The 115,343-nt window shown below is 44.6% G+C and carries 102 protein-coding genes and 2 tRNA genes (2 of these 104 cut by a window edge); 50 read left to right on the forward strand and 54 right to left on the reverse strand.

Annotation, left to right across the window (positions count from 1 at the left end):
- On the forward strand, nucleotides 1-1,114 hold the 3' portion of the coding sequence (locus tag E5672_RS18010; protein WP_136783531.1) for a Ppx/GppA phosphatase family protein. 398 nt of this gene lie to the left of the window's left edge; 1,114 of the gene's 1,512 nt are visible here — the last part of the coding sequence; the start codon falls outside the window, past its left edge; it ends in the stop codon at nucleotides 1,112-1,114.
- A gap of 87 nt (nucleotides 1,115-1,201) precedes the next feature.
- On the opposite strand, the gene hemB is transcribed toward E5672_RS18010, so the two are convergent.
- From hemB to tatA, 7 genes are read right to left on the reverse strand one after another with little or no spacing between them, the layout of a single operon-like run.
- On the reverse strand, nucleotides 1,202-2,212 hold the full coding sequence (hemB, locus tag E5672_RS18015; RefSeq protein ID WP_205676511.1) for a porphobilinogen synthase: 1,011 nt from the start codon (nucleotides 2,210-2,212) through the stop codon (nucleotides 1,202-1,204).
- Nucleotides 2,209-4,107, reverse strand: a complete 1,899-nt coding sequence (locus E5672_RS18020; RefSeq protein WP_136783533.1) for a sensor domain-containing diguanylate cyclase — start codon at nucleotides 4,105-4,107, stop codon at nucleotides 2,209-2,211. Before E5672_RS18020 ends, hemB begins: the two co-directional genes overlap by 4 nt.
- 12 nt (nucleotides 4,108-4,119) lie before the next feature.
- Entirely contained in the window at nucleotides 4,120-4,896 is a 777-nt protein-coding gene (locus E5672_RS18025; protein ID WP_136783535.1) for a TatD family hydrolase, read from the reverse strand.
- The gene (locus tag E5672_RS18030) at nucleotides 4,897-5,451 is read right to left on the reverse strand and encodes a hypothetical protein (protein ID WP_136783537.1); all 555 of its coding nucleotides are present in this window, start codon (nucleotides 5,449-5,451) and stop codon (nucleotides 4,897-4,899) included.
- Between the two features lie 25 nt (nucleotides 5,452-5,476).
- The gene (gene tatC, locus E5672_RS18035; protein ID WP_136783539.1) at nucleotides 5,477-6,229 is read right to left on the reverse strand and encodes a twin-arginine translocase subunit TatC; all 753 of its coding nucleotides are present in this window, start codon (nucleotides 6,227-6,229) and stop codon (nucleotides 5,477-5,479) included.
- Entirely contained in the window at nucleotides 6,230-6,529 is a 300-nt protein-coding gene (tatB, locus tag E5672_RS18040; protein ID WP_014948087.1) for a Sec-independent protein translocase protein TatB, read from the reverse strand.
- Nucleotides 6,529-6,774, reverse strand: coding sequence for a Sec-independent protein translocase subunit TatA (gene tatA / locus E5672_RS18045; protein WP_240692282.1), 246 nt, complete (start codon nucleotides 6,772-6,774; stop codon nucleotides 6,529-6,531). The genes tatB and tatA overlap by 1 nt, the downstream gene beginning before the upstream one ends.
- A 177-nt stretch (nucleotides 6,775-6,951) precedes the next feature.
- Between tatA and E5672_RS18050 the strand changes: the two genes are divergently transcribed.
- The gene (locus E5672_RS18050) at nucleotides 6,952-8,013 is read left to right on the forward strand and encodes a hypothetical protein (protein ID WP_136783543.1); all 1,062 of its coding nucleotides are present in this window, start codon (nucleotides 6,952-6,954) and stop codon (nucleotides 8,011-8,013) included.
- A gap of 80 nt (nucleotides 8,014-8,093) precedes the next feature.
- Here E5672_RS18050 and ilvN read toward each other — a convergent pair whose 3' ends face one another.
- From ilvN to orn, 10 genes are all read right to left on the reverse strand, one after another.
- Nucleotides 8,094-8,591 carry an acetolactate synthase small subunit gene (gene ilvN / locus E5672_RS18055; protein ID WP_014975513.1) on the reverse strand — a complete coding sequence of 166 codons (498 nt, stop codon included), beginning with the start codon at nucleotides 8,589-8,591 and terminating at the stop codon, nucleotides 8,094-8,096.
- A complete protein-coding gene (locus tag E5672_RS18060) occupies nucleotides 8,591-10,309 on the reverse strand; it encodes an acetolactate synthase 3 large subunit (RefSeq protein WP_136783545.1) in 1,719 nt (572 codons plus the stop codon). Before E5672_RS18060 ends, ilvN begins: the two co-directional genes overlap by 1 nt.
- 270 nt (nucleotides 10,310-10,579) lie before the next feature.
- Nucleotides 10,580-10,972 carry a MaoP family protein gene (locus E5672_RS18065; protein ID WP_136783547.1) on the reverse strand — a complete coding sequence of 131 codons (393 nt, stop codon included), beginning with the start codon at nucleotides 10,970-10,972 and terminating at the stop codon, nucleotides 10,580-10,582.
- Nucleotides 10,973-11,189: 217 nt separating this feature from the next.
- A complete protein-coding gene (locus tag E5672_RS18070; RefSeq protein ID WP_136783548.1) occupies nucleotides 11,190-11,651 on the reverse strand; it encodes a hotdog fold domain-containing protein in 462 nt (153 codons plus the stop codon).
- 147 nt (nucleotides 11,652-11,798) lie between these two features.
- Entirely contained in the window at nucleotides 11,799-13,367 is a 1,569-nt protein-coding gene (locus E5672_RS18075; protein ID WP_136783550.1) for a tetratricopeptide repeat-containing sulfotransferase family protein, read from the reverse strand.
- A gap of 92 nt (nucleotides 13,368-13,459) precedes the next feature.
- Entirely contained in the window at nucleotides 13,460-15,931 is a 2,472-nt protein-coding gene (locus E5672_RS18080) for a TonB-dependent receptor (RefSeq protein ID WP_136783552.1), read from the reverse strand.
- A gap of 468 nt (nucleotides 15,932-16,399) precedes the next feature.
- Complete coding sequence (locus tag E5672_RS18085; protein ID WP_136783553.1) at nucleotides 16,400-17,185, reverse strand: hypothetical protein; 786 nt, start codon at nucleotides 17,183-17,185, stop codon at nucleotides 16,400-16,402.
- Nucleotides 17,186-17,583: 398 nt separating this feature from the next.
- Nucleotides 17,584-17,659: transfer RNA gene (locus E5672_RS18090), tRNA-Gly, on the reverse strand.
- Between the two features lie 53 nt (nucleotides 17,660-17,712).
- A tRNA-Gly gene (locus E5672_RS18095) sits at nucleotides 17,713-17,788 on the reverse strand.
- Nucleotides 17,789-17,889: 101 nt separating this feature from the next.
- Complete coding sequence (orn, locus tag E5672_RS18100; RefSeq protein WP_136783555.1) at nucleotides 17,890-18,435, reverse strand: oligoribonuclease; 546 nt, start codon at nucleotides 18,433-18,435, stop codon at nucleotides 17,890-17,892.
- Between the two features lie 87 nt (nucleotides 18,436-18,522).
- On the opposite strand from orn, the gene rsgA reads away from it, so the two are divergent.
- The 4 genes from rsgA to E5672_RS18120 all read left to right on the forward strand — a co-directional run bounded on the left by rsgA (nucleotide 18,523) and on the right by E5672_RS18120 (nucleotide 22,366).
- Nucleotides 18,523-19,566, forward strand: coding sequence for a small ribosomal subunit biogenesis GTPase RsgA (gene rsgA, locus E5672_RS18105; protein ID WP_136783557.1), 1,044 nt, complete (start codon nucleotides 18,523-18,525; stop codon nucleotides 19,564-19,566).
- Between the two features lie 248 nt (nucleotides 19,567-19,814).
- Nucleotides 19,815-20,762, forward strand: a complete 948-nt coding sequence (gene asd, locus E5672_RS18110) for an archaetidylserine decarboxylase (protein ID WP_136783558.1) — start codon at nucleotides 19,815-19,817, stop codon at nucleotides 20,760-20,762.
- A 3-nt stretch (nucleotides 20,763-20,765) separates the two neighbouring features.
- Nucleotides 20,766-21,641 (forward strand): DMT family transporter, encoded by an 876-nt coding sequence (locus tag E5672_RS18115; protein WP_136783559.1) that lies wholly within the window; start codon nucleotides 20,766-20,768, stop codon nucleotides 21,639-21,641.
- Between the two features lie 32 nt (nucleotides 21,642-21,673).
- Complete coding sequence (locus tag E5672_RS18120) at nucleotides 21,674-22,366, forward strand: glycerophosphodiester phosphodiesterase (protein ID WP_136783703.1); 693 nt, start codon at nucleotides 21,674-21,676, stop codon at nucleotides 22,364-22,366.
- A 117-nt stretch (nucleotides 22,367-22,483) separates the two neighbouring features.
- On the opposite strand, the gene E5672_RS18125 is transcribed toward E5672_RS18120, so the two are convergent.
- A complete protein-coding gene (locus E5672_RS18125; protein ID WP_136783561.1) occupies nucleotides 22,484-22,912 on the reverse strand; it encodes a MerC domain-containing protein in 429 nt (142 codons plus the stop codon).
- 155 nt (nucleotides 22,913-23,067) lie between these two features.
- Nucleotides 23,068-23,976 carry a divergent polysaccharide deacetylase family protein gene (locus E5672_RS18130; protein WP_136783563.1) on the reverse strand — a complete coding sequence of 303 codons (909 nt, stop codon included), beginning with the start codon at nucleotides 23,974-23,976 and terminating at the stop codon, nucleotides 23,068-23,070.
- A 253-nt stretch (nucleotides 23,977-24,229) separates the two neighbouring features.
- Between E5672_RS18130 and E5672_RS18135 the strand changes: the two genes are divergently transcribed.
- The gene (locus tag E5672_RS18135) at nucleotides 24,230-24,568 is read left to right on the forward strand and encodes a hypothetical protein (RefSeq protein WP_136783565.1); all 339 of its coding nucleotides are present in this window, start codon (nucleotides 24,230-24,232) and stop codon (nucleotides 24,566-24,568) included.
- A 22-nt stretch (nucleotides 24,569-24,590) separates the two neighbouring features.
- Here the strand turns inward: E5672_RS18135 and E5672_RS18140 are convergent, their stop codons facing one another.
- Entirely contained in the window at nucleotides 24,591-25,754 is a 1,164-nt protein-coding gene (locus E5672_RS18140; protein ID WP_136783567.1) for a murein hydrolase activator EnvC family protein, read from the reverse strand.
- Nucleotides 25,755-26,020: 266 nt separating this feature from the next.
- On the opposite strand from E5672_RS18140, the gene E5672_RS18145 reads away from it, so the two are divergent.
- The 4 genes from E5672_RS18145 to gpsA all read left to right on the forward strand — a co-directional run bounded on the left by E5672_RS18145 (nucleotide 26,021) and on the right by gpsA (nucleotide 28,318).
- Nucleotides 26,021-26,446, forward strand: a complete 426-nt coding sequence (locus E5672_RS18145) for a rhodanese-like domain-containing protein (RefSeq protein ID WP_136783569.1) — start codon at nucleotides 26,021-26,023, stop codon at nucleotides 26,444-26,446.
- A gap of 12 nt (nucleotides 26,447-26,458) precedes the next feature.
- Nucleotides 26,459-26,719, forward strand: a complete 261-nt coding sequence (gene grxC / locus E5672_RS18150) for a glutaredoxin 3 (protein WP_014948069.1) — start codon at nucleotides 26,459-26,461, stop codon at nucleotides 26,717-26,719.
- Nucleotides 26,720-26,781: 62 nt separating this feature from the next.
- A complete protein-coding gene (gene secB / locus E5672_RS18155; protein ID WP_012517046.1) occupies nucleotides 26,782-27,291 on the forward strand; it encodes a protein-export chaperone SecB in 510 nt (169 codons plus the stop codon).
- 10 nt (nucleotides 27,292-27,301) lie between these two features.
- Nucleotides 27,302-28,318 carry an NAD(P)H-dependent glycerol-3-phosphate dehydrogenase gene (gene gpsA / locus E5672_RS18160; protein WP_136783571.1) on the forward strand — a complete coding sequence of 339 codons (1,017 nt, stop codon included), beginning with the start codon at nucleotides 27,302-27,304 and terminating at the stop codon, nucleotides 28,316-28,318.
- Nucleotides 28,319-28,352: 34 nt separating this feature from the next.
- Here gpsA and E5672_RS18165 read toward each other — a convergent pair whose 3' ends face one another.
- The 5 genes from E5672_RS18165 to E5672_RS18185 all read right to left on the reverse strand — a co-directional run bounded on the left by E5672_RS18165 (nucleotide 28,353) and on the right by E5672_RS18185 (nucleotide 32,679).
- Complete coding sequence (locus tag E5672_RS18165) at nucleotides 28,353-28,745, reverse strand: DUF6515 family protein (RefSeq protein WP_136783573.1); 393 nt, start codon at nucleotides 28,743-28,745, stop codon at nucleotides 28,353-28,355.
- 171 nt (nucleotides 28,746-28,916) lie between these two features.
- Nucleotides 28,917-29,381 carry a tRNA (uridine(34)/cytosine(34)/5-carboxymethylaminomethyluridine(34)-2'-O)-methyltransferase TrmL gene (gene trmL, locus E5672_RS18170; protein WP_136783575.1) on the reverse strand — a complete coding sequence of 155 codons (465 nt, stop codon included), beginning with the start codon at nucleotides 29,379-29,381 and terminating at the stop codon, nucleotides 28,917-28,919.
- A gap of 152 nt (nucleotides 29,382-29,533) precedes the next feature.
- Nucleotides 29,534-30,511, reverse strand: coding sequence for an alpha/beta fold hydrolase (locus E5672_RS18175; protein WP_136783577.1), 978 nt, complete (start codon nucleotides 30,509-30,511; stop codon nucleotides 29,534-29,536).
- 66 nt (nucleotides 30,512-30,577) lie between these two features.
- Complete coding sequence (locus E5672_RS18180; RefSeq protein ID WP_240692278.1) at nucleotides 30,578-31,894, reverse strand: ATP-binding protein; 1,317 nt, start codon at nucleotides 31,892-31,894, stop codon at nucleotides 30,578-30,580.
- A gap of 41 nt (nucleotides 31,895-31,935) precedes the next feature.
- Nucleotides 31,936-32,679 carry a response regulator transcription factor gene (locus E5672_RS18185; RefSeq protein WP_136783580.1) on the reverse strand — a complete coding sequence of 248 codons (744 nt, stop codon included), beginning with the start codon at nucleotides 32,677-32,679 and terminating at the stop codon, nucleotides 31,936-31,938.
- 210 nt (nucleotides 32,680-32,889) lie between these two features.
- Here E5672_RS18185 and E5672_RS18190 point away from each other — a divergent pair, with 210 nt between their 5' ends.
- The gene (locus tag E5672_RS18190; RefSeq protein ID WP_136783582.1) at nucleotides 32,890-33,720 is read left to right on the forward strand and encodes a Spy/CpxP family protein refolding chaperone; all 831 of its coding nucleotides are present in this window, start codon (nucleotides 32,890-32,892) and stop codon (nucleotides 33,718-33,720) included.
- Nucleotides 33,721-33,771: 51 nt separating this feature from the next.
- On the opposite strand, the gene E5672_RS18195 is transcribed toward E5672_RS18190, so the two are convergent.
- Nucleotides 33,772-34,992, reverse strand: coding sequence for a flagellar assembly protein T N-terminal domain-containing protein (locus E5672_RS18195; protein ID WP_136783584.1), 1,221 nt, complete (start codon nucleotides 34,990-34,992; stop codon nucleotides 33,772-33,774).
- A gap of 13 nt (nucleotides 34,993-35,005) precedes the next feature.
- Nucleotides 35,006-35,755, reverse strand: coding sequence for a flagellar basal body L-ring protein FlgH (locus E5672_RS18200; RefSeq protein WP_136783586.1), 750 nt, complete (start codon nucleotides 35,753-35,755; stop codon nucleotides 35,006-35,008).
- Nucleotides 35,756-35,916: 161 nt separating this feature from the next.
- On the opposite strand from E5672_RS18200, the gene E5672_RS18205 reads away from it, so the two are divergent.
- Entirely contained in the window at nucleotides 35,917-36,846 is a 930-nt protein-coding gene (locus E5672_RS18205) for a hypothetical protein (RefSeq protein ID WP_136783588.1), read from the forward strand.
- A gap of 31 nt (nucleotides 36,847-36,877) precedes the next feature.
- On the opposite strand, the gene E5672_RS18210 is transcribed toward E5672_RS18205, so the two are convergent.
- Entirely contained in the window at nucleotides 36,878-37,288 is a 411-nt protein-coding gene (locus E5672_RS18210) for a methylglyoxal synthase (protein ID WP_136783590.1), read from the reverse strand.
- Between the two features lie 437 nt (nucleotides 37,289-37,725).
- On the opposite strand from E5672_RS18210, the gene E5672_RS20100 reads away from it, so the two are divergent.
- From E5672_RS20100 to E5672_RS18250, 9 genes are all read left to right on the forward strand, one after another.
- Entirely contained in the window at nucleotides 37,726-37,851 is a 126-nt protein-coding gene (locus E5672_RS20100) for a hypothetical protein (protein WP_276606295.1), read from the forward strand.
- Between the two features lie 108 nt (nucleotides 37,852-37,959).
- A complete protein-coding gene (gene argC / locus E5672_RS18215) occupies nucleotides 37,960-38,973 on the forward strand; it encodes an N-acetyl-gamma-glutamyl-phosphate reductase (protein WP_136783592.1) in 1,014 nt (337 codons plus the stop codon).
- Complete coding sequence (argB, locus tag E5672_RS18220) at nucleotides 38,970-39,815, forward strand: acetylglutamate kinase (protein ID WP_101563373.1); 846 nt, start codon at nucleotides 38,970-38,972, stop codon at nucleotides 39,813-39,815. Before argC ends, argB begins: the two co-directional genes overlap by 4 nt.
- The gene (locus E5672_RS18225) at nucleotides 39,812-40,723 is read left to right on the forward strand and encodes an ornithine carbamoyltransferase (protein WP_136783593.1); all 912 of its coding nucleotides are present in this window, start codon (nucleotides 39,812-39,814) and stop codon (nucleotides 40,721-40,723) included. The genes argB and E5672_RS18225 overlap by 4 nt, the downstream gene beginning before the upstream one ends.
- Nucleotides 40,724-40,760: 37 nt before the next feature.
- Complete coding sequence (locus E5672_RS18230) at nucleotides 40,761-41,972, forward strand: argininosuccinate synthase (protein ID WP_101563371.1); 1,212 nt, start codon at nucleotides 40,761-40,763, stop codon at nucleotides 41,970-41,972.
- Between the two features lie 53 nt (nucleotides 41,973-42,025).
- Complete coding sequence (gene argH / locus E5672_RS18235) at nucleotides 42,026-43,408, forward strand: argininosuccinate lyase (RefSeq protein WP_136783595.1); 1,383 nt, start codon at nucleotides 42,026-42,028, stop codon at nucleotides 43,406-43,408.
- 18 nt (nucleotides 43,409-43,426) lie between these two features.
- The gene (gene argA / locus E5672_RS18240) at nucleotides 43,427-44,737 is read left to right on the forward strand and encodes an amino-acid N-acetyltransferase (RefSeq protein ID WP_136783597.1); all 1,311 of its coding nucleotides are present in this window, start codon (nucleotides 43,427-43,429) and stop codon (nucleotides 44,735-44,737) included.
- 202 nt (nucleotides 44,738-44,939) lie between these two features.
- On the forward strand, nucleotides 44,940-47,177 hold the full coding sequence (locus E5672_RS18245; protein WP_136783599.1) for a GGDEF domain-containing phosphodiesterase: 2,238 nt from the start codon (nucleotides 44,940-44,942) through the stop codon (nucleotides 47,175-47,177).
- 133 nt (nucleotides 47,178-47,310) lie between these two features.
- The gene (locus E5672_RS18250) at nucleotides 47,311-48,177 is read left to right on the forward strand and encodes an alpha/beta hydrolase family protein (RefSeq protein ID WP_420809579.1); all 867 of its coding nucleotides are present in this window, start codon (nucleotides 47,311-47,313) and stop codon (nucleotides 48,175-48,177) included.
- Nucleotides 48,178-48,242: 65 nt separating this feature from the next.
- On the opposite strand, the gene E5672_RS18255 is transcribed toward E5672_RS18250, so the two are convergent.
- Both E5672_RS18255 and E5672_RS18260 read right to left on the reverse strand, forming a co-directional pair.
- A complete protein-coding gene (locus tag E5672_RS18255) occupies nucleotides 48,243-49,355 on the reverse strand; it encodes a DUF2855 family protein (RefSeq protein WP_136783601.1) in 1,113 nt (370 codons plus the stop codon).
- A 16-nt stretch (nucleotides 49,356-49,371) separates the two neighbouring features.
- Nucleotides 49,372-50,787, reverse strand: a complete 1,416-nt coding sequence (locus E5672_RS18260; RefSeq protein WP_136783603.1) for an NAD(P)-binding protein — start codon at nucleotides 50,785-50,787, stop codon at nucleotides 49,372-49,374.
- 124 nt (nucleotides 50,788-50,911) lie between these two features.
- Here E5672_RS18260 and E5672_RS18265 point away from each other — a divergent pair, with 124 nt between their 5' ends.
- The gene (locus E5672_RS18265) at nucleotides 50,912-51,490 is read left to right on the forward strand and encodes a TetR/AcrR family transcriptional regulator (RefSeq protein WP_039219244.1); all 579 of its coding nucleotides are present in this window, start codon (nucleotides 50,912-50,914) and stop codon (nucleotides 51,488-51,490) included.
- A gap of 132 nt (nucleotides 51,491-51,622) precedes the next feature.
- Here E5672_RS18265 and E5672_RS18270 read toward each other — a convergent pair whose 3' ends face one another.
- From E5672_RS18270 to E5672_RS18280, 3 genes are all read right to left on the reverse strand, one after another.
- Nucleotides 51,623-51,868 carry a DUF4235 domain-containing protein gene (locus tag E5672_RS18270; protein WP_136783605.1) on the reverse strand — a complete coding sequence of 82 codons (246 nt, stop codon included), beginning with the start codon at nucleotides 51,866-51,868 and terminating at the stop codon, nucleotides 51,623-51,625.
- A gap of 128 nt (nucleotides 51,869-51,996) precedes the next feature.
- Nucleotides 51,997-52,164: a DUF1328 domain-containing protein gene (locus E5672_RS18275; RefSeq protein ID WP_014978132.1), complete on the reverse strand. Its 168-nt coding sequence runs from the start codon at nucleotides 52,162-52,164 to the stop codon at nucleotides 51,997-51,999.
- 266 nt (nucleotides 52,165-52,430) lie between these two features.
- Nucleotides 52,431-53,906, reverse strand: a complete 1,476-nt coding sequence (locus E5672_RS18280; protein WP_205676512.1) for a catalase — start codon at nucleotides 53,904-53,906, stop codon at nucleotides 52,431-52,433.
- A 507-nt stretch (nucleotides 53,907-54,413) separates the two neighbouring features.
- Between E5672_RS18280 and E5672_RS18285 the strand changes: the two genes are divergently transcribed.
- Nucleotides 54,414-54,941, forward strand: a complete 528-nt coding sequence (locus E5672_RS18285; RefSeq protein WP_136783607.1) for a hypothetical protein — start codon at nucleotides 54,414-54,416, stop codon at nucleotides 54,939-54,941.
- Nucleotides 54,942-55,077: 136 nt separating this feature from the next.
- On the opposite strand, the gene yghU is transcribed toward E5672_RS18285, so the two are convergent.
- The 4 genes from yghU to E5672_RS18305 form a co-directional block, all read right to left on the reverse strand.
- Complete coding sequence (gene yghU, locus E5672_RS18290) at nucleotides 55,078-55,935, reverse strand: glutathione-dependent disulfide-bond oxidoreductase (RefSeq protein ID WP_136783609.1); 858 nt, start codon at nucleotides 55,933-55,935, stop codon at nucleotides 55,078-55,080.
- Between the two features lie 201 nt (nucleotides 55,936-56,136).
- A complete protein-coding gene (locus E5672_RS18295) occupies nucleotides 56,137-57,123 on the reverse strand; it encodes a DUF4382 domain-containing protein (protein WP_136783611.1) in 987 nt (328 codons plus the stop codon).
- Nucleotides 57,124-57,435: 312 nt separating this feature from the next.
- Complete coding sequence (locus E5672_RS18300) at nucleotides 57,436-59,127, reverse strand: NAD-dependent malic enzyme (RefSeq protein ID WP_136783613.1); 1,692 nt, start codon at nucleotides 59,125-59,127, stop codon at nucleotides 57,436-57,438.
- A gap of 79 nt (nucleotides 59,128-59,206) precedes the next feature.
- A complete protein-coding gene (locus E5672_RS18305) occupies nucleotides 59,207-61,873 on the reverse strand; it encodes a penicillin-binding protein 1A (RefSeq protein WP_136783615.1) in 2,667 nt (888 codons plus the stop codon).
- Between the two features lie 136 nt (nucleotides 61,874-62,009).
- Here E5672_RS18305 and pilM point away from each other — a divergent pair, with 136 nt between their 5' ends.
- The 9 genes from pilM (at nucleotide 62,010) to E5672_RS18350 (ending at nucleotide 71,137) form a co-directional block, all read left to right on the forward strand.
- On the forward strand, nucleotides 62,010-63,077 hold the full coding sequence (gene pilM, locus E5672_RS18310) for a type IV pilus assembly protein PilM (RefSeq protein ID WP_136783617.1): 1,068 nt from the start codon (nucleotides 62,010-62,012) through the stop codon (nucleotides 63,075-63,077).
- Nucleotides 63,065-63,643 (forward strand): PilN domain-containing protein, encoded by a 579-nt coding sequence (locus E5672_RS18315; protein ID WP_136783619.1) that lies wholly within the window; start codon nucleotides 63,065-63,067, stop codon nucleotides 63,641-63,643. The genes pilM and E5672_RS18315 overlap by 13 nt, the downstream gene beginning before the upstream one ends.
- Nucleotides 63,644-63,645: 2 nt before the next feature.
- Entirely contained in the window at nucleotides 63,646-64,257 is a 612-nt protein-coding gene (locus E5672_RS18320) for a type IV pilus inner membrane component PilO (RefSeq protein ID WP_136783621.1), read from the forward strand.
- Nucleotides 64,254-64,781, forward strand: coding sequence for a pilus assembly protein PilP (locus tag E5672_RS18325; RefSeq protein ID WP_136783623.1), 528 nt, complete (start codon nucleotides 64,254-64,256; stop codon nucleotides 64,779-64,781). The genes E5672_RS18320 and E5672_RS18325 overlap by 4 nt, the downstream gene beginning before the upstream one ends.
- A 2-nt stretch (nucleotides 64,782-64,783) precedes the next feature.
- The gene (locus tag E5672_RS18330) at nucleotides 64,784-66,559 is read left to right on the forward strand and encodes a type IV pilus secretin PilQ (RefSeq protein WP_136783625.1); all 1,776 of its coding nucleotides are present in this window, start codon (nucleotides 64,784-64,786) and stop codon (nucleotides 66,557-66,559) included.
- Nucleotides 66,560-66,827: 268 nt separating this feature from the next.
- Complete coding sequence (aroK, locus tag E5672_RS18335; RefSeq protein ID WP_025256800.1) at nucleotides 66,828-67,343, forward strand: shikimate kinase AroK; 516 nt, start codon at nucleotides 66,828-66,830, stop codon at nucleotides 67,341-67,343.
- A 31-nt stretch (nucleotides 67,344-67,374) separates the two neighbouring features.
- A complete protein-coding gene (gene aroB, locus E5672_RS18340) occupies nucleotides 67,375-68,442 on the forward strand; it encodes a 3-dehydroquinate synthase (protein WP_136783627.1) in 1,068 nt (355 codons plus the stop codon).
- Between the two features lie 120 nt (nucleotides 68,443-68,562).
- Nucleotides 68,563-70,044, forward strand: coding sequence for an SPOR domain-containing protein (locus tag E5672_RS18345; RefSeq protein WP_136783629.1), 1,482 nt, complete (start codon nucleotides 68,563-68,565; stop codon nucleotides 70,042-70,044).
- A gap of 226 nt (nucleotides 70,045-70,270) precedes the next feature.
- Nucleotides 70,271-71,137, forward strand: coding sequence for a Dam family site-specific DNA-(adenine-N6)-methyltransferase (locus E5672_RS18350; protein WP_136783631.1), 867 nt, complete (start codon nucleotides 70,271-70,273; stop codon nucleotides 71,135-71,137).
- Between the two features lie 108 nt (nucleotides 71,138-71,245).
- On the opposite strand, the gene E5672_RS18355 is transcribed toward E5672_RS18350, so the two are convergent.
- The 3 genes from E5672_RS18355 to E5672_RS18365 form a co-directional block, all read right to left on the reverse strand.
- Nucleotides 71,246-71,437 carry a DUF2970 domain-containing protein gene (locus tag E5672_RS18355; protein WP_136783633.1) on the reverse strand — a complete coding sequence of 64 codons (192 nt, stop codon included), beginning with the start codon at nucleotides 71,435-71,437 and terminating at the stop codon, nucleotides 71,246-71,248.
- Nucleotides 71,438-71,446: 9 nt separating this feature from the next.
- Nucleotides 71,447-71,755 (reverse strand): hypothetical protein, encoded by a 309-nt coding sequence (locus E5672_RS18360; RefSeq protein WP_136783635.1) that lies wholly within the window; start codon nucleotides 71,753-71,755, stop codon nucleotides 71,447-71,449.
- A 174-nt stretch (nucleotides 71,756-71,929) separates the two neighbouring features.
- The gene (locus E5672_RS18365; protein WP_136783637.1) at nucleotides 71,930-72,760 is read right to left on the reverse strand and encodes a TorF family putative porin; all 831 of its coding nucleotides are present in this window, start codon (nucleotides 72,758-72,760) and stop codon (nucleotides 71,930-71,932) included.
- A 305-nt stretch (nucleotides 72,761-73,065) separates the two neighbouring features.
- Between E5672_RS18365 and rpe the strand changes: the two genes are divergently transcribed.
- The 8 genes from rpe to E5672_RS18405 all read left to right on the forward strand — a co-directional run bounded on the left by rpe (nucleotide 73,066) and on the right by E5672_RS18405 (nucleotide 82,137).
- Nucleotides 73,066-73,743: a ribulose-phosphate 3-epimerase gene (gene rpe, locus E5672_RS18370; protein ID WP_136783639.1), complete on the forward strand. Its 678-nt coding sequence runs from the start codon at nucleotides 73,066-73,068 to the stop codon at nucleotides 73,741-73,743.
- A 37-nt stretch (nucleotides 73,744-73,780) separates the two neighbouring features.
- Nucleotides 73,781-74,788: a tryptophan--tRNA ligase gene (gene trpS, locus E5672_RS18375; RefSeq protein ID WP_136783641.1), complete on the forward strand. Its 1,008-nt coding sequence runs from the start codon at nucleotides 73,781-73,783 to the stop codon at nucleotides 74,786-74,788.
- A 102-nt stretch (nucleotides 74,789-74,890) separates the two neighbouring features.
- Entirely contained in the window at nucleotides 74,891-75,475 is a 585-nt protein-coding gene (locus E5672_RS18380) for an anthranilate synthase component II (protein ID WP_136783643.1), read from the forward strand.
- A 292-nt stretch (nucleotides 75,476-75,767) separates the two neighbouring features.
- Nucleotides 75,768-76,934, forward strand: a complete 1,167-nt coding sequence (locus tag E5672_RS18385; RefSeq protein ID WP_136783645.1) for an HDOD domain-containing protein — start codon at nucleotides 75,768-75,770, stop codon at nucleotides 76,932-76,934.
- 529 nt (nucleotides 76,935-77,463) lie between these two features.
- On the forward strand, nucleotides 77,464-78,672 hold the full coding sequence (locus tag E5672_RS18390) for an aspartate aminotransferase family protein (RefSeq protein ID WP_136783647.1): 1,209 nt from the start codon (nucleotides 77,464-77,466) through the stop codon (nucleotides 78,670-78,672).
- Nucleotides 78,673-78,692: 20 nt separating this feature from the next.
- Entirely contained in the window at nucleotides 78,693-79,730 is a 1,038-nt protein-coding gene (gene astA, locus E5672_RS18395; protein WP_014948020.1) for an arginine N-succinyltransferase, read from the forward strand.
- Between the two features lie 13 nt (nucleotides 79,731-79,743).
- Nucleotides 79,744-81,213, forward strand: coding sequence for a succinylglutamate-semialdehyde dehydrogenase (astD, locus tag E5672_RS18400; RefSeq protein ID WP_136783649.1), 1,470 nt, complete (start codon nucleotides 79,744-79,746; stop codon nucleotides 81,211-81,213).
- 117 nt (nucleotides 81,214-81,330) lie between these two features.
- The gene (locus tag E5672_RS18405) at nucleotides 81,331-82,137 is read left to right on the forward strand and encodes a DUF1338 domain-containing protein (protein ID WP_136783651.1); all 807 of its coding nucleotides are present in this window, start codon (nucleotides 81,331-81,333) and stop codon (nucleotides 82,135-82,137) included.
- Between the two features lie 65 nt (nucleotides 82,138-82,202).
- On the opposite strand, the gene E5672_RS18410 is transcribed toward E5672_RS18405, so the two are convergent.
- The 3 genes from E5672_RS18410 to parC all read right to left on the reverse strand — a co-directional run bounded on the left by E5672_RS18410 (nucleotide 82,203) and on the right by parC (nucleotide 87,272).
- On the reverse strand, nucleotides 82,203-84,371 hold the full coding sequence (locus E5672_RS18410) for a putative bifunctional diguanylate cyclase/phosphodiesterase (protein WP_136783653.1): 2,169 nt from the start codon (nucleotides 84,369-84,371) through the stop codon (nucleotides 82,203-82,205).
- Nucleotides 84,372-84,383: 12 nt separating this feature from the next.
- Nucleotides 84,384-84,923: a heme NO-binding domain-containing protein gene (locus E5672_RS18415; protein ID WP_136783655.1), complete on the reverse strand. Its 540-nt coding sequence runs from the start codon at nucleotides 84,921-84,923 to the stop codon at nucleotides 84,384-84,386.
- 63 nt (nucleotides 84,924-84,986) lie between these two features.
- The gene (gene parC, locus E5672_RS18420) at nucleotides 84,987-87,272 is read right to left on the reverse strand and encodes a DNA topoisomerase IV subunit A (protein WP_136783657.1); all 2,286 of its coding nucleotides are present in this window, start codon (nucleotides 87,270-87,272) and stop codon (nucleotides 84,987-84,989) included.
- 360 nt (nucleotides 87,273-87,632) lie between these two features.
- On the opposite strand from parC, the gene E5672_RS18425 reads away from it, so the two are divergent.
- Nucleotides 87,633-90,752, forward strand: a complete 3,120-nt coding sequence (locus tag E5672_RS18425) for a hybrid sensor histidine kinase/response regulator (protein WP_136783659.1) — start codon at nucleotides 87,633-87,635, stop codon at nucleotides 90,750-90,752.
- 39 nt (nucleotides 90,753-90,791) lie between these two features.
- On the opposite strand, the gene E5672_RS18430 is transcribed toward E5672_RS18425, so the two are convergent.
- From E5672_RS18430 to E5672_RS18440, 3 genes are all read right to left on the reverse strand, one after another.
- The gene (locus E5672_RS18430; RefSeq protein WP_136783661.1) at nucleotides 90,792-91,487 is read right to left on the reverse strand and encodes a DUF2982 domain-containing protein; all 696 of its coding nucleotides are present in this window, start codon (nucleotides 91,485-91,487) and stop codon (nucleotides 90,792-90,794) included.
- 162 nt (nucleotides 91,488-91,649) lie between these two features.
- Nucleotides 91,650-94,796, reverse strand: coding sequence for an efflux RND transporter permease subunit (locus E5672_RS18435; RefSeq protein WP_136783663.1), 3,147 nt, complete (start codon nucleotides 94,794-94,796; stop codon nucleotides 91,650-91,652).
- Nucleotides 94,796-95,935, reverse strand: a complete 1,140-nt coding sequence (locus E5672_RS18440) for an efflux RND transporter periplasmic adaptor subunit (protein ID WP_136783665.1) — start codon at nucleotides 95,933-95,935, stop codon at nucleotides 94,796-94,798. Before E5672_RS18440 ends, E5672_RS18435 begins: the two co-directional genes overlap by 1 nt.
- A gap of 129 nt (nucleotides 95,936-96,064) precedes the next feature.
- On the opposite strand from E5672_RS18440, the gene E5672_RS18445 reads away from it, so the two are divergent.
- From E5672_RS18445 to E5672_RS18460, 4 genes are all read left to right on the forward strand, one after another.
- The gene (locus tag E5672_RS18445) at nucleotides 96,065-96,718 is read left to right on the forward strand and encodes a TetR/AcrR family transcriptional regulator (protein WP_136783666.1); all 654 of its coding nucleotides are present in this window, start codon (nucleotides 96,065-96,067) and stop codon (nucleotides 96,716-96,718) included.
- A 138-nt stretch (nucleotides 96,719-96,856) separates the two neighbouring features.
- Nucleotides 96,857-97,870 (forward strand): aspartate carbamoyltransferase, encoded by a 1,014-nt coding sequence (locus tag E5672_RS18450; protein ID WP_136783668.1) that lies wholly within the window; start codon nucleotides 96,857-96,859, stop codon nucleotides 97,868-97,870.
- A gap of 4 nt (nucleotides 97,871-97,874) precedes the next feature.
- Entirely contained in the window at nucleotides 97,875-99,155 is a 1,281-nt protein-coding gene (hemL, locus tag E5672_RS18455; protein WP_136783670.1) for a glutamate-1-semialdehyde 2,1-aminomutase, read from the forward strand.
- A gap of 166 nt (nucleotides 99,156-99,321) precedes the next feature.
- Entirely contained in the window at nucleotides 99,322-100,398 is a 1,077-nt protein-coding gene (locus E5672_RS18460) for an adenylate/guanylate cyclase domain-containing protein (protein ID WP_136783672.1), read from the forward strand.
- A gap of 86 nt (nucleotides 100,399-100,484) precedes the next feature.
- Here E5672_RS18460 and E5672_RS18465 read toward each other — a convergent pair whose 3' ends face one another.
- The 4 genes from E5672_RS18465 to glnK all read right to left on the reverse strand — a co-directional run bounded on the left by E5672_RS18465 (nucleotide 100,485) and on the right by glnK (nucleotide 105,125).
- Nucleotides 100,485-101,411, reverse strand: coding sequence for a Dyp-type peroxidase (locus tag E5672_RS18465; RefSeq protein WP_136783674.1), 927 nt, complete (start codon nucleotides 101,409-101,411; stop codon nucleotides 100,485-100,487).
- Nucleotides 101,412-101,593: 182 nt separating this feature from the next.
- The gene (gene ggt, locus E5672_RS18470; RefSeq protein ID WP_136783676.1) at nucleotides 101,594-103,285 is read right to left on the reverse strand and encodes a gamma-glutamyltransferase; all 1,692 of its coding nucleotides are present in this window, start codon (nucleotides 103,283-103,285) and stop codon (nucleotides 101,594-101,596) included.
- Between the two features lie 221 nt (nucleotides 103,286-103,506).
- Entirely contained in the window at nucleotides 103,507-104,754 is a 1,248-nt protein-coding gene (locus E5672_RS18475) for an ammonium transporter (RefSeq protein ID WP_136783677.1), read from the reverse strand.
- 32 nt (nucleotides 104,755-104,786) lie between these two features.
- Nucleotides 104,787-105,125 (reverse strand): P-II family nitrogen regulator, encoded by a 339-nt coding sequence (gene glnK, locus E5672_RS18480; protein WP_012516988.1) that lies wholly within the window; start codon nucleotides 105,123-105,125, stop codon nucleotides 104,787-104,789.
- Between the two features lie 215 nt (nucleotides 105,126-105,340).
- Here glnK and E5672_RS18485 point away from each other — a divergent pair, with 215 nt between their 5' ends.
- On the forward strand, nucleotides 105,341-106,222 hold the full coding sequence (locus tag E5672_RS18485; RefSeq protein ID WP_240692279.1) for a hypothetical protein: 882 nt from the start codon (nucleotides 105,341-105,343) through the stop codon (nucleotides 106,220-106,222).
- Nucleotides 106,223-106,259: 37 nt separating this feature from the next.
- On the opposite strand, the gene E5672_RS18490 is transcribed toward E5672_RS18485, so the two are convergent.
- A complete protein-coding gene (locus E5672_RS18490) occupies nucleotides 106,260-106,979 on the reverse strand; it encodes an AraC family transcriptional regulator (RefSeq protein WP_136783678.1) in 720 nt (239 codons plus the stop codon).
- A gap of 388 nt (nucleotides 106,980-107,367) precedes the next feature.
- Here E5672_RS18490 and E5672_RS18495 point away from each other — a divergent pair, with 388 nt between their 5' ends.
- Nucleotides 107,368-108,291, forward strand: coding sequence for a DUF808 domain-containing protein (locus tag E5672_RS18495; protein WP_136783679.1), 924 nt, complete (start codon nucleotides 107,368-107,370; stop codon nucleotides 108,289-108,291).
- A 372-nt stretch (nucleotides 108,292-108,663) separates the two neighbouring features.
- Complete coding sequence (locus E5672_RS18500; protein ID WP_136783680.1) at nucleotides 108,664-108,948, forward strand: hypothetical protein; 285 nt, start codon at nucleotides 108,664-108,666, stop codon at nucleotides 108,946-108,948.
- 267 nt (nucleotides 108,949-109,215) lie between these two features.
- On the opposite strand, the gene mrcB is transcribed toward E5672_RS18500, so the two are convergent.
- On the reverse strand, nucleotides 109,216-111,567 hold the full coding sequence (gene mrcB / locus E5672_RS18505) for a penicillin-binding protein 1B (protein ID WP_136783681.1): 2,352 nt from the start codon (nucleotides 111,565-111,567) through the stop codon (nucleotides 109,216-109,218).
- A 268-nt stretch (nucleotides 111,568-111,835) separates the two neighbouring features.
- Here mrcB and E5672_RS18510 point away from each other — a divergent pair, with 268 nt between their 5' ends.
- A complete protein-coding gene (locus E5672_RS18510) occupies nucleotides 111,836-113,122 on the forward strand; it encodes a lytic murein transglycosylase (protein ID WP_136783682.1) in 1,287 nt (428 codons plus the stop codon).
- Nucleotides 113,123-113,210: 88 nt separating this feature from the next.
- Here the strand turns inward: E5672_RS18510 and E5672_RS18515 are convergent, their stop codons facing one another.
- Together E5672_RS18515 and hrpB are read right to left on the reverse strand one after the other, a co-directional pair.
- On the reverse strand, nucleotides 113,211-114,023 hold the full coding sequence (locus E5672_RS18515; protein ID WP_136783683.1) for a DUF4198 domain-containing protein: 813 nt from the start codon (nucleotides 114,021-114,023) through the stop codon (nucleotides 113,211-113,213).
- 193 nt (nucleotides 114,024-114,216) lie between these two features.
- A protein-coding gene (hrpB, locus tag E5672_RS18520) for an ATP-dependent helicase HrpB (protein WP_136783684.1) crosses the window boundary here: on the reverse strand, nucleotides 114,217-115,343 show its end. Its footprint extends 1,525 nt past the window's final position; only the last 1,127 of its 2,652 coding nucleotides appear in the window; the start codon falls outside the window, past its right edge — the gene reads right to left on this strand; it ends in the stop codon at nucleotides 114,217-114,219.

Genomic DNA, 115,343 nt, shown 5'->3' on the forward strand with positions numbered 1-115,343 from the left:
TTATACATCTGCCAACCAAGGCAATAGCTTGGTTATTGATATTGGCGGCGCGAGCACCGAAATTATCATCGGAAATGACATGCAGCCTATCCATTTAAAAAGTTTGGATATGGGGTGCGTTACCTTCATGGAACGCTATTTCACAGGCGGCAAAATAACCGACGATAATTTCGAAAACGCCAAGCAAGCCGCACACGCGCTTATTGCAGAGGTTTCGAATGCCTTCTTATGCTTTGACTGGGAAAATTGTTTAGGCGCATCGGGTACACCACAAGCAATTACTGAAATATTGGTAGCCCAAGGTATTAGCGATGCAATCCGCTTAGATTATTTATACCACCTTGAAAAGCAGTGTATTGAGTGCGGCAGTATTAAAACCCTCGATATCGACGGCTTAGAAGACAATAGAAAAGCTATTTTCCCTTCGGGTTTGGCTATTCTAATAAGCTTGTTTGAGGCATTAAATATTAAGCACATGAATATTTCTGGCGGTGCCCTGCGTGAAGGGCTCATCTATGGAATGTTAGATAACGTCACTGAAAACGATAGACGCCAGCAAACGCTTAATCAGGCTAAACAGCGTTATCATATTGACAAGAACCACGCTAATTCAGTTCGCCATGTGGCACTTGCCCTTTGCCATCAGCTTTGCGCCCAACAAAACATCTGTCACCTAGATACGGAAACTATCTTGGGTGCCGCTGCACAGCTTCATGAAATCGGCCTTCATATCGAATATAAACGTCACCACGAGCACGGTGAATATATTCTAAGTCATATCGATTTACCCGGCTTTACTCGATTACAGCGTTCAGCAATTCGCGATTTAGTAGCGCAACATCGCTTAACCATTAACACTCAAATTTTCGAAAAGTATCACGAAGATTACCGCCCCATGCTTAAAGGCTTGCTTCGAATATTAAGGATTGCAGTTGTGTTATGTTTACGTCGTCAAAATAAGCATATTCCTGAAGTTTCTCTAAGCTGCGATGATAGTAAGTGGACACTTACTTTCCCAGAGGGTTGGCTAAAGTCTCACCCTCTGATTAATGCCGAGCTAGCTAATGAATGCTGGCTGCAGCACAAAGCTGGTTGCGAGCTCGTCTGTAAGTAAACACTCACAGTCATGATTTAAAAAACAAAAAACCGTGCTAGGCACGGTTTTTTTATGGACGATTAATACGCGTTATTAATAAAGGCGTTACTTGGTATTTTGTTTCGCGAGTAACTCAGCCGCTTTAGGCGCAAAGTACGTCAGAATTCCATCTGCCCCCGCCCTTTTAAAAGCAAGTAAAGACTCTAATATTACCGCCTCTTCGTTTAACCAACCATTCGCAAATGCAGCTTGGTGCATGGCGTATTCACCACTTACCTGGTAGGCAAATGTGGGGACTTTAAATTCATCCTTACAGCGGCGAACAACGTCTAAATAAGGCATTCCCGGTTTCACCATTACCATGTCTGCACCCTCTTCAATATCTAGGGCAATTTCATGAAGAGCTTCGTCGGTATTTGCAGGGTCCATCTGATAAGTTTTCTTATTGCCGCCTTTGATATTTGCAGCAGAGCCGACAGCATCGCGAAACGGACCATAGTAAGCAGACGCGTATTTGGCCGAGTAAGCCATAATGCACGTGTTGATGTGCCCCGCTTCTTCTAATGCCTTGCGAATACTACCAATACGACCATCCATCATATCAGAAGGTGCAACAATATCAGCGCCAGCTTCGGCATGAGATAATGCCTGTTTGATGAGTACCTCAACCGTTTCATCGTTCATCACGTAACCGGTCTCGTCTAAAAGGCCGTCTTGACCGTGAGACGTAAAAGGGTCTAGTGCGATATCAGACATCAGCATTACCTCAGGAAATACCTTTTTAAGTGCTCTCATTGCTTGCTGAGCTAGACCTTCAGGGTTAAAGGCTTCACTAGCACATTCCGTTTTAAGCGACATGGGTGTTACAGGGAAAAGCGCAATGGTCTTAATACCTAGAGCTACCCAATGTGCTGCTTCTTTCACCAGTAGATCAATAGAAAGCCTCTCTACGCCGGGCATCGACGGTACGGCTTCACGGGCATTTTCACCGGGTAATACAAACACGGGATAGATTAAATCGTCTGTCGTTAGCCTGTGCTCTGCAACAAGCCCTCTTAGCGCATCTTTAGCACGCAGTCTGCGCATACGGCGGTGAGGGAAAGGTGAAGACATCATAGTTTTTCCTGTAAATGTTTGTGTATTACGGTGTTGCGCCCCGAAGCTTTAGCTTCATAAAGGCACTCATCGGCAAATTTAAATAAACTCTGCGCTTGCTCTTCGTTAGCAATTATAGTGGTAGAAACACCTGCGCTCGCAGTTAGCATAATTGTCTCTCCCTCATATTCAAGGGGACTGCCTTGTAAGCAATGTCGGATTTTCTCGGCCACATGGTACGCGCCATCTAAGTCGGTATTAGGCAATATAATGGCGAACTCTTCACCCCCTATTCGACACAAGTCATCTGTTGGACGATGGATGAGCTTTTGAAAAACATTTGTCACGTGAATTAAACATGCGTCTCCGCCATCGTGACCATATTCATCGTTGATCTTTTTAAAATGGTCCACGTCAAGAATGATCAGCGATAACGGCGTTTGTTCGCGCCTGCTTCGCCTTCCCTCTGAACGCAATCGCTTGTCGAAGTGCCGTCGGTTGTGCGCTCCGGTAAGTGGATCTATCGCATTAAGCCTCTCGAGCTCTTGATTTACCTCGGAAAGCTCACGCAGTGTTATCTCTAACTCCAACGTTCGCTCCTGCACTTTGTACTCTAAATCATCTTGGTAACGCTTTTGCACTTCCAACAGACTTTCTTTGGCTATGTTAGCCTGCTTTTCTTGCTCAAGAGCAAACTGCTGAGCATCAATTAAATCGTCTCGACTATGGCTGTAATTAATGGCAAGAATAAGTGCCAGTATGAGCGTTTCAACGGCGCCACCTATGACCAACAAATTGTTAGATGAGATAGGTAACTGGATAATATTCACGTTATCTAAGCTTGCACACAGCCCGCTAACAAGCAGAAAACCCCACGCTATAGTGAAATAGCGAGCCACTACTTCTCCCTTTAGTGACATCCAAACACCAAGGGATAAGATGAAAATAACGACAAGACTTAACAGTAGCAGAAACGCTTTTATCATTAGCCAGTACGGTAAAATAAGACCTGCTATGATGCTCAAGCCACATATCCAACTAATCGCTTTAGTCACGCTGTCTAGTTTTTTACTGTACGCCTTAATAGGTAAGAGACTACGAGTAAATAATGCTGCAAACATAATAGTCGCGTTGGCAAATACAATAATTGCCTTACTTTGAAACCACGTGCTCCCTGGCCAAAGATAGGAAAAGCCATAACCGTGTAGCGTCATTAAAATAAAAGCTAAGTTGATGACGTAACCGGAATAAAACAAAAAGGACACGTTTTTAGTCGTGACCGTTAAAAACGCATTACTCACCCCCATGGCGAGTAAAATGCCGAAAAATATACCTAGCACTAAGTTTCTACTTGAGGTGTATTCAATAAACTCTGTTTCCGCCCACACACGAATAGGAAGCCTGATACTCCCTGACGTTTGCATTTTAATTATGACTCGCTGAGACTGGGCACTGGCTGGTAGCGGAAATAAGGGCTTTACGTGAGCGATAGGTCTATCACTGAAGCGGTTGCTGTCTCCACTAGAGTAGGTCATAACAGGTTTAGTACCTACTTGACTGTAAACGGCCACATCCAGATTGTCTAATAAGGGGTAATCTATGTGTAAGAGAAACCGACTTTGGCTACTCTGTGTTGGTTCAACTATCATTGAAAACCAGTAGACGTCAGTATCCATACCTAAGTTGACGGGTGACGAAATTGGAGACCACGCATTAGCAGGTGTTTGAATGACACTAGTGAAGTCGAGTGGTGTTCTGTTTCCCTCTTTAAGGTAAGTTAACTGAGAGTACCGAGGTGAAAGGCTAGTCGCTGGAGAAAGGTTCATTAAGACAAAAACAAAGGCAACAGCAGCAAGAACTGTAACAAGAATGAGACCAGCATCATACTTACGCATAGCTTTTAGATTTTTCTGCATATAAACCTATGTTTAGCCGAGAGAAAACAACTCACAGCTATTAGCATAACTGCTAATACGCAATTTATCAGTCTCAACCTGCAGATATTCACCTAATTGTTGAGCTATGTGGGGCAAAAAAGCGGGTTCATTATTACGCTTTCGCGGACGCAGCGTTTTTGGAAACAAATAGGGCGCATCGGTTTCAAGGATAAGCTTATCTAACGGTATATGCTTTACAGCATCACGTAAATCTTCGCCCCGTTTATCATCACATACCCATCCTGTAATACCTATATAAAGACCTAAGGATAAATACGCTTTAACCTGTTCAGCCGTGCCAGTAAAGCAGTGGGCAATCCCCCCTTTTAAACGCGGCATATACTGGGTTAACAGGCTAATTTGTTCGCTAAAGGCATCTCTTTCATGTAGATAAACGGGTAGATTCAACGATGCCGCTATTTCAAGCTGAGCTTCAAATACTGCTAATTGGACGTCTTGGGGTGAAAAGTTGCGGTTAAAATCAAGGCCGCATTCACCAACAGCTACACACCCTTCGTGTTGGGCAAGTTCACGTAACCGCTGGTAATCGCTTTGCGTAACGTCTTTTGCATTGTGCGGATGCACACCAATAGTATAACAGCATTGAGTTGGATACTTGTTATAAAGCGCTACTGCGGCGTCCCATTCACTAGGATGGGTGGTTATAATGCAGAGCTTTTCTACCTCCGCATCTTTTGCACGTTGAATTATCTCGTCGGCGTCAAATCGCTTATCAAGCAAGTTGACGCCAGCATCAAACCAGGGCATTTATTTTACGCGTTTCACTTTCATGCGCTTGTTTACGCCTTCTACGCTGAGATAGAACGACCCCAACAGGCCTCGTTCAATTGATACTTGCTGACCTTCTTCAATTTTCAAGTAAGCACTATCGCTCTGTTGCCAAACCGAGCCATCGCTGAAAGTGATAATTTTTTTACCTCGAAGAGAGTCTTTAAATGACGCAATGGTGAGTGACACCTCTGATGCTTCGGCTGATAAATCACGTCTATGCTCTAAACCAAAGTCATTTTTCGGCTCTGATGCTTCAGCGGGTTTATTTACAACAGGCTGCTTGTTAGCGTTGGCCTGAGGCTTTGGCTGATTAGCTGCTTCAGATCTATATGCCTGTAATTGGCTAACTTGTGCACTTGCACCTTCGTACTGATTCAGTGATTTCGCAATGTTGTCGTAACAAATTAGACGCTTTAAGCTGTTGTCTGTGTTACGGCATTTTTCCATAGCATCAGCTACCGTTTCAGCGTGAACATTGAACGCCCCAAAAGCACACAATAATGTGGCAAGAGATATCAGTCGAGTTTTCATTTTTATTCCTTTCTTTTTTTAACTTTTATGTGTTGTCCGTTGTTTGAGTGGATGCGTCTTTGGGCGTTTTACCTGCATAAAAGCCTCCAACAATAACCCCTACTTCAAACAGTAACCACATTGGAATAGCTAATAATGTCTGAGAGATAACATCAGGTGGTGTTAGTAACATGCCGACAACGAATGCGCCTACAACCACATAAGGGCGCTTGGCTCTCAGCGATTTAGCATCAGTTACCCCAGTCCAACACATTAGAATAATGGCTATCGGTATCTCGAATGAGACCCCAAATGCGAAAAACAGTTTCAAGACGAAGTTCAAATAGCTAGATATATCTGTACTTACCGTCACACCTTCAGGTGCTACGCTCGTAAAAAACGCAAACGCTATTGGAAAAACAACAAAGTAGGCAAATGCCATACCCGCGTAAAACAGCAGCGTACTTGAGAGCAGTAAAGGAGCAACTAAGCGCTTTTCATTTCTATACAGACCCGGTGCTACGAACCCCCATACTTGGTAGAGCACATAGGGAATAGCAATAAAAAACGATAACACCAGCGTTAGTTTGAAAGGTGCAAAAAAAGGTGATGCAACGTCTGTTGCAATCATGCTCGCATTTTCGGGCAAGGCTTCAAGCAATGGCATCGCCAATAACTTGTAAAGGTCTTGCGCAAATGCCGCTAAACAAATGAAAACGATGAGTACACTCAAAAGGGCTTTGAGAATACGGCTTCGCAATTCAATTAAATGAGAAATAAGATTATTAGCGTCAGACATCTATTGCTTTTTGTAAGGTTCTTGAACCGACTCGGCGGCTTTTTTTAGCTCATCGACGCTCTGTTCAAGTTCAGGTGAAAGATCTTTAAGCCCTTGCTGTTCTGCTTTTTTCAAATTTTCATGCAATTCGTGCACGCGCAGCTGGTGCTCAACCTCTTGCTTAAAGCCCGTTGCTACATTACGTACACTACGAATTGTATTTATAGTTGAGCGCATGGCACCCGGCAGTCTTTCTGGCCCTAAAATAAGAAGCGCCAGCACACCGATAACCAATAGCTCCCAAAAGCCGATATCGAACATTAGGAATTTTCTTTAACGTCGCTCTGCGTCTTAGTTGAAACAGGATCTGCCGATGACTTTTCTTCAACTTGCTTCTTTTGCTCGAAATCAGCATCTTTCTCTTCTTCGCTGACTGCTTTTTTGAAGCCTTTAATTGCGCCGCCTAGATCAGTACCTATACCTTTTAGCCGTTTTGTACCAAATAAAAGTACTACGATAACCAGTATGATCAGCAGTTGCCAAATACTAATACCACCCATAAAAATAATCTCCCTTACATCGTTGAGCACAGTATGCCATTGCCCGCAGATGCTTTCACCTGAATATTTGCTTGAATGAATAAAGATTGACGTTTCATTAATGACAATCCATGCTCTGTATATCTTTAAAACGAATAGTCAAAATATTCAACTATTCTAATTTTTACAAGGAGTTAGTGAGTAATGCTGTGCCTTACTGTAGTCTATTGCCATTTGTTACTCACTTCCCCTTCGACACTACATATTACTGATGGTACGGTGAATCCCCCCGTAAACACGACCAGTGGAAGTGTAACCGACAGCGACATTATAAGGCCTGCCGACGCCAACTCTAGTAGTTATGAGGAATTTGAAGATTCCCCAACACCTCTTTCAACACTACAACATAATGATCGCTGGTTTGATGTTTGGCAGCGTAGCTTTACAGATACCATGGACTTCACCGTTAAACAGCTTGACGGTTTGTTCGAAAACGATGGGAAACTCACCATTCCGGGACAGAAAGAAGCGAAAGCCGAAGGCCGTATCCAGTTAGCTTGGGAGCCAAGAAGCGGCATGCTTTCAGATACCGATTTGCGTTTTAGAATCAGAGTTCGACTACCAGCACTAAAAGAACGGGTTGATTTACTTTTAAGCGATAACGAGGACGAAACGCAGAACAATACAATACGTGCTGCGAGGGATACCGGCAACAATAACCGTGACCGAACGACCATTGCGCTTCGCTTTCGCCCTGAGCAAGACTCGCATTACTCGTTTAGAATTGGAGCCGGCCGCCGCGACCAACTATATGCGATGACCCGTTACAGAAATGCTTTCGCCTTTTCTAAACAGTGGGCCATGCTTTATGACGCTGAACTTTACTACTACACCCGCGACCGTCTGGGTGCGGAACTGGGCGCGGCTTTCCAATACGAAATTAATAAAAAGCACTTAGTTCGACAAAACAACCGCTTTTACTTCCGAGATGAAACAAATGACTGGCTGTGGCGACACGAAGTCCATCACTTGTTCTCTGTAGACCAAAATAACGCTGTTATTCCTCACTTCATGGTGGAAGGGCTGAGCCAACCGAGTTATCGCGTAGAAGAGATTTATGGAGGGTTTAGGTGGCGTAACAACATGTTGCGTGATTGGCTTTTCTTTGAAGTAGAGCCTTTTGTATTATGGCTGCGTGATGAGGACTTCAAAACCTCTTACGGCATTGCCTTGCGCGTAGAAGCCTATTATGGGCGCGATACTTAGGGTCATTCCCTAAAATGAAAAAAGGCTGTCTAATGACAGCCTTTTGAAAAAACGCTTTGCGCGAAAATTCAGAGCATCGTTTAAGGACGAAGCGCCCTGTCACCTCGTGCAAGCCCACACACACCGGTGCGCGATGATTCAATAATTTCAGCACACTGCCCCATAGTCGTGGCAAATGCATCCAGCTTATCTGTGGTACCCGTAATTTCAATGGTGTAATTGTTTACGTTCACATCCACAATACGCGCACGGAAAATATCAGAGTTCCGCTTCACTTCAGCACGCACCGACTCTGTGCGAGTCGCGACTTTAATCAGCATAAGCTCGCGTTCAATGTGCGTACCTTCAGTAAGATCTACTACTTTTAGCACATCAATAAGCTTGTTAACTTGCTTAGTAATTTGCTCTATAACTTTGTCGTCGCCGTGAGTGATAATCGTTAGACGCGAAAGGCTCGCGTCGTCAGTCGGTGCCACACACAGTGAATCAACGTTATAACCACGTTGGGAAAATACACCAACGATACGAGATAGTGCGCCAGGGGCGTTTTCCATTAATACAGAGATAATACGTTTCATCAGGTTCGCTCCGTCTTGCTTAAGCGCATGTCATCCATTGCGCCAAACTTAATTTGCATTGGATATACGTGTTCGTTTTGGTCTACTGCTATGTCCATAAACACTAAGCGATCTGTGTAGCTGAAACATTTCTCCATTGCTGCGTCTAGCTCGTCGAGCTTATCTACTTTTATACCTACGTGTCCGTAAGCTTCCGCCAACTTCACAAAGTCAGGCATTGAATCCATATACGAATGTGAGTGACGCCCTTTGTAAATCATATCCTGCCATTGACGAACCATACCAAGAGCACGGTTATTCAATGAGATAATCTTAATAGGCAGGTTGTACTGCAAGCAGGTAGATAGCTCTTGAATATTCATTTGAATACTACCATCACCGGTTACCACTACAGACGTAGAGCCTGGGTGCGCAAATTGTACGCCCATTGCAGCCGGTAAACCAAAGCCCATGGTGCCAAGGCCACCTGAGTTAATCCACTGACGCGGTTTATCATACGGATAATAAAGCGCAGCAAACATTTGGTGCTGTCCTACGTCAGAACTTACGTAGGCTTTACCATCGGTGTGCTTGTACAAGGCTTCAATAACGCGCTGAGGCTTAATAACTTCTTCGCCTTGTGCGTAATTCAAGCACTCGCGAGAACGCCATGTTTCAATTTGCTGCCACCAGTCGGTGAGCTTTTCGCTCTGGCCTGATAAATCTTTCTTATTAACCTGGCTTAAAATTTGATCAAGTACTTTATCTACCGAACCTACCACAGGAATGTGAGCATTTACGGTTTTAGAAATTGATGCTGGGTCAATATCAACGTGAATAATATCTGCATGAGGGCAGAACTTATCAACGTTATTGGTAACACGGTCATCGAAACGTGCACCTAGTGCAATGATGCAGTCGGCATTATGCATGGTCTTGTTCGCTTCAAGCGTACCGTGCATACCTAGCATGCCGATAAATTGCTTGTGTGTACCCGGCATAGCACCAAGGCCCATTAGCGTACAAGTTACCGGTGCATTAAGCTTCTCGGCTAACTCAATAACTTTTGCTGACGCCTCGCAAGCTACTGCGCCACCACCTACATACAGTACTGGACGCTCCGCTTTAAGTAGCGACTCAACTGCCTTTTTAACCTGTTTAGGATGGCCTTTTTCTGTTGGGTTATAAGAACGCATGGTCACGTCAGTTGGGAACACGTACGGGTGCTCTTCTGCTACGTTCACAATATCTTTTGGTAAATCTACAACCACCGGGCCAGGACGCCCTGTGTTTGCAATATAATAGGCTTTAGCAATCGCTTCTGGAATATCTACCGCGCGCTTAACCAAAAAGCTGTGCTTAACGATAGGACGGGAACACCCTACCATATCAGTTTCTTGGAATGCGTCTTCACCAATGTGCTTGGAAGGCACCTGTCCCGATAAAATTACCATCGGGATAGAGTCCATGTACGCAGTAGCAATACCTGTAATAGTATTCGTAGCGCCTGGACCTGATGTGACGAGCACTGTGCCGGTTTTGCCAGTTGAACGTGCATAACCATCCGCCATATGGGCGGCTGCCTGTTCATGACGTACGAGGACGTGTTTGACATCATCTTGCGCAAATAACGCATCATAAATGTCTAATACGGCACCACCTGGGTAACCGAACACGTGTGTCACTCCTACATCTTTTAGCGCTTCAACCACCATGGCTGCGCCCGACATCATTTTCACAGTGCTTTTCTCCTGTAATGGGTTGGGGGGTTTGTCAGCGTACGTTGACGATGCCCCGACTATAACTAAGGTAATAGGAAGATAAAACACCAAATTGCGTAAAAGTGAGATATATATCCCAATATTCGTAATAATTAGGATAAATATTTCGACTTAAGTGCAAAATTGACAGGAAATAGGATATTTATTTACACAAAATTAACAGCCAGAACAATATAAGCGCAGAGCGTAAATTTTATGCATTTATCCCCTTTGCGAACATAAAGGCGATTAATCATCGAGGTCGATATCAAGGTCGCTGTTATCGCTTATATCATCATCATCGTCAACATCTTGTGTAGCAGCGCGCTTAGAGCCGTAAATGCTAGCAGTTTTTGGTCTATTAATTCGCGCTTGGTATTTCAACCACGCTTTTTCCTGAGGTGTTGCAGGTTCACGGTGCCCGAGAGCAGACTCTAGATAAGCTTGTTCTTCGTCATTTTCCGGCGTGATCTTTCCGTCAACCAGTGCGGCAAACAAGCTACCATGGGCTTGAAGAAGTTTACTTTCATTGATTGAGAAATCTCCGGAACGGGCAAAACCGTAAGGGTAATTTTTCTTATCTGCGAAAGGTTTTCTAGTGACTTGTTCTTTTGTGATTACAGACATCTTAACCTCTTTCATCGTGGCTTCTTAACATGGTTTATTAAGAGAACCACCACTTAATTGTTAAATGAAATAGACTTCCGATATAGCGCCTCAATCGCTTACCAGTCTATTCTTAGATGTGTTTTCGAATGCTGTCAATCAGAAATACTCCTGTAGCAAAAACTTAATATTGTGCCAGTAACTAGACATAAAAAAAGGCCGCAAAAGCGACCTTCAGATAGCACGACATTTTTTAGCGTTTTTCGCTTACCCAAACCGTAATGATACCATCTACGACCACGGTCTCTTGGGCGTTGTACGCCTTAACAGAAATAGGTAAATCACCCGGCTTCCAAGCATCAGCTGGTACTTCAGCGACACAACGAATGTCTGAATCGGCCTTTGCTGGATACTTTACTTCCATGCCTTTTGGGATCCATCTCAAGTTTTTAGGTATCGATGCTTCACACATAAAGCCCATGGCCATTTCTAACCCGTTGCAAATCGCGATAACGTGAACCGTACCAATGTGGTTTTCAACCCCTTTACGCTTTTTAATGAGCACTTCACAATAGTTAGGTTTAATGTCAGTAATAAGCGGGGAAACGGTAGAAAAGTAAGGCGCTCTGCGCGCTGAATACCAGCTAAACAGTTTTTTGCCGAAAGGTAGTTTTAAGAATTTATTATAAGTATTGAGTACGTAGTTCTTTGACATAATTGTTCACGCCGATTTTTTAGAAATAACTAATTCAGCTGCACAGTGCTAGTACACTGTCGCCCTGCCTATCTGGTTAGACCAGTACAGATAACGTTAACATAATCGTTACGTTTAACGGTTGCAAATGAATCTGCGTTTTTTCCATTAAATAATACCTAATGACTTCTGCAGCGCTTCAGTTTGCGAAGCGTAGCGTTTCCAGCGACCTATTGAGCGAGTATTTATTGGCTCTCTTACCTGAACCTTACTTGCTGTTGATACGGGAAGCTTGTTGTTTTCGACCTGTAGGCACTGCTCTTCCCAAGGCAAGTTACAGAATGCCAATAGCTCTTTTACTTCGGTATCCGGATGCTGAGCAAGTTGCTCGTATGATTGCAGCCGAATTGCATGTGGATATACGTCAGCAAATTTTCTTACCCATTTTTCGAAACTTTGATAAAGCTGTCCAATAACATCAAGATCATAAGCATAGGCGTAGTAAGGACTGTGAATGGAAAATAACTGTCTAAAATTGCCTATACAAGTATCCATAGGGTTGCGCAGCAAACACACAATTTTTGCATTAGGCAAAGCTTGCCGAATTAAGTCGATATAAAAGAAATTAAACGGAAGCTTATCAACTAAATGTTTTGAATCTTGTCGAAGGAAAGCCGTTCGCTGAAGATAGCGCTCTCCAATCGTTCCTAAATCACTTTCATATGCCCGTTCAATGGTAGGCGTATCCAGCACAAGTTGACTACTAGTTTGAGTTACCTCTTTAACAGCAACGCCAAAATCTTGCAGTTCACCTCCAGAAGCAACCAACGAGTGATGACTTAGAATGCGCTCAACCAGCGTTGTGCCACTGCGCGGCATACCAACTACAAAAATTGGCGCGTCGCTTGAAGATACACTGCTTGCGTATACTTTAGGCTTCGACGATATCTGCAAATTTTTGTGCAAAGTAGTAAATATCGCTTGGTAGTCTTTCAATGTATTTTTACTGCGCGCTTTCTGGGGCATTTTCGCATGGCATAGCGCGTCAAAAGCACGTGAGTAATCACCTAATGCTTCGTATTCTTTCGCTAGGGCATGACCTACATGTAGACGCGCTTCTGGGTTTACTTTTACCTTTTCAACCAGAGGCTCAAGTCGCGCTAAATGATTATCTTCCGCCGACACACCGCCAAGATCAGATAGGGCAAAATGCGCCTGAAAAAAATGAGGTTCGCTATTTATGGCTTGCTCAAAGTGCTTTCTTGCTAGTTCAAATTTCCCTGCAAACTTGCAGCTTACTGCATAATTGTAATGGTACTGTGGATTCGCGGGCGCTAGCATAAGCGCCTTTTCAAAATAGGCGATAGCCTTTTCATGTAGGCCGACTCGAGATAACGAAACGCCAACCGTATCTAAGTCGAGGGCACGAGTTAGGCTATCTACTGGCGCACACGATACAAACTCAAGCGCTTGCTGCATATCGCCTTTTAGTGCAAAACATTTCGCTAAATAGGCAAAAGTAATTGGACGTTTTTCTATCTCGTTAGACTTAGTTAACAAGGCAATTGCCTTTTCTATTTGGCCAATTTCAATATGAATAATGCCAAGTAAAAAATAGGCGTGAGCATGTGGCCCGTGTTGTTGGATAACTTCAACGCAACAGCGGTGTGCTTGCTTAAAATCTCGTTGTGTTAAGAACCTAACGGCATCGTCTAAGCGAGTTTGGCTTGTATTCATTGTTTATCTGTATTTAAACCGTTATTAAACAAAAGAGGCGCTTACACGTTAAGCGTAAGCGCCCCATATTGTATCGTACAGCAGTAACTATACTACATGCCAAATTGATACTTAAACATCAAGCCTACAGTACGCGGCGTTAGCACATAGTGACCATAGTTTCGCTGTATCTCAGTACCATTAGGTTCCAAGGTATCGTTAAATTGCCCAAGACCAATATCACCTACGTTACGACGTGTTGAAGTGAACGCATACTTATCGAATAAGTTATCGATATATAACGTTACCGACCAGTCTTCATCTGAAATTGTCGCGTTCAAATTACTTACTGCATAGCCAGGTAACGCTTCACCATCTTGACGTAGACCAACAGTAGTGTACACATCACTTTGTGCAGTGATACCGTAGTTTACGTTTAGCATTTTGTCGTCAAATACTTCTTGGCTGTATGTAATACCGAACGAGAACTGATGCTCAGCAGTTCCTGGTAAGCGGTCTCCATCTTTACCATCGTAAAAGTCTTGAAGCTCTGTACCTTGCTCATCGAACACACCAAACAAGAACGGAGCATCGGCTGTTAACTCTGCTTTTGTATAAGCGTAGGTTGCATAAGTTGTAATATTGTCGCCAATAATACCGCGTACCGAAAATTCTGCGCCCTTAGATGCTGCACCTTCTGCATTAACAATGATAGGTTGCTGACCATTGATTGTAGCCCCAGATACCTGTGGGTCCTGCCAATCTACGTAGAATAGTGCTGTATTTAATTGAAGCTTATTTCTAAAGAAACTGGTTTTAACGCCTAGCTCGTAGTTAGTTGTAGTATCTGCCTCGAAGAGTTGCTCTTCCGACGTTGCACAAACAATCTGATTATTCAAATCATCAACGTTATCTGGACAAGCAGCAACGCCGTTTGCACCACCAATTCTAAAGCCTTCACTGACGGTCAAGTAACCCATAGTATTAGCGGTAAACTGATAGCTAGTATTGAATTTAAGTAACGTACCGCTATCGTCAGCTTCCGTCTCACCATAATCTAATACAATAGAGTCTGATGCCCTACCTTCAAACACTGAGTAGTAAAGTGGCAAGTCTACTGCCGAGCGTGAATATACCTCGTACTCATATGCTCGAAGCCCAAGAGTGACATCCCAATCATCAGTTAACTCGTAAGATAGTTCACCGAATAGCGCTTTTTCAGTCACTTCGCTTTCGTCTACTGAAAAGTATTCAAGGGAGTCAGGACGGTAGTTACCCTCTACGCCCCACACCTCAATAGCATACACATCAAAATTAGGCGTGAATTCTTTACTACTACCTTCACTGTCTAAGTCGTAATAAAAACCGCCGACAATCCAAGAAAGAGGACCGTCCATTTGTGACACTAAGCGAAGTTCTTGTGTAAAGACTTCGCGTTCAGACTCTTCTTCGGTGTAAGACGAGAATGCTGGAAATTCTTCGTAGCTATAGTCTAAGCGAATCAGCAAGTCGGTTTGGTCGCGCTGGCCATTAGCTTCAAAATTAGACAACCCCGTTGCAGACACTAATTCAGCGAAGCCTAGGTCAGCACTCACTTCTAAGCTCAATAGTTCGTCTTCTTTTTCCCGTGGCTCTTCATAGCGGTACGCTGACTCGTACTTTCCAATAATTTCGCTCAAAGGGTTGTCAGCTGAAAGCGCGTCATAATGGGTAATAGAGCGACCTTCAACGTCTTGCTTTTGGTAGAAGTAAGTCAAGGTACTGTCGAACCAATCGTTCGGTGCCCAGCGCACTGCAATACGACCGGTTAGCGTATCTTCGCCATTGGCATCTTCAACCTGCTTTAAGTTGCTATTTACTTCTTCTTCGTTAGACCAGTCTGGGTCAGGCAGTGACACACCGCCTTCCCTTACTACATAGTTATAGTCAAGGAAGCCAGGGTTGTTGAAATAGTTTAATGACGCACGTACCGCTAATTCACCATCAATAATAGGTGCGTTAAAGACAATGCTGCTTTCTCCGCCTAGAGAATCGCTTTCGCTGATGCTGAACACATCACCTGTGACTTCCCCAGACATAAACTCTAAGTCTACTTTCTTCGGAAGATAGCGAATAGCACCACCTAAAGTTCCGGCCCCATAAAGCGTACCTTGCGGACCAATAAGAACTTCAACCCGATCCACATCAACAAGACGCATATTAAGAAAGAGAGGAATGTCACCAAAATAAGTGGCTACCGTGCCTCCGTTAGAGCCAGGGCCTGACGAGTTAGTATTTAGGCCGCGAACAATAATTGGAGAGTCATTTCTTCCGCCCTGATCAGTCACAGTAAGGCCAGGCACCCAACGGGCTACGCCGTCAAGATCTTCAATATTCTGTTGGTCCAAAACGTCTGACGTTAGCGCAGAAATATTAATTGGTACTTCTTGTAACGTGCCACTTCTGCGAGTTGCAGTTACCTCTACTTTTTCGATTTGTTTTTCGTCTACAGCGACCGTTTGAGCATAGACGCCTGGGCTTGAGCAAGCGGCTAACACTGCACCTGCTACGGCAGAAATATGGAAAGGAGCATTCTTAATCTGCATGTTCTCTCTCTTAAAATGGATATTGCTAAAAAGTCACTAGCCCGTTCCATTGGAAAAACAGAGTCCTTCTGAATTAAGCGTTTCTAGCGTGAATTAGGTAAATATGCGCACCGGCTCGTTATTGGTAGCGTTATTATTATTCGAAGCTATTCACTGAAAAGGGCCTAGAAGACTTTACTCAGCAGAATGTGTGCCGGAATTTGCGCGCATTCTAATATAAAACATGGCAAAAGCGATAGAAAAACAGGATATTTATTCATTTTAAGTGCAAAGAATCCCAACCTGTATAACGGCAATAGATAGACGCACTTAATAAGGCTTCACCTAAAAACCAAATTCCAATTAATAATTAGTAAGTTAAAGGCTTTTTCGCATAGCCCAAGCAAAACTGCACAACTTTGGTGCGCATGAGTTCGAATTAATACCCAGAATCAGAAAAGAGCACTGTGTAAACCAGCGACTTAAACGTCATTCCTTATTTACTCGCCGATTAATATAATCGTTAAAACGGCTGTTATCTCTACACTTTACGGTTCCTTGAACAGTTGGAGTGTTGGGTGAAGAAGGAAAATCACGATCCTCAATCGCTATACCCTTATTTTTACTGAGGGCGCTGAAGAACTTTCCTTTCAACGTGCTGCAATCAACGATTATTTCAATACTTTCGAGAAAATCTTCGTTTTCAGTATTGAAGGAGTTAGAAAGTTTTTGGCTTTTTTTCACATTTGAATGGGTTTTGTTTGAAGATAATTGATTGGCAATGTTTTGCAATCGTTGTGCGTTCAAACGATTGATATAGTTTTTCGTCGCATCTTGAATTCTCAGCCTGACATCTTTTGCCCTTAACAAAGGTTGTGCTGAAACTTCTTTTTCCAAAGGCGCTTGTGCCCCTTCAGATTCATTTTCCGGTCTACTAGCGATTGAGGGGGTTTCCTTCTTTTTTGCTTCTTTGAGTACAACACCACCCTCTACATCGGCATGAGTCTCATGTACTAATTTTGGCTTAGTCTCGGTTTTTTGCGGAATAGTTGGCGGCTGTAATAAAACTGCTTTTAATAAAAGTGGAGGCAAAGGTTGCTGACCAGCAGGTTTGTTAGCGGTGGTGAATGCCAACGCTAGTAACAATCCCCCATTAATACCAAGTGAAAGCAAAAGTGCACGAAGCGCAGAAGAACTAGGCAGGCGTATTTGAGCGAAACAGTGCCATTCAAGCCCATATCTATTAACTCTTCCTTCTACCATTGATGCATCCATCCATAAAAGCACCTAGTAGTTGAGCACTAATAAACCAGAAAGTTCAGATAGCTTTCACGTAGAAAATAACAGTGACTATGGAATATGAATTCGGGTGGAAGAGAGTTTAAATTTTCGTGTTATCTGGAAAATTTGGACTTTCGTGATGTTTGAAAATTTGGAGCGGGAAACAGATTTGTTCTCGTTGTGAAGCAATGGCCGACACTCGGTCGCGGGCCCACCAAGGGGTCGCACTTAAAAACTAGATAAGTTTTAATTTTTGAGGTGTCTGAAAAATTTGGAGCGGGAAACAGATTTGAACTCGTTGCGAAGCAATGGCCGACACTCGGTCGCGGACCCTTTAAGGGGTCGCATCAATACATCTGCTAATGTTTAGATTTTCGTGATGTTTGAAAATTTGGAGCGGGAAACGAGATTCGAACTCGCGACCCCGACCTTGGCAAGGTCGTGCTCTACCAACTGAGCTATTCCCGCATAGAGTCGATGCTGTGCATCTTTTGATATCTGATTAGATTCAGATTTAAATTTGGAGCGGGAAACGAGATTCGAACTCGCGACCCCGACCTTGGCAAGGTCGTGCTCTACCAACTGAGCTATTCCCGCAACAAAAGAGGTACTTCGTTTGAAGTGGTGCGCATTTTACAAAAATTTTGGGGTAACGCAACCTTTAATTCTACTTTTTTTGCACCTCAATGTTTGAATGCCTAAATCGTAAACACTTTCTCTCGATAATAGCGCATTTCTTCAATAGACTCGCGAATATCATCTAGCGCTAGATGTACACCTTTCTTTTCGAAACCGTCTAAAACTTCAGGCTTCCAGCGGCGCGTTAGCTCTTTTATTGTACTTACATCAATATTTCTATAGTGGAAGTAAGCTTCAAGCTCGGGCATGTACTTAACCATGAATCGTCTGTCTTGCCCAATGGTGTTTCCACACAGTGGTGATTTACCTGCATCTACCCACTGCTCTAAAAAGGCAATAGTCTGCGCTGATGCTTCTTCTACGCTAACCTTACTCTCTCGGCAACGGGCAGTTAATCCACTTTCACCGTGAACTCGTGTGCACCACTCGTCCATATTGTCTAATACGTCATCACTTTGATGTACCGCTATTACAGGGCCTTCAGCCAAAATATTCAGCTGTGCATCGGTAACAATGGTCGCAATTTCCATTACTACACAGGTTTCAGGATCTAACCCTGTCATTTCCATGTCTATCCAAACAAGGTTACTGTCGTGTTTACTCATTACTTTCCTCTTTGCGCTACAGACATGGCAACCATGCCCTACAAACGGTATTATTGACCATAGTATACGTGAAACTAGAAAAGAATCGTGGCGAAAAAACCAAAACTTACACAACGACAGAAACGACAAGTGGCAGCTAACAGAAGCAAACGCTTGCGTGAAAAGCACGCCTCAAAGGGCGCGGCGAACCTAGATGAAAGCACGTTAGAAAGCGGCACGGTAATTGGCCGTTTTGGTAAACACGCCGATGTTGAAGACACAAACGGCGCAGTTTCTCGCTGCCACATTCGCCGCACGGTAGATTCTGTGGTGTGTGGCGACAAAGTGTTTTTCAGTAAAGGGGATGACGCCGAGTCGGGTGTAAGCGGAGTCATCGAAATTGTAAAAGACCGGCATTCTGTACTGACTCGCCCAGATTATTACGACGGCATTAAGCCCATCGCCGCGAATATCGACCGCATTATTGTGGTCAGCGCTATTTTACCTACCCTTTCACTGAATATTATCGACCGTTACCTGGTTGCCTGTGAAGACATAGGTATCACGCCGCTGATTGTCCTTAATAAAGTAGAATTGCTCAGTGAAGAAGAACGTACAGCCGTCACAGAGCAACTTAAAACCTACGAAAAATTAGGCTATGAAGTGCTGTTCACCAGCTGTAAAACCGGTGAAGGGATTAGCAAGCTCAATGAATACCTTAACGATAATATTAGCGTTTTCGTAGGGCAGTCGGGCGTAGGAAAATCGAGCCTTATTAACCAAGTTCTGCCAGACGCCGATGAATTAACCGGCGATATTTCAGATAACTCGGGACTAGGTCAACATACAACGACGGCGGCCAAATTGCTTCACTTACCGGCCGGCGGCGATTTAATTGATTCTCCAGGGGTACGAGAATTTGGCTTGTGGCACATTCCTACCGAGCGAATTACATGGGGCTTTGTTGAGTTCAGAGATTATTTAGGCGGCTGCAAATTTAGAGACTGCAAACATTTAAATGATCCAGGTTGCCTATTAAGAGAGGCAGTAGACGAAGGAAAGATTAGCGCAGAACGCTTCGATAGCTACCATCGAATTTTAACGACGATGGAAGAGCAGCGCCCTAGTCACAGTCAGCCACCCGGGGCATAACCTCGGACATTGGTTTTTAACCTCGCTGGAACGTCAAATCCATAAGAGCGACCTAAGAGGTACACGCACTGCTTACGTGTAATAGCTGTCGCTTAATCGGCGATTTATTATTTTGGTGTGAACCACGTGCTTATGCTTTTGTGTAAGCACTCATAACCCTAAAGTTGCTCTTAATACCACGACTTACTATACAATAACGCTATCTATGCGATGCGTTATTGCTTGCATAAAAGAAACGGAGATATTTTGTGTTAGATTGGCTTAAAGTTAATTTACAATACGTTACACCAAAGCACTTGCTTTCACGCCTTGTAGGCAAACTTGCAGAAGCAGAAATGGGTAGCGTTACGACATTTTTCATCAAGGCGTTTATTAAGCAATACAACGTTGATATGTCAGAAGCGCTGCACGAAGAACCAGAGCATTATAGAAGCTTTAATAAGTTCTTCACCCGCCCGCTTAAGCCTGAAGCGCGTACCATTGACGAAAACGACGACGTACTTATCCATGCTGTTGACGGTACGGTAAGTCAGTTTGGCGATATTCATAGCGACAGTATCTTTCAAGCCAAAGGTCACAACTTTAGCCTAACTACGTTGTTAGGTGGAAAGCCTGAAGTAGCAGCACCATTTAAAAATGGTAAATTTGCGACCATTTACCTTGCCCCTCGCGATTATCACAGAATTCATATGCCTGTTGAGGGCACACTTACTGATATGTTGTATGTGCCGGGCGAGCTGTTTTCAGTGAACCCGCTTACTGCGCAAAATATTCCAGGTCTTTTTGCACGTAATGAACGCGTTGTGGCGCTGTTCGACACGCCTGTAGGCAAAATGGCAATGGTGCTTGTGGGCGCTACCATTGTGGCAAGTATTGAGACAGTTTGGGCTGGCACGGTTACACCACCTGCGGGTAAAAACGTTCAGCACTGGTCTTATGAAAAAGACAGCGAAGCAGCGGTTTTCCTTGAAAAAGGTGCAGAGCTAGGCCGCTTTAAGCTAGGTTCGACCATTGTGGTGTGTTTCGAAAAAGACATGATTGATTTTGAAGACCTCGCCCCTGGTATGGTCACTCGTCTTGGTGAACCTATGGCGCTTAAATCAACTGCACAAGCTTCTGTTGAAGATACACCAGTTGCGGATGAACCAACCGGCGATGATAAAAGCGAGACTAAATCAGAGGGCGCTGACAGCTAGTTTATGGATGCTGTTAAAAAAAGCCTGATCTCACTTCATTTCACGGTAATTTTACTTGGTGGTACAGCCCTTTTCTCTCGGCTTGTACCACTTAGTGCCAGTGATATCACTTTCGTTCGTTCAGTATTTGCCTGCATAGCGTTATTTGCCTTTTTGAAGCTGGCAAACAACAAAATAAAGCTGAACTCCAAAAAAGACTACGGCGTTGCCTTAGGCTTGGGCGTGCTGATGGCGCTGCACTGGGTCACTTATTTTGCCGCCATGCAATATGCGGGAGTATCTGTGGGGATGATTGCCCTTTTTACCTTCCCCGTAATCACGGTGCTTATTGAGCCTTTTTTCGAAAAAGTGAGATTGGTTTGGCAGGATATCGTATCTACCCTTACCGTGGTCGTTGGTGTGTATTTAATAGTGCCTGAGACATCGCTGGAAAATGACATTACCCTTGGCGTTCTCATCGGTATCGCCTCCGCCATCCTGTATTCATTTAGAAACCTTATTCACCGCAAGCACTTTAAGCACTACAGCGGTGCGCAGGCTATGGCGTGGCAAACATTAGTTATCAGCATTTTGATGCTGCCTGTAGGCAGTGCAGAAATAGCGTCTGCGTCTTCTAGCTCTTGGCTAATGCTATTGCTTTTAGGCACCGTATTTACCGCACTTCCTCATGCGCTAATTGCTGCAAGCCTTCGACATCTTAGGGCAAAAACGTTTTCGCTTATTGCCTGCATGCAGCCTCTTTATGGCGTTTTCCTTGCTATTATTTTACTTAACGAAAAACCTGGTTTAAGTGCGTTGTTAGGTGGAATTCTTATTACCTCAGCGTCAGTTTATGAAACGCTCAACACGCATAAGTTGCATAATGCAAAAGACGATTAACGCGTGCTGTGATCTTTAAGGAAGAAATGTCTATGCTCATTTTTGCTCACCGAGGTGCCAGTAAAGCCGCCCCAGAAAATACAGTTAAGGCGTTTAAACTGGCTTTCGAGCAACACGCTGACGGCATTGAGTTTGATACCTATCAGCACGAAAGCGGCATTATTGTTTTTCACGATAGAACACTTACGCGCAGAGCACGGGAACCCGGCTATTTGCTTGACACATCGTGGCAATCGCTAAGAGGAATGAACATAGGTGATGAAGAGCGCATACCGACCCTGACTGAAACACTGAATTGTATGCCAAGTGATAAGTGGTGCAATATTGAGATAAAACACTTACGCGATGTAGATAGCTGGGTAAAAGACGTTAAAGCGGCGGTACAGCAAAGCGTTATTAATGCTGATAAGCTACTTATCTCTTCATTTAACCATCATTGGCTTAAGGCCATTGCGCTTAGGTGGCCTGAAGTGAAAATCGGCGCCTTGTCTGCAAGCTACGAGCTTGACTGCACGGCTAGCGCGCGAGCGCTTAATGCTTATTCTGTAAACATTGCGTTAGACGCCGTTGATAAACAGTTTGTTCAAACTGCACAGCAAGACGGATTTGACGTATTTGTTTATACCGTGGATGAGCCTACAGACATGCTAATGCTTAAAGCGTGGGGTGTGAAAGGCATATTTACTAATGTGCCAGATATTGCCCTTAAAGTGCTATCAAGTTAGGCATTGACCTGCAATGCGCAAAGTCTGTAGAACAGACATCTGACCCGCATTCATAAATACAAAAAAACGAGCCGTTGGCTCGTTTTTTTTAAACTACTTTTCTTAGGATACGTTTTTCTACTTAAACTCAGTAGAGAGGTGGTCTGAAAACACCGTATTTTTGCAGCACTTACATTGCCGACATAAACGCATATTGACCCAGTGGCCCGCCACAATTAGCCCCGCACCTATCGCGATAGTAAAGGGCTCGTAATGATGCCCAAAAATGTCTTTATGCCAATAAATTGCACCGCCAGTGAACAACAGTGCCAGTGGATAGTATTTGCCATGATAGCGAATTGCACCGCTCAGCAAAGCAACCGCACCCACAATTAACGAAAAAGTTAGAATAGTTCTTTCAAACCACACTTGTGCAAAAATGCTAGAACCAATAAGCGGCAACAGAGGCACCAAAACAGGCAGCGCGAGGCAATGCAACGCACACAAGCTCGACACCCAGATGCCAAGTTTGTCTAGTTTTGTTGGATTCTCGTCAATTGGAGTCATTACCCTAATTACCACCGTGCAAAATTATATTCGCGAACCATTCGCCAGAGACGTTATATTATAACAGACTCGCAGAAATGAGAAACGTTCCCACATTAAATTTTGATCTTATCGAGATGAAAATGAACTAACTAAGTAGAAATGTGGCAAGAATGCTACTCGTTTGGTGCAGTCTCTAAGCGTTCAGCAAAGCCATCTTCAGTTAGAGTATGCGTTAGTCCTATGCTTTGCAGAGCACTTGTGCTGCTCGTGTCTGCGTTATTATCTTTAACATCTGCATCATTGCGCCAAGCAGTTTGTTCTCGCGCTTTGCCAAACTGCTTGGCCACTTTGGGCGCATGTGAAAAATAGTCAGCTACGGAGGTAAGGGTTAAACCTTCTTTTTCAAGTGAGGGAAGATGCGTTTTCAGAAAATCGACCGTTTCTGGGTGGGGGTGGCCAATCACAACAACGTGGCCGTTCTTTTTAGCGATATGTTTCATCTGGTTAAATTGCTTGAGCAAAAACGTAGGCTCAAGCTTATGGTCCAGAAACACCTGCCGGCTTGCGCTAGGCACACCTAACCGCTCGGCAATTTCTTCACCTTTTGTGAGTACAGTGGTTCGACTATCCACAAAAAATAAACCTTGCCGTTTTACTTCTTTCAAGAGCGCTTCCATTCCTTTCTGCTGCCCTGTGAATGCGCTCCCCATATGGTTATTCACACCCACTGCGTTGGGCACGCTTTTCATCGCTTTGCGCAAATTGTAAGTAATAGCACCTGCGAACATATCTGTGGTTAGTCCCAGCGGCCCCATTTCCTTACCGTTTTGCGCTTGCATTGGCATATGAAGCATAACAGCTCTGCCTTCTTGTTCAGCGCGATAGGCAATTTCAGAAGCCAGTGGCGTTTGTGGAAGTATAGAAAAGGTAATTTCTTTAGGAAGAGAAAAAGCAGCGATATCGGACGGCCTGTACCCCAGGTCATCTAATATTATGATTATGTCTGACTTTGCTTTTGCTTGGAGGCTAATTAGCCCGCATAAAACAAAGATTATACAAGGCATTAGCAGACGCAAAAGCATCTAAATCACATCCGTTTTTCATCATTATTATTAAGCGCGTTTTGTGAATAACTTCACTTTAATGTTTAGCATACCAACAACGAAAGGACTTTCAATAAAACTTCGGCTTTTTTATCGGCCACTTGCGCACGCAGTTAGCAAGCCCACTTTGTAAAGCTTGGTAAATATTGCGTAAACCTAGCACTATTCACTAAAAATATTTTTAGCAGGACGATACTTTATTACCACATCACTTCTTATTTAAGGTTTCGCAATGATTTCAGGTATCAATGATTCTTCAGCAACACAGCAACTAAGACCGAACACCCCACCTCCTCCGCCAAAGGGTCAGCAAGCATCATTGACCGATGAGCAAACACAGGCACTTCAGTCGATTTTAGAGCAATATGACGCAGACTCATTAACCAGTGAAGACGCGACATCAATTGTTGAGCAGTTGAAAAGCGAAGGCATCGAGCCAGGCAAGGCATTAGAGAGTGCACTTAGCAGCGCGGGCTTTGACGCAAAAGAAATTGGTGAACTTGCAGGCTTAGGTGAAGGCAAGCCTCAACGCCCTTTGCCAGATACAGCCACGTTTGAAGTCACAGCCTAAACGTTGTTTTGACGTAGACGAATTAATCCAGCCAAGATTTTGGATTTAGCGCCTTGCCTTTGTGGCGAATTTCAAAGTAAAGATTAGGATATTCCTGACCACCGCTTCGGCCCACAAGTGCAATGCGCTCACCTTCCCTAACATCATCGCCAGCTTGTTTAAGCAATGCTTGGTTATGGCCGTAAACACTCATATAGCCCTCACCATGGTCGATAATGGCAACTAAGCCAAACCCGCGCAACCAATCAGCATACAGCACTTTCCCAGGTGCTATGCTATTTACTGGGTCGCCCTCGGCGCCGTCTATCACAATGCCTTTCCAAGATACTTGTCCTTGACGGCGACTACCAAATAGATGACGTATTCTGCCTTTCACCGGTGCAGCCAGCTTACCTTTGAGTTTAGCAAGACCATTCATACTAAACTCAGCAGCGCGAGCCGCACGTTCGGCAGCAATACGCGCTGCCTCAATCGCTCCTCTTAGTGCCTTTTCGTCGGCTTGCAAAGAGGCAATACGCTGGTTTTCCGATGCTATGGTTTTATTAATCTTTTTAAGTGTTGCTTTGCGATCGTCCTGACGCGTAATAAGTACCGCACGCTGACCTTCTTGCTCGTCTTTAAGTGCAGCAAGTGAAAGGGCTTTGTCACTTAGTTCAGCGTTGACTTCTTCAAGCCTAGCCACATTTCCCCTAAAGCTCTCAATTTCTTTCTGGCGGGCTTTTGCCACATATTGATAGTAGGTAATGACACGTTCAAATGTACGTGCATCTTCTTGATAAAAGAGCATTTTGGCGTAGTCGTAGTGGCCGGCCATAAATGCGCTTTTAAGCTGGCTAGACAATAAAGATTGTTGCTTGCGAATAGCGGCTTTAAGTGCTTCTTGTTCTTCCTCAAGCTTGGCCTGCTCTTGTTCAACATTTTTAAGAGCCTGGCGCGTATTGGCCAAGGCTTTTGCCACTTTTGCAATTTCAAGCTCAGAAGCCTTAAGTACATTATCTAATTCTTGTGCACTGGCTTTATTATTTTCAAGCACTTGCTGCCGAGCGCGTAATTCAGCCTGCAGCTCAGCTAACTTTTCTTTTTGCGCATTAGCGGCGCTATCTTGCGCTACAGCATCGCTTCCAATTGGTACGACAGCCAAAGCTACTATGCACCCAATGATTGAAAGAAATGAACGTGCTGACATAACGTGGGCTTGAGACCTCTAGTATTGCAATGGCGGCTTGCTGTTCGTCCAGCTATATGGCCCCAATGCGATTAATAACAATATCCAGTGTATCTGACGGCTCCTCATATGCCCAGTGCAATTTATCCGTAATATCAATCATCTAAAGTATTTGGTGTTTACGCGATGTCGCCGACTCATCTCTAAGTGAAAGGTAAGCTGGTTTCTCGCCCATTTTTCTATATACTTTGCACTCTTTTCATGGTCTGTAGACAGGGTTAGAGGTAATGGATCAACTAATAGAATTTGCTAGCAACAACATTATTCTTGCTGGTATTTGGGTTGCGCTGATTGCCATGTTGATATTTAGCTATATCAGTGCATGGACATCTTCAGTAAAAGAACTAAGCACGCACGAAGCAACTGTTTTAATGAACAAAGAAGATGCAATTGTGCTAGATACGCGTCCTGCAAAAGAGTTTAAAGCTGGTCACATTTTAGGTGCCAGACAGATTAAACCTGAAGAAGTGCGTGAGAAAAACTTCAAGAAACTTGAAAACAGCAAAGACAAACCCATTATCGTAGTATGCGCTATGGGTAATCAGGCTCGTGGTACAGCAAATGCGATGCTAAAAGATGGCTTCGCGAATGTGAATGTATTAAAAGGCGGAATGAACGCGTGGCAAAGTGCCAGCCTTCCCGTTTCTAAATAACAGGTAACCTTTATGAGCAAAGTAGAACTTTACACCAAGGGGCATTGCCCTTACTGCCACCGTGCAAAAGCACTGTTAACGCAAAAAGGTGTAGAATTTATTGAATACCCAATAGATGTTAAGCCTGAGCTACGCGACGAAATGATTGAGCGCGCAAATGGCGGCTGGACTGTTCCGCAAATTTTCATTGACGATCAGCACGTTGGTGGCTGTGACGATATGATGGCTTTGGAAGCACAAAGCAAACTAAACCCAATGCTGGGTTTAGCGTAAAGCGTCAGCGCATACAGCAACGCACTACATTAAATTAAAACGACAATTAAATAGGAAATACCATGGCTGACGAAAATCAGACAAACAACGGTGAAGCAGCAGGCGCACAAGCGCAACAGGGTGCTCAGTTCAATATTCAGCGTATCTACACAAAAGACATCTCTTTTGAGTCTCCAAACGCACCCGCTATTTTCACTAAAGAGTGGAAGCCTGAAATCAAATTAGACATCGACACTAGCACTAACAAACTAGAAGAAAATGTATTTGAAGTTGTGCTTTCAGTTACCGTAACGGCAACGCTAGGTGAAGAAACAGCGTTCCTTTGCGAAGTACAACAAGCAGGTATCTTTGCTATTGGCGAAATGCCAGATCAAAACAAAGCGCATACGCTAGGCTCATTCTGCCCGAATATGCTTTTCCCATATGCGCGTGAAACTATTTCTAACTTGGTTAACCGAGGCACTTTCCCTCCACTTAACCTAGCACCTGTAAACTTCGACGCTATCTTTGCAGCTTACGTGCAAAAACGTGCACAGCAAGCGCAAGGCGAAGCGCCAAAAATGGACGCCTAACTAGGTGAACATGAAGTCGAATTCGGTTTCAGAGTCTATTTCAGTATTGGGGGCGGGGTCGTACGGCACCGCCCTTGCTTTTTGTCTTGCCAGAAATGGTAACCCAACATTGCTTTGGGGCCGTGATGAAAAGCACATTGCTGAAATGGAAGCGAGCCGAGAAAACAGCCGTTATCTTCCTGGCGCTACTTTTCCAGATGCACTGGTTGTAAATGCCAACTTAGAAGAAGTGGTCGCTGCAAGCCAAGACATTTTGGTGGTTGTCCCTAGCCACGCATTTGCGGCAATGCTTCAAAGCTTAAAGCCATTGCTTAAACCGCATCAACGCATTATCTGGGCGACCAAAGGGTTAGAGCCCAAAACTGGTCGTTTGCTACGCGATGTAGCGGAAGAAATTCTAGGCACGGATTACCCCTTAGCTGTTTTATCAGGGCCCACTTTCGCTAAAGAAATGGTTGCGGGATTACCTACTGCGATTTCATTGTCTTCTACCGACGATACCTTAAGTGACGAATTTGCAGCAAAGCTTCATTGCGCAAAATCTTTCCGTGTATACAAAAACTCAGATTTTACTGGTGTACAGTTGGGTGGCGCGGTTAAAAACGTTATCGCTATAGGCGCGGGCTTAGCCGATGGCCTTGGCTTTGGCGCAAATGCACGTACGGCCCTTATTACCCGAGGATTGGCAGAGCTTACCCGCCTAGGCGTTAAGCTAGGCGCCAACCCTGAGACGTTCATGGGCATGGCAGGCCTTGGCGACTTAGTATTAACCTGTACTGACAATCAATCTCGTAATCGCCGCTTTGGCTTGGCATTGGGTCAAGGCAAAAGTGTGGATGTTGCTATCGAAGAAATTGGGCAGGTGGTTGAAGGCTATCGCAATACTGAAGAGGTGCACGTATTATCTAAGAAAGTAGGCGTAGAAATGCCTATTTGTGAACAGATATACGCTGTGCTCTATCACGGTAAATCACCGAAAGAAGCGGCCTTAGCTTTACTTGGTCGAGACCTAAAAAAAGAAGCGTAATTACATTACGCTTCTTTTTTATTTTACTTAGCAACTAGCGCCCTTCCCTAACCACTACCACTTTTTGGTTGCCTCGGTAGTTGTCATGGTTACGCTTGTTACGCTTCACTTTTTTCACCTTTTTGTAAGGGGAATCAACCACAACATAGCGATTTCCCTGCTTTCGATAATAATGGTTATTCGCAACGTAATAACGGTTGTTATCGACCACTTCAACCCTATGTGCACCTGGCAACACGTTAACGAATAGTCCTATTTCCGGTACTCTAATGGCAACGTCAACCAGTGAGCGAACCGGCTGCGTGATAACAGTTACCGTATTATTTCCACCTTTTTTAGCGTGAGAATGATGACCTGAATGCGCGCTAGCCTGGCCTGCAACCATTAAGCAAACGCCGGTAATAATAGTCAATGTTATACGTTTCATAATGCTACTCCTAACTCATTTGTGCATGTTCACAGGCTATATTAATGAGTGAAGCTGAACGAAAACTGACTCTGACACGCTTTACGCTTTCTTTACAATTGGCATAAAAAAGCCCTGTTAACAGGGCTTTTCTAGATAGAAATTCTTCCGGTGGCTTATATCCGCGCTTTGCTACCTGGCACCTTCGTAGCCAAATTGACGCCAGCTTTCATACACAAATACAGACACAGCATTAGATAGATTCATACTGCGACTGTCTGGCAGCATAGGAATGCGGACGCGCTGCTCTGGAGGAAGCGATTGAATATAATCGTCGGGTAAACCACGGGTTTCAGGGCCAAATATAAGCGCATCGCCTTTTTGATACGAGACATCGCTATGAAACGCTTTTCCTTTGGTTGTGCAGGCAAATACGCGCTTAGGTTTAGCATCTTCAAGGTAGGCATCTAAACTTGCATGGCGCTTAACGTGAGCAAATTCGTGATAATCTAAACCTGCACGTCGAACACGTTTATCGTCCCATTCAAAGCCTAAAGGCTCAATTAGGTGCAACGTAAAGCCGCTATTTGCACATAAACGAATGATATTTCCCGTATTAGGTGGGATTTCTGGCTGATAAAGTACAATATCAAGCATGCTTTTCTAAATTACCTTCACAGTTAACAATCCGTTCATTTTATACCGAAATGCTGAACTTCATCACCCCTGCACGTACTTTTATCAACTATTGCATACAAAACGCGTATTGTTAGGTCAAATAGTAAAAGAAATACTTACCAAAATGGTCTTTAAATATTCTCATCTTCAATCAAAAAGTCGAGAATACGCGCCATGGAACGTTCGCGAATTTCATCAGATTCAGTGAAAAGTTCATGATATGCACGGGGTACAATTTCTAGTATTGCATTAGGCATGAGCTGTGCGACGCGCCGCTGACGCTTATTATCTATTATGGCGTCATCGTCTGCGCTGAGCACCAGCGCTGGCGTAGTGATAGCCCGCGCACTATTTTCAATTCTATTCATTGCCTGATGTGCCGCGGCTAACCACTCAGTCGTTACCCCGCCTAACTGGATATCTTGCTCTTCATCGTATAGCTCGCGAAACAGCGCATAACGGGTTTTACTGTGGGTAAGCTTATTTAGTGAAAAAGGGAATGCTATATACGGGGTTTGACCGAAAAAATACCCAGCGTCTGCTTTTTTCATTCTATTTACGGCCAAGCCGGTACGAATTAAGCCATTCGCTAGCCAATTGGGTAGAGAGGGCTTTATACCAAACATGGGGGAAGCCAGCACCGCTTTAGAAAACAATTTTGGCAAACGCAGTAATGTGAGTGCACCAATGGCACCGCCCATTGAGTGACATATCAACAATAAAGGCCCTTGTTGGAGGGGCTTAACAATAGACTCAACGAAGGCGACGAAATCATCAACATAATCATCAAAATTCGCGACATAACCGTGTTGTGGGTCTTTTGTCATTCTGTCTGACAAGCCTTGCCCTCTATGATCTAAAATAAAAACAGCAAAGCCGTTTTGATAGAGATCGTAAACAAACTCTTTGTACTTTAGGTAAGACTCAATGCGACCAGAGCAAATAACAATGGTGGCTCGCGGCGTTTCAGGAATACAGTAGGCGTAGCGCACCTTTATATTGTCTTTGCCGTCAAACTGGCTTTGTGTGACACACTCCTGCCAGAAAGGATTGATGTGTGAGGCAAAGGTGCTGGCTAAATTATTTTCTGATGTGAACGTCCAGTTCATAAATACCCTATTACAATGAATATGCGCTCTTTGTTAGGCCACAAAGCACCGTCAAAGTATAGGTTACTACTTTGGAAATGACAGAGTTACTCGAAGCCCACCGCGCTCAACAGGTTCAGCTATAATGCGCCCATGATGCAACTCAACTGCGGCTTTTGCAATGGATAAACCTAGACCAACCCCTCCTGATTCTCGCTCTCTGGCAAGGGTAGCGCGGTAAAACGGTGAAAATATGCGTTCACATTCCTCTACAGTCAGGCCATCACCATCATCTGTAATATGGATATACCAATGCTTCGTGTCTTCACTAAACGAAATATGCGTTGAATAATTACTGTGTCGAATAGCGTTGCGCAGAACATTTTCCACGGCGCGACACAGCATCATACTGTCAATGACTACAGCCTTTTTGGGTACATCATCAATGATCAGCTGCTTGTTTTTGTTTGCTGCTTCAAAGTTCGCATCAGTAAAAACATCGTTCAGAACCAATGATAGTACCTGCTTTTCTTTAGTAGCTTCTCCAGACTCTGCACGGCTTAGTGTAAGCAACTGACTCACCAACGCTTCCATTCGATCAGCCTCTCGCTCAACCCTAGACAGCGTTTCAGGGTCTACGTTTTGCTGATGAGCAAGTCCAAGTGCCATTTGTAAACGTGCCAAGGGTGAACGAAGTTCGTGAGATACATCGGCCAACAAACGCTTTTGCGCTCCCCACATTGACTCTAACTGCTCTGCCATTCTATTAAAGTCACGGGACAGTTGACCTAACTCGTCCTGACGGTTAGCTGCCTTGCCTACTCGCGCCTGCCAATCGCCACTGGCTATGCGCTTAACTGAACTTTGGATACGCAATATTGGGTTAGTCAGCGACTTTGCAAACAGCCAGCTTAGTAATGTGGTGGTAATTAGCGCGATCGTTAGAAATAGTAATACAGGAGGACTTTGTTTTTCAGGCATATCGAGCCTTACTGAAAAAAGCGCGAATCGCGAACCATTACGCTCAAAGAAAACCGGCCCCAAGATTTTAAATGCCCCTCGCTTTACCGCAATGGGTGATGTTTGGTTGACCAGTCGAAGTAAATCATCTTTATCATTTTCACGAAGCGGAGGGCCCCCACCCGAAATAAGGCGGTTATCACTTATGTCGACAGCAACCATTCGACCTCTCCCTCCCCGAGAAAAACGGTCAAGAGGCCCGTGCAGCGGTGCATTTTGGAAGCGACTGTTTTGCAAATGTTCCACTACTTGGTTTAAATCAGCAATTTCTCGCGGCTGTATTGGTACAATTTCCAAGTCTTCAAAAAATAATCGGCTGCCCCAAATAGCCAATAAAGCGGTGACAATGAATGTAGCCCAAAACCAAAGAAATAATCGACCCATTATGGCTCGAGTGGGACTTATACTACGTAATAGTTTTACCATTAATGGCTTCCAACAATTAACATATACCCCACACCTCGAATGGTCTTAATCTTTTCATCTACTACAACAGCACCTATTTTTTTACGCAGGTTACTTACGTGCATATCTATACTTCTATCGAAAGCTTGTAGAGGCTTGCCCAAAATCTTTAAGCTTATCTCTTCTTTCGTTACTCGCTGAGCAGCATTAAGCATCAACAGGCGCAAAATTAAAAATTCCGTTGTTGTGAGTGTTAGCTCTACATCGTCCACTTTTGCCAGCTGGCTGCTTGGGCTTAAAAAGATGCCGTTCACAAATAAATCTTGCTCAACGGCTCCACCGGTTGATGATAAATTATGACGGCGAACGATAGCTTTTATCCGCGCTACCAGTTCCCGATGATTGAAAGGCTTAGGCAAATAGTCATCAGCGCCCATCTCAAGACCCAAAATACGGTCATAGTCGTCGCCTCTTGCTGTAAGCATAAGTACTGGCGTGCTGTGGCTTGCCCGAAGCTTTTTCAATACGTCAAACCCATCCATTTTCGGCATCATGACATCAAGCAGTATTAAGTCGTAGTGACGCCCTGAAACCGCTTCAGATAAACCGTCTTCACCATCGTTACGCACTTGCACCTTATACCCCATACCCGATAGGTAAGTAGAAAGCATTTCTGTTAGTTCAAGGTCGTCATCAATAACGAGGATAGACTGCAAGTGAAAATCTGAACTCATGGTATTAAACTCTTTAACTGCTAGATTCATGAAAGTGCCTGCAAACTAGATAAAATTCAACCTACGTTTATATTGTGTCTAGCTTCAAGCCAACGAAAAACACTGACAAACGCATATTATATCTTTTCAGACCTTTACAATCACAAATCGGCATCACCTTTACATAAGCTTTACAGTGCATTGACTGCTTTTTTGGTCTATCGCGCTAGGATTAGCGTGTCCGACAAAAAGGAGACGACAATGAAGAAGTTACTCATTGCTGGTGCAACAGTAGCGGCGATTGGCTTAGGGAGTTTTGCTATAGCTCAGCCAGCAGGTCCTGGCGTGCGTCACCACGAACCGGTTAAAGAAATTGTTAAACATCTTCGCGGCCTGAGCTTAAGCGATGCGCAACGCGAAGAAATAAAAACGCTTGTAAGCGCATTCAAAGACGCTAACCCTCGGCCTGTATTTGGCGACGTGGAAAAGCCTAGCTTTGATTTTGCCTCGGCGACCGAAGCGCAGATCAGTACCTTTATTCAAGATGAAATTGAAAAGCGTAACGCCAAACATTACGCTTTTGCTCAACTGCGCCACGATATCTATAACGTGCTGAGTGAAGATCAAAAGGCGACGATTTTAGCCAGAGAAGCGCAAAGAGAGATAAAAGATAAAACACATCGCGATGCTTTTGCCAATCAAAAGCAACACGGGATGAAGCGCATGGATAGAGAAGGTAAAAATGATAGACGCAAGCCTGATGACTTTTTGTTTGAAGGCATTGAGTTAAGTGATGAACAGATAGCAAGCCTTGCACAGCTTCGAGAGTCATCTAAAGATACGGTAAAAGCAAACAGAAAGGCTTTGCGCAGTTTAAAAGACGCCCAGCGCGATCTCATTCGCAGTCAGTCTTTTTCTAAAGAAAGCTGGGATGCTCTCATTTCTGAATACAGCGATGTCCTTGTGAGTGCTGGCGTCGAAAGAGCCAAACAGCGTCAAGCCATGTTGCAAGTGTTGACGTCTGAACAGCAAGCAAAACTAAAAGCTCTGCATGAAGAAGAACGTAAGCTTCACGAACTATTTAGACCATAGAGCTTGCCCCCATTACCCACCGTAAAAAGTGCTGGCTTAGGCCGGCCTTTTTTATGGCTGATCCTCTGGTTTGACCGATAGCGTAAGCGGCGTTACAAAATCACCTATATGCACGCTATTACTGCCTGACTGTGCTTTAAGTAAGCTCACCTCATCAGCAACCTCATACACTTCTAAAGTGAGGGTATTACTCGAAAACAAACCCGACTTTCTAGCTAAACCTAAGGTGGGAAGCGCCCGTTGTTTTACTAAAGAAAATTTATCCCCCGCGACCAAACCACTGTTCTTACCTAGATCTATAGCGATATAGTCCGGCGAAATATCGATAACCTGTGCGTAGGTCGTTTCGCATTGTAATGCTGCATGAATATCAGTAATGGCAGCATGTACCGTGTTGAGTACCATGCGTCCAAAATCACTTCTCCACAGCAAACTGTTATTAGTATCTACTGAATCGTTTTGTGAAAATGGCCAGTCGGCTTCGCTGTGATAGCTATCATTAAAAATCACCTTTGCTTTAAACGTATCAAGCACGTAAACCTGAACAGTGAAGTTCCTACGGAGCGCAGTACTCTCACTTTCAAATAACGACGTAGCCTCAGACACCTGTTCAAAAAGCGAAATGTCTTTGATAAAGCCAAACACTACAAACTGCTGCCCATATTCACTGCGAAGATATGTGGACATCGCTGTTAAATCGACGTCAGAAAGGCTGGAAGTTAACCATGTATTTGCGTTAATGAGCGACACCGGAATTTGACTTACACTATCGCCGTTATAAAGCCCATTGAGTTGTTGTGTAAAACGTTGTGATACATGACTGCCAAAGGAATAAAGCATACCGGTAGCGGCTTGTTGCGGTGAAGTTAGGGGAAACTCGGTCACGAGTATACGATGCGCGAGTCCATTATTCGTGCAGTTAAATAAAGGGGTAATATTGACGTTCACTACTACAGTAAGTAAGTCGTCTTTAAGGGTTTCACTTATAATTTCTACTCGCTGTATTCTTCCTTGTGAGCGAATTTCCGCTTTACTAGAAAGAAGCAATCCATCTACCGTAATATCTTGCGCTGATATCATACTGCCACTTTGAAAAGCTGCATCTGCGATAGCGTTTTGTATGGCACTGGTTCTTACGTCGCTTAAATCAGCACCAGCAAGTGCCATCGTCGACTCGCCCTGCACCCACTGGGCCAGGGCTTGCTGAATTAAAAGCATTTGTGTGAGTAGAAGTAAGGCCGCAAGAGGTTTGCGCGATCCGCTTTTGTACATGTAATTCTCGTGACTAACCAAAAATTGAAAACAGCTTGCCAATTACCGTAGGCTGCTGATTCTCCTGTAACTCGCCAGTACCGCTATATTCTATTAATGCGTTACCGACTTTTGATGACAATACGGTATTGCTTTCATCCACGTCTTTTTTACGTACCTCCCCAGAAAAGCGAATATATTCCTTACCCCTATTCATGGTTATCCACTTTTCGCCGGTAACGAGTAAGTTTCCAGCGGGCGTTACCCCAGTGACATACACGGTAATGCTGCCGCTCATTGAATTTGACTGTTTGGTTTGAGCAGAACTGGCAAACTCGCTGTCTTGCTCATGTTCCACTTCGACATCATCGCCTTCTACTCGAATACCACCTACTTTCAACGTCACTGGTGCTAAATCGAATGACGTATTTTTGTCGGTATTGAAATCAAGAGACTTCTCAGACTGTGTCTGCTCATCGAGCTTAACTAATATCATGTCACCCACTTTAAAACTGGCATGACGCTCGTAAAGCCCAACAGACTGCTCTGGGTTGAATAAAGAACCCGTTGGAACATACAAAGTTGGCGTTGGCTGCGCTCTAGGTGGCGAGTAACGCGGGTCGCCGGGCTGTGGTTCATCCTCTACCTGTGTAACCGCACGTTGCGAAACATTGGGGTTTGTGGGGCTACTTTGAACCACCTGTTCTTCATCAGTGAGTGTCTGGGCACAACCACCAAGTGTAAAGATTGCGATAAGTGTGTGTATATGGCATCGAACTTTCATGACATTGCTCAGTATTATTGTTTATGCAGTGTGTAATTTAAGTGCCATCCATGACCTAACAGGAGCAAGTTTAAACGAACCAATCTGAAGAAATCTCGTTCACTTGCTCAATTTGCAAAACCTTTACAAATCAACTATATGCCTGCGGGTAAGGGGATGTTATGGCCTTAGAAAACACAACCACCAACACAGTTAATACTGGCTTTAATGCACTGGTTTCAAAGCTTGGTTTACACTCTGGTTTTAATGAAAATGAAACCACAAATTCAACCGTTACTTCCGCAACGACAGCCGGTGAAGCGGCAACAAGCGGCCAATCCTTGCCGTCTTTATTTTCGTCGTTACTCACACTACAGAGTCCAACGAATGAAACAACTAGCGCGACAAATGTTACTGGAGGGAATAATGAAGTAATTGATGCAACGGGCCTTGCAGGAGATGCGCTGTCAACACTGGCAACGGTTAACAACATAGGCGATGCCCTTTCAGATGATGCTATTGTAGCAATGCAAGGTACGCTGTTAACTGCTTTGCAAAACAATGTATTTCAAGCATTAGCCAGTAATAGCGACACTGTTGAAAATACGACAAACACCGTTGTTACTGACAGTGACACCCTTAACGCTGATCAAGATGCCCCCAGCCCAACGCTATTTGATAGCCTCTACACTAATGCGTTTGGTGAAGACGGCCTCAATCTTAAAGACGGGTTTGATGTGCTTAATATTGCCAACCATCTCCCGGTTGTTTCGGATATTTACGAAGCGACAACATCCAATCACACTGCTGCAGCGGCTAGTTTGGCAGGCAGCTTTTTATACGGTGGAATTGGCGGACTAATGTTTAATGCGATAGACCTAGCCGTTGAAAACGTTACCGGGCAAAGTATTTCAAACAACGTGTGGTCCATGGGTCAATCATTATTGTCTACATCGTTGAGCGATATAAGCGCCGATGCTACTGGCACATCGCAGACCGCAGCAGACAATGCTTTAGCCTCTATGTCGATTGAAACTGATGATGTTGCAACGAAAATAGCAGATAAGGCAGCTAATGCTACCTATCAATTCGTTCAGCGAGGCTTATATTAAAAACTCAATCCTGCGCAATACGCATCGCTTCTTAGAAGTTAGGTTTAAGTGGTTTGTAATCAGGCGACAGGAAAAGTGGTGAAGTTATCACTAAATCTGCCGTAGCTGGTGTACAGGCTACCGGTACATTCCATACTGAACATAACCGCAACAGCGCTTTTACATCCGGGTCGTGAGGCGCTGGGTTCAGTGGGTCCCAAAAGAAGAAAAGGGCATCTAGCTTGTTTTCGGCAATCAGCGCGCCTATTTGCTGATCACCTCCAAGTGGGCCACTTTTATAACGTGTAACTTCTAACCCTGTTTCGCTGGCAATTAAGCCACCTGTGGTTCCTGTCCCTACTAAATTACACTGCTTAAGCACGTCAATATGCTGCTTCACCCATGCTAGTAATTCGGGCTTTTTATGATCGTGCGCAACCAGCGCTAAGGTAAGTTTACTCATTTTATCTTCCGAGATTAATGCTAAAAACCTAAGTTCGTAGTTTCCTACGAAAGCCTGTAATTATCTATCTTTAATCACTGGCTTATATCTAATCCGCCAGCTTTTTAATGTATATACTTATCTTGATAGCTTGCTACTAACAGCTTCAATCAAAAATACGTTGGTTACTGCCAACGATACGGCAGCGCAGCAAAAAATGATGCGCAGTGTTTATTGATTGGGCAGAAATATAAATATTCAGTTCTATTGCTTCACTTGTCAACTTACTGTCACAACTATAAATATATTATTAGCTGTCTTATTTAGCGATGAGATGACATAAATATCAGCTAAAATATTTATACATTTTTATTGCATAAAAATTCAAGTTAGATACACTAGCCCACGGTTAAGGCATCCAACTCATAAATTGGGTTGCAACATGATAGGAATTGATGATGACACAACCAACTCGCGTTGTTGGTTCAATCACTGACAACGATAAAGAGTTTACCTCTCCCCTGGCTGGCTACACCTTGCATAGCGCACGACGATGCGTGTGCACATCTATGCTTATTAAGTAGCACACTTTTTACCTTTGTAATGTGGTCGCGGTTAGGCACGGATACACGCCCAACCAGTTTACAAAGGTAAAAAGTGATTTTTTTCTCCTTTTATTGAATTTTTAAATTATGTATAGCGTTTCAATTATTGGTGCCAGTGGTTACACAGGGGCACAACTTGTTCAGTTGGTTATTCAACACCCTAAACTAGTTTTAGCAGGTACTTACGTATCACAGAATAGTAGCGATGCGGGAAAAGGTATTGCAGAACTTCACGGCAATTTGGCTCACGTAGACGCTACGCTCACCCCTATATCCGACGCAGCGCTAGAAGAGATGGCTAATGGCGTCGATTTTATTTTTCTTGCCACACCTCACGAAGCAAGCCACGACTGGATGCCTATCTTGTCCTCAGGCAAAGCCAAAGTACTCGATTTATCAGGTGCCTTCAGACTTAAAGATACCGACGTTTTTGAACAGTTCTACGGCTTCCCCCATACGCAAAAGCAAAGCCTAGCCCAAGCTGTTTACGGCCTTGCCGAATGGCATGAAGCGAAAATTGCCAGTGCTGACGTTATTGCTGTGCCTGGTTGCTACCCCACTGCGAGTCTGAGCGCACTTAAACCACTTGCACATAATAATTTGCTTGATGAAAGCGTACGCCCTGTTATTAATGCCGTTTCGGGTGTTTCCGGTGCTGGTAGAAAAGCTAGCCTAACCACCAGCTACTTTGAAGTGAGCCTTCAGGCATACGGCGTGTTAGGTCATCGTCATACCCCTGAAATTGAAGCCTACTTGGGAACGCCTGTTATCTTTACGCCGCACTTAGGTAATTTTAAGCGTGGGATATTGGCCACAGTGACCGTTAAGGTAAAAGCTGGTACCACCAGCGCGCAACTTGAACAAGCGTACACTGACGCCTATGCTGATAAACCCATTGTGCGTTTGCGCAAGAGTTTTCCAAAAATTGACGACGTTGCTCATACTCCATTTGTTGATCTTCACTGGAAGCTGGACGAAACATCTGGATACGCTGTAGTAACAGCGGCAATAGATAACGTAATGAAAGGCGCTGCTTCTCAAGCCATACAGTGCCTAAACATAATGACGAAACAGCCAGTAGAGACAGGGTTAGTACTATGAGTGTTTCACCAATTGTAATTAAAGTTGGCGGTGCATTACTTGATGATGCGGCGGCAATGACTCGCTTATTTCTAAGCGTAAAAGACGTTCAAGCAACACGCCCGGTTGTGGTAGTACATGGGGGCGGCCCGTTAGTGGAAACACTGATGGCGAGCCTTGGCCTTCAAAGCACAAAAATTGATGGTCTACGTGTTACGCCCGACGAGCACATGCCTTATATCTGCGGTGCGCTAGCGGGCTCTGCTAATAAACAGCTTTGCGCTGCGGCGCTTGCTGCTGGTATTACTCCAGTTGGCTTATCGTTACTAGACGGCAATATGGTGGTGTGCGAGCCACTGGCAGACCAGTATGGCGCCGTTGGCGTGCCATCAACGGCAGACGCTTCGTTTTTAAAAAACGTTTTGGCGCAGTCAACCCTTCCTGTCATTAGCTCAATTGGCTCAAGCCCACAAGGTCGACTGCTGAATGTCAATGCCGACCAAGCGGCTACGGTCATCGCCGAACTTCTTAATGCTGAGCTTTTACTTCTTTCCAATGTTGACGGTGTACTTGACGGTAACAAATTGCTGATTGGCGAACTCAACGCTGCAAGCATATCGAAGTACGCAGATGAAGGCGTGATCACTGACGGAATGAAAGTGAAAGTAGATGCGGCACTAGCGTCTGCAGAGAATTTAGGCCGCGCGGTGTATATCGCGAGCTGGGCTGCCGACATCAACGACATTTTAAATAAAAAAACGGGTACACAAATTCTGCCCGCAGCGCTGACAAATACACAGTCAACAAACGCTGATTTACCCCATACCGACTTTACAAAAGGCAATGCCGGAGAAGTACAATGAAACAGGACCTACTCACCTTTGCAGGCTGGACACCCGACGCAATGAAAAACTTGCTGCAATTGGCTGTAGAAATTAAACAAGCCCCAGCAAGTTACAGCAACGTGCTAGCGGGGAAATCAATTGTTGCCCTGTTTGAAAAGCCGTCATTGCGAACCCGTGTAAGCTTCGATATTGGTATTAACAAGCTTGGCGGCCACATGGTGTATTTAGATGTACAGTCGGGCAAATTAGCCGGCCGTGAAGACGCAGTAGACACCGCTGCTAACCTAGCATGCTGGGCTGACGCCATAGTCGCTCGTGTATTTTCTCACGAGACGCTGGAAACCTTTTCTAAGGCTGCAAATGTGCCTGTTATCAATGCATTGTGCGATAAGTACCACCCGTGCCAAGGCCTTGCTGATTACCTCACTATGTTTGAACGCTTCGGCAAAACCGAAGGTCTTACCATGGCTTATGTGGGCGACGGCAACAATGTAACTCACTCACTATTAATTGTTGGTGCGCTTTTAGGATGCAACCAAGTTGTAGTCACGCCAGAGGGGCACGAAGCGTCACCTGAAATTGTGGCGCAAGCCAAAGCAATTGCCGAGAAAACGGGTGTATCGATTGTTGAAAGCACAGAGCTTAGTGCTGCTAACGGTGCAGACGTTATCTATGCAGATACATGGCTTTCAATGGGTGACGAGACGCCACTTGAAGTGATTAAAGAAAAGTTCATGCCTTATCAGGTGAACGAAGCGTTGATGGAAGCAACCGGTGCTAGCTACGTTATGCACTGCCAACCTGCCCATCGCGATTTAGAAATTACAGGCTCGTTGATTGATAGCGATAAATCGCTATTAATGCAGCAAGCCGAAAATAGAATGCATGGCCAAAACGCCATCCTTACTCAATTACTTAACGCTTAAAAAGACGCCTAAAAAGACGCTTAGAAGGATTATTTAGATGCAAAACGTTAAAAAAATCGTGCTGGCCTATTCAGGCGGGCTTGATACATCAGCCATCATTCCATGGCTTAAAGAAAACTATGGCTGTGAAGTTGTCGCATTTGCAGCAGATGTGGGTCAAGGTGATGAAGAACTAGAAGGTCTTCATGAAAAAGCTATCGCATCTGGCGCAAGCGAATGCCACATTGTTGATTTGAAAGAAGAGTTCGTAAGCGAATATATCTTCCCAACTATCACTACCGGTGCGGTTTACGAAGGTGAATATCTACTGGGTACGTCAATGGCACGTCCGGTTATCGCCAAAGCGCAAGTTGAGATTGCGCGTAAAGTAGGTGCCGACGCACTTTGCCACGGCTGTACGGGTAAAGGTAACGACCAGGTACGCTTTGAAAGTACCTTTGCTGCTCTAGCCCCAGACCTTACGGTAATCGCGCCATGGCGTGAGTGGGACATGGTAAGCCGTGAAGACTTATTAGCTTATCTAGCTGAGCGCAATATTCCAACCACGGCGTCAGCAACAAAAATTTACAGCCGCGATGCAAACGCATGGCACATTTCACACGAAGGTGGCGAGCTTGAAGATCCATGGCAAGAGCCTACCAAGCAAGTGTGGACCATGACCGTTGATCCTGAAGATGCACCAGACACACCTGAGCGCGTAACCCTGTCGTTCAACGAAGGTAAACTGACCCACGTTGATGGTGAAGCACTCTCGCCTTATCAAGCGCTAGTGAAACTTAATACTGTTGCTGCGGCGCATGGTGTTGGACGTATCGACATTGTAGAAAACCGCCTTGTAGGTATGAAGTCTCGTGGCTGTTATGAAACGCCAGGAGGCACCGTACTGCTTAAAGCGTACAAAGCACTAGAAACTATGGTGCTAGATAAAGCTGCGCTTAAATACCGTGAGCAAATTGGTCTTGAGTTCTCACACGTGATGTACGACGGCCGTTGGTTCACCGCCCTTAACGATGCACTATTAGCTGGTGCAGCTTCTTTTGCGAAGAAAGTAACAGGCGATATCGTGGTTAAGCTATACAAAGGCCAAGCTACGGTTACCCAGCGTCAATCGCCGAACAGCCTTTACTCTGAAGACTTTGCCACCTTTGGTGCTGACGATGTTTACGACCAGAAGCACGCTGAAGGCTTTATCCGCCTGTTCAGCCTTTCAAGTCGTATCGAAGCACTGAAAAAACAAGGTGAACAATAAGCTCTACCTACAATAGTAAAGCTTAAGTCAGAACAGCATTTAAGGAGCATCACATGGCGTTGTGGGGTGGCCGGTTTGAATCCGGTGCAAGTAGTATGTTTAAACAGGTTAACGACTCGCTGCCGTTTGACCAAGTTATGGCAAGCCAAGATATTAAAGGCTCTATCAGTTGGTCGCGTGCGCTGCAAAAAGCAGGCGTATTGACCGTTGATGAACAAGCCCAGCTTGAGTCTGCATTGAGCGAGTTAAAAGCGAAAGCTGATGCAGGTGAATTAGACTTTAACGCATCTAGCGAAGAAGACATTCACAGCTTTGTTGAAGCTGCACTTATAGAGAAGCTTGGCGACATTGGTCGTAAGCTTCATACTGGGCGTAGCCGAAACGATCAGGTTGCCACCGACTTTCGCTTGTGGGTACGTGAACATATTGCCTCACTTCGCACTGATGTTTTAGGTGTAATAAAGTCGCTTCTTAATGCCGCTAGCCGTCATCAAGAAGCGATCATCCCAGGTTACACCCACTTACAACGTGCACAGCCTATTCACTTTGCACACTGGTGCTTGGCTTACGTTGAAATGCTAAAGCGTGACTTAAGTCGTTTAGACGACTTGAAAGTCCGTATGAACCAGTGCCCCTTAGGCTCTGGCGCATTGGCAGGCACCACCTTTCCAGTAGACCGTCACGCCATTGCTGAAGAACTGGGCTTTGATTCTCCATGCCTTAACAGCCTAGACGCTGTGTCGGACAGAGACTTTGTGCTAGAGCTTTTATTTGTAGCCAGCACTAGCATGATGCACTTGTCACGTCTTGCCGAAGACATGATTTTTTATAACTCTGGTGAAGCAGGATTCTTACAGCTTGGCGATAGCGTAACCTCTGGTTCATCGCTTATGCCGCAGAAGAAAAACCCTGATGCGCTTGAATTAATGCGCGGCAAATGTGGCCGTGTGTTTGGTTCTTTGCAGGCACTATTGGTTACCATGAAAGGCCTTCCTCTTGCCTACAACAAAGACATGCAAGAAGACAAAGAAGGCGCTATCGATACGGTTAATCAGTGGCATATTTGTTTATGCATTGCCAGCGAAGTGCTTGACTCACTACAGCTAAACGAAGAGCGCTGTCGCATTGCAGCAACCCAAGGGTTCTCTAACGCCACTGAGCTTGCCGATTATCTGGTAGGTAAAGGTGTGCCGTTTAGAACAGGTCACGATATTGCAGGACGCGTTGTGCTTCAAGCCATCGATAAAGGCTGCGCTATTGAAGATTTACCACTTAGCGACATGCAGGCTATTTGCGACAAAATTGAGGACGACGTATACCCGGTACTACAGCTAGAGTACGGCGTGAATCAACGCAATATCTTGGGCGGCACCAGCAAAGAAACCGTGACGAAAGCACTGTATCAAGAGCTGGAAGACTTGGATAAGCAAGGGTAGCGACAAGGAACTGCTTAGATGGTATTAGCGCATCATGACGGCATAAAACTGTTTCGCAGTTCACTGCCCTATATTAATGCTCACCAGGGAAAGACCTTCGTTTTGATGTTCGGTGGCGAAGCCATCGAACATCCTAATTTCCCAAATATTATTCACGACATTGCCCTGCTTAACAGCTTGGGCGTGCGCGTGGTCGTAGTGCACGGTGCCCGCCCGCAGATTGATCAGCGCGTAGCCCTTCGCAACATCGAAGGTCGCTTTGAAAGCGGTGTACGCATTACCGACAAACAAACCCTTGAGTGCGTTAAAGATGCCGCCGGCTCGGTACGCTCTCAGGTAGAAGCCCTACTGACTATGGGGCTACCAAACTCACCTATGCACGGCTCGCAAATACGTGTGTGCTCTGGCAACTTGGTCGTTGCCAAGCCAATGGGCGTGCGAGGCGGCGTTGATTTTGAAAACACCGGTTTAGTGCGTCGTATTGATACCACCGGCATTAACGATCATTTAAACGATGGCTCAATCGTACTGCTATCGCCCATGGGCTATTCATCAACGGGAGAAGTGTTTAACTTGTCTCACGAAGATGTAGCCACGCAGGCGGCTATAGCCCTTAAAGCTGACAAACTTATCGTATTTTCGAACTTTGATGGCGTATATAACCGCGAAGGTCGTTTACTTCGCACCATTGAACGCCCTCAGTTAGAACAGTTGATGATGGCAGGCGACATTACCACCGAAGATACGGTGTTAAGCGCTCTTACCACCAGCGTAGCTGCCGGTGTGCCCCGTGCTCACTGCATCAGTTTTGAAAAAGACGGTGCCTTACTTCAAGAATTGTTCACCCGCGACGGAACGGGCTCACTTGTAATGGAACACCATTACGAACAATTACGTGCAGCGACCATCGAAGATGTGGGCGGTATCTTAAAGCTAATAAAACCGCTAGAAGAAAGCGGCGTGTTAGTGAAACGCTCTCGTGAACGTTTAGAAAGCGAAATTAACCAGTTTATTGTGATAGTGCGTGACGGCATGATCATCGCCTGCGCAGCCTTGTATTTATACCCTGAAGACGGTTGTGCCGAACTAGCTTGCGTGGCGACCCACCAAGACTATCGCGGTAAAAACCGTGGCGAAAGGATTTTAGATGAAGTGCGCGCCCGGGCTAAAGAAGCCGGTATTAACAGAATTTTTGTACTGACCACTGTTACCGCACACTGGTTTTTGGAGCAAGGGTTTGAACCTGCAGACATTAGTGCGTTACCTGCCGTAAAGAAAGAGCTATATAACTTCCAGCGCAATTCTAAGGTATTTACCTTGACTGTCTAATCTGCAAAGTTAGGTCATACGAAACACTTCTGTGGTAAAAACATAGTGTTTCGTATGTTTTTGTAACATCTTGTGAAAATTGTCCTTAATCCTTCCTAATGCCTATCACTAGCACTATTTAGCGGTTATATTAACTTATCTAGTTACGTGAATTAGTTTCAATTTTTTGTATTGAACTAATACTAATCCCAGCGGTTAAATAGTGATTTCTCGCGCATTAAAATTAATAAAAAACTACCTTCTTCTAAACGACGACAACTTAAAAACAACTGACGCAAATATATGGCGGCTTAGCGTACTAAGGTCAATTTTACTGATAGGGGTCATTCTCACATCGGCTATTGTTGTCCACTCATCCTACACTGCTTACGTTCAAGAACTATATTATGTTCTGTACTTAACAATAGGGTTTACTGCCTTTCTGCTAGCAACCCTCTCAATAGGTTTGAAACACATCAAAATAGCGTCTGCCTTTTTAGTCTTAGTTGTTCTTGCAGCATCCATGTGTATTTTGTTTTTTACTACTGATTTAATTTCAGCTCAGTATGGCTTGCTCTTTCTTTTTACCCTTCCCATCATCGTTCGTATTCTCTACGGTATAAAAGCGTCTATTGCGACCATGCTTTTTAACCTTGTTCCCTATTATTTGTTAGTTACCAAAACTAAAGTTTCACCTTTATTTGGTATAGATATCACATTGCCCGATACGCATACCTATCTGGCTTCGTTACTATTCTTATTCTTTAACTTCTGTATTCCTATGGCCGTATTACGTGTCATGTCTTCGTTGGAAAAACAGTCTGAATATAATCAGTTACAAAGTAAAAAACTCAATAAAATAGTAAAAGGATACCAAGAGATATTTAACAACGGGGGAACCCCTTCGTTTTTTTGTGATGAGCAAGGACGAATACTGCAAGCAAATAAGGCCGCCAGATCATTAGTTAAAAAGTTCCGTCCTAACAGCGAGTATATTCAGGACCTATTTTCTTTATCTTTGCCGATAACACGGGGGGTTAATCAAACCGCTTCAATTTACAATCACCCTGAGCAGGAATTTGAAATTCAGCCAGCTAGCTTAATGCACCATAAAAAACAGCTCGTTCACTGTCATGATTTGTCTGTAAATAAAAAAAATTTGATGGAATTCGATGCGTACAAAAAGCAGCAGTATGAAAAACATTACTTTAATGAGCTGACGGGTTTAAAGAACCATCACTTTTGGAAACAGGTAGAAACTAGCGACAGCATTTTGAACCAACATATTGTGCTATTGAAGCTGGCCAATCTTCGAGAAATAAACCTTCAGTATGGCTACAGCCAAGGCGATAAACTTTTAATAAAAGTTATATCGCAGCTACAAAACGAATTCTCTAGCGGCGCAAGGTTCTATCAATTCCCTGGTGCTAAATTTTTATTTACTTTAAGCACCAAGCAGCTATTTTCTAATTCTATTGAACACTTTTTAACTCGCAAACTACCAAAAACTATCACCGTTACCTCTAATAATGTCGATGTGGAGCACACGCTAAAATGGCGTGTAGGACATTATCATGTAAGTCGAGAGATAAGCGCTGATGCTGCAACTGAGTGTTGTGCTATCGCATTAAGTCAAAGCAGTGAATTGTCGCCCTACATGTCATTTAGTATTAATACAGTGAAGTCTATTAGAGAAAACACTCAACAAAAAGATAAGGTAAAAGCGCTTATTGATAATGGCTGCCTTGCTATATATCTTCAGCCACAGGTATCCATCGATGAAACTATTGTTGGCTTTGAAGCCCTAGCTCGTTTGAAAGAGCTAACGACTGGGTCGATATTGCAACCCCATCATTTTCTTCCTTTAATAGAAGCAAACGGCTGGGAGGTGTTATTTACTCAAAAAATTCTGGACGCTACTCTGAAACTTCTTGATAGTTGGCCTGCTAACCTGCCGCGAGTACCTGTCGCTATCAACCTATCCGGCCCAGAACTCTTAAATGATATTTTTTACGAAAAGCTTTTGCGCCGCTTCTCAGAAAGTCCAGAGCTATGCAAAAAATTAAAACTAGAGCTTACTGAAACCTCTGTACTTGCGAGCCATAGTGAAACAAAACGCCGTCTAACCTCTTTAGCTAATGTAGGTGCGACTATTATTATTGATGACTTTGGAACAGGTCACGCTTCCCTCTCTCAGCTTATAGACATGTCAGCAAGTGTCATAAAGGTTGATAGGGAGTTCGTGGACCGTGTTGAAACTTCGGAACGACACCGGAAGATCGTAAAGATGACTTTAGATCTAGCTAAAAGTTTAGAGATGCAGACAATAGCAGAGGGGGTAGAAACACGAGCTCAATTGTCGGTTCTAAAAGAAATGGGGTTTAAACATTTTCAAGGTTATCTCTTCGGTAAACCCGCCCCCATTGAGCATTGGATGAGTGAAATAAAGGCGCAGGCTTAATTAGGTTACCAAAGGTTTAGTTAAACAAAATATTTGTTTATCACGAATTGAAATAAATCTTTTTATTGCAAACTCTAATGAAGAACGCTTTACTGGTATGACCAGATAACAATTAGAGAGAAAGGTACGCCTAGTGAGCACCTCGAAACCTAACAACATTACTGTAACGTGTAAGGACAGCATGCGTTTAAGCGCAACGCTTTTTACTCCTAAGCAGCCCGTGAAGGCAGCAGTCATGATTGGTCCAGCGACAGGTATTAAACGCCAATTCTACAGCGCATTTGCCACTTACTTGAGTGAGCAAGGGTTTGGGGTTATCACGTTCGATAACCGTGGCATTGGCGGTTCGGTCTACGGCAGCGTTAAACAAAGTGACGCTTCACTCGTAACCTGGGGCGAGCAAGATATGCCAGCGGTGCTCGAGACACTAAAGATTCACTTCCCTAATGTGCCCTATTTTCTTGTTGGTCATAGTGCGGGAGGTCAGCTATTAGGGTTGATGTATAACGTACACGACCTCACTGCTTTTTGTAATTTTGGTAGTTCATCAGGTAGCCTCAGAAACATGCGTAAAAGCTATCTGCTTAAAGCGCATTTCTTTATGAATTTCTATATTCCCGTGAGTAATTTATTGTTTGGCCATACTAAGTCTCAGTGGGTAGGCATGGGCGAGCCACTACCTAAAAAAGTGGCGCGCCAATGGCAGAAATGGTGTAACGGTAAAGGCTACGTAAAAACAGGCTTTGGCAGTGATATTAATCAGCATCACTACGATACCATTCAAATTCCTTCTAAGTGGTTACTCGCCAACGACGACGACATTGCTAATATTCACAACGTTCACGACATGATCAGCGTTTTCCCCAACATGGAAGCGCAAGTGGAAGAACTCGACCCCCAGGCTCATAACGTCAAAGAAATCGGTCACATGAAGTTTTTCTCACGGAAGTGTCAGCATCTATGGCCTAAAGTCACCGATTACTTTAATCAATACGTGTGATATTACCTTCGAACGAGCGCTTATATTAAAGCGCTCGAACTCGATACGGGTGCTCTGATTACGCGCTAAGCAAGTGTGTATATTCTTCCTTCATTTGAAGGAATGTGACCTTGTTGATGTTCGCTAAAGTCATCTTTTAGCGCGCTTAACCCTTCACGCTCTTTGACGTTTAACCAACCGGCGCTCCACGCAATGGCTTTTGATACAAACCCGCTACTTAACTTCTGATACTCAGCAGCCCCAATCTCAGACATACGCTGCTGTATATGAGCAGGAGCAAAGAAGAACTCCTCATCGCTTGACGGCTTAATGTCCTGCCAGTGAGTAAGCCCTACGCTGATGTATCTTGTTAGGTGTTCACCAAGTCTATGTTTGATTGATGCTTTGACCTGAGCATTACCTGACATGTCGACCACAACGGTGCTTTTCAGTTGCAACATGTCCAGCTGTTCAAAGCTAATAACAGCGCTGTAAACATCTAACCCTTTGAGGGGTGCGACACGCTTATCTGACGTGACGCCTATCGCGCTAATACCAGCTTCTTTTAACGCAAAAGCAAGCCCTAAACTGGTTTTGCTTGAAGCACTTAGCACCAGCAACTGTTCTCGCGCTGAAGCGGGGATGGATTCGACCACTTCCGACAAACAAAAGGACGTTGCATAAAGCGGCCACAACAACATCTGAAAGTTTTCTTGTTCGTGCTGCTTAGCGTTAACTTCAGCGTTAGCATCGGCCGCTAGTGCAGGAAGTGGTCGATAGACATTGTACCCTTGGGGCAACTTCAAACGATGAGGGCTACAGTCTATTAAATTGTTGTTTGCTACCGTTGTGTTGGCCATAACCAGATACTCAGCGGGCGGGAAATAGCCTAAAAAACGACTGCCAACTTCTACCGAATCATTACTAGAGCTTATTACCTGGCCCACACCCCATACTGGAATAACACCCCAATTTTCATTACTGCTGGTGTTAATCGGTGGAAAAAACTGCCAATAACCAAGCTTGTCACCCACCATATAGTAGGTGAGGTTATTGGCAGTAAACGCGAACCTTTCAATTTTGAATACTAGGCTTTTTGGGTTTTCAGTACTCGCTATTCGCGCGTTATCGGGGCTACCTTCTGCTCGCATTATTCGAAAGCAGTTTGGGTTAGTTTTGTCTATTTGAAACTGTTTCATCGTTATTTTTAACCTTTTAAAGTTGTCCGCTCGCTTTTAAGCCCTGTATGTAAGTCATCAGCTTTTGCATGGCCGGAGCCGCTGCTTCTTTCAATCGCCCTAACACCTGCATTTTTTGCATATCGTCTTTTGCCACGCCGTGTACTATTTTTGAAAAGCCATCTAATCGACAGTGATAGATCCACGCTTTAAGCGCTGGATCTTCACCCCAAATTTGCATATTCCGTAACATAGCCGCGGTCATTGGCAACCAGTCGACGTCGCGATTAGGTAGCGGAACCACTTGTGTCAGCATTTGCTTTTGTCGTTCATCGCTGTAAGCAGCCTCAACGTGGGCAATAAGTGCAGCACTAAAAACAGGTTGATAGGCACGCACTGTTTGAGGGGTGATGGTGTCGCCATCGAACACCGCTTTAATCTCTAAGTTAGTCAGTGCAGAAGCTGAGCAGTCAATAACCAACGCGTTATCTGGCATCTTCCATGTTGTGCTTTCAAAACACAGTTCTTCACGGCTGATATGTTTAACACGACCTTGTCTAACGATAGATGGCAGCGTTTGTAAGGCTTTAAGCTCTAATTCGCTCACCGTTGCGCCGTGAAACATACTGGGTCTTACTTTCTTATCAATACGCAGTAAAACACCCCGCTCTTCCAATTTGTCGAACATATCCTCGATGGAAGTTGACGCTGCGATAGCTTCCATTTGGTTTGCTTGTGCCCCAATAGAATCAAAGAAGAAGTCATCCAAGGGCTGGGTATTTTTCCGGTTCAGTAACCATGCATCTCGCGATACTACCCAGTGGATATTATGCGGGGCGACGTGATTTTCAAGCAGCCATAGGCAGGTATCAATACCCGTTTTACCCCCACCGACAACCACATAGTTGTCAAAGCCTTTGATATTTTCAACAACGGTATTAACTGGCGTAAAGGCAACGTCGTCGTCGCGGGTAAAGCTTGGGGTATGGGTAAGCGGAATATTAGTGTTTAGATAAGTGGCATCAACAATTTTCTTGTTAACCGTAACGTTATAGTGCTTACCATTTAACATAGAAACAAACTGGTTATTGCCCTTATATTCGCAAAGCGGGTAATACTGCACTCGGTTTGAAGGCAAAAAGGTTTCGTTCATTACCGCATCGAAATACGCACTCACTTCTTGACCTGAAGCTAATCCCATCAAGCCTTCATTCATTCCGCACTTGTCGATTACGCCACGATTTAACTCTTTTGAACACACGCCATAAAAAGCTGACGGCTGGTGAAGGGTAACGAAGGGATAAGCGTAGTTCCAATGCCCTCCGGGCTTCGCATTTTTATCTACAATCAAAATGTTAGCGTTAGTTTCGTGAAGTAGTACGTCAGCAAAAGCCATCCCTACCGCGCCAGCACCAACAATTAAATAATCGCAGGTTAATTGCTCAGTTTTCATATATAGTGTCCTTATGAATAACCTGCGGGCAGGCAGGTTAAGTGTTAAACCAAGAGATATAACGGCGTTATAAAACCACTTTACATAACGGTGTTATATTGCGCAACATGTAAATGATGTGTAAATGAAAAAAGATACGCGACAAAAGATCTTAGACGCTGCCTCAGCACTATTTTTGAAAGGCGGAACGAACGCACTTAGCGTGCGCGCCATTGCTGACGGTGCAGGTATGTCAACGATTGGCATATATAGCCACTTCAAAGGTAAGCAGGGCATTTTAGATGCGCTTTACATTGAGGGTTTCGAATTAGTAGAACGTGAAATGTTGGCAGCCGATGGCAATACTGCGGCAGAAAAAGTGATTAATGGCTGCGAGCGTATTTTAACGTTTTCAGAAACTCATGCGGCCCATTATCGACTAATTTTTGCTTCTAATTTGAAAGACTATACGCCATCGGATGAAGCTATCGAGGCAGGTGAAAAAGCCTTTATCACGCTAACTAAGCTTACCGCTGCGTTAATTAAAAAAGATCTGTCTGTTGAAGAAAAGCAAGATGTAGCTATGCAAGTATGGGCGCTAAATCATGGTTATATTACGTTGAATCAGCACGAAATTAGCAACCGTATTACTTGGAACAATTGGAAAGAACGCGCACTTCAAGCCATTCGTTTACACGTTTACGCCCTAGTCGCTACGCAATAATGAAAAAGAGAAAGCGTTTATGAGGTGAGCCCACATAGCATTAAGCCAATAGAGTCGCTGGCGCGATTTAATTTCGCTAATACCCTGCTTTGTGCCTTTAGGCTAGCGACTCTATAGTAGAATCTTGTTGTGCTATTTTGGATTACGCTTGTCTAGTCCATATTGAACGGCCATTCTTGCAACACCTGCTCCAATGCCCGATACAACAGCCCAGGTAACGGCTTCTTTAAGGTCTGTATTTTCACTTTTTTTATCTTTAGGTGCAGGTTGCTTAGCTACCTTTTCCCAAGATTTTTGAAGCGTTTTTCTCGCGAGAATTCCTGCAGAGGCTGCGGCGAGTCCAATGCCTACATTCGTAATGAGCTGTTTATTACTCATGATGATCTCCGATAAATTTATCCATTGATGCGGCGGAAGAAAAATAACAGCCGATTATTGAACGAATAACAGCTGTTTTTTTCTGACCGATGTATAGTCTTTGAATAAAGCTCAAATTTGGCTATAGCTTAACTTTTGCCCCTAACCAAATTCATTACTACTGAAATAATCAGTAAGATAACGAAAACACCAAATATAATTTTGGCAATACCCGCAGCAGAGCCGGCAATTCCACCAAATCCTAAAACCGCTGCAATTAATGCGACAACTAAAAATATTAAAGCCCAACGTAACATAATGTATCTCCTTATTTCGTCAGTTAAAGTCATTTAATATCTTAGTAATTGCAAACCATGGGCCTAATTGAGAGAGCATCTTAGCTATTGTAGAGCCCATAAGGCTTACAGGATGATAATAATCCAATTAAAGGGAATGCATTTTATCGCTGCCGTAGCCTTTATCACAAAACATACAGGCTTTCTTACGTTTAAAATTGTAAATATTTCTCGAATAAAAAGAATCAGAGTAATCTTCATTGATTAACTCTGATTCCCCACAGTTACTATCTATTTGCTACTGCCTTTCTCACCCGTTCACCATAGTCGCTATCAGCTAGGTCGTATTGCACGAACATGGCTTCTTGAACGTCCTTAGTAGCTTGGCTTAGGCCGTCAGCAATATTATTCACTAACTGCTGCTTTTGGTCTTCACTCATAATGCGGTATAAGTCACCAGCTTGTGAGTAGTTGTCTTCATCACGGTTATCATAAATATCTAACCATGCATCTTGCTCTAAAGGCATCGGTGGCTCTTGTACCTCTGGCATTTCAGCAGGCTCACCAATGCGAGCACGATTGTTTGGATAGAAGTTAGCTCCACTTCCTGCAAGTGCTGGGTTAACCCCTGCAAAAGCGCCATCTCGCTGATAATTGTGTACTGGACAACGTGGTGCGTTTACCGGTATCTGATTGTAGTTGGCTCCAATACGGTATCTGTGAGCATCTTGATAAGCAATTAGTCGCGCTTGAAGCATTCTGTCTGGCGACGCACCAATACCCGGTACCAAATTGCTCGGCGCGAACGCGGCTTGCTCAGTTTCTGCAAAGTAGTTATCAACATTACGGTTTAGCTCCAACTGTCCTACTTCAATTAACGGGAAGTCGCTGTGCGGCCATACCTTGGTAAGATCAAACGGATTGATACGATAATTACGTGCTTCCTCTTCGGTCATTATCTGCACGTTCACTGTCCACGATGGAAAATCACCGTTATCAATACTTTCAACAAGATCTTGTTGGGCACCATAGGCAGGCATTTTCGCTGCTTCTTCGTTAGTAAGCGTTTTGATACCTTGGTTAGTTTTAAAGTGCCACTTCACCCAATACCGCTCACCGGCGTTGTTCCAAAAGCTCAAGGTATGTGAGCTATAGCCATTCACATGGCGGTATGAATACGGGATACCACGGTCAGACATCAAAATAGTTGACTGGTGTAGCGACTGTGGGTTGTTTGCCCAAAACTCATAAACCGCTTGCGGGTCAGGCAAGTTTGTACGTGGGTTCTTTTTCTGGCTGTGTATAAAGTCAGGGAACTTAATGCCATCTCGCAAGAAGAATACGGGTGTATTGTTTCCAACCATATCCCAGTTACCCTGTTCAGTGTAAAACTTCACCGAAAAACCACGAGGGTCACGAGCATAGTCACTTGAATCCTGACCACCACCTACGGTAGAAAAGCGCAAAAACACGTCGGTTTTTTGCCCCTCTTTTTGTAAAAAATCAGCGATAGTATAATCAGACAAACTTTTAGTTAGCGTAAAAGTACCATATGCTGCACTACCTCTAGCGTGAACTACGCGCTCTGGAATTCGCTCGCGGTTAAAGTGCGCAAGCTTCTCGAACAAATAGTGGTTGTCGAAAGTAACGGGGCCACGTGGTCCTGCAGTTCGACTTTGATTGTCATTAGCAACGGGCGCACCATTGCTAGATGTTAGCGTGGTAGGATTTATAGCTGTACCTGAAAATGGACACTTACTCATTGCGAATTCCTTCTAATTCATTTCTCGCCCTCTTTTCAGCTTTACTAATAGTCTCGCTAAAACTGGGCACTACATGAGCAATTAACAACGTTTTGTCAATCACCTTTTTCGTTTAAAAAGATATTCGCCGATTCATAACAACAATTAAAGTGAACAAAATAGATAATGCTAATCGTGATTTCAAATTACGCTAAAACACCTTTACTAGGTGAATGTTTTTGAATATCTATTTTTGCTGCTGGGGCGTCGTAAGATGAAGGTAAGCATCATCGAGTTTTTTATGACTGGAAGGAGCGAAAGCTACTCATCGCTATCGTCTGGCATCTAAAATAAATGGTGAAATGTGCAAATTCCATGGGTTCTTCAGCTGACGCGTTCACTATTTAGCTCGATAGAGGCTATAAAAAGATAGAGCAAAGCGAATTACTTTTTTGCAATGAAAGTCTAGCGGTGTGTTTTTTTCGTAAAAGGAAAAAAAGCATCCGCAATCTACTAGGGGCTTGCCTCATGACAAAGCCATTCATATTCATTACCGGTTTTATTATGATATGCATCGTTGCCGTTGCGTCTTGGAATACCTTTGAAACACTATGGCGTATTAACAGCAAGAACAGCGAGCTAAGTTTTATGGGCAGTTCGGGTTGGCAGTGGCATAACAAATCACAAGGGCTTCAAATAAAGCGAGTTGATGGCTATTTACCAGCGCTGAGAAAAGTGTCCGAGAGTAAAGAATATGCATCACTCGTTACCATTACCGAAAAGGGCAACTACCGGGGTTTTGTGTTTTTTGACCAAGACTGTGAAGAAGGCGCTATCGTCTCAGAAGAGGTATCTTACAACGATTTTGAACAACCACAGCTTGAAGTGCTTCACTGCCTTCATGGCAAGCTGGTGTATATGAAAAGCTGGTCTGCAGTGCCTAACGAACGCTGGCGAGGCCGCGTGGGCAACTTTGAATTTAATGAGCCCCTGAATAAGTGGGATTTCACTCCACTTCAACAAGCCTACTTAAAGAGTGTGGCAGAGCTCATTTGAAAATTGGGGTCAGAGTACTTTTTGGTCTCGATTTTTGTCTATCTCCTTCGTTAGCCATTCTGATGCTAAAAAGATGACAAACATAACTAAAGTACTCTGACCCCGTCATTTGAGTAATGTACTCTGACCCCATTATTTAGGTGTTGGCGAGTGCATCGTCGATATCTTTTGCGCTGTGGCGGTTTTCCAACTGGCCATCGTCTCCCCAGGTTTTGTTGACAATACGGCCTCGTTTTACGCCTTCTCGCTGCTCTAGCTGCTTAGCCCATCGAACTAAATTGGTGTACTCGTGCACTTGAAGGAACGTTGCGGCATCGTACAGATTCCCGAGCACTAAATTACCGTACCACGGCCATATAGCCATATCAGCAATACTGTATTCGCTACCTGCCATAAACTCGTTATTCGCTAAGTGCTTATCTAGCACATCTAGCTGACGCTTAGTTTCCATGGTAAAGCGATTGATAGGATATTCCATGGGATAAGGCGCATAGCTGTAGAAGTGCCCAAAACCACCACCTAAATAGGGCGCTGATCCCACCTGCCAGAACAGCCAGTTAAAACATTCCGTCTTGGCATGGGCATCTTGTGGAATAAACTTTCCAAACTTTTCCGCTAGGTAAACTAAGATTGAACCCGACTCGAAAAGCTTGGTTTCTGGCGACGTGGTCCTGTCGACCATAGCAGGAATTTTACTATTCGGATTAACGTCTACAAACCCAGAAGAAAACTGATCGCCCTCACCAATGTTTATTAGCCAAGCGTCGTATTCTGCATCGTTCACGCCAGCAGCTAACAGCTCTTCAAGCATAATAGTCACTTTTTGACCGTTAGGCGTGGCTAACGAGTATAGCTGCAAACCGTGTTCGCCATTCGGACGAGCCTTTTCATGGGTAGCGCCCGACATAGGGCGATTGATACTGGCCCACTTGTTGCCATCATCCTCAGCCTGAGTCCAAACTTTGGGTGGCGTGTAGTTACTTTCTGTCGACATAGCAATTCCTTTAAATGACTTTATCGTTAAGATTAGTGCAATACATAGCTACTAAGAACAGCTTTTAAAGACTTATAGCTCAACACTGTCGACTAATAAACGGCGATATACGTTTACTGACATAAAAAAGCCGCGCACCAGAGTTACCCGAAGCGCGGCGTTTGAATAAAAGGCGAGCAGTCCTTTGCCCGCAAACTGGTACTATTCGATAGTCACCGTTGTGGTGTCGCCAGCTGCTACTGTGGCAATATCGATAGTATGTAAAAAGAAACCGTCCTCTGCGTCTTCATCTGTTTCAGGCTCGTCAAATAGTGCTGTGCATGAGAAGCTTAGCGTGTACTCGCCTTGAGGCATGAAGCCCGCGGTAAAATTGAATGTTTCGTCTGACTCGTTATACGTTACTGGTACAACAGTGAATGGGCGCAGTTCGGTATCGTCCACGCCGGTATCGGCGTCATCACCAAGGGTATCTAGAAGGTTCTGTTCACCTTCGTAAATATAAACTGCATTACCAATGAACATGTCGGTTTTAACAGCGCACTTCTCGTCCATCACTAGCGTGCTATCTACCGTGCCGTTTAGCGTCCCAACGTCATCGTTTAAGACTAGGCGAACACCGCGAGGTTTCAGCATAATGACCTCTTGACCTACTGGATCGACTAAGCTTTTTCTTAAATCGAACTCAACGGTGTAGGCTGCATCAAAGTTAGGCTGCGCTGTGAAGCCGTCAAGCTTCAACTCACCACTTGGTACGCGAATAGGGTACGTTCCCTCATTAGTCACGATGTAAGAGTCATCCGTTACACTGAGGCGCAGTTGATTGTAGTCACCTACTGGGATTTCAGTATCTTCTACGATAACTTCAAACTGCTCGCCCGGTAGCGACAACAAATCGATGCTTCTAGGGTCACCGTTTTCGTCTTCAACAGAGAACGTGATTGGTGATTCATTGCCAATTAATTCAACTTCATCGAAATACACCACTACTTCACTGGCATCATCTACAGGAGCGTCAGAAACTGAAAGGGAAAAAGTACTCGTGGTGGGCGTTGGCTGGTCTTCAACCTTATCATCTGAGCCTCCACACGCGCTGAGCGTGGCAAGTGCGGCCATCACCAATGATGTAGAAAACGAGCGTTTAATGATTCGAGAATATAAAGAGTTTGGGCTGTTTTTAATTTTTTTCATCTCTAACACCTACTTTTCCTATTTTTATGTATCAAGAGGTGCAGTATCAATGATTGTGCCAACAATCAAATTACACATAAATAACAACAGCTTGCCAAAAAAATCATGAGGTAGTTTGTATACTGGAGGAAGGAAATGTTGCGCATAGGCAACACCTTTTTACATACGATAAATATTACTTAGAAAAATGAATGAAATACGCACAGCTAAACGACTGTATTACATTTTTTTGCGCGGAGATAACGGATAAAAGTATAAGTTACACGTAAAAAAAGCAGGCTTAGCCTGCTTTTTCAAAAGCGTTAGCTGCTTTTAGATGCTAACACGCTTGTAAGGGCGATATTCTGCTTTCCAGAAGTTACGCTCAATGCTGGCGCGCAGTGCGTCGTCAGACATTTCGAGCGCTAACCCTTGCTCCATAGCAACTTTACCTACTTCAAAAGCGATTTCGCGGCTTATTTCAGCAATGGCTGCAAGGGGTGGTAGCAGTGAACCCTGCCCCGTGTTGACTAATGGCGACGCTGCCGCTAACGCATTACTTGCTGCCATAAGCATTTCATCGCTTATCAGCTTCGCTTTTGATGCGACAACACCAAGACCGATACCCGGGAAAATATACGAGTTATTACACTGAGCAATAGGAATAATATTGCCATTGTACTCAACAGGCTTAAATGGGCTGCCTGTTGCAATAATCACCTCACCTTCGGTCCATTCAATAACTTGCTCAGGACGCGCTTCAACCTGACGCGACGGGTTACTCAGTGGGAAGATTATTGGCAACTCACAGCCTTGTTTCATGGCACGAATCACTTGTTCAGTGAACAAACCTGGCTGACCTGAAACACCAATAAGTACGTCAGGCTGCGCACAGTACATCACATCCAACAGTGACGCATAATCACCACTGAATGTCCAATCAGCTAAATCTGCATTTTTCTGCTGAAGCTTTTGCTGGAAGTCGCGTAAACCTTCCATACCCTCAGTTACCAAGCCAAAGCGATCAATCATAAACACTTGCTTACGCGCTTGTTCGTCAGTAAGGCCTTCAAACACCATTTGTTGAATAAGCATTTCGGCAATGCCACAGCCTGCCGAACCTGCACCCACGAACACAACTTTCATGTCGCGTAGTTTTTGCTGCTTGGTTTTACACGCCGCCAAAATAGTACCAAGGGTAACGGCAGCGGTACCTTGAATATCGTCATTAAAACAGCATACGTCGTTGCGATAGCGGTTTAATAACGGCATAGCGTTTGGCTGCGCAAAATCTTCAAATTGAATCATGACATCAGGCCAGCGACGCTTCACAGCGTTAATAAACATATCAACGAATTCGTCGTATTCTTCCTGTCCAATACGCGGGTGGCGAGCGCCCATATACATTGGATCATTCAGTAGCTTTTCGTTGTTAGTGCCTACATCTAACATCACAGGCAACGTGTACGCTGGGCTAATTCCCCCACACGCGGTGTAAAGTGATAGCTTTCCGATAGGAATGCCCATGCCACCTATACCTTGGTCACCCAAGCCTAGGATACGCTCACCGTCGGTTACAACAATGACTTTTACCTTGCGTTTTGTCGCATTGCGAACGATGTCATCTAGCTGGTGGCGTTCTTCATACGATACAAACAACCCACGCGAGCTACGATATATGTCGGAAAACTGTTCACACGCATCACCCACTGTTGGCGTGTAGATAATAGGCATCATCTCATCGATGTGCTTTTGAATAAGACGGTAAAACAAGGTTTCGTTGTTGTCTTGTATAGCGCGCAGATAGATATGCTTATTCAGAGCTTCATCAAAGCTGCTGTACTGCATGTAAGCACGTTCAACCTGCTCTTCAATGGTTTCGTACCTCGGTGGTACTAAACCCGTTAAGTTAAACGCTGCTCGCTCACGAGCAGTGAAAGCACTACCTTTGTTAAGTAGCGGCGTTTCCAGCAATGAAGGGCCGGCATGAGGAATATAAAGATATCGCTGTGAATCTTCTGACATTGGTTTTCCGATAATGTGTTCAGGCAAATATACCGCCTAAGCTCGAAGCGGCACGCTCATGGCGTGCCCTTTTTTGTAATTAGAATATTTCTTCTGGCTCTGGCGCAGTAGTCTTGTCCTGCGTGGCGGGATCTAACACTTCGTCATCGCGAACGTAAGTCGTTGGTTCCGTACCTTGCAGGAAATATTCGAATAGTGTCGTATGGTCCGTACGTCTGGTCAACTTTCCACTGGTACGATCAATGCGAACACGTACTATATTCTCTGGTACGGGCATAGGCGTATGCGGTTTATTTTCAAGGGCATGCTGCATAAATCTTATCCATGCAGGCTCCGCCGCTTTCGCGCCATCTTCAATACCAATCAAAGCGTTACCAATCCAGTTGAACTTCTCAGGGTCCTTGTTGATCAGGTTTTGGTTACGCGTTGAACGGCCTAATTGACGGCCCATGTTGTCGAACCCAACCCAGGCAGTTGCTACTAAGTCCTTATGGAAGCCACTAAACCAGGTATCGCGAGAGTCATTTGTAGTACCCGTTTTACCAGCAATATCGGTGCGCTGAAGAATATTTCGGGCACGCCAGCCTGTGCCTAACCAATAGGTCTTTTTGCTCCAGTTTCCGTTTGCTCTAACAGCCGTTCGCATCATTTCTGCCACTAAGAAAGCGTTTTGAGCAGTAATGACCTGCGGCGCTATTACCTTTTCCGTGATTTCATCATCACCGTTGATGTCACCAAGTAAAATATCTTGATTTAGTTCAGCGGCAAGTAAAGCTTCAATATCTGCTTCTTCGTCTTCCGGTAATATTTCCGGGTCGCTTTGATTCTCACAACGATTGCACGCCCAAACTGGGTTCGCTTTCCAAAGCTCATCGCCGTTTTCATCAAGCACTTTGCTGATAAAATGAGGGTTTACTAAGTAGCCACCGTTCGCAATGACCGACATGCCCCGTACCACTTCAAGTGGCGTATGTGAGCTGGACCCAAGGGACACAGTTTCATCAAGCGGAATATCGTCTTTATTAAATCCAAAGCGCGTTAGATAATCAGCCGTTTCTCTAAGACCGACACCACGGAGTAATCGAACCGATACTACGTTTTTCGATTTACCAAGGGCTTTACGCATTCTGATTGGACCGTCGTATTCAGCCGGCGAGTTTTGGGGGCGCCACGCTACACCTGTAGCCGCGTTCCATTGGTTAATAGGCGCGTCGTTTATAATAGAAGCAAGGGTGTAACCACTGTCTAACGCTGCTGAATAAACGAAAGGTTTAATGTTTGACCCCACTTGGCGCTTAGCCTGCGTTGCCCGGTTAAACTGGCTTTGATAGAAGCTATAGCCACCAACAACCGCTTCAACCGCACCGTTTTTCGGGTTAAGTGCGATAAAGGCTCCGCTTACCTCGGGAATTTGCGAAATACGCCACTGCCCTTCTTGCTGCCTAATGTAAATAACCGCACCTTCTTGGGTTACATCTGACGCGGTTTTAGGGTCACTGCCCTGTCTAAAATCCGTAATGTAACGTCTCGCCCAGTCCAAGCCATCCCACTCTACCGTAATAGTTCTTCCATCAACGGCAAGCACATCGATTGACTGTTCATTTACCTTTGTTACCACAGAAGGCAGTAGAGGCTTAATGTGAGGGATTTCTTCTAGTACTCGAATAAGTGACTCGTCATCCCATTCTTCTCGCGTTGTTTTATTACTTACGTCAAAGCTTAGCGAAAGCTGGGGAATTACGTCATCTTTGCCTTCTTGCTTTGGAATATCCCATAGGTACCCCAACGCCCCTTTATAACCATGACGTTCATCGTAATCGTGAAGGTTTCTCACTACCGCTCGTTGTGCGGCTAATTGAAGGTCAGACGTTGCTGTTGCGAATACTTGATAGCCTCCAGTTTCTGCTTCTTCTTTGCCATAAATTTCGACCATTTCGTTGTAAATGGTGTCAGCCAAATAGGGCGCATCAACTTCAATTTCGGCGCCGTGCTTTTTGGCCGTAACTGGCGCATTGGCAGCTTCATCAAACTGTGCTTTAGTAATGTATTCTTCATCTAACATTCGAAGCAGCACAACACGTCGGCGCTCTACAGAACGCTGTGGCCCGCTGATTGGGTTAAGCACTGAAGGTGCTTTTGGAAGACCTGCGATAGTAGCAATTTGGGCTAAAGAAAGCTCATTAAGCGGTTTACCATAATACACCTGAGCCGCCGCACCGAAACCAAACGCTCTATGGCCTAACTCAATCTTATTTAGGTACAGCTCCAAAATTTCTTGTTTAGAAAGCTCTTGTTCCATATGTAGGGCAATGAAGATTTCTTTTATCTTACGAATGTAGGTTTTTTCACGGCTAAGAAAGAACCCTCTTGCAAGCTGCATGGTTAAAGTACTTGCACCCTGACGCTTCTCGCCCGTTAGAACTAAACTGACTGCGGCACGCATAATACCGATAGGGTCGATACCGTGATGTTCGTAGAAGCGGCTGTCTTCGGTTGCGAGTATGGCATCGATTAATTCTTGCGGAACTTCCTCAAGTTTTACCGGGATCCGCCGTTTAACTCCATACTGCGAAATAAGTTTTCCGTCTTTGGTGTATATCTGCATAGGGGTTTGCAGCCTTACATCCTTAAGTACAGTAACACTTGGTAGGTCAGGTTTGATATAAAAGTAAATACCTACCAGTGCTGCAAAACCGAGAAGGCCTGATAGAAAACTAAATAAAATAAGTGGTTTAATGTACTTCACTGTAACGGATACCAAGACATTTTGTTGAAATGACGTATATTCTATACGTATGTGTTATCTGTAGAACCATACGCACAATACTAATAGAGTAATATTGTACTTTAGAGCAACTACCTTTGAAACTGGACACTTGCACATGAAATCGCTGTTCAAAAAAAAGCTGCCGCCCATTGTGGGCTTAGACATAGGCACGCGTCAAATAAAAGCGGTATGGCTAGAACAATCAAAAGACGGGTTCGTCCTTCAAGGGTATGCCTGCGAGCCCATTACTAAGATCGCTTTTTCAGAGCGAGATATCAAAGATTACGAATCGGTCAGCATCGCGCTTAAAAAAATTCGCAAATCTTTGAAGACAAAATTAAAGTTAGCGAATGTTGCGGTGGCAGGTACGTCGGTAATTAGTAAAATTGTATACATGGATCCTGAGCAAAACGATTACGATCTTGAAAATCAAATTGAGATAGAGGCAGACAGTCTGATCCCCTATCCACTTGAAGAAGTTTATTTAGATTTTGAAGAAATGGGCCCAAGTACAACGCATACCGGCAAAGTAAACGTATTGCTGACCGCCGCTCACAAAGATTTAGTAGATAGTCGCCTTCTACTGACAAGAGAAGCCAATTTCGAGCCTAAAATTGTTGATATGGAAAATTACGCTATTGGTAATGCGTTAGACTTCTTTCATGCCCCTCAAGAGGAAGATGAGCCGCTTTGCTGTATTAATGTCGGTGCCTCATTACTTCAGATATGCGTGATTAGAAATGGTGACGTGATTTACACCAAAGAGCATGCATTTGGGCTTAACCAATTAATCAATGATATCAGCGCCATTCATATGGTAGAACGAGAGGTGGCAGAGCGCCAGTTATTAGATGGGACACTTTCAGGCAATTGGGTAGAAGACACCCTCCCCATTTTTGCGGCTAACCTTCAACAGAACATCAATCGCGCACTTCAGATGTATATGAGTACTCTGCATGCAGAGCGACCAAAGAAGATTCTGTTAAGTGGTGGCGCAGCGACTATTGAACCATTGGTAGACATTCTGAAACAAGACTTAGGCCTTGAAGTGGATTGCTTTAACCCGTTTAGCAATATGACAATAAATCCAAAACTAGATACCACTCGACTTAACAAAATTGCGCCGCAGTTAGCGATTGCTGCAGGTCTGGCGAGCCGGAGTTTTACGCCATGGCACATGTAAATTTACTGCCCTGGCGAGAAAAACAGCGCCAACATCAAAAACAACAGTACTTAGCTGGACTAGTTGCCGTAGCGGCTATTGTGGGACTCATTTTTTGGTTTATTGGGCAAGCGATTGACCAGCAGATAAATAATCAAAATTCACGTAACCAGTACCTTGAACGTGAAATTGCCGTTCTTGACTCACAAATTGGTGAAATAAAAAAAGTTAAAGACAAAAAGAACGCTGTAGAGCAACGTATGGCCTTAATTGAGCAACTTCAGGCCAGCCGAAACGTAGCACCTATCGTGTTTGATGAGTTAGCCAAACTGGTCCCTCAAGGCGTCGCTTTTGAGTCAATGACTAGAAGCAATAACAGCATCAAAATAGAAGGGATAAGCGATTCAAACAACCGGTTATCAGACTTTATGCGAGCCTTGGATAACTCTAAAGTATTCGTAGGCGCAGAGCTTTCTACTATAAAATCTGACAGCAGTGCGGCAAGAGCAATCAGTAACTTTACCCTTACGTTTTCGATAAACCCGAATGTTGCTCCCCTAGAAAGTACAAGTAGTGAGGCGCAATAATTATGAAGTTTGACGTTTCGAAACTTAAAGAATTAAACGAGCTCGATTTTGAACAAATAGCAATCTGGCCGAATGAAGTGCGTATTGTCGTTGCAGCATTCGTTGCAATTTTAGTAGGCGCGCTGAGCTACTATATGTTGATAAGCCCAAAACTCCCTATAAGAGATGCTGCTGAGTTAAAAGAACAAGAGCTAAAGCTGCAGTTTGAAGCGAAGTATCGTATCGCGGCGAATTTAGAGGCCTATGAGGCGCAGCTAGCGAAAATTAAGGAAGACTTTTCTTCCATGCTTAAGAGCTTACCCACGAGTAACGAGACACCAGGTTTACTTGACGACATCACCTACGTTGGTACGTCGGCAGGCCTGACATTTGAACTGCTCAATTGGCAACAAGAAGTACCAAAAGAATTCTATACTGAGCTCCCTATCGAAATGGAAGTCAGTGGCGGATACCACAACTTCGGCGAGTTTGTATCTAAAGTTGCAGACTTACCTCGTATTGTTACGCTTCACGACTTTGATATTAAACGTGAAGTAGGCGGCCTATCTCTTAAACTTCAAGCTAAAACCTATCGCTCTGAAAACTCCTCTGATTTTGAAGGAGATGAGCAATGATCCGTTCACTTATCGCTCTTTTGACCTTAGTACTCATCGCGGGCTGCTCGCCAAAACTGAATGACCTTCAAGCCTACACACAAAGTGTGAAAGAACGCGCGCAGCCTCAAATTGAGCCCTATCCAGAATTTAAAAGTCACCCGCCATTTAGCTATACATCAAGCGCGTTGAGAAGCCCATTTGACCGCTTGCGCAACGATGCAGCGCCAGTAGTTAAAGCACGCGTGGAAAACTGTCTACAACCTAACTTTCAACGTCCAAAAGAAGCATTGGAGGCTTATGGCGTAGATGCCCTCGCACTTGCCGGCAATTTTGCCGTTAAAGGAGTGAAGTGGGCATTATTAAAAAGCAACGATGGCGCTCTACATAAAGCTAAAGTAGGGAGTCGTATCGGATTGTTTTATGGCAAAATTATGCAAATTGGCACCGACTCAATTACTATTGAACAATTGTTACCTGATGGTGCAGGCTGCTGGCAAAGGAAAACAACAACAATGACTACAGCATCGAAGGCGGGAGAGTAAGCATGGCCGAACGATACATTTTCAATAAATCTCTCAATCGTAGAGCGCCTAAATGGTATTGGCTGGCCTTCGCTGTCGCTGCAATATTTTCGTTTACTTTTTTAATTTCTCACCCTGTTAAAGCACAGGAGCCATTACTGGTAGATCCTAACGCTAAGCGAAACGAAACGGCGCCCACGACTACCATTACGAACATAGACTTTACCCAAGCTGCAAATAGCACTGCGGTTACCCTAGTAGAATTTGTAGGCACAGCACCAAAGGTGCAACTTATTGAATCTCAAGGCAAGGTAACACTTACGCTTACGAACACAGCATTAGCTGAAGATCAGCTAGTAGAACTATCCGTGGCTGATTTCGGCACTATCGTTTCAACCATAGAAACCTTTGAAGACAACAGCGACGCTCGTATTGAGATAAATTACTCGGGTCAAGTTACGGTAAAGAACACGGTGAAAGATAGTGTTTTACGCGTAGCAATCTCGCCAATGGACAGCGAACAACAAGAAGCCCTTGAGGCAGAGAAAAAATACACTGGCGACCCCATATCTTTAGACTTTCAAGACGTACCAGTAAGGCAAGTTCTACAAATTATTGCGCAAGTAAATGGCTTTAACCTTGTAACGACTGACACCGTTTCAGGTAATGTCACTATTAGTTTGTCTGGCGTTCCCTGGGACCAAGCCTTAGATATGATTTTGCGCGTCAAAGGATTAGACAAGCGTTTAGAGGGCAATATCTTGTTAATTGCGCCGGCAGAAGAATTGTCTGCTCGTGAAACTCAAGCGTTACAATCTAAAAAACAAGTGTCAGATTTAGCCCCTCTGCATACAGTAAATATTTCTGTTAACTACGCTAAAGCTTCTGCATTAGCCACTATTTTGAAATCTACCGAAGGCGGTATTCTTTCCGAGCGTGGCGGCGTTACCGTGGACGAACGAACCAATACATTACTTATTCGCGATACCTTAGCGTCTATTGATGAAGCAAGAAAAACCATCAACGCGCTAGATATTCCAGTTAAACAGGTGCTGATTGAAAGCCGCATGGTCACAGTACTTGACGATGTTGACGAGCAGTTAGGCGTGCGCTGGGGGTTTAGCGACCGCCAGGATGATAACGGCGTATCAGGCACCATCGAAGGGGCAGATACCATTGCCGGAGGCGTAGTACCGAGTATTGATAATCGTCTTAATGTGAACCTTCCAGTAACCAGCGCTGCGGGAAGCATCGGCTTTCAGATTGCAAGCTTAGTAGACGGCACTATTTTAGACCTTGAACTTTCTGCGTTGGAATCGGAAAACAAGGGTGAAATCATTGCAAGCCCTCGTATTACCGTCGCCAATCAGCACGAAGCTTACATTGAACAAGGTACAGAAATTCCTTACGTTCAAGCAACGTCGAGCGGTGCAACGTCGGTAGAGTTCAAAAAAGCGGTACTATCGCTTAAAGTTACTCCCCATATAACGCCAGACAATCGCATTATTTTGGATTTGGTTGTAACCCAAGACACCCGCGGCGAAACCGTTGCTACGTCTACCGGTGATGCCGTCGCTATCGATACTCAAGAAATTAAAACGCAGGTACTGGTAGAAAATGGCGAAACGATTGTTCTTGGTGGAATTTTCCAACAAACCAGTTCTGATGGTGTTTCGAAGGTACCTTTGTTTGGTGATTTACCATTTGTGGGCGCTTTATTCAGAAATACGTCACAGCTTCAGCAGAAGCGAGAACTACTCATTTTTGTTACACCTAAAATTGTAACTGAACGTCCGTAAGCACAGTTCTTCTTAAAAAAATGTGCATCTTGAATGCGCTTTTTTGTTTTAAGACCCTTTTTTGTAACTAAATTTACAGGTATGCGCTATTTGTTAGTAACAAAACTTGCATCGCCTTGCATGAAACTGAGATAATCCCCGCCTCGAAATTTAAGCGAGGTTAAAGGAGTGGTGCTTATTGGACACTAAATAGGCACGAGTCAATGGGTAGGCTGGTAAGGCAACAGTGCACTGCCCCTAACATGATTAAGTTGTGATATAAGCAAATATGGCTGAAAAACGTAATATCTTTTTAGTTGGCCCAATGGGTGCTGGCAAAAGTACTATCGGTAGACATCTGGCAGACGAACTTCACCTAGACTTTTTTGATTCGGATCAGGAAATTGAGCGCCGCACGGGTGCAGACATTGCCTGGATCTTCGACCTTGAAGGCGAAGATGGATTCCGTAAACGCGAAGAGACCGTCATTAACGATTTGACAGATAAGCAAGGTATTGTACTTGCCACTGGCGGCGGTTCTATTGTAACCAAGGCTGTGCGTAATCGTTTATCTGCCCGCGGCATTGTTGTTTACCTACAAACGACAATCGATAAGCAAGTTGCCCGTACACAACGCGACAAACGTCGTCCTTTGCTACAAAACGAAGATCCTGAACAAGTACTTCGCGATCTTGCAGAAATGCGCAACCCGCTTTATGAAGAAGTAGCTGATTACATAGTTGATACAGACGACCAAAGTGCACGTGCTGTAGCAAATCAAATAATCAGTAAAATCGGTTTATAAATTAAAAAATGTAATAGGAGGTGCTACGCCAATGTCAACCTTAACTGTGGAACTTGGAGAACGTAGCTATCCTATACAGATAGAGGCTGGGCTGCTTTCGCAACCTGGCCTTTTTAGTGCCTATATTAAAGGCCCGCTTGCTGTCATTGTTACTAACGAAACCGTTGCACCGCTTTACTTAGAAACGGCAAAAGCAGCGTGTGGTGACGTTCATGTTGAAACCATCATTCTGCCAGACGGCGAGCAATATAAGAATTTAGAACAATTCGAAGTGGTTATGACCCGTCTTCTTGAGCTTAACGCAGCAAGAGATACTACGCTTATCGCACTTGGCGGTGGGGTAATTGGCGACCTAACAGGTTTTGTGGCAGCTACGTACCAGCGCGGCGTACCTTTCATTCAAGTGCCTACAACGTTGCTTTCTCAAGTAGACTCATCGGTAGGCGGAAAAACAGCGGTAAACCACCCTCTAGGTAAAAACATGATTGGTGCTTTCTACCAACCTGTTTACGTTGCTATCGATACCGACTCGCTGGCAACACTACCCCCAAGAGAATTCGCAGCCGGTATGGCAGAGGTTATTAAATACGGCATTATTTACGACGCCCCGTTTTTCAAGTGGCTCGAAGATAACGTAGATGCACTTACGTCACTTGATACTGAAATCCTTACTTACGCCATTTCCCGCTGCTGCGAAATAAAAGCAGACGTTGTTGCGAAAGATGAACGGGAAGGTGGCTTACGCGCCATTCTTAATCTTGGCCATACCTTTGGTCACGCCATTGAAGCCGAACAAGGCTATGGTAACTGGCTACACGGCGAAGCGGTAGCCGCTGGTACTATAATTGCTTGTAAAGCTGCTGAAGCATTATCATGGTTTGAAGCGTCAGAAACACGACGCGTGTCAGCGCTATTTGAAGCCTTTTCACTGCCTATTGCAGGGCCTAGTAGCATGACGAAAGACGACTATGTTAAGCACATGAAACGCGATAAGAAAGTGGAAGCGGGCAGTATTCGATTTGTACTTCCTCAAGGCATTGGCAAAGCGGTTGTTACTAAAGACGTCACCGACGCCATCCTTACTGACATTCTCTCTTAATCAATCGCGTTCGCGAAAAACTGGCAGCGTGCCCTTTCATTGTTCCCGAGACTTAGGAACTAATAACAAGGTACGTTGCTAGACTAGTTTTTAAGCAACGGTGAATAAGGGCAAACTCCCATGCAAAGTGAACTGCATGAACGTTTGGAATATCTGGTCAATTACTCGTCTCAACTGATTTTTGTCAGCGGTGAGTCTATTGCTCAACAACAAAAGACCCTAGAAGCCTTTGTCTTTCAGCAGCACGACGATACGGAAATTGCGTATTTAACCGCGCAAGATAATATGGAGCCGTCTGACTATCGTAGACAGCTTTGTCGGCAGCTACTTGGTCAAGTAGTAGGCAGCTTTGTTCGCCCCCTCAATGAGTTACTTTCTGATTTAAATAGCCACGAAGGCCCAATTCTAATCGCTATCACCCAAGCCCATAACCTTCCTGACGCCTTGTTACAAGAATTGTGGGATTTGGTCTTACAAAGCCGATTTGCTGGCAACAAACAGCATTTGAATGTGCTTTTATTTGCAAATAATGCGTGGGCTGAGCGCGCCAAACAATGGCTTCCAGCCAAGAACACAGAAACACCGCTTATTATTAGCAGCCAGTCTGTGATTAGTGAGCAGCCTAATTACGAGTCAGATCTTGATAAAATGATCGCTTCACGCAGAGAAGCGTTTCAGGCTCATTTAGAAAATAGACAACGTGAAAATACTAAGACATTCACTAACCCGCTAAAAACAAAATGGTTTTATACTGGTGTAGCTCTGGTGTTTCTGGCTACATTCTCTGGCCTTATTTATTGGCAGTACGGTGAAAAATTGTCGTCAATATTTTCTCCTATCAGCGAAACAGCTCTCGAGTCCGAACAGGCCCAAGTTGAACCTGGCTCGGCGTACAATAAGCTTATTAGCGCTGATGACGATGGAAAAAAAATAAACGCAGCACCAAGTGATTCACAAGATGAATTGAACATGCAGGCTGGCAACGTAGAAGTTGTTTCTTCTGCACAGTGGGCTAATAACCAAACCGATGATTTGTCAGAAGAACCTCTTTCACAGAGCGAATTCTCCAGCGATAAATCACTCATCACTAATTGGGAAAGTGCCGTATCGACATTACCTGACGTCACGTCCTCATCTACAGAAGAGAAAAACAGCTTAAGCTTACCTAACAGCAGTTCACCCACTGTTAGTTCCGATGGTAATAGTGACATTTGGCAACGCACAAGTCAGAGCGACCCTATTGCTTTAACAAACTCGGCGGCGGGTAAGTCTGATGCTGGCGCTAGTGCCGAAAAAGACGCGTTAAATCAGCAAACACAGTGGATCACTGCCAACGATTACGCCATTCAGATGCTAGCTATGAAAAGCGATACAGTACTAAATGCATTTTTACGTGAAAACGACCTCATTGAGCAAACCCGTATCTATAGAACTGAACGCTATGGTGGCGATTGGTTTGTGGTGGTTTTCCGAGAGGTTTACCCCTCACTCTCACAAGCGCAACTGGCTCGTGCAGCTTTGCCTGATTATCCGGGCAAACAAAATGCGTTTATTAAGCGAGGAAATCAGGTCCTGTCTGAAATAGACAACGCACAAAATTAGGCCGCTTTGCTACGCAAACTCCCTTTTAATTTTGATTATTTGCCAAATTTCCATTCTTGCGACACTTGTTGGTTGTCCGTTTTACTGATGAAAGTTACAATCTACGTTTAGCGTGGTGATATCTGATACTGATCAGCATAAAAGTATAAAGACGACCCTTTCCCTTGGAACGGCGGCGCACGGAAAAACCACCGTCTTCATTCCGTCTAGGTAGTAACGTTTAAGCATGATGCAGAAAAAAAACCGGGCCTTTCTAAAATGGGCCGGTGGCAAATACAGCTTGGTTGAGCATATTCAGGCCAGATTACCGCAAGCTAACAAACTCATTGAACCGTTTGTTGGTGCCGGCTCTGTATTTTTGAATACGCAATACAAACGTTACTTGCTTAATGACATCAACCCCGATCTCATTAACTTATACAACTTCTTAAAAGCACAACCAGACGCTCTGATTAACGACGCACGCGCGTTTTTTGATGGGAGTCGCAATGAAGAAAAGATGTACTATGACTTGCGTGAAGAGTTCAACGCAACGCAAGATGAATACTACCGAGCAATTCTTTTTCTTTATTTAAACCGACATGGGTACAACGGTTTATGCCGCTACAGCCTTCAAGGCCGTTTCAATGTACCGTTTGGACGTTATAGAAAACCCTACTTCCCTGAAGACGAAATGTTTGTGTTTTCTGAAAAATCACAGAAAGCTACGTTTACATGTCTACCGTTTGAGAAAGTTTTTTCAAGAGCTAGGCGAGGCAACGTAATTTATTGCGATCCTCCATACGCACCTATTAGCAAAACAGCAGCATTTACTAGCTATGCGGCGCGAAGCTTTGGGCAAGAGTCACAGGAGAAGCTGGCGGAACTCGCCACTCGAGCATCTAAGAAACGTGGTATCCCGGTGTTGATATCGAATCACGATTTACCGCTAACGCGTGCTTTATATCAAGGCGCAGACTTTAGTATGTTATCGGTTAAACGCTCTATTAGCCAAAACGGCGCTAAACGACAGCCTGTGGATGAAATACTCGCTTATTTTCCTCCCGCTAAAGTTACACCAAAGCGAAAAGCACGTAAAAAGAAAGTGCTTTAGCCCTTTTGCTCTATACCACACAAAACGTATAAGAGCCTTCGGTAGGTTTTTACATAGTCTGAGTGCTTGGCCTTTACGGATACAAGAAGAGTACAAACGTTGTCAGCGTTAGCCTGCATACCACTTTACAAACATAAAAAGTGAAACAACGAATAACCCTACTAAAATAACGCCTATTACTGCAAAGCTAATAAACGTGCCCTTGGTAAAATCTCGCTCATAATTTTTATGGCTTTGAACACCAAACAAGCTCGCCACTACACTACCTAGAACTGACCAAAAACCAGTACCAGATTGCATGATGTCGCCCTATGAATCGTTCGAAGGTGAGGTGAAATCGCGATTACCGTCGTCGCTGTGAAGCAACTCAAGTAAATCTAAAAAGTGAAATTGGAAGGACGGTGATTTACCTGCTATCCATGACAGCCAACTAACCTCTTCAACTCCCTCTTGATGGCGGGCGCATTGGTTTTGAATGTGGCTTGCAGGAAGCTTTGGATTAAACTCGGTAACAGGTTGAAATTCACAAACAGACGAGCGTGAGTTTGGCGGGTTTGTCACAGCCACGCTAACTAGGGCTACGGCTCCGCAAATCGCAAAAAAAGGAAGAACTTTCATCCTGAATACCCCTTACACTCGTTTAAAATTTAATCTCATTATAATCAAAAGCAAGTAACGAACAAGTTAAATATGCGTTGTTTGTAAAATGAAAAGCCTAATACAATTGCATTAGGCTTTTATTACTCAACGTTTAGGTTAAGAGGCCTATCCTTAGGCCTCTTAGATTAACTTTTAAAGTTCGAAATCTACTGAGTAAGCTACAGTGAATTTCAACTCGTCGTTATCTAGTGCGTCAGCACCAACATCATCTAAGTTCGTTCCAGTTACAGCAAAGCTAAAGCCATCTTTCGCAATGCTTACGCCGTAGTCTGCATAGCTGTCAGTCTCACCGTCACCAAAGTTGAAAGCTTCAACAAAGTCACCGCTGTGATAACCAGCATGTAGAGTCAACTCAGTGCCATTCAAAATTTCTGTGGTGTAATCAAAAGATGCGTAGTAAGCCTGGCCAAAGCCGAAATCTTGACCTTCAGCTTCGTCAGCTTCGGTGTGCGCAAGTAGATAAACTGTTACGCTTGCTCCACCCATGCCTACTGAACCGTAGATCTCTGCGAAATCGAATTCAGCTTCTGCATCGTAGTTGTAGTATAGGTAGCCGAAGTCGTATGCAATGCCGTCAGACTCGCCTGAGTACCCGAAATATACGTCATGCTCGTAAGAGTAAATATCATCTGATGCATAACTTACGTTCGATGCCCATGTACCCGCATAAAAACCACTTTCGTCTGCGTAGTCGATACCACCTTGAACAGCAGCTTCGTTAACGGTTTGTGTTAAACCACGCCAAATGTAGTTACTAGTCGCGCCAGCGTTCGCGGTAAATGAACCTTCCGCGTAGGTAGGCATTGCAGTTAACAGACACGCTGAAGAAATAGCAGCGGCAAGTAGGGTTCTTTTTGTAGATGTTTTCATGTGTGTTCTCCAGTCAAATTCAAACTTGTTGTAATTCGTTTTTTCTGTCTGTGTTTTCTTTTTTGGACTGGGTAACGCAAAGTTAATGCCCATTTATGGTTCATGAAAAAAGGAAGTTAAAATAAATGTAAAACATTGAATAATATAAATTTATTTTATTTTATTTTTGTATTTATAGTTTTTAAGGGAATTAGCCCCAGAACAATAATGCACCAATTAAACGCAACCTCACCAAAATTGGGCAAAATATTAAATTAAGGTTACTGGTCTTAAATTTCAGTGAAATTAACGTTGATGAGTCCTTTGCATAGTAAACAAGCTTGGTTTTGGGTAAACTTTCGCAACCCCAAAACGTAAGTGGCAACGTACCTTGTTGTTTTTGATTTAAAGGACATGTAATGAAACCATTCTTAATTGCCCCATCAATACTGTCTGCCGACTTCGCAAGGCTTGGTGAAGACGTAGAGAAAGTATTAAGCGCAGGCGCCGATGTGGTGCATTTCGATGTAATGGATAACCACTATGTGCCAAACCTTACGTTTGGGCCGATGATTTGCGAAGCGTTAAGAAAATACGGCATTACTGCACCTATCGACGTTCACCTTATGGTAAAGCCGGTAGATGACCTAATTGAGAAATTCGCTAATGCTGGCGCAAGCTATATTAGCTTTCATCCGGAAGCGTCTGAGCACATCGACCGCTCTCTACAACTCATTATTGATGCAGGCTGCAAACCTGGTTTGGTATTCAACCCGGCCACACCACTTCACTACCTTGACCACGTTATGGATAAACTGCACCACATTCTTATTATGTCGGTGAATCCAGGCTTTGGTGGTCAAAAATTTATACCTAGTACTTTAGATAAGGTACGAGCAGTGAAACAGCGCGTATTAGAAAGCGGCTACGATATACGAATTGAAATTGACGGTGGCGTAAAAGTCGATAACATTCGCGAAATAGCAGAAGCGGGAGCAGACATGTTTGTGGCTGGTTCGGCGATTTTTTCTCAACCAGATTACAGTGATGTCATTGCACAAATGCGCGATGAGCTTTCATCGTTATCAAAAGCTTAATTTTTAACAGAATTTAACGTATTACAGGTAAATAGAAATGAGTAATAAACCCGTTGTATTAAGTGGCTGTCAGCCTTCAGGACAACTTACCCTTGGCAATTATATGGGTGCACTTAAACAGTGGGTTTCCATGCAAGAAGATCACGACTGTCTATATATGATTGTCGATTTGCATGCGATCACCGTAAGACAAGATCCAAAGCAACTAGCTGAAGCTTGTTTAGACGGCCTTTCTCTTTACTTAGCATGTGGCATTGACCCGCAAAAAAGCACGCTATTTTTACAATCTCACGTACCTGAGCATGCACAGTTGTCGTGGGTGTTAAATTGCTATGCTCAAATGGGTGAGTTAAATCGCATGACGCAGTTTAAAGATAAGTCTGCGAAAAATGAGAACAACATAAATGTAGGCTTGTACAGCTACCCTGTGCTTCAAGCAGCAGATATCTTGCTTTATCAAGCGGATAAAGTACCCGTAGGTGAAGACCAAAAGCAGCACCTTGAGTTAACACGCGATATCGCAACGCGGGTAAATAACTTATACGGCGACGTATTCCGCTTACCAGATCCTTATATTCCAGAGTTTGGTGCTCGTATCATGAGCCTGCAAGAGCCAGAAAAGAAAATGTCTAAGTCTGACAATAATCCGAATAACTTCATTGGACTACTAGAAGAACCGAAGAAGTTAGCTAAGAAGATTAAGCGCGCGGTAACCGACTCTGACGAACAAGCAAATATCTACTTCAACCCCACAGAGAAACCGGGCGTATCAAACTTACTTACTCTACTTTCTCTTGCTACGGGTAAATCGGTAAAAGATCTTGAGCCTGAATATACAGATAAAATGTATGGTCATTTGAAAGGCGATGTTGCAGATGCAGTGGTAGCATTACTTGAGCCTATTCAAACTCGCTATGCAGAAATTCGCGCAGATAGAGCATACCTAGATGATGTTATGCGTCAAGGCGCAGAAAAAGCATCAGCACGTGCAGCAGAGACTTTGGCCAAAGTCTATAAAGCCGTAGGCTTCATCCCTAAGCCATAACCCGTTACTTAAGCGGTATAAATACTAACAGCATGAAGCGTTCACAGAACGCTTCATGTGTCTAACCCTCACATTTCAGAAATACCAAGGACTAGCACTGCTGTGTTGCTGTTAATTGATAACTTCGATTCGTTCACTCATAACCTTGCTCGCTATTTCACAGAGCTTGGAGCTGACGTTGAAGTAGTGCGAAACAACGCTCTCAGTATTGACGACATTGCGCGCATAGCGCCTTCACAGCTTGTTATCTCGCCAGGACCTTGCACCCCTAACGAGGCAGGTATCAGCCTAGCTGCAATTGAACACTTTGCTGGCAAAATGCCAATTCTGGGCGTTTGCTTGGGTCATCAAGCAATTGGCCAAGCGTTTGGCGCTGAAGTGGTAGGCGCACAAGAAATTAAGCATGGAAAGGTGTCTGTATTATCACATGGCAATACGGGTTTATTTGACGGGCTACCTAGTACGTTTAATGTAACCCGTTATCACTCTCTGGTCTTAAACCCTACCTCTTTACCGTCATCGCTACGTGTAGATGCGTGGTGTGAAACCGCTCAGGGAACGAAAGAAATTATGGCGATTTCGCACAGCCACTATCCGATCTGGGGGGTACAATACCACCCAGAGTCATTACTTACCGAACACGGCCACAATGTGCTTGATGCCTTTCTTCGCGTTAAAACGGTTTAAGTTAACGAGTTTAGTGCCGATACATAAAATAGCGTAAAAGCTTACGCTTGAAGACCGGTAAAACTCGCAATTCACTGATTTTTCGTTTAACTTTTCATAAGCCAATTCAGCCACTGTACTGAATTAACGTTATGTCGAGAACTGCATAAGCGATATCTAAAGTTGCCGAGCAAATAAAACGCTTTCAAGTAGTAGCTATCATTTCCACCATTAGCATTGCGAAAGTTATAAGGCCCTGATGTACGATAATATTGCGGTTCACCAAAAAGTTATGAGCAGGAGTGCTTTTAATATGACAATGGGGGCAACCACACCGCCCACGATAGATGATCGTTTCGAAAATATGGTCATATCACCCGAACGCGTTCTTGAAATGCTAGGAAAGCGCAAGGTGGGTCAAGTCAGCTTCGAACAATCAGAGCAAGGAGACGCTCGCAGACGATTGCTCCACGTTGAGAAAGTCGCTATTGAAAATAAGCGCCTGCAAGAAAAAACAGAAGCCTCTTATCTAGAATCAGTGAGTCACCATCTTCACGAAGTCTTGCTTGGCGAATTAACCGAACAACTCAGCTATACCGACGAACTCGTCCAGAACGTGCTTAATTTACCGGAAAACATTGGCGAACTTTTAGATGCCCTGTCGGTAAAAGCCTGCTCGGTCTCAAAGTTAGAACCCATAGCTGCCACCATGCCATGGCTTTATGACGACTTAATAGTGATTGTAAATACGCCGCAATTTAGACGCAAAGATTCGCGAGGACGTATTATTGTTGTTGAAACATTGCGTACGGCTTTAAGCTTTTTAGGTATAGAGAACTTACGAACGTTAATACCTTCATTGATATTAAAGCGTGCCATGCCTCAAATAACCGACCCCTACCCGTTAATAAAGCAGAAGTTGACGCAGTATTCGACGGGGGTTGCACTTACCGCCAAACGGCTTGCAGCACTAAGTGACTTGAATAAAAACCAAGCCTACACGTTAGCGATGGTGAGTAATCTAGGGCGCTGCGCTGTAACGCGACTTTATTTCAAGCTGTTCGATAAGATCCAACTGCACTTATTACAAGAGTGCCAGAAAGACAAAGAACAAAAGCGCCATGAGGCTTTATTAAAAATTGCGCCGTCGGCTAACCACCTTATTGCTCTGCAACAAGAATTTGCTGATGCGGTAAGCGCCGACATCTTAGAATGGATGCACTTCACACGCCTCCCCATTGCACAGCCCATGCGAGACTGCGCCGATAAGCAGCCTACTCAACCTAAAACTTTGAGCAAAATACTGCATCAAGCGCGAACTTACACACAAATAAGAATGTTACATCAGTTGAAGCTCGTCGATATAAAAGAGGTAAAACCGCTTTTTTCAGAACAGCGCTACCCTGCTGGTGCACTTGAGAAACTTAAAAGCATGGATATTTTCACCCTGCCGTTAGTAAAAAGCGAGGATGAACGATAGGCTTTGTTGGCCCTTTCTACCTATTTAGAACAAATTTCGTGCATGAAGAGACCACAAACCTTAAATAATTTATGGATATTCATGCACTCGTTATGCACTTTTCTCACAATTCATATTCAATGCGCTGAAATATTGACGATTACTCAATGCTTTGAGCGTTTTAAGCAGTATTGAACAGCAAGACTAGGTTCATCTATTAAGCCGTTCAAATTATGGTGAAGCATAACAAAACCACCAAGCGGCGCTTTTCTTAGCGCAAAAAATGATTATTACTAATTGATATAGCCCAGTAGTTAATAGTTATTCACTTTTCCTGCAAATTAAGCCACAGTCCTTATAAATAAAGGGCTGCAGCCCTTTGCATAGAAGACAAATGTTAAAAAAAATGGCATACTGTAAAACAAATCCGATTAGTTTTTATGCGCCCAATTAATGCTTTTCGTCTCTCGAAGCACGAATAAAACGTACTTGTAGATTCAATAAGCACACTCACATTGTGTGATTGGCGCCCAACGCAGAGGTAACAAAGATGAACGTAACTCGCGCTACATTTGATGATGTAATGGTTCCTAACTATAACCCAGCAGGTATGGTACCTGTTCGAGGTGAAGGTTCGCGCGTATGGGATCAAGATGGAGCTGAGTACATCGACTTTGCAGGCGGTATTGCAGTAAACGTTTTAGGTCACTGTCATCCAGAGCTAGTGAAAGCCCTTAACGAACAAGGCAGCAAGCTTTGGCACTTAAGCAACGTGTTCACCAACGAACCAGCCCTTCGTCTCGCTAAGAAACTTAACGATGCGACGTTCTCTGACAAAGTTTACTTTGCAAACTCTGGTGCAGAAGCCAACGAAGCGGCATTAAAGCTAGCTCGTCGCTGGGCGCTTGATAAGCACGGTGAAGATAAAAACCAAATCATTGCCTTCAACAAAGGTTTCCACGGCCGTACTTTCTTTACTGTTACAGTAGGTGGTCAAGCTGCTTACTCTGATGGTTTTGGCCCTAAGCCTGGCGCTGTTGATCACTGTGACTACAATGATTTAGCGGCCTTTGAAGCACTTATTTCTGACAAAACCTGTGCGGTAATGATGGAACCACTTCAAGGCGAAGGCGGAATTATTCCACCAGACATCGATTTCGTGAAAGGTGTTCGCGAGCTGTGTGACAAGCACAACGCATTACTTATTTTTGACGAAGTTCAGTCGGGTGTTGGTCGTACTGGTCACCTTTATGCTTACATGGGCCTTGGGGTAACACCTGATATCCTAACTACAGCTAAATCGCTGGGTGGTGGCTTCCCAATTGGCGCCATGCTAACAACGAACGATATTGCTGCTCATCTTAAGCCAGGTACCCACGGTAGTACTTATGGTGGTAACCCACTTGCTTGTGCGGTAGCAGAAAAAGCGTTAGATATCGTGAACCAGCCTGAAGTGCTTGAAGGTGTACTTAAGAAAGAGGCCCTTTTCCGTGAACTACTAGGTGCTATTAACGAAAAGTACAACGTATTTGAAGAAGTTCGTGGTCAAGGCATGTTATTAGGTTGTGCGTTAAATGAGAAATACCAGGGCCGTGCACGTGACTTCATGATGGCTGCAACTAAAGTGAACCTTATGTGTCTTGTTGCAGGCATGAACGTAATTCGTTTTGCACCTTCACTGGTTATTCCTGACGAAGACATTAAAGAAGGTCTTGCACGTTTTGAACGCGCCGTTGCTGCCGTTGTAAACGCCGAATAATTACAACACGAGTAGCGAACATGAATATCATTCGCCCTATCACGAAGGCCGACTATAACGCGCTTAAAGAAATCGCCGTTGAATCAGGTATTGGCTTTACGTCTCTACCTGTCAACGACGAGTTGCTGCAGCGTAAAATTGATCGTGCAGAAACTGCGTTTAACAAACCAAACGTAACCGAACCTGGCGATGAGTCATACTTGTTTGTAATGGAAGATACCACTACCGGACAGGTAGTGGGAACAACAGGTATTGAAGCGGCGGTTGGTATAGACGATGCGTTCTATCATTACCACTTAAGCAAAGTCGTGCATGCCTCGCGCGAGCTGAACATTCATAACACGGTAGACATTCTAACGTTTTGTAATGACTACACCGGTGTTACTGAGATATGTACGCTGTTTCTTCGCGAACAAGCCCGTGGCGGCATTAACGGCCGCTTCCTTTCGAAGGTTCGATTCTTGTTCATGATGGAGCACCGTGAACGCTTCTCAGAAACCGTCATAGCTGAAATGCGCGGTGTGAGTGACGAAGAAGGACGCTCACCATTTTGGGAGTGGTTGGAAACCCATTTCTTCTCAATGGATTTTCCTACTGCCGACTACTTAACAGGCATTGGTAATAAAGTGTTTATTGCTGAACTTATGCCGAAGTACCCGATATACGTAAATCTGCTTAGTAAAGAAGCGCAAGAAGTCATTGGCGAAGTTCATGACAAAACACGCCCTGCTCTTCAGCTTCTTGAAGAAGAAGGCTTTTCTTGCCGCGGCTACGTAGACATTTTCGACGCAGGCCCGACGGTAGAAGCAAACTTAAGCCACATCCGCACGGCTCAGTCGAGCTTAAAACTGCCTGTAGTGATTGACGATAGCGCTGCTGCCCAAGGGCAAACGCACTACATCATTAATACATCAGTATCTGATTTTCGTGCAGTCGCCACCGAGATGACGGTAAGCGAAGAAAAGCAAGTTGCCGTACTATCTCGCCAAGCCGCTGCTGCATTGAATGTCAAAGAGGGAGAGCACGTACGCTTCGCCCCCGTTACATTCAGAGATTAAAAGGACACCCACTATGCTACATACACATTTTATCAACGGTGAATGGGTTGCCGGACAAGGTCATGACTTAACATCAGTTGACCCTGCAAAAAACGAAGTAATTTGGGAAGGTAAGTCTGCGACCGCCGCTCAAATTGATGACGCAATTAACGCTGCTCGTGCTGCACTTCCAGCATGGAGCATGAAAACCGTTGAAGAGCGTCTTGAAATAATAAAGGTTTACGGCACTAAGCTAGAAGAAGCTAAAGCGCACCTTGCTAAAGTTATGGCTAAAGAAACGGGCAAACCAGAGTGGGAGACCGCTACTGAGGTTGGCGCCATGATGGGCAAAATTGGTATTTCTGAAAAAGCCTATTTTGAGCGCACGGGCAACGTTGAAAACCCAATGCCTGTAGGTAAAGCTTTCATTCGTCACAAGCCTCACGGTGTTGTTGCTGTATTTGGCCCATACAACTTCCCTGGCCACCTGCCAAACGGACACATTGTTCCAGCCCTTATTGCAGGTAACACAGTTGTGTTCAAACCAAGCGATTTGACACCTATGGTTGCACAAGAAATGGTGAAGCTATGGGATGCTGCTGGCCTGCCAGCGGGTGTACTTAACCTAGTACAGGGTGAAGTTGAAACGGGCAAGGCGTTAGCATCGCATAACGACATCGACGGCCTTTTCTTTACGGGTAGCTCACGCACAGGAAAAATCTTGCACGAGCAGTTCGCAGGTCACCCAGGTAAAATCTTGGCCCTTGAAATGGGTGGTAACAACCCGTTAATCGTAAAAGATGTAGCTGACGTTGATGCTGCCGTACATGACATCGTTCAATCTGCTTTCATTACGTCCGGTCAGCGCTGTACGTGTGCACGTCGCCTATTCTTACCAGCCGATGCACAAGGTGATGCAATCCTTGCTCGCTTAATCGAAGTGACCAAGAATATTAAGGTGGGTGATTATGACGCTGAAGATCAACCATTTATGGGCGCCATGATCTCAAGCAATGCCGCTGCACTTATGGTGAAAGCACAGCAAGAGCTTGAAAACCTTGGTGGTAAAGTACTGGTTCGCCTTGAACAAAAAGACGAAAGCAAAGGTTTTGCTACCCCAGGGATTATTGATGTTACTGACATGCTTGCTTCACTGCCTGACGAAGAACACTTTGGTCCACTACTTAAAGTGATCCGTTACAGCGATTTTGACGCAGCTATCGCAGAAGCAAATAACACCAGCTTTGGCTTATCAGCAGGTCTTCTTGGCGACAACGAAGAAGATTATCGCTACTTCTTCGCACGCATTCGCGCGGGCATCGTAAACTGGAATAGACCTATTACAGGTGCAAGCAGCGCAGCGCCATTTGGTGGCGTGGGCGACAGTGGTAACCACAGAGCTAGCGCGTTTTATGCAGCCGACTACTGTGCATACCCAGTTGCGTCAGTTGAACTTGATAAAGTTACTATGCCGGGCAAGCTAAGCCCAGGCTTGTCGATGTAACCCAAGCTTTTCACGTTACAAAAAGGCCGACGCAAGATTTGTGTCGGCCAGTTTAGTACCAACCCTATACGAACTATTCGTTTAAAAATAGTCAACGACAGAAAGGACCCTACCACCATGCATAGCAACATCGATACGTTGTTTAGCAACATGTGGGACGATTACGTTACCATCACTCCCTCAGCACATAAAATTCATGCACTTTTGGCGGGTGAAGAAAACACGAACGACATCGTTAACGACCATGTAGCTTTTCGAACTTTTGCTCTTGATAAAACCCGCTTAGACAAGCTTGCTGCGCACTTCTTAGCATTGGGTTATGAAGCTAAAGGCGACTATGACTTTGAAGCGAAAAAGCTTACTGCAAAGCATTTCGAGCACCCTGACGATACTAAACCAAAAGTATTTATTAGCGAGCTTCGTGTAAACGAGCTTTCTGAAACTGCTCAAGCAATTATCAAGAAGATGGTTGATCAAATGCCTGAGTCTGTAGTGGATGCCGATAACTTCTTGTACTCGGGTAAGCATTGGAACGTTACTAAAGCAGAATACGACACACTGCTTAACGAATCAGAATACGCGGCGTGGATGGCGGCATGGGGCTTTCGTGCTAACCACTTTACGGTAAGTGTCAATCACTTAACCCGTACTGACGAGCTTACCGACGTAAACACATTGCTTAAAGAAGCGGGCTTTGTGCTAAATACCTCGGGCGGTGAGATTAAAGGTGGTCCAGACGTATTTTTAGCGCAATCATCAACCATGGCTGACCGTGCTGACGTAGCGTTTAGCGACGAAACTGTGGCAATTCCAAGCTGCTTCTACGAATTTGCACAGCGTTATGAGATGCCTGATGGTAAGCTTTACAAAGGCTTTGTTGCCGCATCGGCAGATAAAATCTTTGAAAGCACCAATGCTAAGTAACGAGCTTGCTTAGTCATGAAAAAAAGCCCGATAGGGCTTTTTTTGTTTAAGCTTAGCAGAAGACATTACCGATTAGGCTCAGTGGTATGCCTTGCCAAGAACTGGTCGTAAGGCATGGGCTTATCGAAATAAAACCCCTGCATTAACTGAATATCGGCTTGCTCCATAAACGGTAAATAGGATTCTAATTCTACGCCCTCAGCCACTACGTCTATTTGCAAACTCTTCAGCATAGCTATAAGTCCATTAAATAGTGCGTTTGCTTTACTGTCTTGGTGAATACCTTGAATTAAGCTTTTATCAACTTTTACCGCTTCAAACTGAAAGCTTCGCAGGTAGCTTAAGGACGAAAACCCGCTGCCAAAATCATCAAGCGACAGCCTGAACCCGCGCTCTCTCAAGGTGTTTAAGGCTCTAAGCGCTAATTTCTCATCGCGAATAAAGACCGACTCAGTGAGCTCTAATTCAATAAACTCAGGAGAAACATTATTGTCCATGCAAATAGACACGGCCTGATCAGGAAACTTCGGGTCAAGCATTTGATTAGCACTTACGTTCACAGACAACGGAATAGCCTCTCCCTGCTGAGACTCCATTATAGAAATGTAATCACACGCGGCGTCTAATGCTTGAAGCCCTATCGCGCTATCTAATTTGTGCTCTTCTGCAATAGGAATAAACACCGCTGGAGATACCACACCGTGCAAACCCGAAATCCAGCGACACAACACTTCACCGCCTTTCAACTTGCCATGCAAATCGTATTTACCCTGGATATAGAAATCGAGAAGGTGATTTTCTACCGTTCTTCGCAAGTCATTTACCATACTGACCTGCTGAGTCATACTTTCATAAAGCCCAGGCTCATATATAAATGCCTGTCCTTTACCGAGTTCTTTAGCGCGGTACATTGCCGCGTCAGCGCACTGCACCAAGCCTTCTATGTTATCGCTGTGCTCTGGATATTGAGCGATCCCCATACTGGCAGAAAGCATGAGTTCTGTTGCTTTTACAGTGATAACGTCTTCCTCTATCTGACTAATAAGTCTTTCAGAGCGCTCGCTTATCTCTTCCAAATTCTGCTCTGGCAATACAGCAATGAATTCGTCTCCCCCCCACCTACCAACTTCGCCAATAGGACCAAACATGCTAGTTAGAAGCGCACCAACACGCTGAAGCTCAACATCCCCTCTTTCATGCCCCGCGTTGTCATTAATAGCCTTAAAGCCATCAAGGTCAATAAAAACTAAGACAAAATGCTTCTTTTGTTGAACTAGGCCAGCGATAGACTCACGCAGTGAATTGCGGTTGGAAAGGCCTGTTAATTCATCGTGCAGTGCCAGTTGACGTAGCTTGGCTTCATTGCGTTTTCTCTCGCTTATATCGCGCATCGTTGCAATGAGATACGAAGAGGTTTGTTGATAGGTCTCAAACAGTGCAACAGAAATATCGACAATCTTTATCTCGCCGCTTTGGGTTTTAATCTTTGACTCAAATCGAACCTGTTTGTCGAGCGCCAGCTGAGCTTTATCAACTTTCTCTGCAATAAATATCTGATTAAAGTCCAGCCCAATGCACTGCTCTTTAACCGTTGCAGCAATTAATCTTATAAAGGCATCATTACATTCTGTGATAGCCAGATCAGGAGAGAGTACTAACATGGGTTCCCGCGAACTGGCAAAAGCAGAGGCCATCAAGTGAAAAGACTGTTCAGCTTTGCGTTGCTGAGTAATATCTTTAGTGGTTCCCACAATGTGCAGCGCTTCACCAGCATTGCCCCGCTTCAACACACGGCCCCGCAACCTTATCCATTGATAGCTTTTGTCTAACATTAAGCGAAAGGAAAATTCAACGCGGTCGCGATTGCCAAGAAGCGCCATAGTCCAATGAAACTGGAGCCCTTCCAAATCCTCATCATGTACGCGTTCAAGAAGTTGAATTAAGGTGCCAGACCAGGTAGATACACTTTCCGAATAAAGTGAAAAAGAGCGAAGTTCCATTAGGTCACTTTTCGCTTCCCAACTCCAAAAGGATTCTTGAGACGCCCACAAAGCAAGTTCCAAATCCTTTTGCGCACGCTGACTTTCTTTAAGCGAAGCATACAGAATTTGCGTCTTTTCTCTCAGTAAGGTTTCTGCTTGTTCTCTAGCATTACGCTCTCTTTTCAACCGCCTTTCAAATAAAGCTAAAGGGTCGTTTGTAAGGAGTTTGTCATTTGATGTTTCACCTGACATTAAACACCTCCGTTAAACAACAACAGATATGCTGAATTCGTACGTATGTGGTGTTTTAAGTTGGTGAGTTTCCCTTTCTAGCGTGCAGTTATAATAGACTGCAGCAGCATCCATTAAGCCTTCAGCTAAAGGGTACAGCTCTCTTTCAGAATAATATTGCAGGCGCATTGTGGTGTCTGTGCGTGACAGAACTTTGAAGCGGGGAAGATCTGCGTCAGGATAAAGTTTTTTGACTTGGACATGAATGTCACCATCCAAGTGTTCTAGCATGTTCAACATGCCATCGGTATTGGCCAGCACGTCACCGTGCACGGCACCTAATTTACCAAATAAATAAAAGCCAAAATCGTATAAGAGTTCATTCGCGGACTTACCCGTTCTTTCCACCAGCACACCAACTAGGCGTTGCATCTGTTCAAACGGGTAATAACCTACTGCCGTGTAAGCTCCGTCGTTCTCTAATTCAGCTTCCATAATGACATCATCAGCGAACTCAGGAGAAACTTTTTCCTCGAGCATATCGATTAACGATGTGAAAACTATGCCTAACATGTAAATTCCTCATTGGTTCCTTTAATGAGTGTAGTTCACCTAAGCATAAGAACAACTTAAACTTTATGACAAATCTTCTGTTGCTTCATCTTTGCTAGGCAGCACGATTTCAACCGTATCAACTCGCTGCAATCCTCGCGGCAATTTATTCCCTCTGCGGCCCCTTTCCCCCTGATAATGGGTCAGGTCTTCCGCAGTGAGCGTCATATTGCGCTTGCCCGCTCCAACTTTGATCGCTGCGCCATCAGGCACAACAGCAAGCACCTTCACGAACTCTTCGCGAGACTGTGATTTTGCCGAAGGAATATTGATAAGCTTGTTCCCCTTCCCTTTACCTAAACTTGGTAAATCGCGTAGTGGGAACATGAGCATGCGACCTTCATTGGAAATACTTAGGCACCAATCCGAGTCTGGATTAGTAACCGGTGTTGGTTTCATCACTTTAGCCGCAGTAGGCAAGGATAAGTAGGCTTTACCGGCTTTGTTTTTACTCACCATATCTTTAAAGGTGCCCACAAAGCCGTAGCCTGCGTCAGAGCCCACTAAGAACTTACTTTCATCTTGCGCCATAATAACGTGTTGGAATGATTCACCACCCACAATGCTAAAGCGCCCGGTTAACGGTTCGCCCTGACTTCTAGCTGAAGGCAAGCCGTGCGCATCGCAAGAGAAGGTCCGGCCTGAACTATCCATAAATACCGCAGGCTGATTACTTTTACCTTCAGCGCTAGATAAATAGGCATCACCGGCTTTATAACTTAAGCCCTCGGCATCAATGTCGTGACCTTTTGCACAGCGCGCCCAACCTTTTTCAGAAAGCACGACGGTGACTGATTCAGCAGGCACTAACTCTTTTTCAGACAGTGCTTTGGCTTCGCCTCGCTCAACAATAGGTGAACGTCTGTCGTCACCGTACTTTTCAGCATCTGCAAGAATTTCTTTTTTAATTAGCGTTTTAAGACGGCGATCTGAGCCTAACAACTGTTGTAGCTTGTCGCGCTCGGCTGCAAGCTCATCTTGCTCGCCCTTAATTTTCATTTCTTCAAGTTTGGCTAGGTGACGTAGTTTCAGTTCAAGAATAGCTTCAGCTTGCTTATCACTTAGTCCAAAACGCGCCATTAACTCTGGCTTTGGTTTGTCATACGTACGAATAATTTCGATAACTTCATCAATATTCAAAAACGCAATCAACAAACCTTCTAGAATATGCAAGCGCGCTAGCACTTTGTCTAAGCGGTACTGCAAGCGGCGCGTTACCGTATCTTTGCGGTACTGCAGCCACTCAGTCAAAATAGTACGCAAATCCTTGACCTGAGGGCGGCCGTCTAGGCCAATCATATTCAGGTTAACCCGGTAGTTTTTCTCAAGGTCGGTGGTTGCGAATAAATGCTGCATTAATTGGGTTACATCAATGCGATTTGAGCGAGGTGTAATAACTAAGCGCGTTGGGTTTTCATGGTCCGACTCGTCGCGGAGATCGCTTACCATGGGCAATTTCTTCGCCTGCATTTGCGCTGCAATTTGCTCTAAAATTTTGGCGCCTGACGCTTGATGAGGCAAAGCAGTGATGACCACGTCGCCATTTTCCTCACCATATACTGCACGCATTTTTATTGAGCCACGTCCTGTCTCATAGAGCTTTTGAATATCGGCTTTTGGCGTAATAATTTCTGCTTCGGTGGGATAGTCCGGTCCATTCACGTGCTCTAATACATCGCGAAGTTCAGCTTTACTGTTGTCTAGCAACATAGCGCAAGCATTGGCCAACTCTCTAACATTATGAGGAGGAATATCGGTCGCCATACCCACTGCGATGCCCGTCACACCGTTAAGCAAAATGTGAGGTAAGCGTGCCGGTAACACACTAGGCTCTTCTAAGGTACCGTCAAAGTTAGGTACCCAGTCTACAGTGCCTTGGCCGAGTTCATTAAGCAGTACTTCTGAAAACCGAGAGAGTTTTGCTTCCGTGTAACGCATGGCTGCAAACGATTTAGGATCATCTGGTGCACCCCAGTTCCCCTGCCCATCTACCAATGGGTACCGGTAAGAGAAAGGCTGCGCCATAAGCACCATCGCTTCGTAACATGCAGAATCTCCGTGAGGGTGAAACTTACCTAATACGTCACCAACGGTTCTTGCCGACTTTTTGTACTTTGCGTTCGCGCTTAAGCCCAAATCTGACATAGCATAGATAATGCGTCGCTGTACCGGCTTCAAACCATCTGAAATGTGCGGGAGGGCACGGTCCATGATGACGTACATAGAATAGTTAAGATAAGCGTCTTCGGTGAAGCGTCGAAGAGGGAGTTGCTCTACCCCATCGCGATTAATGATGATCTCGTCACTCATGATAGTTTTTTTCGTTTTGTTATTAATACCAATACGCTCGTACTAGTGAGGCCGTCGTTTGTGGGTAATTTAGCGCACCACATAATGAATTCACGCGAGCAATAAAGCTATTGTGGGGTAAACCGCAATCGTGTGCAATCCTTGAAAACATTTGTCATCACATTTGAGGGTTTTAAGCGCCTGTTAATATTTGTTACACGGCACAGATAAATTACATCTAGCGGTAAACGGCTGTGATGTGTTTGTTTTGTCATTCTACAAATAGAGTGTTTAAATAGAATGGGATGAATTCTGCTGTCCAATATTCGTCCTAAAAATAATAAAACCCTTATTCAGACGGTAAATAAAGTACAGATTAATATGGCAATGTTTCGCGTATTCTTTTTCCTGCTTGTGTTGCTAGGTAGCTTCTTGCCTTCCCACTCATCTGCACAGCATATCGAACAGCTGTTTGACGAACAAAGTACGCTTGATTTATCAGATTCACTGTATTTTTTATTCGAAACCGACTACCAGCTTACCATTGGTGATGTATCAAGAAGGCGAAGTGACTTTCTTATGCATCCTCACGACAACCCTAACTTTGGATTCCGCAATAACGGGATGTGGCTACTGACGTCAGTTACCAATGTCTCAAACGATAAACACTGGGTCTTTTCAATCAACTTTAGTCAGTTGGATAGCGTTGATTTTTACTTGGTACAAGATGGCAAGGTCATTAGTCAAAGTCATCAGGGAAAAGCACAGAAGGAGCAACGTTTTCGCGTACCTACCTTTCGTGTTGAACTTCCCAACAGCGATCCCGTCGACCTTTACATTCGCATTGAAAGTCATTCATCTAGCCTGATTGCTCCACTTCGCATACAGGCTGAACCTCTGCATAGCAGTTACTTTCAGATGGATAGTTTGCTGTGGGGCTTTTTCTACGGTGGCCTACTCATACTTGCGATTTATAATTTAGCGTTGTTTTTCGGCGTTAGAGAAAAGAGCCTGCTTGCGTATGTTGGCTACATACTGGCGGTAATTTTGTGGCAGTTTGTGTGGGGTGGTCATACGCACCTGTTGTTCACTGAAGGCATCCCATCGTGGCTTGTTGGTCATTCAGAACTAATATTTGTCATCATTGGTATAAGCTCAGGCTTATTTACCATGACGTTTTTAGAAACCGAGAAACATTCACCCACTGCCCATCCTATTATCAATCTACTTTTAATATGCCAGGTAGTAACAGGGTTAGTGTGTTTTATCGATCTCTTGCCGTCTATATGGAAAAACAACCTTGTATATGGCGTGGGACTCATTGCCATTTTAAGTTATATCTATGCGGGATTTGAGGCCTTCTTCAATAGATTTAAACCTGCCCGCTACTTCATTTTTGCGTGGAGTATGCTTGCCACTGGCGCTGTTGTTGGCATGTTAAGCCTAATCGGTGTGCTGCCCTCAAACGATTTTACGACCTATTGTTTTCAAGTTGGCGTTTTCCTTGAGGCTGGACTCTTTTCGTTCGCACTTATGGAAAAAAGCAGAAGCCAGCTTGAAAGTGAAGTAGAGCAGGCTACAAATGATTTGCGCAACAATGTTGAGCTTATCGAAGAGCAGAATGCGCGCTTAGATATTGCGAGAAAGGATGCAATCAAAGCCAGTAACGTGAAGTCTCAGTTCCTTGCAAACATGAGCCACGAGATTCGAACGCCACTCAATGCAATATTGGGTTTTAGTAAAGAACTTAATAACGCCCCGCTGCCAACGGATCAACAAGAGCAAGTGCGCATCGTCAATACTGCCGCTGAAAACCTGCTCACTATCGTTAACGACGTTCTCGACTTCTCAAAAATTGAAGCGGGTAAACTTCAAATAAACAACCAACCGTTTTCACCGAATAAGCTGCTTGAGGAGATGGTCACTATCATGGCTAAATCTTCTCACAGTAAGCGTATAGAGTTCGTTTTTAATTTAAATCCGCTGCCTGAAAAGCTCATCGGCGATGTGTTTCGCATTAAACAGGTGCTTAATAACCTACTCAGTAACGCACTAAAATTCACGTCTAGTGGAACCATCACGTTCTCAGCAAGTGGGCGCTCGCTTCCACATGGTATTCACGAATTGAATATTACCGTTGAAGACACAGGTATTGGCATTAGCCGACAGGACCGGAAAAAGCTTTTTAACGCATTTTCACAAGTAGACGATGCGCTAAATCGCAACTATCAAGGCACTGGCCTGGGCCTTGTTATTAGCAGAGAATTAGTTCGTCTAATGAATGGCGATCTTACTTTGAAAAGTGTGCTTGGCCAGGGATCTACATTTAGCGTATCTCTGCGTATGAATCAGTTAAGTCAAAAATACTCGCTGACAAGCAGCAATGATTGGAAAGGGAAAAACGTTGTAATATTCGACCCTATTCCAGCAACCCGTCGTTCAAGCGCTAGTATGCTATCTATTTTAGGCGCGAACATCATTTCAGTGGAGTCTTTAGATTATTTAGCCACACTACGTGGTCAGTATGACTTTTTCATGGCAACGGTACCGGTTAGTAAAATGGGATTGCGGGACACCTACCTAAGCCGGTTTGTACAATTCCCTGCTCAAAAGCGAATTCTCTGGTACTCGGGCCCAGAACCGTTTGCTCAATATCCTAGCCTTTCGCAACATTTTCATTCACAGGTTCGCATGCCCATTACGTTGACCAAATTAGATAGTTTGGTGAACCAGCACACCACGCCGGCAAAAAACGCGATGCAGGAAAAGATTGGCAGCTTGCCTAACGTAAAAGTACTGGCGGTTGATGACATGGAAATGAACTTGAAGCTGCTGCATACGTGGCTTGATCACTCACCTGTAGATCTCATCACGACTATTAGCGGACAAGATGCTGTAAACCAGTGTCAAACACAAGAATTCGACTTGATCTTGATGGACGTTCAGATGCCCGGGATGGACGGTATTCAAGCGACCAGAGAGATTCGTAAGTCCCCATTGAATATGGGTACACCTATCATTGCCGTTACCGCCCATGCATTCAAAGAAGAACAGGAGCGATTACTCTCTTCAGGAATGGACGACTATCTCCCTAAACCTATTGAAATAGAGCTATTGATAAACCTTATTAAGTCGTGGTGCCTTAGCATTGAGCCAGGAGAAATTGAACTCCCCTCTGTGGACTGGCAGCTTGCACTAAAGCGCGCCAACCAAAATCAGGCCACTGCCACGGAAATGTTAGACGGCTTCATCGCTTTACTACCAGAAACTATTGCTACCCTTTCCGCACTTTGGCAAAAACAGGATTACAACGAACTTAAAAGCGAAGTGCATAAGCTACACGGTGCCTGTTGTTATACTGGTCTTCCGCGCATGCAGCACATCGCCCACGAAACCGAAAGTGCGCTTAAACTAGGTCAACATAAACTAGTAGACGAGCATTTACCTGCACTTATTGCGGAAGCCGAAAAGGTATTACGAGAGGGTAAATCTAGCGTTTAAAACGCCTTATAACCTATTGAGTTAAAAGCGTGCCTTTAATTAATTGCCTTGAGAAGCCTGGCGTGTTTGCTGACATTGGGCAATTAACCTAGCAAATTCACTGGCGTCTCTGTCTAACTCTGAGCTGGCAATAAAGATGTCAAAGCCGAGCCTTTTTCTTAGCTCTACCATGCGATGTGCTAGCATGGCTTTTATCCCTTTGATCACGGTGCCGTCTTCCATTACGTATTGCTTATCGTCGAACATTGATTGTTCATAGCAGCTCCCCGAAGCACAGCCTTCATCGGTATTTTGCATCAGCAAAGGTCGTTGCTCCATTAGCAAATGCGTAGCAAGCCTTGGTGAAATAGTGTTTAAAAAATCCGTATAGCTTTTAAGTTTAAAGCCGATTGTTTCTAAAGGAACATGGTCTAACCCGTGCCGCACACGTGGGCAGTCTGCACGCTGCAAGTTATCCCAATGAATTCGCCAACTGCCGAGGCGATGGCGATAAGTAATATAGTCTTTCGCGATTTCCAAGCTGTAGTCTGGCTCGCGTATTTTGAAGTACCCCACCAGCAAACACACCAGTGCTGCGCTTGTCAAAAAGATACCCGCTAAAAACAACCAGTCTGGTAGAAAGGCCAGCCATAGCGCTGCAATACACAGACCTATACAGCCCAGCACAATGCTAGTAATGCCGTTACTTTTCGATGAAGCTCGAATATAGATAGGTTCAACATTAGTGCCAGACATACAAATACACCACCAACATAATTACAGCCCAAACAATATAGAGTCTAATGCGTTTGCATTTTACGCAGTCAGTATGCCACCAGCGCAGGATTGGGTTAGATTTTCGCATACACTTACCACTCTTCTATACGCCTGTTAAAGAGGGATAGTTTAACCGTAAAATTAAGCTAATGTGTGATTTCTATAACGATATCGTTGAAATGCTGCCACTATTGTCGGGGTAAACACTAACGATAAAATAACAGAAAAGCCTACGCCACCAGCAAGCACAACAGCCAACGGCGGCCAAAAGCTCCCTTCACTGAACAACAACAGCGGTATTAAGCCACCCACCGTAGTAAAAGTAGTGGATAAGATATGTCGGCTACAGCTCATGGTTTCTTCAACGATGGCTTTGGTATCGCCTTGCTTGGCTTTGGGGTTAGCGTTAATCGCGGCGATAACGACTATCGAGCCATTTATTGCAACGCCGATAAGCCCTGCACAACCAAGTAAAGGGTTAAACCCAACTGGCAAACCAGAAATCCACAAGCTAAACATTCCTAGCCCTACAGAGAGAATAGCAACTAGCGCGATTACGCCAGCCATGCGTAGGCTAGTAAAGGTTAAAATGAGCGTGGTCACCATTAGCACTAATAAGACTGGCGCATACGTCGCAAGTTTTCCTAACGCCTGCTGCTGTTCATCTGCATCTCCGGCCAAGTGGATCCTATAGCCCTCTGGCAACACCAGGCTACTCTCAAGCAAATCTCTTAGCTGATTACTCGCGTCAATTGCCGGTACACCGGGAAGCAAAAAGGCTTGAATGCGATTAAGTCGTTCTCCGTCTACACGGGTAATGCTGCTGGTTGCAGGCTGTAGTGTTAAATTACTCACTGCGGCCAGAGGAGACCAAGAAATAGCATTATCACCGGCTACAGGTATAGGCATAGCATCCACACCCGTTACATTTTGCCTATATGCCTCATCAAGACGCACTCTAACGGGAATTTCCTCTGTACTTTCAAGCACTGAACCGCCAGTAATACCCGAGAAGTTAACTTGCATCTGATTGGCAAGCTCAGAAAGGGTTAAGCCGAGGTGAGACAAGTTATCGCTGTCTGCATTTATTTTAAGCTCGGGTTCGCCCATGGAGATACTGGTAATAGACTGAGATATTCCATCTACCTGCGACATCAACATGCGTACTTTGTCGCCTAAGTCGTTTAATATATTAAGATCGGGCCCGAAGATTTCTACTTCAACCGGCGCGGCAATGGGGGGCCCCTGTCCAAAGGCTCGTACTACAATTTGTACTTCAGGGTACTCACTATCAAGGGAATGCTGAAGATTACCTACTAGCGCTACGGCGTCTTCTACCGTGTGTGTCGATACAACAGCATTTGCAAAGTAAGGCATGTTGTCACGAGTCATCATTTGATTGTAATACACCGACGGTGCTGATCCGCCCACCAACCAACTGACTTGCTTCACCCCTTGTTCGCCACGAATAGCGGTATCAATCTTTTTAACGTATTGGGTAGTGTTATCAATACTGCTTCCCTCTTTCGTCCACAGGTAAACTTCAAACTGATCCCTATCTGCGCTTGGGAAAAACACGTTAGCGAGTGTTGAAGACAGCACAAAACCGGACAAGCAAAGTAGGGCTATAACCGGCAGCACTAAAACAGGCTGTTTTATCCAGCGACCTAATTGCTTTTTGAATGCAAGGCTTAGCTGGGGAGCTTGTAATCCAACCTTCCACCAAGACTTTGATACGGTTTCGAAGGGCGAGCCATTGTGGTGCTTTGGTAAAAATCGAGCGGCTAACGCAGCAATTATCGTCAGTGAAATAAACAGCGAACCAATAAGCGCCATAACCACACTAATCGCAATGGGCCCTACGAAATCCCCTATATTCCCATCAAGCAGAAAAATAGGCATAAAGCCAAGAATGGTAGTGAGTGTTGACGCCAATAACGGCGCAAATAGGTGAGATACACTTTTAGCCATTGCTCCCACCCGTGTCAGGTTCGGGTCTTGCAAATTAATGCGTATTTCATCGGTGATCACTATGGCGTTGTCAATAAGTAAGCCGATAGCGATAATCATCCCAAAAATTGACATCTGATGTATCTGCTCGTTGTAAAAACTCAACGAAAACAGGGCAAATGCCGCACATAAAGGCAGTGCTAAACCCACAATCCATGCGGCACGAAATCCCATGAACAGTAGAATGACCAGCATTACAACGGCACACCCCATGAGCAGATTCATCGACAAATCTGCGAGACGGTTGGCCGTATATTCGTTTTGTTCAAATGCCACAGTGGCGGTTAAGGTCCCGCTGAAATCTTTATTAAATTGCTCTACCACTTTCAACGCATTTTCTGTCCACACATCAGAACGTAGCGAAGGCTGCATACGGGCTGCCACGAAAATTGACTCTTCACCGTTTAAAAAAGCCACCTCACCTCTAGGCGTGGTATAACTGCGTTCTACCGACGCCACATCTTCTACTCGCAAATAGCGGCCTTGTACGTTTACAAGTGGAATTGACGCTATCATGTTTACGCCATTTAAGCCTTCACCTACGGTGAAGCGCACGTTGCTTTGCTCGGTGTTTAACATGCCGGCTGGCAATTTTGGGTCGGCTCGGCTAATTATGCTACTCACCTGCTGCAATGTAAGACCTGTGGCGGCAAGCTTAATGGGGTCAATATTGACACTAATCTCCTCTTGCGGTGCACCGTATACACGCACGAGTTCAGTTCCATTAACGTTGCGAAGCCGGTCAGTCAGTTCTTGAGCCAATCGGGCAGTTAGCGTAATAGGGGTATTTTCAAAATGGTCGGCACGTACAGAAAGCAACAAGGTGAAGGCGGTGGCACCACGCTTCTCGTCAAATATTGGTGCCATAGCACCTTCTGGAAAAGACTCAGCGGCTGCACCTATTGCATCGCGGATCTCACTGAATAGCTGCTCGTTGCTGGTGTTATTAATCCAGTCCTGAGTCTCAATTAAGATAATAGAAATACCCGCTCGAGACGTGGATTTTACTTCCTTGATCTCAAATATTTCTCTTAACCTGTCTTCCAATACATCGCTGACTAAGGCTTCTACTCGCTCGGCTGATGCACCTGGGTACTGAGTAATGATCAACGCATTTCTTGTATCTATTCGAGGGTCTTCAATACGCGGCAAAGAGCCCAATGCTGACAAACCTGCGGTGATCAATATCAACAAGCTTAAAATCAGCAAATGGCCACGTCGATAAAACAGCGTGTACCAAGGATAGGATTTATCGGTGTCGAAATTGAATGACTTCATTAACGCGCCCCAGCTTGCTGTTGTCCGGGAATGGCTACCATCTGCCCTGGTGCTAATTTATGTGTTCCTTCATCAACATATATATCACCGTCTTCTAGTGCCCCGCGGACAAACGCTTTGTTACCATCTGTGTATACCACTTCTACCACACGTGCTTGCAAGGTGGCGTTTCCTTCTTTTGGTAACACAAAGACACGCCATAGACCTCTAAGCCCATTACTCAATGCATTAACTGGGAGCCATGCGCCAGTTTCAGAGTGAGAGCGAAACGCTGACAATATGGCCATATCACCAGGGCGCACCCGTTCATTGCTATTTAGCGTAACTAAGATATCTACCGTACGAGTTTGCACGTTGCGCGTAGGGAGGCGCTGGGATACCGTGCCTGCAACATCCATATCTCCAACGCGTACAAGCACAGGTTCATTTACATCAAACTGATCTACAACATCTGCGGGCACCGCAAAGCGCGCTTGATAGTTTTCAATACTTGTAATGCCAAATACCGGAGTACCTGCACTCACCACACTACCTTCGTCGAAAAACCGGCGATTGACGACACCATCAAACGGTGAAAAAAGCGTGGTTTTCTCTATTTCTACATTAAGAGATTCGAGGGCTGCCTGCATTTCACTTACTTGGGCCTTAGCCACATTTAAACTCGCTTTTGCTTCGTCTAAACGTTGTGCAGACTCTAGCTTTTTTTCTACCAGTGATGTAGTTCTATCACTGTTTACTTTAGCAAGAGCAAGGTCTGCATTCGCGCGCTCAATGGCCGCTTGTAGCTCACCTTTCCTGGCATTAAGGCGCGCAATATCTTGTTGCGCAAGCATATCGCCTTTCTTTACTACATCGCCTTCTTCTACGAGCATGCGGTTAACTTGACCTGCGACGTCAAAAGACAAAGACGTTGCCTTAGGTGATTCAACTAAGCCAAACACATTGATAGGTGTTTCAAAGCCCGACTGAATTTTTACCTGGCCAGTGGAAACTGCCACGGGCAACCTTGCCTCTGGCGCTTGCGTTGCATTGCCAAGACCTGCCGTCATTAAAAGTATCACTAATGCTGCAATAAAAGCGGCAATCGAAATTATTAACGTGAATTTACCACTTTTAGTTGGCGTATTTGCAGCAGTCATAACAGTTCCTTTAACCAATTTAGCGAATGCTTTAGGCTATATTTGCATACTTATTGTGCTATGCTAGTATATAAATACTAGACCGTCCAGTTTGATATTTGAATATTCTGCAATAAAGTGAGAACATACGTGGCAACCACCAAAAAGCAAGGCCGTCCTAAAAGTGAAGAAAAATACCACCTTGTACTACATGCCGCGTCTTGCTTGTTTCTGAAAGAAGGCTTTGCGAATACGTCAATGGATACGGTAGCTAAAGCATCGGGCGTGTCTAAACAGACCGTCTACTCTCACTTTGAAAGTAAAGATGCTCTTTTTAAAGCGGCTATTTCATCAAAGTGCAGGTCATATCAACTCGACACTCAACAACTCATAGACGCCACCTCTGGCTCACTTTCTCTGTTTGAATGCTTACAAAAAGTGGGTTGCCAGTTTGTGCGCTTATTACAAGACCCAGAAGCTATTGCCATATTTCGCGTTATCATCGCTGAAGCTGTAAATAGCCCTCACGTCGCTACACTTTTCTATCAGGCAGGCCCTGAAGCATCGCTTGCTACACTAAGCGCAGTTATTGAAAAATTTGGTGAAGGTAGCTTAAACGCTGACGTGGCACAGCAACTTGCAGTAGACTTTTGCGCGCTACTTAAAGGCGAGTATCACACCATGATGCTATGCGGCATTCAAACGCCGTTAAAAGACGAAGAGATAACTGCCCACGTAAATAGCGCCGCAGAAAAGATTCTCTTACTTTTTACTCACTACACCCAGCAAAGCAGTAAATACTGATACTTTTGAAAAACGCCCGTGTCACTTTTACCTTTGCCCGGACTTTGCAAAACGTAAGACAAGATTAACCTTGTCCTAATGACTTAACACCACTGGTATTATAAACTAGCAGCGTTTTCGTTGATGATTGAGAAGCGCATGTCTGACTTTACCGGTAACCACATTCTTTCGGTTAATCAATTCGATCGCGAGGCCATTGAGAAAGTCTTCTCAGTCGCCAATTCCATGCAACCTTATGCCAAGCGACAAAAGCGCACGACCGTATTAGACGGCGCTATTCTCGGTAATCTTTTCTTTGAGCCTAGCACGCGTACTCGGGTGAGTTTTGGTACTGCTTTCAACTTATTAGGCGGTGAAGTAAGAGAAACGACCGGCATGTCTAGCTCTGCCCTGGCTAAAGGCGAATCACTCTATGATACCGCTCGTGTGCTCAGCGGCTACTCTGATATTATCGCCATGCGACACCCTGCAGCCGGGTCTGTCGCTGAATTTGCTGAAGGTAGCCGAGTCCCCGTCATTAATGGTGGCGATGGCGCAAACGAGCACCCTACGCAAGCACTGTTAGACCTATTTACAATAAAACGTGAACTGGAATACAACGGTCACGGTATTGACGGTTTACACATCGCAATGATTGGTGATTTACGTTACGGCCGTACAGTGCACTCGTTATCACGCTTATTGTGTTTATTTAAAAATATACGCTTTACGCTGATTTCCCCCAAAGAATTGGCCATGCCCCAGCCTATTATCGATGCGATAGAAAACGCAGGGCATCAACTTACTATCACAGAGACGCTCGAAGGAAATATGGATGCGGATATCTGCTATCAGACACGTATTCAAGAAGAGCGCTTTCCTTCTCAAGAAGAAGCGAACAAATACCGGGGTAAGTTCCGTTTAAATCAGTCGATCTACACAAAACACTTTCAGTCGAAGACCGTTATTATGCATCCACTTCCCCGTGATTCACGTATGGAAGCCAACGAATTAGATAACGATCTAAACCTTAATCCAAACCTCGCTATTTTTAGACAGACCGACAATGGTGTGCTTGTAAGAATGGCCTTGTTTGCGCTAACCCTTGGTGTGGAAAACCTTCTCACCAAGTACGAACGCGACGTCGTTTGGTACAGCAATAAGAGTAAGTAATTACATGCAAAAATCTGAAGCCTTATTTACCCGCGCCCAAAAAACCATTCCTGGTGGCGTAAATTCACCTGTTCGCGCATTTAAAGCGGTGGGCGGTACTCCCCGCTTCATTACAAAAGCTGATGGCGCTTATATGTGGGATGCGGATGGCAAGCAATACATCGACTATATCCAGTCTTGGGGCCCGATGGTATTAGGACACAACAACGCGAAAATTCGTGAAGCAGTGATTGAGGCATCATATAGCGGCCTCTCGTTTGGCGCTCCTACAGAAGCTGAAGTGATTATGGCCGAACTTGTCAGTGAATTAGTTCCTTCAATGGAAATGGTTCGCATGGTCAACTCCGGCACAGAAGCCACCATGTCAGCCATTCGTTTGGCTCGTGGCTACACAAGTAGAAATAAAATTGTAAAATTTGAAGGTTGCTATCACGGTCATGCAGACTCACTGCTGGTAAAAGCGGGCTCTGGCGCATTAACGCTAGGTGTACCCAGCTCACCAGGTGTCCCTGCTAACGTGGCGGAGCATACGCTAACGGTTGAATACAATAATCTAGATAGCGTTCGAGAAATCTTTGAAGCCCACGGTGATGATATCGCCTGCATTATTGTTGAACCAGTAGCTGGCAACATGAACTGCATTCCTCCTGTAGAGGGGTTCCTTGAAGGGCTCCGTGCTATCTGCGATGAGTACGGCAGCGTGCTAATATTTGATGAAGTGATGACAGGTTTCCGCGTATCTCGTGGTGGAGCACAAGAGCGTTACAAGGTTAAACCTGACTTAACTTGTCTAGGTAAAGTGATTGGTGGCGGTATGCCAGTGGGTTGTTTCGGTGGTCGCCGCGACATCATTACTCACATCGCGCCAACCGGACCTATCTACCAAGCAGGTACGCTTTCAGGCAACCCGGTTGCCATGGCCGCAGGTCTTGCTGCATTAACCCAAATTAAACAGCCTGGCCTTTACGACTCTATCTTTGAGAATACACAAAAGCTCGTTGATGGGTTCCAAGCGCTTGCTGACAAACACAATATTAGCCTAACTACTAATATTGCCGGCAGTATGTTTGGGATATTCTTTACAGACGTAGAGAAGGTCACTAACTATAAGCAGGCGATTAACTGTAATACCGAGCAGTTCAATAAGTTTTATCACGGTATGTTAGAACAAGGTGTTTACTTAGCCCCAGCGTCTTACGAAGCTGGCTTTGTCTCAAAAGCACACGATGCTGAAGTCATTGAAAAAACTCTGGCTGCAGCAGATAAAGTGTTCTCAACCTTATAAACTATCAGCCCCCTTATCGTTAATTAAAGTTCGGCGCTAACACTTTTGTAAATGTAATCAAAAATAATGTGTTAACGCCGAATTCTCCTTTATACTTTCTTGACAGCATATTTTCTGAACCCCTTTTTGCTGTTTTTCTGTAGGAAATTGAAAGGTTTGATTAACAATGGATTGGCAAACAAGCGCGCTTTGCGCACTTACTGTTTATAGCGCTGTTGTCAGCGTTCTTTATGTCCGGCGCAGCAGGCGCTTTAAGTATCGACTTAGAAAAGCCCTTTCTCGTACGACAAGTAAATATGAAGCTACACTTCAGGCCGCTGACGAGGCTCGATTTCAGGCTGCTGCCGACGAAGCTCTGAAGCTCACTCAAACTTTCCAAAAGTTTGTACCCCGCCAATTCGTTGAGCACATGGCTACCACTGATGTAGATTCACTGGAGCTTGGCTACGCAGCGGAAAACGATGTCGCCATTATGTTTTGTGATATTCGTGGTTTTGCGGGCTTTTCTGAGAGAATCACTCCCCAAGAACTGATGAATTTTTTGAATTCATATTTCACCAGAATGAACGACCCCATACACCAAAACCGCGGTTTTATAGATAAGTTTATGGGCGACGGCATAATGGCCCTGTTCGACCACCAAGGCGGAACCCCTAAGCAGAAAGCGTTGGATGCAGTTCAAGCGGCATTAGATTTACGCAAGGCGTTGACCATCTATAATGGGCACAGAAAAAATTGTGACTATGAACCTATCAATATGGGTATAGGTATTCACTTCGGCCAAGTCATCATGGGAACCGTAGGCTCAGAAGATAGGATGGATACCACGGTAATAGGTGATAGTGTCAACATCGCATCTCGGTTAGAAGCGCTTACACCTAAGTATCAAGCCGACATAATCGTAAGCGCTCAAGTACTTCAAATTATTGGGCCTGGTTACCCTGTTAAAACCCGCCTGCTTGACTGGGTGCGAGTTAAAGGGCGAAAAGCACCTATCGAGATATATGAAATTCTTAGCCACCTCCCCGAACAGGAGCAAGACAAGAAACTTGCCGTACAGACGAAGATTGCGGCGGGCTTGGCGTGCAGAATTAACCAGCAATGGGAAGAATCTATCGCGTACTTTGAAACAGCGCTAGCGATAAATCCTAATGACTCTCTTGTACATCACCATCTTGATGTGTGCCGTATTTATAGAAGCCTAGATCTTGCCCCCGACTGGGACGGCGCCTTAATTCTCTAGCGTTTAACAAACTGACGGTTTTTGTCGCTCGAATAGGTATTGAAGCATTTCTTCTTTCGATGAAGGTCAGCGCTAATTCATTGCTCTCAGTTTTCTGAGAGCTTCGCTTGCTGTCTAATAAAAGTGACCGATGGTGCAAAAAACGCCGCACCTGTTTCAGCGCTGGTGAAATCTAACCAACGGTCGTAGTCTCCCTCGCCGTTGCCGTAGATCTGACTATGCAGCATTTGTTTAAAAGGCCGCGCACTGGCACTACAGCTTACAAAAAATAACCCTTGAGAAGCCATGTCGCCGTATGGCATGCCTTGCTTTATCAACCTAGGTTCGTCGCCATCGGGCGCAACAGTACTTGCCCTAACACAATGCGAAGATTCAGACTGTTCGCTACTTACCAAATTATGCTCTTGGGTTGTGCCCATCACTTGTTCTTGCTGACGACTTGAAAGGCTGTTCCAGCGCCTTAAATCGTGCCGAAAACGCTGAACATGAACATAGCTTCCACCGCTAAAATCAGGATCATCCTCGCCAATAATGCCGACTTGTCTGCGCTTCATTCCTCGTGGGTTGTCTGCACCGTAAAGAAAACCATTGAGGTCACGGCCATCTAAGTACCTAAACCCTCTGATCTGCTCTACTAGTTCCACGTGAATGCGCAACAAGTCCATTACTTCAATTCCTACCGCATGACAAATATCTAATCTATCAGCGCGAATTTGGATAAAGAGGTCACAAGGCATGGTGGGTGCGCTGCGATCCTCACATTGCATGTCAGGAAAAGGGGCAAGTTCAACAGGTATTAAGCCTGGGTACACTTCGGTCCAGTAACCCGTACCTATAGCGACAACGCCCGTAACCATGGCTTCGTAATGTTCATTTTCGAAGTGCTCAAAAATATCCAATACACGAGATAGTTTAGCGCGCACGGCTTGGCTATCGTCATCAATGACGTTCAGTAACAAATACTGTGCATGTAAATTTGGCTCAGCGCAGAGGCCTTTCTGTGGTTGTGTCATTGCCGCTCTTGTTGTTATTCACGCCTTGTTCTGACGTTTCACTGCTGGCGAGTATTCGCCGCGCTTTGTGTTGCGAACATTTCTGTTTATTGTAGCAACTACTTCAAACTTAAAAACCTTTTCAAGTGAAGCTGCATTCGATGAAGTAGATATGCCATCGTTCAATATTTACACTAGTGTGCTTAATAGCCCGCGGCTTGTCCATCTTTTCGCGTTTCTGAAGCGCCAAAATAGACACCTTTCTGCTCGTCCCAAGCGATAGCCTGATAACCACCGAACGCGCCGACCACACGCTGAAGCTTATGCCCCCGCTCCATAAGCTCTCGCTGAACGGCTTCGCTGAATCCCGATTCTAAGCTGACATAACCGCCATCAATCATCAACGCGCCCGTTGGACTACTCGAGCCACTGTGCAGTATACGTGGGGCATCACCCGCTTCCTGCAAATTCATACCGAAGTCGAGAATATTCACAATTATTTGTGCATGCATTTGAGGCTGAGTTCCACCGCCCATCACGCCAAAGCTCATCACTGGCTTACCGTTTCTGGTTACAAAAGCCGGGATAATGGTGTGAAACGGCCGCTTTCCAGGGCGATATTCATTAAAGTGCCCTTCTTCAAGGGTAAACATCTCACCTCTATTTTGTAGAATAAAGCCAAGCCCTGGAGGCGTCATACCTGACCCCATACCGCGATAGTTACTTTGAATTAAAGACACCATATTGCCTTCTTTATCAGCAACGGTCAGATAAATGGTATCTCCTTCATAAATACCCGCATCGACCCTATTCGCAGCGCGTTCATTATCAATTAACTTTTGGCGTTTAGCGGCATACTCTTTAGAAATCAGCCAGTCGACAGGGATTTCGTTGAAGTCTGGATCTGCATAGAACTTAGCGCGATCTTCGAAGGCGAGCTTCTTTGCTTCCACAAAAGTATGAATGTAGTCAGCTGAGTCAAACCCCATTCCTTCTATGTCATAGTGCTCAAGCACATTAAGGATCTGTAGTGCCGCTATACCTTGTCCGTTCGGCGGAAGCTCCCAAATATCGTAACCGCGATAGTTAGCGGAAACAGGCTCTACCCACTCTGAGGTATGCGATGATAAATCTTGATATGACAAAAAGCCGCCTTGAGACTTCATGTAAGCATCGATAGTGCGCGCGATATCGCCCTTATAAAAAGCATCTCGCCCACCTGTTGCAATTTTTTCATAGGTCACGGCTAACCCAGGGTTTTTAAAAACATCGCCTTTTTGCGGTACTTTCCCGTCGATAAGAAAAGTCTCTGCGAAGCCGTCATAGTGACCAATTCGCTCGTAATTCATCTGCCAGTAATAGGCAATAACTTCAGAAACAGGGAACCCCTCACGGGCATATTTGATAGATGGCGTAAGCAGCGCAGACATGGGCAGCTTGCCAAATTTTTCGTGTAGTGCAAACCAGCCATCTACAGCGCCTGGGACAGAAACGGGTAGCGGACCAAATTTTGGAATTTGATGCAAACCACGCTCGGCAAACACCGCTTTAGTTAGCTGTCTGGGTGAGCGGCCAGAAGCGTTTAAGCCTACTAGCTTTTCTTCTTTTGCATCCCACACAATGGCAAATAGGTCGCCGCCAATACCGCTTCCTGTAGGCTCAACTAAACCTAACATGGCATTGGCTGCAATGGCTGCATCAACCGCGCTGCCGCCTTGTTTTAAAATATCCAACGCCACTTGCGTAGCTAATGGTTGGCTTGTTGCTACCATGCCGTTCTTTGCAATAACTTCTGAGCGACTTGCAAAGGGATGCCCCGTTATTCTGTCATAACCTAAACAGCTGATACTAAAGAAAGCCAGTATCAAAGGTAAAAGTCGCACACTTGCAATCATAACCGTCCTTTTACTAAAACGTTGCCGATAATAAATCTAGCGTTAGTCTATCGATTCATAGTGTAGCGTTATTGTCACATTACGCCTAGGCTCTTTTCCAAAGCTTAGTAGTGGTTACAAAACACATTGCATAGAACGAAAAAAGCCCCGCATTAGCGGGGCTTAAACGAAGTAATAAGGCATTATTGTTATTGTTGTTTCGTTGCCTAATCGAGACTCTCTTACGAACGGCTGCTTGTGAAGTCTGGGTATGCTTCCAGACCACATTCGCTCATGTCTACGCCGTCGAATTCTTCTTCTTCGCTCACACGTACACCCATAACCGCTTTAATCACTAGCCATACCACTAGGCTCACTACGAATACCCATACAAAGATAGTCGCTGCACCAATTAGCTGACCAGAGATGCTTGAACCATCGTTAGTGATAGGTACAAGGATAAGACCTAGAAGACCTACCACACCGTGAACTGAAATTGCGCCCACTGGATCGTCAATCTTAAGCTTGTCTAGCGTAACAATGCTAAGCACTACTAAAATACCACCAAGGCCGCCGAACAGTGTAGCTTCTAGTGGTGTAGGTGTTGAAGGCTCTGCTGTAATAGCTACCAGACCTGCCAGCGCTCCGTTAAGAACCATAGTTAGGTCAGCTTTACCGAATAGAATGCGTGCTACGATAAGTGCAGCAATTGCACCACCAGCAGCTGCAGCATTTGTGTTCATAAATACAATAGCTACTGAGTTTGCACTTTCAACAGTTGCAGTAGCCAGTACTGAACCGCCGTTGAAGCCAAACCAACCCATCCAAAGGATGAATGTACCTAAAGTTGCAAGCGGTAAGTTTGCACCTGGAATCGCGTTTACTTTACCGTCAGCAGTGTATTTACCCTTACGAGCGCCAAGCACAAGAACACCAGCAAGAGCAGCAGCTGCACCAGCCATGTGAACAATACCTGAACCTGCAAAGTCAGAGAAACCAAGGTCGCCTAGCGTATACATACCGAATACTGCTTCGCCGCCCCATGTCCAAGCACCTTCCATTGGATAGATGAAGCCCGTCATAACAACTGCAAACGCTAGGAATGCCCAAAGCTTCATACGCTCAGCAACTGCACCAGATACAATAGACATTGCTGTTGCAACAAATACTACTTGGAAGAAGAAGTCAGCAGAAGGTGCATATGTTGCTGGTTCTTCAGCTACACCTGTTGCGCCATCAGCCATGATACCGCTTAGGAATGGACCCCAGTCGCCGCCACCGTACATAATGCCGTAACCGCAAATCATATACATAGTGCAAGCGATAGCGAATAGCGCCACGTTTTTAGTTAGAATTTCTGTGGTGTTTTTCGCTCGAACAAGACCAGCTTCAAGCATCGCAAAACCTGCAGCCATCCACATAACCAGTGCACCGCAGATTAGAAAATAAAAGGTATCTAGCGCATACCCAAGTTCAAAAGTGATTTCCATTATGGTTTTCTCCGCAAAAATATCGTTGTGGCTTACAGCGCGTCGCTATCCGACTCACCAGTTCGAATACGAACGGCGTGTTCAAGGTCGTAAACAAACACCTTGCCGTCTCCAATTTTGCCTGTTTTGGCAGCGCCAACGATGGCTTCTACCAGGCGCTCTACTTGATCATCCTGAACAGCAATTTCCAGTTTGACTTTAGGTAGAAAATCCACCTGATATTCCGCTCCGCGGTAAAGTTCAGTGTGTCCTTTTTGACGTCCAAAACCTTTCACTTCGGTAACGGTCAATCCGTCAATACCGATTTCTGAAATGGCTTCACGAACGTCATCTAGCTTGAACGGCTTGATGATCGCTGTAACTAGTTTCATGAGTTGCTCCCAGTTTATTTTGGTTATTCTGTGATTTATGGTCGTGTTTCCAACTACGGGAAGATAAACCAAGAGCCATGCCACAAATGTTTATCTATATAAATCAAAAACATACACAAGAAACAGTTAGACATGCACAAAAATAATGCACATTAATGGTGCACGATTAAAAAAATGCCCAACAATGAAGCAGCCAGATGAAGTATTGAGGTGAGGTGTCTAAAAAGTACGATGAATTTAGGATGGAACTATTCGATAGCACCCATGGTCTGTTGTTTACTATGACGACTATCACTTCTCCTTTCTTTGCGCCTGAACGCAGCATTGAACACCATGCCCTTGCAAAAAAAAGGGCGTGGCGGCCGCTGCTAATTTCGGGTAGTGCGCATGTTATTGGGGTAATAGTGGTAGTCATACTTTCTCAGTTGAGCATCAACGATAAAAAAGCGCGGGTGAATACTTTAGAGCGAACGCCCGAGATTAGCGCCAGACTGTATTACCCTCCAACTCCGCGCACCCCAGTTCAAGCCAAACCAGAAGACGCAAAAACAGTTGATGTTGTCCCTGAAAGGCAAGACATTGAGTTGAAGCCTGATGTTACTCAAACTACTGAAGCACCTGAAAGTAAAAATAAAATTTCTGAAATTCCTGAAGCCAAGCCGCAGAAAGCGACTGAGCCAGAAATACAGCAACTACCCATAGAAAATAAGCCAACTATTACGCCACCAACACCCGCTCTTTCAAAAGATGCAAATCGGCGTGCTGGCTCGTTGAACCTGTCGGTAAAAGACGGCACTGCTCTTTACTTTGAAAAGTACAATAGTGATAAAACAGACCAAGACGCGAAGCAAGCGGCGAGAGAGTTTCAAGAGCGAAAAAATAGTCCTGTGCTGAGCGGGCCAAGCACACAGCAAATACAAGATAATGACAATCGTCGCCCTTCTAAACGCGTAAATTGTAGCAGTACGACTAATAAAACCTTGGCGATATTGAGTGGGATTGCAGGTGGTACCTTAAAATGCACCAAAATGGACGATCACCAACGTTTTATAGACGCTAGAGTCAATAAACTCCCTAAAGACGAAGAGCGAAACTAGCCGAGCCTTTTAACTATTTACCGTCACATCAGGATAGTTATTTTCTTTTGAAAAACTTAGGGGGTTGCCCGAAATACGCTTTAAACCGCCTACTAAATGCTGGAACATCGTCATATCCCGTCAGTTGAGCAATGCTCAACATTGGAGTATCCGTATTTCTTAACAGTGCTTTGGCCTTTTCCATTCTCACTTTCACAAGATAATCTCGTAAACTATGCCCGGTGGCCTCTTTAAAACGTATTTTGAATTGCGTTGTTCCCATGCAGGCTATCTGTGCTAACTCCACCTGAGTAAAGCCTCGAGAAAGATCTCGATGAATATGACTTAATACAGGAGTCATTCGCTTATCCATACCACATCCCTTCAAGGATGTTTCTAGCAAGGTTAAAAATAGCGCCAATATTTCTTCATGGCCTTGGTCAGCAAATTGGCTAATTTGAATCTCTACAAACGATAAAAATGCTTGTAATGCTGACGTTACCTGAAATATCGGGTGCAACCTGTCATTTAAATTAACTGGCACGTACTCCAAGTCCGCCACAATAAATTTTGACAGTTCGTTAGCGCTAAAATAATGGACCTCATTCGGCGCTATGCATACCCCTTCGCCTACGCCTACTCGCCCGCTAAAATTATCGATTTCTATCAAAATATGTCCGTTGATAGGCAGCACTAACTGAAAGTAGTTGTGTTTATGGCGGCACGTTTGCTTCGTATAAGAGCGTACGGATAGCGATGGAATTGGGCTGTCAGTCATTTTATTGCTCCCAACAGTCCATATAAGGTAGTACTGAACTTTTGCTTAACTCACCGTTTATTTGCATCTATTTCCTTGCCGTTAACTCAGTACTCTCTGCCGTTAGATTAAGCACTTTTATTCATTTTGTCACAAATACGTGCAATATTTGATACGCCTAGGAAGGCGTCGAACACTACTTTTAAGGATAAGTAAAGGGTTGAAATAAAACAATTACTGAAAATAAATGAATGCCAACAGTCACCACATTTTTTCCACCGACGGCGCCATTAAAAACTGTGATTTATCGGCTTTATTCCTGATTGTATATCACCCATGTTTTAAGTACGCTAAGCTGCTATTTACTGGCGATTACTCTAACTGTAATACATAACAAAGGATACTCGACGTGGCCGCAGCTAACTTACTTGCCCTACTTGATGATATAGCAACGTTAATGGACGACATCGCAACCATGTCGAAAGTCGCGGCGCAAAAAACAGCGGGCGTTTTGGGTGACGATTTGGCGGTAAACGCCGACCAGGTTCAAGGCGTTAAAGCAGACCGAGAGCTACCTGTTGTATGGGCAGTAGCAAAAGGCTCACTTATTAATAAAGCAATATTGGTTCCTGCGGCGTTGGCCATCAGTGCTTTTGTTCCCTCACTTATAACCGTCCTTTTGGTACTAGGCGGGTTATATTTATGTTTTGAAGGTGCGGAAAAACTGCTGCACAAATACCTTCCCCACGAAGATGAAGAGAAAACACGAGAAGCCAGAATAGAAGCGCTTACCCATGAAGATGTGGATATGGTAGCGTTTGAGAAAGATAAAATTAAAGGCGCTATACGCACCGACTTCATACTGTCTGCTGAAATCATTGTTATTGCATTAGGGACTGTGACCGATGCAACACTTACTACGCAAATTGGTGTGCTAGTAGCATTAAGCTTAGCCATTACCCTTGGCGTTTATGGGCTGGTAGCGGCACTAGTTAAAATGGACGATGTCGGGCTTTACATGCTTCGCAAGTCGTTAACAGGTTCAATGAACACCCTTCAACGATTTGTTGGCAGAGCGCTATTGGTCGCCGCCCCCGCACTAATGAAAACCCTTGCGGTTGTAGGCACTGTTGCTATGTTTTTAGTCGGTGGTGGCATCCTCACACACAGCATTGGCTTTTTGCACGTTATTACCGACTGGTTTACCGCACTTATCCCAGACGTATCGCTGGTTATGTCTATACTTGCTGATGGTGTTGTTGGTATTGCTGCTGGTGTGATCATTGCGCTAGTAGTGACAATGGTTTCACAATTTAGAAGTAAAGCGTCCTAGACCTATTCACTCTTTTACACATTGGCGGCGCTGCTCTTTTTTATAGACCTGCGCCCCTATTTTCGACCTTTCTCATGGTAACCAGTGTCGCTGCGCGAATGTCAAAAACGTTTCGTTAGTCATTTTGACCACCTCTACATTAAATTCGCTAAATTTTAGTATCTCTTTAATTCTTCAATTCCACCTTTATTTTTTATAAAAAGTTAAAATTCATTAAATTCATATACTTACATTATTTTAACGAGTTGGCACATCCCTCGCTATAAACTAATTGTTAATTGATAACGACTTATTATCGAAACCTTTAGCAACATAATAGCTGCCACGCAGTATGTTCAAGTGCAGTGTCTAACTTAATTTTTGGAGATTACTATGTTTATCGGTCGCAAAACTTTCACTGCACTAACTTTAGCAACTAGCGTATTGGGCGCATCAGCGTTCGCTGACGACACTCAGAACAATATTGTTTCGCATACAGATTTTATCGTTGAAAGCGCCATGCACGACGTAAAGCAGAACTTGGATCTAGGCGTGACTTATGACGTGTTAACTGCAAGTCATACGTTTGAGCCAGAAGTAGAAGAAGCAAATGCATTGGTTGCTGACATCACTATTACGCCGATTGAGCCTATCAACTCAGACGATAACGACGCATAAGGAGAATGCACATGTTAACCGCCGCAACCCTATTTATGGTGGTACTCGGTCCGGTTATTGCGTTTGTAGTCAGTGCGCTGGTGTTTTCAACAGCGCGCCTATTCCTTCAGAAAGGTCACTGAAAACGCAATAAAAACAAATAGGAACCTAACCGACTACCGCTAAAAAATTTGCCTTCCCTGGGCCTTTTACTCCAGAGGGAGATAGAAAGCACTGACAGTATCCCAGCCAAGTGATTGTGTTTTCTATCTTCTTCCTGGAGTTTTTTTATCCGAATATGCGTTCCCACCAGCTTTTTTCATCTTTATCGCTGTCTTTGTCTACAGGACGGCCTGAACAATCTTGTTGAGGTGGAGGAAGCACATCCAAAATAGCCGGTACGCTTAAACTTCCTGCACACCCTGCAACCACAACAGCGCCAGTCTTGGCGTCAAAGTGTGCAATGCCTAAGCCTTTGGGGAAACGTCTTGATAATGATTTAGGTGACTGAGATTTCATATAGTTTATAAAGACAGGCAAGGCACCACCTGCACCGGTTAAGTTAACCGGTTGGTTATCGTCATTGCCTACCCAAACCGTAACCACATTGTTTCTATCGAAACCACTAAACCAGCTATCGCGGTAATCGTCTGTGGTGCCCGTTTTGCCAGCCATATTCACATTGCCAAAATTCCAGCCAATGCGCTTCGCTGTGCCTTCTGTGGTTACCTTGTACAACGCATAGTTGAGTAGATAGGTCGCCGCCTCATCGGTGCGCTGTGCAAAAAACTCCGCCTTCTTCCAAAGCAGCGCATTATCTGCTGTTACTACAGAAGTCACCGTATGAAGAGGGATATAACGCCCATCATTTGATAGGGTCTGATACATTTGATTGGTACTAAATGGTGTCAATTCAAAAGCACCAAGGGTCAACGACGGTACTTTGTCGACCGGCGTGGTTACTCCTAATCGTTCTATCGTATCGGCTAACGCATCAAGCCCTATCTGCATGCCTAAATTAACGGTTGGTATATTTAAAGACTCGACAAGTCCTTGAAGTAACGGTACCTGCCCTCTGAACTCTTTATCGTAGTTTTGCGGGGACCAGGTTTTTCCATTTCGACTTTCAAGGGTAATGGGCTCGTCTTTAAGCGGCGTTGCCAAGTTAAACTGTGTTGGATCTTCTAATGCAGTTAAGTAAACCGCAGGTTTAATCAGCGAGCCAATTGGACGTTTTGCGTCTAGCGCTCGATTGAAGCCTTTAAACGCAAAGTTCTTTCCGCCTACAATAGCGCGTACTTCACCACTTGCGCTGTCAGTCACTACCATTGCGCCCTGTAAGGGTACCTGCCTGTCTTTTTGCAAGCCGTCTAATGTGCCTGACAATGCACTTTCAGCGCGGCGCTGAGCTACGATATCAAGTGTTGTAAACACTTTTACACCCGAGTCTCTTAAGCTTGGCTCTGCCAGAATTTCATTGAGTTCTCTACGCACCTGCTCCATAAACGCAGGGTGTTTACCGCTTGCTAAGCTCGCACCACTGGCAAGCCCTAGCGGCATATTCACAAAGCGTTCGTAGTCTTGACGACTAATTTCATTTTCATCAAACAGCATGCGCAGCACTAGATCACGACGCTCTTTCGTGCGCTCGGCATATTTGCGAGGATTGTAATAGGATGGCCCCTTGATTATAGCAACCAACGTGGCTATCTCTGGTGTACTTAACTCGTTAGCTGGTCGGTCAAAATAGAAGTAGCTGGCAAGGCCAAAACCATGTACGGCCATATCACCATTTTGCCCTAAGAACACTTCGTTTAAGTACGCTTCAATAATTTCTGATTTGCTATAACGGGCATCAATGATCACCGCCATAATGGCTTCTTTGGCCTTTCTCACAATAGAACGCTCACGGGTTAAAAACATGTTTTTAACCAGCTGCTGCGTTAGCGTGCTGCCACCTTGAACCGTTCTACCGGCTGCAATATTTGCCATTAGGGCTCTCAAAATTGAAAGCGGCGCAACGCCATGGTGATTATAAAAATTGCGGTCTTCCACCAGCGTTAGCGCTTTAGGCAACATTTCAGGAATAGTGTCTAACGTTACCAGCATGCGGTCTTCTTGCGAACCGCTTGTCATACGCGTTACTAACCAAGGTTCAAGCCTAACCGAGCCAAAGGGTCGACTCTGAGTCTTGTCGTAAATTTCACCAATGCGCGCTCCTTCCCACGTTATCACCAAGTGGCGCAACGGCTCTGCACCTTCAGGAAACTGAAACGCCCGGCGCTGAACTGTCAGCACTTTATTTTGATAGCTGTACTCACCGCTACTGTCAGCAAAAGTCACCTTTCGATAGCCCAGCAAATTAAGTTCATCAATGACTTCTTGGGGCGTTATCTCTTCACCCTTGCTGACTTCCAACGGACGAGCGAAGATCTGTGCAGGCACTTCCCATTTATTCCCAGAAAACGCATGTTTAATTTGGGCGTCAAGGTAGAAGGCATACGCCCCAAGCACAACCAAACCAATAAGCGCGACTCGCCAAAACAGTTTGAAAAACCACGAACGCTTGGCCGAGCTTTTACCATTGCTAGATGCTTTACTTTTTGAAGATGGATTGTCTTTTGTCTGTCTTTTTGCCACGTGAAAACGCCATGAAGATCATTGAGGATGACATCGCACATATTGCGATATGAATTTAACGAACGCCTGTTAAAACGTTAGTTTCAATACTGTTTACATTACCATTCAGGCAGCCTCTCAACAACTGTTTCCAAATATGCACACTTGGTGTTTCTTTAATGCTAAAACGTCGTATGTTGCTTATATGTTGAAGGACGAAAATGAATTTTACTCGCGTTTCACGGTCACAATGCGATAGCATGCTGGCAAGTAACACAGGAACCGTACTATGCGCTTAGCTTCATTTAAGTCTTCTTTTTTCTCAACTCGTTCGCCTAAAGGGGCTAAGTCTTACGCCTCATTTCTTCGACCGTCACTTCGCGCCTCTATTGCGCTGCTTCTAGCGGGTGCGACAATGAGTTCAGCGCTAGCCAATGAACAATTCGCTAGCTGCACCGCAGCACTTGCCGATAAAGCCAAGCAAGAAGGGGTTAGCCAGCAAACTATCGATAATGTATTTCCTCGCCTTGTCCACCAAGACCGTGTGATAGAGCTAGACCGAAGCCAACCTGAGTTTGTACAAACCTTTCCAGGGTACTTCAGCAAGCGCGTTACCGACTGGCGCACCGAAAAAGGCAAAGAGATGTATGCAAAGCACGACAAGCTTTTGCATAAGCTAAGCGAAAAATACGGCGTGCCTCCTCATTACCTGCTTGCTTTCTGGGGGCTAGAAACAAACTTTGGTTCTTATAAAGGCAAAATGCCGGTACTCGATTCGCTTGCCACTTTGGCTTGTGATAAACGAAGAAGTACCTACTTCACACAAGAGTTTCTTGTTGCTGTGAAGCTGATGGAACGAGAGAAGCTGCAAAAAGAGGACATGATTGGCTCGTGGGCCGGTGCAATGGGTCACACCCAATTTATGCCCTCGGCCTATACCCACTACGCTATTGATGGCGATGGCGATGGGCAAATCAACTTGTGGGCGAGTGAAGAAGATGCGTTATCTTCTGCGGCTAATTTCTTGGCTAGTCTAGGTTGGGAACGAGCTTTCCGCTGGGGTCGTGAAGTGCAATTGCCCGAAAACTTTGATTATCAAGAGTCAGGCTATAAAAATAGAAAATCCCTAAGCGAATGGAATGCCCAAGGCGTGAAAAAAGCTGACGGCTCTGAGTTGGGCGATGACGACACTACGGCCTACGTTATTGTGCCTGCAGGTCACAATGGCCCCGCCTTTATCGCCTACAAAAACTTCCGCGTTATTATGCGCTGGAACAACTCTGAATTTTATGCCATTGCCGTTGGTGTATTGGCCGACCGCATTGCTGGCGCGTCTGGTATTAAAGCCACCTTGCCCGACCTGCCTGCGTACAGTCGCAAAGATATTATTGCCCTTCAAAGCAAGCTGAATGATTTAGGCTTTGATGTGGGTAAGCCTGACGGCATTATTGGCCCAGCCACGCGAGAAGGCATTCGCAACTACCAAATTAGCAATAATATGATTGCAGATGGGTTTCCGGGTCTTGAGGTGATGGCTGCACTTAATATTGACCTGGCAAGCAAAGCTAACTCTTAATCTTGATTAAAACAGCGCCCTTTCAGGGGCGCATTAATCATTTGGTATTTTCAGTAATCGGTAAGGTAAAAACCGTTCAGCTTATTGGTTACTGAACATATTCAAACGTTAGGCTTGAAAAGTAGGTTTCGAAATCTGCTGCCGAACTATTTGTAAGTGGGACTCCCCAAACTGTATTCAGAATTACAGGTCCTTCGACGTCAAATTTAAATGTTGCCTTGCCCTCACTATCCGTTTTAACCGCTTGCTCTTTAGCACTGTGATCAACCAAGGAATACGCATCAATAAGCGCGTTACTCAAAGGCTTACCTTTAAATAATACCTGAACAGATAGCGTGTTTCCTGCAAGCTTGTAAGGATGTTCAAGGGGTACTATTTCCAATGTGTGGCCAATGGGTTTTAATGCGTTGTTCGTTACCGCGTCACCAACTTGCACAATGGTTTTCGCCTTTCTAGAGTACAGCTCTTTACCGGCGATATCGTTTTGTCCCCTCGCCTCGCGGTGCGCCAACACCTCAGTTAAGCCTTCTTCTTTTGCATACTGATTAAACTTCTTCGCTTTTAATGTGCTTGTGGCGTGATAGCTTTCAAACCCTATGACGTGAGTACCGGATGGGAGCTTGGTTGTTTTTGCCATTCCCGGCAGCATTGAGGTTTTAGGTATAACACTGGCAGCCATATCAGTCACACCGTCAAAAGAGTAGGTGCGTAACGCGACTATTCTATCCCATGCAAGGTTCCAATGAGACGTATCTTCCTTATGACCCACTTTAAACTGCAATGCCAGCGAACTCGGCTCTTTAGAGCGATAGGCTGTGGGTTCTAGCCAAAAATCATGAGCTTGTACGTTAATTGAAGTAACAAAAAAAAAAGCAGCAGTAGCAAAACAAGGTAGTTTCATTGCGTCGTTTAACCCGTAAATAAGAGTAAGATTACATACTCCAACTTAGCGCAAGTTTCCGCGTACGACCACTGTCGTAAAAAACATACATGTACGATACTGGCATATAAGAAAAAGGCGTATAAATACTACTCTTGTTTAAAACAAACAAAAATCACCTGAAAACGAGGGTTCGTATAGCCGTATCGGCGCGCTACATATGCTTTTTTGTTTTGCTGGTCGGCAATGCATTTGCTGGGTCATCTGGCCAAAAATGCTTTGGATAGCGCCCTTTCATTTCTTTTTGTATTTCCTTATAACTGCCTTGCCAAAATGCCGCTAAATCACTGGTGGTTTGTAATGGTCTTCCTGCTGGCGACAACAGTTCGCACACAACCGTAACTCGCCCACCCGCTACCGTTAATGGCGTGCTTTGAGAATACAATTCTGGCATTTTGACAGACAGCACCACATCCCCATTATCGCGGTAATCCAGGCTAGCCTCTCTGCCCGTTGGAATAGTCACGTGAGTTGGCAAGAGCGTGGCTAACGCATCTTGCTGAGGCCAAGACAAACCATTATTCAAGGCTGTTTTCCACGGTAACTGCTTGAGATTTTTTATGCTTTTACAGTTTTTTAAGACAGGCGCTAAACTGTCTTTGGCCTGGTGCACCAGGGCGCTTAATGACAACGGCCAGGGGTCGGGCTCATCGAAGGCTTTTTCTTGTGGTAAATTGAGCTTTCCCGCCATGGACACTCTTCGCCACCATTGCCAGTCTGCATCAGAAAGTGGCCAGCTTGCTAGAGAAAGCGCATCAAGGTATGTAAACCATGCATTGCATAACGCATCATCCCAGAATGCTTTTTCACGACTTTTTTCCTGCCCAGAAACCGGTGTGCTATTTAACGTTATGTCGTAAAAGCCCGTACTTACTCTGGCTTCCATTACCCCAGTATCGTTGTTGAAAATAACGCTGCGCTTTTCGCTGAATGCGTCTGGAAAGGCAAAGCGCAACCCGCGTTCATGTACAGGCTGTGCCAAACGTATTGCCACCGTGCTTTTTATCAGCTGCCCGTCAAGCACTGCCAGCCATGGCCCATCGCCATTTTCGCTTTCATCAAAAGCAGAGGAGCTTCCAGCAGAAGTGAGCTCTGCACCTTTGCCACTTGCCAGCTTATATTCGACTATGCTGGTCTTAGGCTTACCGTTTGTTGTATTCGAGTTCTCTGCCGATTTATCTGACGCACTGCGCCGATAGCCCACCTGCAAAGGAAATGCGATGGCGATACCAAGCCCAAGGGCTTGCTCATCTAGTTCGTTAATATCAAGCTTTAAGCGTT

This window comes from Alteromonas portus, assembly GCF_005117025.1.
In the GTDB taxonomy this organism is placed as follows: domain Bacteria; phylum Pseudomonadota; class Gammaproteobacteria; order Enterobacterales; family Alteromonadaceae; genus Alteromonas; species Alteromonas portus.

Excerpts from the sequence above, each read along its gene's own strand:
- hemB (WP_205676511.1), bottom strand. The coding sequence starts at position 2,212 with ATGATGTCTTCACCTTTCCCTCACCGCCGTATGCGCAGACTGCGTGCT.
- E5672_RS18020 (WP_136783533.1), bottom strand. The coding sequence starts at position 4,107 with ATGCAGAAAAATCTAAAAGCTATGCGTAAGTATGATGCTGGTCTCATT.
- E5672_RS18025 (WP_136783535.1), bottom strand. The coding sequence starts at position 4,896 with ATGCCCTGGTTTGATGCTGGCGTCAACTTGCTTGATAAGCGATTTGAC.
- E5672_RS18030 (WP_136783537.1), bottom strand. The coding sequence starts at position 5,451 with ATGAAAACTCGACTGATATCTCTTGCCACATTATTGTGTGCTTTTGGG.
- tatC (WP_136783539.1), bottom strand. The coding sequence starts at position 6,229 with ATGTCTGACGCTAATAATCTTATTTCTCATTTAATTGAATTGCGAAGC.
- tatB (WP_014948087.1), bottom strand. The coding sequence starts at position 6,529 with ATGTTCGATATCGGCTTTTGGGAGCTATTGGTTATCGGTGTGCTGGCG.
- E5672_RS18050 (WP_136783543.1), top strand. The coding sequence starts at position 6,952 with ATGCTGTGCCTTACTGTAGTCTATTGCCATTTGTTACTCACTTCCCCT.
- ilvN (WP_014975513.1), bottom strand. The coding sequence starts at position 8,591 with ATGAAACGTATTATCTCTGTATTAATGGAAAACGCCCCTGGCGCACTA.
- E5672_RS18065 (WP_136783547.1), bottom strand. The coding sequence starts at position 10,972 with ATGAAAGAGGTTAAGATGTCTGTAATCACAAAAGAACAAGTCACTAGA.
- E5672_RS18070 (WP_136783548.1), bottom strand. The coding sequence starts at position 11,651 with ATGTCAAAGAACTACGTACTCAATACTTATAATAAATTCTTAAAACTA.
- E5672_RS18075 (WP_136783550.1), bottom strand. The coding sequence starts at position 13,367 with ATGAATACAAGCCAAACTCGCTTAGACGATGCCGTTAGGTTCTTAACA.
- E5672_RS18080 (WP_136783552.1), bottom strand. The coding sequence starts at position 15,931 with ATGCAGATTAAGAATGCTCCTTTCCATATTTCTGCCGTAGCAGGTGCA.
- E5672_RS18085 (WP_136783553.1), bottom strand. The coding sequence starts at position 17,185 with ATGGATGCATCAATGGTAGAAGGAAGAGTTAATAGATATGGGCTTGAA.
- orn (WP_136783555.1), bottom strand. The coding sequence starts at position 18,435 with ATGAGTAAACACGACAGTAACCTTGTTTGGATAGACATGGAAATGACA.
- E5672_RS18115 (WP_136783559.1), top strand. The coding sequence starts at position 20,766 with ATGGATGCTGTTAAAAAAAGCCTGATCTCACTTCATTTCACGGTAATT.
- E5672_RS18120 (WP_136783703.1), top strand. The coding sequence starts at position 21,674 with ATGCTCATTTTTGCTCACCGAGGTGCCAGTAAAGCCGCCCCAGAAAAT.
- E5672_RS18125 (WP_136783561.1), bottom strand. The coding sequence starts at position 22,912 with ATGACTCCAATTGACGAGAATCCAACAAAACTAGACAAACTTGGCATC.
- E5672_RS18130 (WP_136783563.1), bottom strand. The coding sequence starts at position 23,976 with ATGCTTTTGCGTCTGCTAATGCCTTGTATAATCTTTGTTTTATGCGGG.
- E5672_RS18135 (WP_136783565.1), top strand. The coding sequence starts at position 24,230 with ATGATTTCAGGTATCAATGATTCTTCAGCAACACAGCAACTAAGACCG.
- E5672_RS18140 (WP_136783567.1), bottom strand. The coding sequence starts at position 25,754 with ATGTCAGCACGTTCATTTCTTTCAATCATTGGGTGCATAGTAGCTTTG.
- E5672_RS18145 (WP_136783569.1), top strand. The coding sequence starts at position 26,021 with ATGGATCAACTAATAGAATTTGCTAGCAACAACATTATTCTTGCTGGT.
- grxC (WP_014948069.1), top strand. The coding sequence starts at position 26,459 with ATGAGCAAAGTAGAACTTTACACCAAGGGGCATTGCCCTTACTGCCAC.
- secB (WP_012517046.1), top strand. The coding sequence starts at position 26,782 with ATGGCTGACGAAAATCAGACAAACAACGGTGAAGCAGCAGGCGCACAA.
- gpsA (WP_136783571.1), top strand. The coding sequence starts at position 27,302 with ATGAAGTCGAATTCGGTTTCAGAGTCTATTTCAGTATTGGGGGCGGGG.
- E5672_RS18165 (WP_136783573.1), bottom strand. The coding sequence starts at position 28,745 with ATGAAACGTATAACATTGACTATTATTACCGGCGTTTGCTTAATGGTT.
- trmL (WP_136783575.1), bottom strand. The coding sequence starts at position 29,381 with ATGCTTGATATTGTACTTTATCAGCCAGAAATCCCACCTAATACGGGA.
- E5672_RS18175 (WP_136783577.1), bottom strand. The coding sequence starts at position 30,511 with ATGAACTGGACGTTCACATCAGAAAATAATTTAGCCAGCACCTTTGCC.
- E5672_RS18180 (WP_240692278.1), bottom strand. The coding sequence starts at position 31,894 with ATGGGTCGATTATTTCTTTGGTTTTGGGCTACATTCATTGTCACCGCT.
- E5672_RS18185 (WP_136783580.1), bottom strand. The coding sequence starts at position 32,679 with ATGAATCTAGCAGTTAAAGAGTTTAATACCATGAGTTCAGATTTTCAC.
- E5672_RS18190 (WP_136783582.1), top strand. The coding sequence starts at position 32,890 with ATGAAGAAGTTACTCATTGCTGGTGCAACAGTAGCGGCGATTGGCTTA.
- E5672_RS18195 (WP_136783584.1), bottom strand. The coding sequence starts at position 34,992 with ATGTACAAAAGCGGATCGCGCAAACCTCTTGCGGCCTTACTTCTACTC.
- E5672_RS18200 (WP_136783586.1), bottom strand. The coding sequence starts at position 35,755 with ATGAAAGTTCGATGCCATATACACACACTTATCGCAATCTTTACACTT.
- E5672_RS18205 (WP_136783588.1), top strand. The coding sequence starts at position 35,917 with ATGGCCTTAGAAAACACAACCACCAACACAGTTAATACTGGCTTTAAT.
- E5672_RS18210 (WP_136783590.1), bottom strand. The coding sequence starts at position 37,288 with ATGAGTAAACTTACCTTAGCGCTGGTTGCGCACGATCATAAAAAGCCC.
- E5672_RS20100 (WP_276606295.1), top strand. The coding sequence starts at position 37,726 with ATGACACAACCAACTCGCGTTGTTGGTTCAATCACTGACAACGATAAA.
- argC (WP_136783592.1), top strand. The coding sequence starts at position 37,960 with ATGTATAGCGTTTCAATTATTGGTGCCAGTGGTTACACAGGGGCACAA.
- argB (WP_101563373.1), top strand. The coding sequence starts at position 38,970 with ATGAGTGTTTCACCAATTGTAATTAAAGTTGGCGGTGCATTACTTGAT.
- E5672_RS18225 (WP_136783593.1), top strand. The coding sequence starts at position 39,812 with ATGAAACAGGACCTACTCACCTTTGCAGGCTGGACACCCGACGCAATG.
- E5672_RS18230 (WP_101563371.1), top strand. The coding sequence starts at position 40,761 with ATGCAAAACGTTAAAAAAATCGTGCTGGCCTATTCAGGCGGGCTTGAT.
- argH (WP_136783595.1), top strand. The coding sequence starts at position 42,026 with ATGGCGTTGTGGGGTGGCCGGTTTGAATCCGGTGCAAGTAGTATGTTT.
- argA (WP_136783597.1), top strand. The coding sequence starts at position 43,427 with ATGGTATTAGCGCATCATGACGGCATAAAACTGTTTCGCAGTTCACTG.
- E5672_RS18255 (WP_136783601.1), bottom strand. The coding sequence starts at position 49,355 with ATGAAACAGTTTCAAATAGACAAAACTAACCCAAACTGCTTTCGAATA.
- E5672_RS18260 (WP_136783603.1), bottom strand. The coding sequence starts at position 50,787 with ATGAAAACTGAGCAATTAACCTGCGATTATTTAATTGTTGGTGCTGGC.
- E5672_RS18265 (WP_039219244.1), top strand. The coding sequence starts at position 50,912 with ATGAAAAAAGATACGCGACAAAAGATCTTAGACGCTGCCTCAGCACTA.
- E5672_RS18270 (WP_136783605.1), bottom strand. The coding sequence starts at position 51,868 with ATGAGTAATAAACAGCTCATTACGAATGTAGGCATTGGACTCGCCGCA.
- E5672_RS18275 (WP_014978132.1), bottom strand. The coding sequence starts at position 52,164 with ATGTTACGTTGGGCTTTAATATTTTTAGTTGTCGCATTAATTGCAGCG.
- E5672_RS18280 (WP_205676512.1), bottom strand. The coding sequence starts at position 53,906 with ATGAGTAAGTGTCCATTTTCAGGTACAGCTATAAATCCTACCACGCTA.
- E5672_RS18285 (WP_136783607.1), top strand. The coding sequence starts at position 54,414 with ATGACAAAGCCATTCATATTCATTACCGGTTTTATTATGATATGCATC.
- yghU (WP_136783609.1), bottom strand. The coding sequence starts at position 55,935 with ATGTCGACAGAAAGTAACTACACGCCACCCAAAGTTTGGACTCAGGCT.
- E5672_RS18295 (WP_136783611.1), bottom strand. The coding sequence starts at position 57,123 with ATGAAAAAAATTAAAAACAGCCCAAACTCTTTATATTCTCGAATCATT.
- E5672_RS18300 (WP_136783613.1), bottom strand. The coding sequence starts at position 59,127 with ATGTCAGAAGATTCACAGCGATATCTTTATATTCCTCATGCCGGCCCT.
- pilM (WP_136783617.1), top strand. The coding sequence starts at position 62,010 with ATGAAATCGCTGTTCAAAAAAAAGCTGCCGCCCATTGTGGGCTTAGAC.
- E5672_RS18315 (WP_136783619.1), top strand. The coding sequence starts at position 63,065 with ATGGCACATGTAAATTTACTGCCCTGGCGAGAAAAACAGCGCCAACAT.
- E5672_RS18320 (WP_136783621.1), top strand. The coding sequence starts at position 63,646 with ATGAAGTTTGACGTTTCGAAACTTAAAGAATTAAACGAGCTCGATTTT.
- E5672_RS18325 (WP_136783623.1), top strand. The coding sequence starts at position 64,254 with ATGATCCGTTCACTTATCGCTCTTTTGACCTTAGTACTCATCGCGGGC.
- E5672_RS18330 (WP_136783625.1), top strand. The coding sequence starts at position 64,784 with ATGGCCGAACGATACATTTTCAATAAATCTCTCAATCGTAGAGCGCCT.
- aroK (WP_025256800.1), top strand. The coding sequence starts at position 66,828 with ATGGCTGAAAAACGTAATATCTTTTTAGTTGGCCCAATGGGTGCTGGC.
- aroB (WP_136783627.1), top strand. The coding sequence starts at position 67,375 with ATGTCAACCTTAACTGTGGAACTTGGAGAACGTAGCTATCCTATACAG.
- E5672_RS18345 (WP_136783629.1), top strand. The coding sequence starts at position 68,563 with ATGCAAAGTGAACTGCATGAACGTTTGGAATATCTGGTCAATTACTCG.
- E5672_RS18350 (WP_136783631.1), top strand. The coding sequence starts at position 70,271 with ATGATGCAGAAAAAAAACCGGGCCTTTCTAAAATGGGCCGGTGGCAAA.
- E5672_RS18355 (WP_136783633.1), bottom strand. The coding sequence starts at position 71,437 with ATGCAATCTGGTACTGGTTTTTGGTCAGTTCTAGGTAGTGTAGTGGCG.
- E5672_RS18360 (WP_136783635.1), bottom strand. The coding sequence starts at position 71,755 with ATGAAAGTTCTTCCTTTTTTTGCGATTTGCGGAGCCGTAGCCCTAGTT.
- E5672_RS18365 (WP_136783637.1), bottom strand. The coding sequence starts at position 72,760 with ATGGGCATTAACTTTGCGTTACCCAGTCCAAAAAAGAAAACACAGACA.
- rpe (WP_136783639.1), top strand. The coding sequence starts at position 73,066 with ATGAAACCATTCTTAATTGCCCCATCAATACTGTCTGCCGACTTCGCA.
- trpS (WP_136783641.1), top strand. The coding sequence starts at position 73,781 with ATGAGTAATAAACCCGTTGTATTAAGTGGCTGTCAGCCTTCAGGACAA.
- E5672_RS18385 (WP_136783645.1), top strand. The coding sequence starts at position 75,768 with ATGACAATGGGGGCAACCACACCGCCCACGATAGATGATCGTTTCGAA.
- E5672_RS18390 (WP_136783647.1), top strand. The coding sequence starts at position 77,464 with ATGAACGTAACTCGCGCTACATTTGATGATGTAATGGTTCCTAACTAT.
- astA (WP_014948020.1), top strand. The coding sequence starts at position 78,693 with ATGAATATCATTCGCCCTATCACGAAGGCCGACTATAACGCGCTTAAA.
- astD (WP_136783649.1), top strand. The coding sequence starts at position 79,744 with ATGCTACATACACATTTTATCAACGGTGAATGGGTTGCCGGACAAGGT.
- E5672_RS18405 (WP_136783651.1), top strand. The coding sequence starts at position 81,331 with ATGCATAGCAACATCGATACGTTGTTTAGCAACATGTGGGACGATTAC.
- E5672_RS18410 (WP_136783653.1), bottom strand. The coding sequence starts at position 84,371 with ATGTCAGGTGAAACATCAAATGACAAACTCCTTACAAACGACCCTTTA.
- E5672_RS18415 (WP_136783655.1), bottom strand. The coding sequence starts at position 84,923 with ATGTTAGGCATAGTTTTCACATCGTTAATCGATATGCTCGAGGAAAAA.
- parC (WP_136783657.1), bottom strand. The coding sequence starts at position 87,272 with ATGAGTGACGAGATCATCATTAATCGCGATGGGGTAGAGCAACTCCCT.
- E5672_RS18425 (WP_136783659.1), top strand. The coding sequence starts at position 87,633 with ATGGCAATGTTTCGCGTATTCTTTTTCCTGCTTGTGTTGCTAGGTAGC.
- E5672_RS18430 (WP_136783661.1), bottom strand. The coding sequence starts at position 91,487 with ATGTCTGGCACTAATGTTGAACCTATCTATATTCGAGCTTCATCGAAA.
- E5672_RS18435 (WP_136783663.1), bottom strand. The coding sequence starts at position 94,796 with ATGAAGTCATTCAATTTCGACACCGATAAATCCTATCCTTGGTACACG.
- E5672_RS18440 (WP_136783665.1), bottom strand. The coding sequence starts at position 95,935 with ATGACTGCTGCAAATACGCCAACTAAAAGTGGTAAATTCACGTTAATA.
- E5672_RS18450 (WP_136783668.1), top strand. The coding sequence starts at position 96,857 with ATGTCTGACTTTACCGGTAACCACATTCTTTCGGTTAATCAATTCGAT.
- hemL (WP_136783670.1), top strand. The coding sequence starts at position 97,875 with ATGCAAAAATCTGAAGCCTTATTTACCCGCGCCCAAAAAACCATTCCT.
- E5672_RS18460 (WP_136783672.1), top strand. The coding sequence starts at position 99,322 with ATGGATTGGCAAACAAGCGCGCTTTGCGCACTTACTGTTTATAGCGCT.
- E5672_RS18465 (WP_136783674.1), bottom strand. The coding sequence starts at position 101,411 with ATGACACAACCACAGAAAGGCCTCTGCGCTGAGCCAAATTTACATGCA.
- ggt (WP_136783676.1), bottom strand. The coding sequence starts at position 103,285 with ATGATTGCAAGTGTGCGACTTTTACCTTTGATACTGGCTTTCTTTAGT.
- E5672_RS18475 (WP_136783677.1), bottom strand. The coding sequence starts at position 104,754 with ATGGAAATCACTTTTGAACTTGGGTATGCGCTAGATACCTTTTATTTT.
- glnK (WP_012516988.1), bottom strand. The coding sequence starts at position 105,125 with ATGAAACTAGTTACAGCGATCATCAAGCCGTTCAAGCTAGATGACGTT.
- E5672_RS18490 (WP_136783678.1), bottom strand. The coding sequence starts at position 106,979 with ATGACTGACAGCCCAATTCCATCGCTATCCGTACGCTCTTATACGAAG.
- E5672_RS18500 (WP_136783680.1), top strand. The coding sequence starts at position 108,664 with ATGTTTATCGGTCGCAAAACTTTCACTGCACTAACTTTAGCAACTAGC.
- E5672_RS18510 (WP_136783682.1), top strand. The coding sequence starts at position 111,836 with ATGCGCTTAGCTTCATTTAAGTCTTCTTTTTTCTCAACTCGTTCGCCT.
- E5672_RS18515 (WP_136783683.1), bottom strand. The coding sequence starts at position 114,023 with ATGAAACTACCTTGTTTTGCTACTGCTGCTTTTTTTTTTGTTACTTCA.